General features: G+C 40.0%; 119 protein-coding genes and 1 pseudogene (1 of these 120 running past the window's edge). 59 read left to right on the top strand and 61 right to left on the bottom strand.

Annotated features, from left to right (window positions below; translation table 11 throughout):
* Positions 1-297: transposase (locus FTV41_RS08270; protein ID WP_306670442.1), on the top strand; the 297-nt coding region annotated here is incomplete at its 5' end.
* 114 nt (positions 298-411) lie between these two features.
* On the opposite strand, the gene FTV41_RS08275 is transcribed toward FTV41_RS08270, so the two are convergent.
* Both FTV41_RS08275 and FTV41_RS08280 read right to left on the bottom strand, forming a co-directional pair.
* A complete protein-coding gene (locus FTV41_RS08275; RefSeq protein WP_004973247.1) occupies positions 412-858 on the bottom strand; it encodes a universal stress protein in 447 nt (148 codons plus the stop codon).
* 50 nt (positions 859-908) lie between these two features.
* The gene (locus FTV41_RS08280; RefSeq protein WP_004973248.1) at positions 909-1,358 is read right to left on the bottom strand and encodes a universal stress protein; all 450 of its coding nucleotides are present in this window, start codon (positions 1,356-1,358) and stop codon (positions 909-911) included.
* Between the two features lie 315 nt (positions 1,359-1,673).
* Between FTV41_RS08280 and FTV41_RS08285 the strand changes: the two genes are divergently transcribed.
* On the top strand, positions 1,674-2,645 hold the full coding sequence (locus FTV41_RS08285; protein ID WP_179996419.1) for an alpha/beta hydrolase: 972 nt from the start codon (positions 1,674-1,676) through the stop codon (positions 2,643-2,645).
* Positions 2,646-2,692: 47 nt separating this feature from the next.
* On the opposite strand, the gene FTV41_RS08290 is transcribed toward FTV41_RS08285, so the two are convergent.
* From FTV41_RS08290 to FTV41_RS08305, 4 genes are all read right to left on the bottom strand, one after another.
* Entirely contained in the window at positions 2,693-3,868 is a 1,176-nt protein-coding gene (locus FTV41_RS08290) for a benzoate/H(+) symporter BenE family transporter (protein WP_154320696.1), read from the bottom strand.
* An 83-nt stretch (positions 3,869-3,951) separates the two neighbouring features.
* A complete protein-coding gene (leuE, locus tag FTV41_RS08295; protein WP_004973255.1) occupies positions 3,952-4,614 on the bottom strand; it encodes a leucine efflux protein LeuE in 663 nt (220 codons plus the stop codon).
* A gap of 96 nt (positions 4,615-4,710) precedes the next feature.
* Positions 4,711-5,697 (bottom strand): transaldolase, encoded by a 987-nt coding sequence (gene tal, locus FTV41_RS08300; RefSeq protein ID WP_136144603.1) that lies wholly within the window; start codon positions 5,695-5,697, stop codon positions 4,711-4,713.
* A gap of 89 nt (positions 5,698-5,786) precedes the next feature.
* A complete protein-coding gene (locus FTV41_RS08305; RefSeq protein ID WP_004973259.1) occupies positions 5,787-6,677 on the bottom strand; it encodes a LysR family transcriptional regulator in 891 nt (296 codons plus the stop codon).
* Between the two features lie 107 nt (positions 6,678-6,784).
* Between FTV41_RS08305 and aceI the strand changes: the two genes are divergently transcribed.
* On the top strand, positions 6,785-7,216 hold the full coding sequence (gene aceI, locus FTV41_RS08310; RefSeq protein ID WP_179996420.1) for a chlorhexidine efflux PACE transporter AceI: 432 nt from the start codon (positions 6,785-6,787) through the stop codon (positions 7,214-7,216).
* Positions 7,217-7,325: 109 nt separating this feature from the next.
* Here the strand turns inward: aceI and FTV41_RS08315 are convergent, their stop codons facing one another.
* Entirely contained in the window at positions 7,326-8,837 is a 1,512-nt protein-coding gene (locus tag FTV41_RS08315) for an acetyl-CoA C-acetyltransferase (protein WP_179996401.1), read from the bottom strand.
* Between the two features lie 239 nt (positions 8,838-9,076).
* On the opposite strand from FTV41_RS08315, the gene FTV41_RS08320 reads away from it, so the two are divergent.
* From FTV41_RS08320 to dnaX, 4 genes are all read left to right on the top strand, one after another.
* Positions 9,077-10,468, top strand: coding sequence for a 3-oxoacyl-ACP reductase (locus FTV41_RS08320; RefSeq protein WP_179996402.1), 1,392 nt, complete (start codon positions 9,077-9,079; stop codon positions 10,466-10,468).
* Between the two features lie 141 nt (positions 10,469-10,609).
* Positions 10,610-11,464 carry a MaoC/PaaZ C-terminal domain-containing protein gene (locus tag FTV41_RS08325; RefSeq protein ID WP_131260931.1) on the top strand — a complete coding sequence of 285 codons (855 nt, stop codon included), beginning with the start codon at positions 10,610-10,612 and terminating at the stop codon, positions 11,462-11,464.
* A 170-nt stretch (positions 11,465-11,634) separates the two neighbouring features.
* Positions 11,635-12,840: a serine hydrolase domain-containing protein gene (locus tag FTV41_RS08330; RefSeq protein ID WP_373682954.1), complete on the top strand. Its 1,206-nt coding sequence runs from the start codon at positions 11,635-11,637 to the stop codon at positions 12,838-12,840.
* A 65-nt stretch (positions 12,841-12,905) separates the two neighbouring features.
* Positions 12,906-15,161 (top strand): DNA polymerase III subunit gamma/tau, encoded by a 2,256-nt coding sequence (gene dnaX, locus FTV41_RS08335; RefSeq protein WP_004973273.1) that lies wholly within the window; start codon positions 12,906-12,908, stop codon positions 15,159-15,161.
* Between the two features lie 60 nt (positions 15,162-15,221).
* Here dnaX and FTV41_RS08340 read toward each other — a convergent pair whose 3' ends face one another.
* Positions 15,222-15,671 carry a thioesterase family protein gene (locus FTV41_RS08340; protein WP_004973275.1) on the bottom strand — a complete coding sequence of 150 codons (450 nt, stop codon included), beginning with the start codon at positions 15,669-15,671 and terminating at the stop codon, positions 15,222-15,224.
* 101 nt (positions 15,672-15,772) lie between these two features.
* Positions 15,773-16,933 (bottom strand): iron-containing alcohol dehydrogenase, encoded by a 1,161-nt coding sequence (locus FTV41_RS08345; protein WP_179988631.1) that lies wholly within the window; start codon positions 16,931-16,933, stop codon positions 15,773-15,775.
* Positions 16,934-17,052: 119 nt separating this feature from the next.
* Between FTV41_RS08345 and FTV41_RS08350 the strand changes: the two genes are divergently transcribed.
* The 6 genes from FTV41_RS08350 (at position 17,053) to FTV41_RS08375 (ending at position 23,671) form a co-directional block, all read left to right on the top strand.
* Entirely contained in the window at positions 17,053-17,562 is a 510-nt protein-coding gene (locus tag FTV41_RS08350; protein WP_004973278.1) for a low molecular weight protein-tyrosine-phosphatase, read from the top strand.
* A 3-nt stretch (positions 17,563-17,565) separates the two neighbouring features.
* A complete protein-coding gene (gene murB, locus FTV41_RS08355; protein WP_179996404.1) occupies positions 17,566-18,606 on the top strand; it encodes a UDP-N-acetylmuramate dehydrogenase in 1,041 nt (346 codons plus the stop codon).
* Between the two features lie 6 nt (positions 18,607-18,612).
* Complete coding sequence (locus FTV41_RS08360) at positions 18,613-19,740, top strand: YdcF family protein (protein WP_154320702.1); 1,128 nt, start codon at positions 18,613-18,615, stop codon at positions 19,738-19,740.
* Positions 19,740-20,783, top strand: coding sequence for an alpha/beta hydrolase (locus tag FTV41_RS08365; protein ID WP_096900878.1), 1,044 nt, complete (start codon positions 19,740-19,742; stop codon positions 20,781-20,783). Before FTV41_RS08360 ends, FTV41_RS08365 begins: the two co-directional genes overlap by 1 nt.
* Positions 20,784-21,059: 276 nt before the next feature.
* Positions 21,060-21,764, top strand: coding sequence for a response regulator transcription factor (locus FTV41_RS08370; RefSeq protein WP_004973283.1), 705 nt, complete (start codon positions 21,060-21,062; stop codon positions 21,762-21,764).
* Positions 21,761-23,671, top strand: a complete 1,911-nt coding sequence (locus FTV41_RS08375; protein WP_179996405.1) for an ATP-binding protein — start codon at positions 21,761-21,763, stop codon at positions 23,669-23,671. Before FTV41_RS08370 ends, FTV41_RS08375 begins: the two co-directional genes overlap by 4 nt.
* Positions 23,672-23,704: 33 nt before the next feature.
* On the opposite strand, the gene FTV41_RS08380 is transcribed toward FTV41_RS08375, so the two are convergent.
* From FTV41_RS08380 to FTV41_RS08390, 3 genes are all read right to left on the bottom strand, one after another.
* On the bottom strand, positions 23,705-24,871 hold the full coding sequence (locus tag FTV41_RS08380; protein ID WP_154320704.1) for a cupin domain-containing protein: 1,167 nt from the start codon (positions 24,869-24,871) through the stop codon (positions 23,705-23,707).
* A gap of 120 nt (positions 24,872-24,991) precedes the next feature.
* Positions 24,992-25,585 (bottom strand): nucleoside triphosphate pyrophosphatase, encoded by a 594-nt coding sequence (locus tag FTV41_RS08385; RefSeq protein WP_026438423.1) that lies wholly within the window; start codon positions 25,583-25,585, stop codon positions 24,992-24,994.
* 7 nt (positions 25,586-25,592) lie between these two features.
* Positions 25,593-25,976, bottom strand: a complete 384-nt coding sequence (locus tag FTV41_RS08390) for a DUF2237 family protein (RefSeq protein WP_004973294.1) — start codon at positions 25,974-25,976, stop codon at positions 25,593-25,595.
* Positions 25,977-26,115: 139 nt separating this feature from the next.
* Between FTV41_RS08390 and FTV41_RS08395 the strand changes: the two genes are divergently transcribed.
* The 4 genes from FTV41_RS08395 to FTV41_RS08410 all read left to right on the top strand — a co-directional run bounded on the left by FTV41_RS08395 (position 26,116) and on the right by FTV41_RS08410 (position 29,856).
* Positions 26,116-27,303 carry a phosphoglycerate kinase gene (locus FTV41_RS08395; RefSeq protein ID WP_004973295.1) on the top strand — a complete coding sequence of 396 codons (1,188 nt, stop codon included), beginning with the start codon at positions 26,116-26,118 and terminating at the stop codon, positions 27,301-27,303.
* Between the two features lie 140 nt (positions 27,304-27,443).
* Entirely contained in the window at positions 27,444-27,716 is a 273-nt protein-coding gene (locus FTV41_RS08400; RefSeq protein WP_167846046.1) for a hypothetical protein, read from the top strand.
* A 138-nt stretch (positions 27,717-27,854) separates the two neighbouring features.
* Positions 27,855-28,892: a class II fructose-bisphosphate aldolase gene (gene fba, locus FTV41_RS08405; protein ID WP_179996406.1), complete on the top strand. Its 1,038-nt coding sequence runs from the start codon at positions 27,855-27,857 to the stop codon at positions 28,890-28,892.
* Between the two features lie 103 nt (positions 28,893-28,995).
* Positions 28,996-29,856 (top strand): DMT family transporter, encoded by an 861-nt coding sequence (locus FTV41_RS08410; protein ID WP_154320705.1) that lies wholly within the window; start codon positions 28,996-28,998, stop codon positions 29,854-29,856.
* Here FTV41_RS08410 and FTV41_RS08415 read toward each other — a convergent pair.
* Together FTV41_RS08415 and nfsB are read right to left on the bottom strand one after the other, a co-directional pair.
* Positions 29,819-30,040, bottom strand: a complete 222-nt coding sequence (locus FTV41_RS08415) for a hypothetical protein (RefSeq protein ID WP_081402487.1) — start codon at positions 30,038-30,040, stop codon at positions 29,819-29,821. The genes FTV41_RS08410 and FTV41_RS08415 overlap by 38 nt on opposite strands.
* A 115-nt stretch (positions 30,041-30,155) precedes the next feature.
* Positions 30,156-30,809, bottom strand: coding sequence for an oxygen-insensitive NAD(P)H nitroreductase (nfsB, locus tag FTV41_RS08420; RefSeq protein WP_004973304.1), 654 nt, complete (start codon positions 30,807-30,809; stop codon positions 30,156-30,158).
* Positions 30,810-31,050: 241 nt separating this feature from the next.
* Here nfsB and hpaI point away from each other — a divergent pair, with 241 nt between their 5' ends.
* On the top strand, positions 31,051-31,845 hold the full coding sequence (gene hpaI / locus FTV41_RS08425) for a 4-hydroxy-2-oxoheptanedioate aldolase (RefSeq protein ID WP_004973305.1): 795 nt from the start codon (positions 31,051-31,053) through the stop codon (positions 31,843-31,845).
* Between the two features lie 33 nt (positions 31,846-31,878).
* Here hpaI and FTV41_RS08430 read toward each other — a convergent pair whose 3' ends face one another.
* The 3 genes from FTV41_RS08430 to FTV41_RS08440 form a co-directional block, all read right to left on the bottom strand.
* Positions 31,879-32,340, bottom strand: a complete 462-nt coding sequence (locus tag FTV41_RS08430) for a super-infection exclusion protein B (protein WP_004973307.1) — start codon at positions 32,338-32,340, stop codon at positions 31,879-31,881.
* A 91-nt stretch (positions 32,341-32,431) separates the two neighbouring features.
* Positions 32,432-33,154, bottom strand: coding sequence for a UDP-2,3-diacylglucosamine diphosphatase (locus FTV41_RS08435; RefSeq protein ID WP_179996407.1), 723 nt, complete (start codon positions 33,152-33,154; stop codon positions 32,432-32,434).
* A gap of 117 nt (positions 33,155-33,271) precedes the next feature.
* Complete coding sequence (locus FTV41_RS08440) at positions 33,272-33,781, bottom strand: peptidylprolyl isomerase (protein ID WP_004973310.1); 510 nt, start codon at positions 33,779-33,781, stop codon at positions 33,272-33,274.
* A 206-nt stretch (positions 33,782-33,987) separates the two neighbouring features.
* Here FTV41_RS08440 and FTV41_RS08445 point away from each other — a divergent pair, with 206 nt between their 5' ends.
* Complete coding sequence (locus tag FTV41_RS08445; RefSeq protein ID WP_154320707.1) at positions 33,988-35,712, top strand: glutamine--tRNA ligase/YqeY domain fusion protein; 1,725 nt, start codon at positions 33,988-33,990, stop codon at positions 35,710-35,712.
* Between the two features lie 130 nt (positions 35,713-35,842).
* Here FTV41_RS08445 and FTV41_RS08450 read toward each other — a convergent pair whose 3' ends face one another.
* A complete protein-coding gene (locus FTV41_RS08450; RefSeq protein ID WP_096900868.1) occupies positions 35,843-36,376 on the bottom strand; it encodes a lecithin retinol acyltransferase family protein in 534 nt (177 codons plus the stop codon).
* Positions 36,377-36,511: 135 nt separating this feature from the next.
* Here FTV41_RS08450 and FTV41_RS08455 point away from each other — a divergent pair, with 135 nt between their 5' ends.
* Positions 36,512-37,264 (top strand): phosphodiester glycosidase family protein, encoded by a 753-nt coding sequence (locus FTV41_RS08455; RefSeq protein ID WP_228274531.1) that lies wholly within the window; start codon positions 36,512-36,514, stop codon positions 37,262-37,264.
* 30 nt (positions 37,265-37,294) lie between these two features.
* Here FTV41_RS08455 and FTV41_RS08460 read toward each other — a convergent pair whose 3' ends face one another.
* The 4 genes from FTV41_RS08460 to FTV41_RS08475 all read right to left on the bottom strand — a co-directional run bounded on the left by FTV41_RS08460 (position 37,295) and on the right by FTV41_RS08475 (position 40,187).
* The gene (locus tag FTV41_RS08460; RefSeq protein WP_004973320.1) at positions 37,295-37,543 is read right to left on the bottom strand and encodes a hypothetical protein; all 249 of its coding nucleotides are present in this window, start codon (positions 37,541-37,543) and stop codon (positions 37,295-37,297) included.
* A gap of 231 nt (positions 37,544-37,774) precedes the next feature.
* Positions 37,775-37,999: a hypothetical protein gene (locus tag FTV41_RS08465; protein ID WP_004973321.1), complete on the bottom strand. Its 225-nt coding sequence runs from the start codon at positions 37,997-37,999 to the stop codon at positions 37,775-37,777.
* A 241-nt stretch (positions 38,000-38,240) separates the two neighbouring features.
* Positions 38,241-39,323 carry a tRNA (uridine(54)-C5)-methyltransferase TrmA gene (gene trmA / locus FTV41_RS08470; protein ID WP_179995382.1) on the bottom strand — a complete coding sequence of 361 codons (1,083 nt, stop codon included), beginning with the start codon at positions 39,321-39,323 and terminating at the stop codon, positions 38,241-38,243.
* Positions 39,324-39,485: 162 nt separating this feature from the next.
* On the bottom strand, positions 39,486-40,187 hold the full coding sequence (locus FTV41_RS08475; RefSeq protein WP_004973326.1) for an NAD-dependent deacylase: 702 nt from the start codon (positions 40,185-40,187) through the stop codon (positions 39,486-39,488).
* A gap of 264 nt (positions 40,188-40,451) precedes the next feature.
* Between FTV41_RS08475 and FTV41_RS08480 the strand changes: the two genes are divergently transcribed.
* Positions 40,452-41,693, top strand: coding sequence for an acyl-CoA dehydrogenase (locus FTV41_RS08480; RefSeq protein ID WP_096900865.1), 1,242 nt, complete (start codon positions 40,452-40,454; stop codon positions 41,691-41,693).
* A gap of 78 nt (positions 41,694-41,771) precedes the next feature.
* On the opposite strand, the gene FTV41_RS08485 is transcribed toward FTV41_RS08480, so the two are convergent.
* Together FTV41_RS08485 and FTV41_RS08490 are read right to left on the bottom strand one after the other, a co-directional pair.
* Positions 41,772-42,680 (bottom strand): alpha/beta fold hydrolase, encoded by a 909-nt coding sequence (locus FTV41_RS08485; protein ID WP_096900864.1) that lies wholly within the window; start codon positions 42,678-42,680, stop codon positions 41,772-41,774.
* A 125-nt stretch (positions 42,681-42,805) separates the two neighbouring features.
* The gene (locus FTV41_RS08490) at positions 42,806-43,357 is read right to left on the bottom strand and encodes a PadR family transcriptional regulator (protein WP_004973333.1); all 552 of its coding nucleotides are present in this window, start codon (positions 43,355-43,357) and stop codon (positions 42,806-42,808) included.
* Between the two features lie 134 nt (positions 43,358-43,491).
* Between FTV41_RS08490 and FTV41_RS08495 the strand changes: the two genes are divergently transcribed.
* The 3 genes from FTV41_RS08495 (at position 43,492) to FTV41_RS08505 (ending at position 47,267) form a co-directional block, all read left to right on the top strand.
* A complete protein-coding gene (locus tag FTV41_RS08495; RefSeq protein WP_179989502.1) occupies positions 43,492-45,516 on the top strand; it encodes an NADPH-dependent 2,4-dienoyl-CoA reductase in 2,025 nt (674 codons plus the stop codon).
* Positions 45,517-45,656: 140 nt separating this feature from the next.
* Positions 45,657-46,070, top strand: a complete 414-nt coding sequence (locus FTV41_RS08500; protein WP_004973337.1) for a nuclear transport factor 2 family protein — start codon at positions 45,657-45,659, stop codon at positions 46,068-46,070.
* A 90-nt stretch (positions 46,071-46,160) separates the two neighbouring features.
* Positions 46,161-47,267 carry a YheT family hydrolase gene (locus tag FTV41_RS08505; RefSeq protein WP_026438425.1) on the top strand — a complete coding sequence of 369 codons (1,107 nt, stop codon included), beginning with the start codon at positions 46,161-46,163 and terminating at the stop codon, positions 47,265-47,267.
* Positions 47,268-47,465: 198 nt separating this feature from the next.
* Here the strand turns inward: FTV41_RS08505 and FTV41_RS08510 are convergent, their stop codons facing one another.
* Positions 47,466-47,885, bottom strand: a complete 420-nt coding sequence (locus FTV41_RS08510; protein ID WP_004973341.1) for a hypothetical protein — start codon at positions 47,883-47,885, stop codon at positions 47,466-47,468.
* Between the two features lie 226 nt (positions 47,886-48,111).
* On the opposite strand from FTV41_RS08510, the gene FTV41_RS08515 reads away from it, so the two are divergent.
* From FTV41_RS08515 to FTV41_RS08545, 7 genes are all read left to right on the top strand, one after another.
* Positions 48,112-49,752: a CTP synthase gene (locus FTV41_RS08515; protein ID WP_179996408.1), complete on the top strand. Its 1,641-nt coding sequence runs from the start codon at positions 48,112-48,114 to the stop codon at positions 49,750-49,752.
* Between the two features lie 31 nt (positions 49,753-49,783).
* Entirely contained in the window at positions 49,784-50,641 is an 858-nt protein-coding gene (kdsA, locus tag FTV41_RS08520) for a 3-deoxy-8-phosphooctulonate synthase (protein WP_004973345.1), read from the top strand.
* A 73-nt stretch (positions 50,642-50,714) separates the two neighbouring features.
* Entirely contained in the window at positions 50,715-52,004 is a 1,290-nt protein-coding gene (eno, locus tag FTV41_RS08525) for a phosphopyruvate hydratase (RefSeq protein WP_004973347.1), read from the top strand.
* A 13-nt stretch (positions 52,005-52,017) separates the two neighbouring features.
* Positions 52,018-52,422 carry a septum formation initiator family protein gene (locus FTV41_RS08530; protein ID WP_167846043.1) on the top strand — a complete coding sequence of 135 codons (405 nt, stop codon included), beginning with the start codon at positions 52,018-52,020 and terminating at the stop codon, positions 52,420-52,422.
* A complete protein-coding gene (gene ispD, locus FTV41_RS08535; RefSeq protein WP_179991098.1) occupies positions 52,379-53,110 on the top strand; it encodes a 2-C-methyl-D-erythritol 4-phosphate cytidylyltransferase in 732 nt (243 codons plus the stop codon). The genes FTV41_RS08530 and ispD overlap by 44 nt, the downstream gene beginning before the upstream one ends.
* Positions 53,111-53,237: 127 nt before the next feature.
* Positions 53,238-54,374 carry a rod shape-determining protein RodA gene (rodA, locus tag FTV41_RS08540; RefSeq protein ID WP_154320713.1) on the top strand — a complete coding sequence of 379 codons (1,137 nt, stop codon included), beginning with the start codon at positions 53,238-53,240 and terminating at the stop codon, positions 54,372-54,374.
* Positions 54,375-54,561: 187 nt separating this feature from the next.
* Positions 54,562-55,470 carry an AEC family transporter gene (locus FTV41_RS08545; RefSeq protein WP_154320714.1) on the top strand — a complete coding sequence of 303 codons (909 nt, stop codon included), beginning with the start codon at positions 54,562-54,564 and terminating at the stop codon, positions 55,468-55,470.
* Between the two features lie 28 nt (positions 55,471-55,498).
* On the opposite strand, the gene FTV41_RS08550 is transcribed toward FTV41_RS08545, so the two are convergent.
* A complete protein-coding gene (locus FTV41_RS08550; protein ID WP_004973366.1) occupies positions 55,499-56,149 on the bottom strand; it encodes a hypothetical protein in 651 nt (216 codons plus the stop codon).
* A gap of 98 nt (positions 56,150-56,247) precedes the next feature.
* Here FTV41_RS08550 and ispF point away from each other — a divergent pair, with 98 nt between their 5' ends.
* A complete protein-coding gene (gene ispF, locus FTV41_RS08555) occupies positions 56,248-56,736 on the top strand; it encodes a 2-C-methyl-D-erythritol 2,4-cyclodiphosphate synthase (protein ID WP_004973369.1) in 489 nt (162 codons plus the stop codon).
* Positions 56,737-56,770: 34 nt separating this feature from the next.
* Here ispF and FTV41_RS08560 read toward each other — a convergent pair whose 3' ends face one another.
* The 3 genes from FTV41_RS08560 to FTV41_RS08570 all read right to left on the bottom strand — a co-directional run bounded on the left by FTV41_RS08560 (position 56,771) and on the right by FTV41_RS08570 (position 59,503).
* Positions 56,771-57,292, bottom strand: a complete 522-nt coding sequence (locus tag FTV41_RS08560) for a protein tyrosine phosphatase family protein (protein WP_004973370.1) — start codon at positions 57,290-57,292, stop codon at positions 56,771-56,773.
* A 61-nt stretch (positions 57,293-57,353) separates the two neighbouring features.
* The gene (locus FTV41_RS08565) at positions 57,354-58,445 is read right to left on the bottom strand and encodes a 3-deoxy-7-phosphoheptulonate synthase (RefSeq protein ID WP_042068745.1); all 1,092 of its coding nucleotides are present in this window, start codon (positions 58,443-58,445) and stop codon (positions 57,354-57,356) included.
* Positions 58,446-58,615: 170 nt separating this feature from the next.
* On the bottom strand, positions 58,616-59,503 hold the full coding sequence (locus FTV41_RS08570; protein ID WP_004973373.1) for a sulfite exporter TauE/SafE family protein: 888 nt from the start codon (positions 59,501-59,503) through the stop codon (positions 58,616-58,618).
* A 226-nt stretch (positions 59,504-59,729) separates the two neighbouring features.
* On the opposite strand from FTV41_RS08570, the gene lpxB reads away from it, so the two are divergent.
* The gene (gene lpxB, locus FTV41_RS08575) at positions 59,730-60,905 is read left to right on the top strand and encodes a lipid-A-disaccharide synthase (RefSeq protein WP_004973375.1); all 1,176 of its coding nucleotides are present in this window, start codon (positions 59,730-59,732) and stop codon (positions 60,903-60,905) included.
* Positions 60,906-60,910: 5 nt separating this feature from the next.
* On the opposite strand, the gene FTV41_RS08580 is transcribed toward lpxB, so the two are convergent.
* Positions 60,911-61,864, bottom strand: coding sequence for an AraC family transcriptional regulator (locus FTV41_RS08580; protein WP_179996409.1), 954 nt, complete (start codon positions 61,862-61,864; stop codon positions 60,911-60,913).
* A 166-nt stretch (positions 61,865-62,030) separates the two neighbouring features.
* Here FTV41_RS08580 and FTV41_RS08585 point away from each other — a divergent pair, with 166 nt between their 5' ends.
* From FTV41_RS08585 to FTV41_RS08595, 3 genes are all read left to right on the top strand, one after another.
* Positions 62,031-63,236 carry an alkane 1-monooxygenase gene (locus FTV41_RS08585; protein WP_004973378.1) on the top strand — a complete coding sequence of 402 codons (1,206 nt, stop codon included), beginning with the start codon at positions 62,031-62,033 and terminating at the stop codon, positions 63,234-63,236.
* 176 nt (positions 63,237-63,412) lie between these two features.
* Positions 63,413-63,661 carry an AbrB/MazE/SpoVT family DNA-binding domain-containing protein gene (locus FTV41_RS08590; protein WP_004973383.1) on the top strand — a complete coding sequence of 83 codons (249 nt, stop codon included), beginning with the start codon at positions 63,413-63,415 and terminating at the stop codon, positions 63,659-63,661.
* Complete coding sequence (locus FTV41_RS08595) at positions 63,661-63,996, top strand: type II toxin-antitoxin system PemK/MazF family toxin (protein ID WP_096900853.1); 336 nt, start codon at positions 63,661-63,663, stop codon at positions 63,994-63,996. Before FTV41_RS08590 ends, FTV41_RS08595 begins: the two co-directional genes overlap by 1 nt.
* An 89-nt stretch (positions 63,997-64,085) precedes the next feature.
* Here FTV41_RS08595 and FTV41_RS08600 read toward each other — a convergent pair whose 3' ends face one another.
* The 4 genes from FTV41_RS08600 to FTV41_RS08615 all read right to left on the bottom strand — a co-directional run bounded on the left by FTV41_RS08600 (position 64,086) and on the right by FTV41_RS08615 (position 68,739).
* Positions 64,086-65,285 carry an acyl-CoA dehydrogenase family protein gene (locus tag FTV41_RS08600; RefSeq protein WP_179996410.1) on the bottom strand — a complete coding sequence of 400 codons (1,200 nt, stop codon included), beginning with the start codon at positions 65,283-65,285 and terminating at the stop codon, positions 64,086-64,088.
* Between the two features lie 51 nt (positions 65,286-65,336).
* Entirely contained in the window at positions 65,337-66,647 is a 1,311-nt protein-coding gene (locus FTV41_RS08605) for an acyl-CoA dehydrogenase family protein (protein ID WP_004973388.1), read from the bottom strand.
* A gap of 269 nt (positions 66,648-66,916) precedes the next feature.
* Positions 66,917-68,290 carry an AarF/ABC1/UbiB kinase family protein gene (locus FTV41_RS08610; RefSeq protein WP_004973390.1) on the bottom strand — a complete coding sequence of 458 codons (1,374 nt, stop codon included), beginning with the start codon at positions 68,288-68,290 and terminating at the stop codon, positions 66,917-66,919.
* A gap of 143 nt (positions 68,291-68,433) precedes the next feature.
* Entirely contained in the window at positions 68,434-68,739 is a 306-nt protein-coding gene (locus tag FTV41_RS08615) for a hypothetical protein (RefSeq protein ID WP_154320717.1), read from the bottom strand.
* Positions 68,740-68,969: 230 nt separating this feature from the next.
* Between FTV41_RS08615 and FTV41_RS08620 the strand changes: the two genes are divergently transcribed.
* The 3 genes from FTV41_RS08620 (at position 68,970) to aroC (ending at position 71,575) form a co-directional block, all read left to right on the top strand.
* Entirely contained in the window at positions 68,970-69,350 is a 381-nt protein-coding gene (locus tag FTV41_RS08620; protein ID WP_004973395.1) for a DUF1311 domain-containing protein, read from the top strand.
* A gap of 106 nt (positions 69,351-69,456) precedes the next feature.
* Positions 69,457-70,467, top strand: coding sequence for a 50S ribosomal protein L3 N(5)-glutamine methyltransferase (gene prmB / locus FTV41_RS08625; RefSeq protein ID WP_004973398.1), 1,011 nt, complete (start codon positions 69,457-69,459; stop codon positions 70,465-70,467).
* Between the two features lie 13 nt (positions 70,468-70,480).
* Positions 70,481-71,575: a chorismate synthase gene (gene aroC / locus FTV41_RS08630; RefSeq protein WP_004973401.1), complete on the top strand. Its 1,095-nt coding sequence runs from the start codon at positions 70,481-70,483 to the stop codon at positions 71,573-71,575.
* Between the two features lie 252 nt (positions 71,576-71,827).
* Here the strand turns inward: aroC and FTV41_RS08635 are convergent, their stop codons facing one another.
* The 8 genes from FTV41_RS08635 to FTV41_RS08670 all read right to left on the bottom strand — a co-directional run bounded on the left by FTV41_RS08635 (position 71,828) and on the right by FTV41_RS08670 (position 77,821).
* A complete protein-coding gene (locus FTV41_RS08635) occupies positions 71,828-72,127 on the bottom strand; it encodes a cyd operon YbgE family protein (RefSeq protein WP_004973403.1) in 300 nt (99 codons plus the stop codon).
* 4 nt (positions 72,128-72,131) lie between these two features.
* Complete coding sequence (gene cydX, locus FTV41_RS08640) at positions 72,132-72,233, bottom strand: cytochrome bd-I oxidase subunit CydX (protein ID WP_004860610.1); 102 nt, start codon at positions 72,231-72,233, stop codon at positions 72,132-72,134.
* Positions 72,234-72,257: 24 nt separating this feature from the next.
* Complete coding sequence (gene cydB, locus FTV41_RS08645) at positions 72,258-73,403, bottom strand: cytochrome d ubiquinol oxidase subunit II (RefSeq protein WP_004973405.1); 1,146 nt, start codon at positions 73,401-73,403, stop codon at positions 72,258-72,260.
* Between the two features lie 2 nt (positions 73,404-73,405).
* Entirely contained in the window at positions 73,406-74,986 is a 1,581-nt protein-coding gene (locus FTV41_RS08650; protein ID WP_154320719.1) for a cytochrome ubiquinol oxidase subunit I, read from the bottom strand.
* Entirely contained in the window at positions 74,986-75,177 is a 192-nt protein-coding gene (cydP, locus tag FTV41_RS08655; RefSeq protein WP_070155611.1) for a cytochrome oxidase putative small subunit CydP, read from the bottom strand. Before cydP ends, FTV41_RS08650 begins: the two co-directional genes overlap by 1 nt.
* A gap of 551 nt (positions 75,178-75,728) precedes the next feature.
* The gene (locus FTV41_RS08660) at positions 75,729-76,337 is read right to left on the bottom strand and encodes an OB-fold-containig protein (RefSeq protein WP_096900848.1); all 609 of its coding nucleotides are present in this window, start codon (positions 76,335-76,337) and stop codon (positions 75,729-75,731) included.
* Positions 76,338-76,490: 153 nt separating this feature from the next.
* On the bottom strand, positions 76,491-76,802 hold the full coding sequence (locus FTV41_RS08665) for a Rieske 2Fe-2S domain-containing protein (RefSeq protein WP_179988655.1): 312 nt from the start codon (positions 76,800-76,802) through the stop codon (positions 76,491-76,493).
* Positions 76,803-76,816: 14 nt separating this feature from the next.
* Positions 76,817-77,821 carry an adenosine kinase gene (locus FTV41_RS08670; RefSeq protein WP_004973415.1) on the bottom strand — a complete coding sequence of 335 codons (1,005 nt, stop codon included), beginning with the start codon at positions 77,819-77,821 and terminating at the stop codon, positions 76,817-76,819.
* Between the two features lie 139 nt (positions 77,822-77,960).
* Between FTV41_RS08670 and FTV41_RS08675 the strand changes: the two genes are divergently transcribed.
* From FTV41_RS08675 to FTV41_RS08685, 3 genes are all read left to right on the top strand, one after another.
* Positions 77,961-78,410: a GNAT family N-acetyltransferase gene (locus FTV41_RS08675; protein WP_004973417.1), complete on the top strand. Its 450-nt coding sequence runs from the start codon at positions 77,961-77,963 to the stop codon at positions 78,408-78,410.
* Between the two features lie 149 nt (positions 78,411-78,559).
* Positions 78,560-81,499, top strand: coding sequence for an insulinase family protein (locus tag FTV41_RS08680; RefSeq protein ID WP_167846034.1), 2,940 nt, complete (start codon positions 78,560-78,562; stop codon positions 81,497-81,499).
* A 34-nt stretch (positions 81,500-81,533) separates the two neighbouring features.
* On the top strand, positions 81,534-82,682 hold the full coding sequence (locus FTV41_RS08685; protein ID WP_179996411.1) for a phospholipase A: 1,149 nt from the start codon (positions 81,534-81,536) through the stop codon (positions 82,680-82,682).
* 96 nt (positions 82,683-82,778) lie between these two features.
* Here FTV41_RS08685 and FTV41_RS08690 read toward each other — a convergent pair whose 3' ends face one another.
* The 3 genes from FTV41_RS08690 to ilvA all read right to left on the bottom strand — a co-directional run bounded on the left by FTV41_RS08690 (position 82,779) and on the right by ilvA (position 86,440).
* Positions 82,779-84,119 (bottom strand): TrkH family potassium uptake protein, encoded by a 1,341-nt coding sequence (locus FTV41_RS08690; RefSeq protein ID WP_004973423.1) that lies wholly within the window; start codon positions 84,117-84,119, stop codon positions 82,779-82,781.
* Positions 84,116-84,772, bottom strand: coding sequence for a TrkA family potassium uptake protein (locus FTV41_RS08695; RefSeq protein WP_004973425.1), 657 nt, complete (start codon positions 84,770-84,772; stop codon positions 84,116-84,118). Before FTV41_RS08695 ends, FTV41_RS08690 begins: the two co-directional genes overlap by 4 nt.
* A gap of 129 nt (positions 84,773-84,901) precedes the next feature.
* Positions 84,902-86,440, bottom strand: a complete 1,539-nt coding sequence (ilvA, locus tag FTV41_RS08700; protein ID WP_019837302.1) for a threonine ammonia-lyase, biosynthetic — start codon at positions 86,438-86,440, stop codon at positions 84,902-84,904.
* Between the two features lie 106 nt (positions 86,441-86,546).
* On the opposite strand from ilvA, the gene rpiA reads away from it, so the two are divergent.
* The 7 genes from rpiA (at position 86,547) to FTV41_RS08735 (ending at position 93,277) form a co-directional block, all read left to right on the top strand.
* Entirely contained in the window at positions 86,547-87,218 is a 672-nt protein-coding gene (gene rpiA / locus FTV41_RS08705; RefSeq protein WP_004973429.1) for a ribose-5-phosphate isomerase RpiA, read from the top strand.
* A 91-nt stretch (positions 87,219-87,309) separates the two neighbouring features.
* Positions 87,310-87,990: a M48 family metallopeptidase gene (locus tag FTV41_RS08710; protein WP_004973431.1), complete on the top strand. Its 681-nt coding sequence runs from the start codon at positions 87,310-87,312 to the stop codon at positions 87,988-87,990.
* A 187-nt stretch (positions 87,991-88,177) separates the two neighbouring features.
* Entirely contained in the window at positions 88,178-89,233 is a 1,056-nt protein-coding gene (gene argC, locus FTV41_RS08715; RefSeq protein ID WP_171458206.1) for an N-acetyl-gamma-glutamyl-phosphate reductase, read from the top strand.
* A gap of 79 nt (positions 89,234-89,312) precedes the next feature.
* Positions 89,313-90,086 (top strand): DUF6776 family protein, encoded by a 774-nt coding sequence (locus FTV41_RS08720; protein ID WP_096901621.1) that lies wholly within the window; start codon positions 89,313-89,315, stop codon positions 90,084-90,086.
* 19 nt (positions 90,087-90,105) lie between these two features.
* On the top strand, positions 90,106-90,522 hold the full coding sequence (clpS, locus tag FTV41_RS08725) for an ATP-dependent Clp protease adapter ClpS (RefSeq protein WP_004973438.1): 417 nt from the start codon (positions 90,106-90,108) through the stop codon (positions 90,520-90,522).
* A gap of 9 nt (positions 90,523-90,531) precedes the next feature.
* Positions 90,532-92,808 (top strand): ATP-dependent Clp protease ATP-binding subunit ClpA, encoded by a 2,277-nt coding sequence (clpA, locus tag FTV41_RS08730; RefSeq protein ID WP_004973441.1) that lies wholly within the window; start codon positions 90,532-90,534, stop codon positions 92,806-92,808.
* Between the two features lie 115 nt (positions 92,809-92,923).
* Entirely contained in the window at positions 92,924-93,277 is a 354-nt protein-coding gene (locus FTV41_RS08735) for a YnfA family protein (RefSeq protein WP_004973443.1), read from the top strand.
* A 75-nt stretch (positions 93,278-93,352) separates the two neighbouring features.
* Here FTV41_RS08735 and FTV41_RS08740 read toward each other — a convergent pair whose 3' ends face one another.
* The 3 genes from FTV41_RS08740 to FTV41_RS08750 form a co-directional block, all read right to left on the bottom strand.
* Positions 93,353-93,850, bottom strand: coding sequence for a hypothetical protein (locus FTV41_RS08740; protein WP_257218268.1), 498 nt, complete (start codon positions 93,848-93,850; stop codon positions 93,353-93,355).
* A 139-nt stretch (positions 93,851-93,989) separates the two neighbouring features.
* A complete protein-coding gene (argF, locus tag FTV41_RS08745) occupies positions 93,990-94,910 on the bottom strand; it encodes an ornithine carbamoyltransferase (RefSeq protein ID WP_179989471.1) in 921 nt (306 codons plus the stop codon).
* A 111-nt stretch (positions 94,911-95,021) separates the two neighbouring features.
* Positions 95,022-95,672 carry a TetR/AcrR family transcriptional regulator gene (locus FTV41_RS08750; protein WP_179996412.1) on the bottom strand — a complete coding sequence of 217 codons (651 nt, stop codon included), beginning with the start codon at positions 95,670-95,672 and terminating at the stop codon, positions 95,022-95,024.
* A 336-nt stretch (positions 95,673-96,008) separates the two neighbouring features.
* Here FTV41_RS08750 and prpB point away from each other — a divergent pair, with 336 nt between their 5' ends.
* From prpB to FTV41_RS08770, 4 genes are all read left to right on the top strand, one after another.
* Positions 96,009-96,893, top strand: coding sequence for a methylisocitrate lyase (gene prpB, locus FTV41_RS08755; protein WP_004973459.1), 885 nt, complete (start codon positions 96,009-96,011; stop codon positions 96,891-96,893).
* 4 nt (positions 96,894-96,897) lie between these two features.
* The gene (gene prpC / locus FTV41_RS08760; RefSeq protein WP_004973461.1) at positions 96,898-98,034 is read left to right on the top strand and encodes a 2-methylcitrate synthase; all 1,137 of its coding nucleotides are present in this window, start codon (positions 96,898-96,900) and stop codon (positions 98,032-98,034) included.
* A 298-nt stretch (positions 98,035-98,332) separates the two neighbouring features.
* On the top strand, positions 98,333-98,554 hold the full coding sequence (locus FTV41_RS08765) for a hypothetical protein (RefSeq protein WP_004973462.1): 222 nt from the start codon (positions 98,333-98,335) through the stop codon (positions 98,552-98,554).
* Positions 98,555-98,559: 5 nt separating this feature from the next.
* Positions 98,560-98,835 (top strand): type II toxin-antitoxin system RelE/ParE family toxin, encoded by a 276-nt coding sequence (locus FTV41_RS08770; protein WP_004973465.1) that lies wholly within the window; start codon positions 98,560-98,562, stop codon positions 98,833-98,835.
* Between the two features lie 7 nt (positions 98,836-98,842).
* Here FTV41_RS08770 and FTV41_RS08775 read toward each other — a convergent pair whose 3' ends face one another.
* A complete protein-coding gene (locus FTV41_RS08775; RefSeq protein WP_096901591.1) occupies positions 98,843-99,337 on the bottom strand; it encodes a CinA family protein in 495 nt (164 codons plus the stop codon).
* A 212-nt stretch (positions 99,338-99,549) separates the two neighbouring features.
* On the opposite strand from FTV41_RS08775, the gene FTV41_RS08780 reads away from it, so the two are divergent.
* Both FTV41_RS08780 and FTV41_RS08785 read left to right on the top strand, forming a co-directional pair.
* Positions 99,550-99,780, top strand: coding sequence for a hypothetical protein (locus tag FTV41_RS08780; protein WP_167846030.1), 231 nt, complete (start codon positions 99,550-99,552; stop codon positions 99,778-99,780).
* A gap of 529 nt (positions 99,781-100,309) precedes the next feature.
* Entirely contained in the window at positions 100,310-100,471 is a 162-nt protein-coding gene (locus tag FTV41_RS08785) for a hypothetical protein (protein WP_004973471.1), read from the top strand.
* Positions 100,472-100,525: 54 nt separating this feature from the next.
* On the opposite strand, the gene FTV41_RS08790 is transcribed toward FTV41_RS08785, so the two are convergent.
* From FTV41_RS08790 to FTV41_RS08805, 4 genes are all read right to left on the bottom strand, one after another.
* Positions 100,526-101,092, bottom strand: coding sequence for an IS630 family transposase (locus FTV41_RS08790; RefSeq protein WP_179996422.1), 567 nt, complete (start codon positions 101,090-101,092; stop codon positions 100,526-100,528).
* The gene (locus tag FTV41_RS08795; RefSeq protein ID WP_004973749.1) at positions 101,082-101,537 is read right to left on the bottom strand and encodes a helix-turn-helix domain-containing protein; all 456 of its coding nucleotides are present in this window, start codon (positions 101,535-101,537) and stop codon (positions 101,082-101,084) included. The genes FTV41_RS08790 and FTV41_RS08795 overlap by 11 nt, the downstream gene beginning before the upstream one ends.
* A gap of 236 nt (positions 101,538-101,773) precedes the next feature.
* On the bottom strand, positions 101,774-102,169 hold the full coding sequence (locus FTV41_RS08800) for a hypothetical protein (protein WP_179990588.1): 396 nt from the start codon (positions 102,167-102,169) through the stop codon (positions 101,774-101,776).
* Positions 102,170-102,174: 5 nt separating this feature from the next.
* Entirely contained in the window at positions 102,175-102,528 is a 354-nt protein-coding gene (locus FTV41_RS08805; RefSeq protein WP_004973479.1) for a hypothetical protein, read from the bottom strand.
* Between the two features lie 265 nt (positions 102,529-102,793).
* Here FTV41_RS08805 and FTV41_RS08810 point away from each other — a divergent pair, with 265 nt between their 5' ends.
* The 3 genes and pseudogenes from FTV41_RS08810 (at position 102,794) to FTV41_RS08820 (ending at position 104,907) form a co-directional block, all read left to right on the top strand.
* Positions 102,794-103,099 carry a DUF4298 domain-containing protein gene (locus tag FTV41_RS08810; protein ID WP_154320729.1) on the top strand — a complete coding sequence of 102 codons (306 nt, stop codon included), beginning with the start codon at positions 102,794-102,796 and terminating at the stop codon, positions 103,097-103,099.
* Between the two features lie 237 nt (positions 103,100-103,336).
* Positions 103,337-103,537 (top strand): annotated as a pseudogene (locus FTV41_RS08815) (I78 family peptidase inhibitor); the annotation flags it as partial.
* Positions 103,538-103,725: 188 nt separating this feature from the next.
* The gene (locus FTV41_RS08820) at positions 103,726-104,907 is read left to right on the top strand and encodes an MFS transporter (protein ID WP_096901597.1); all 1,182 of its coding nucleotides are present in this window, start codon (positions 103,726-103,728) and stop codon (positions 104,905-104,907) included.
* Positions 104,908-105,006: 99 nt separating this feature from the next.
* On the opposite strand, the gene FTV41_RS08825 is transcribed toward FTV41_RS08820, so the two are convergent.
* Together FTV41_RS08825 and FTV41_RS08830 are read right to left on the bottom strand one after the other, a co-directional pair.
* Positions 105,007-106,497, bottom strand: coding sequence for an amidase (locus FTV41_RS08825; RefSeq protein WP_131261947.1), 1,491 nt, complete (start codon positions 106,495-106,497; stop codon positions 105,007-105,009).
* 51 nt (positions 106,498-106,548) lie between these two features.
* Positions 106,549-107,826, bottom strand: a complete 1,278-nt coding sequence (locus FTV41_RS08830) for a GGDEF domain-containing protein (RefSeq protein ID WP_242756599.1) — start codon at positions 107,824-107,826, stop codon at positions 106,549-106,551.
* A 386-nt stretch (positions 107,827-108,212) separates the two neighbouring features.
* On the opposite strand from FTV41_RS08830, the gene FTV41_RS08835 reads away from it, so the two are divergent.
* Complete coding sequence (locus tag FTV41_RS08835) at positions 108,213-108,695, top strand: hypothetical protein (protein ID WP_004973490.1); 483 nt, start codon at positions 108,213-108,215, stop codon at positions 108,693-108,695.
* 487 nt (positions 108,696-109,182) lie between these two features.
* Here the strand turns inward: FTV41_RS08835 and FTV41_RS08840 are convergent, their stop codons facing one another.
* The 6 genes from FTV41_RS08840 to FTV41_RS08865 all read right to left on the bottom strand — a co-directional run.
* Positions 109,183-110,469 carry a mechanosensitive ion channel family protein gene (locus FTV41_RS08840; protein WP_179996414.1) on the bottom strand — a complete coding sequence of 429 codons (1,287 nt, stop codon included), beginning with the start codon at positions 110,467-110,469 and terminating at the stop codon, positions 109,183-109,185.
* A gap of 273 nt (positions 110,470-110,742) precedes the next feature.
* On the bottom strand, positions 110,743-111,276 hold the full coding sequence (locus FTV41_RS08845; RefSeq protein ID WP_004973493.1) for a DUF2058 domain-containing protein: 534 nt from the start codon (positions 111,274-111,276) through the stop codon (positions 110,743-110,745).
* A gap of 15 nt (positions 111,277-111,291) precedes the next feature.
* Positions 111,292-111,966, bottom strand: a complete 675-nt coding sequence (locus FTV41_RS08850) for a YoaK family protein (protein ID WP_004973496.1) — start codon at positions 111,964-111,966, stop codon at positions 111,292-111,294.
* Between the two features lie 37 nt (positions 111,967-112,003).
* Positions 112,004-113,200, bottom strand: coding sequence for a serine/threonine transporter SstT (gene sstT, locus FTV41_RS08855; RefSeq protein ID WP_179996415.1), 1,197 nt, complete (start codon positions 113,198-113,200; stop codon positions 112,004-112,006).
* Between the two features lie 212 nt (positions 113,201-113,412).
* The gene (locus FTV41_RS08860) at positions 113,413-115,137 is read right to left on the bottom strand and encodes a SulP family inorganic anion transporter (protein ID WP_004973499.1); all 1,725 of its coding nucleotides are present in this window, start codon (positions 115,135-115,137) and stop codon (positions 113,413-113,415) included.
* Positions 115,138-115,255: 118 nt separating this feature from the next.
* A protein-coding gene (locus FTV41_RS08865) for a metalloregulator ArsR/SmtB family transcription factor (RefSeq protein ID WP_004973501.1) crosses the window boundary here: on the bottom strand, positions 115,256-115,343 show its 3' portion. It continues 224 nt past the right edge of the window; the window shows 88 of its 312 coding nt (coding positions 225-312); the start codon falls outside the window, past its right edge; its stop codon occupies positions 115,256-115,258.

The following is a 115,343-nucleotide window of genomic DNA, read 5'->3' on the forward strand; positions in this document are numbered from 1 at the left end:
TACATTAGCCAACCATTGAAAGAAACACTTAAAGAGCAAGGCATTGATTTAATTACTTATCCAAGAAAAAATATGAGAGTGACCTTATTGCCATTTTCTGATGAATTTCATCTACGACAACGTAAAAAAATTGAAACATTGATAGGATTATTGAAAGAAAAATATCACTTAGTTACGAGTAAACATCGTTCGATTGCTGGTTTTTTAGCAGGCGTATTTTCTTCACTATGTGCGTATCAACTTTGCCAAAAGAATAAGCCTAAAATTCATGTGATTAAATCTTTGGCTTATCCGTAACTGGGGTTAATTTAGAAAAGCTTTTAAAAGTTTTATCCAGAAAAATCCCGTTCATTGGCGAACGGGATTTTTTTATTTTATCTTTTACTGTGGCAGAGCACAGTTGGTAATGAATTAAACCTTAACAATCAAAACAGGAACAGGAGACTGAGTCAGTACGTTTTGGGCAACGCTACCGAGCATCATCTTTTTCACTCCAGTACGGCCATGCGAACCCATAATAATCAGGTCAGCACCAATTTCATTGGCAATTTGTACAATCCCTTCAGAGGCTGCAACACCGCGGATAATTTTGGTATCTACCGAAATACCTTCACGGCTAAAGGATTGCTGAATTTCAGCCAAACGATTTTGTGCATTTTGTTCAGCCTGCATGAAATAATCGGTAATTGCTGGTGCAACTTTGTAGAAGTCCACGCCTACAAAAGGATCAACTGCAATTACACTCATAATAGTAACAGGGCAATTTAGATCTTTTGCCAATGAAAGTGCTTGTTCGGCTGCAGCATAAGACATAGGTGACTCATCTACTGGAACAAGTAAGTGTTTATAAGTGGTCATGGCAAATCCTTATTAAAAATTTATGATGAAAATATGGCTTAAAATAGTGATTAAGCTTTAACTACAAGCACAGGTAATTCTGTATGACGTAATACGTCTGTGGCAAAGCTACCCAATAATAATTTTTGGAAACCTTTACGACCATGTGAACCCATCACAATCACATCGGCATTTAAGTCTTTCGCAGTTTTGATTACACCTTCAGCAGATACCAAACCCTCAACCACGCGAGTTTCTGCATTTACACCCACTGCTTTCGCAATTTCATCTGCTTCTTTTAATGCCTTTTGTGCATTGGCTGTCGCTTGCACAAAGTATTCTTTCATAATGGCAGATGAATAATTATAGTAAAAGTCAGAATCAGTAAATGGGTCTTCCGCAACAAGGCTAATTAAGGTGAGTTTACTGTTAAATACTTTGGCAATTTCAGCTGCATGTTTGACCGCTGAAAAAGAAATTTGTGAACCATCTACAGGGACTAAAATATTTTGGTACGACATGCGGGTAACTCCAGAAATTATGATTATGTGCCTTACACTTTATTGATAGCATATAGTCTATACAGGTTCAATTTAAAATCTGAAAAAAGATTGATAATTCATTTAATTACCCGCCAAATTTGCTGAAAGAAAAGATAAGCTGAAGATGATGAATTTACTCAACTCAACGGCAAGGCTATACGATAAAATAAGCTGCTAAATTTGCAAAAATAAATAGACCTTCATAATTTAATTTTAAATTACTTGGGTTTGAATTGGGCGTATGAATCTTGAGGGAAATGTGGTTTGAAAATAATTTGGATGTTGCTGTGTTTTATGTTGTTAAGTGCTTGTCAAACCACGCAGCAGAACAATCGAATCATTGCTAGTGCATTTAATCTCACCACAGGCTTGCAGCAGAAAATCATGGATCGCTATGCACCCAAAAATATACAAGTGCAACATGATATTGTGTATGCAACGCAGCCTAATTTGAGTTTTGACTTGTATCAAAACAGTCAATTGCAAGATTTAGCCGCACGCCCGACAATTGTCTGGATTCATGGTGGTGGCTGGATTGCGGGCTCAAAAGCACATGCACGTGGCTATTTTAAATTATTAGCCGCGCAGGGCTTTAATGTAATTGCAGTACAATATCAATTCGCCCCGCATGCAACTTATCCTACTCAGTTGCAACAAATTGATCAGGCTTTAAATTACATCACGCAACATGCAGAAAAGTATCAGCTTAATCCACAACAATTATATTTGGCAGGTGATTCTGCAGGGGCGAATTTAGCTAGCCATTATGCCGCATTATTGAGTAATCCTGCATTTGCACAGCAGTCTAATTTACAACCGACTATTCAGCACAAACAACTTAAAGGGCTGATTTTGCACTGCGGGATTTATGATCTAAAAGCGTTTGTTGAAACTGCGCCAGATGAAATGAATATCGTAGAGTGGGGTGTTTATAATTTGGTGCAGGCTTACACGGGAGATCGGAAACAGGACAGTGAATTTCTGAAGAATATTTCGCCTATTCAACATTTAACGGCAAACTATCCTGCGGTATTTATCAGTGGTGGTAACAAAGACTTTTTAACAGAAACTCAATCTATGCCGATGCTGCATGCTTTACAGCAACAGCAGATTCCTGTGACGACAGCATTTTATCCAGATACAAAAGCATGGTTAATTCACGAATATCAATTTTTTATGCACCAAAAAGAAAGCCAGCAAACTTTTGCTAAAACAGTAGAATTTATCCGAAGCACAGCAGACCCTAATGTATCGCGCATACAATAAATCAATACGATGCTTCAGAAAAAGTGTTTTTTAACTGCTTAAGTTATTTAGCTTTTGCTTTGTTTAAACTTTAAAATTGCCAAAACCACACAACCAAAAATCAGTCCCCAAAATGCAGAACCAATACCAAAAAACTGCACCCCAGAAGCACTAAATAAAAAGGTCAATAAAGCGGCTTCACGCTCTGCAACGTGCTGAAAGGCGAGGGCGATGTTGTGTCCAATAGTGCCAAGCAGTGCAATTCCTGCCAAAGCAGTAATAAAAACAGCTGGGAATGACATCAACAAACTGGTGAGCGTTGCAGCAAAGATCCCCATCAAGATATAAAACAAACCGCAGCTAATTCCCGCAATATAGCGCTTACTGGCATCGGGATGCGATTGATCATCTAAGCTAATCGCAGCACTGATGGATGCGATATTGACACTAAAACATCCAAATGGTGCAAAAATAGCTTGTGCTGTGCCTGTCCAACCAATTAAGTGACGTACATTTGGGTTAAAACCATAGCTTTTGATCATGGCAAGACCAGGTAAATATTGCGATGCCATATTAATGACAAACAAAGGCAGGGCTAAACCTAAAATAGCAGACCAACTTAATTCAGGTTGCATCCAAACTGGTTGTGCAATACTCCATTGCACACTCGGCATTTGAAATTGCAAGAAGATTGGGCATAGTGCGACCCCAATCAATACAGTTAAAACAATGCTATAACGCGGGCTAAATCGTTTTGCCAATACATAGGCTGCCAATAAAGACAAAATAAATGCCCATGCTTCTTGCAGACTGGTAAATAGGGCAATCCCAAATTTAAGCAGCACACCTGCCAACATGGCGCTGGTTAAACTCTGTGGAATATAAGTCAGTACCTTTTCAAAAATACCTAAAAAGCCAAGCACTGCTGTGAGTACGCCACAAAATAAAAATGCGCCAATTGCTTCGTGTAAGCTATAACCGCTGCCCGTGGCGATAATCAGTGCCAAGCCTGCGGTAGACCATGAGGTCGCCACAGGATATTTAAATTTCCAAGATAAAATCAGCCCGCTTAGACCAATACCTAAACCCAACGCGCAAAACCAAGAGCTGATTTGCTCAGCACTTGCGCCTAAAATTTGTGCTGCCTGAATGACTAAAACCGCGGAAACACTAATACCGACCAAGAAGGTAATAAAACCTGCAAATACTGCAGGCACAGAGAAGTCATTTAAAAGTTTTTGCATGCTTTCTTAGACATACTTTCTATAATTTATGAACAGATCATACACATTTGAACAAATAGTCAAAAGTGTTTTTTATACTTTTTTTATAGCGTTGAGCTTGCCAGTCTAAAGCCAAAACCGCAGAACAAAATACCAATGCTTGCAACGCAAATGGCTGCAATTTTATAGCGTTGATTGAAATAACTGGCTAATTTGACTCCTGAAAAAATCAAGATAGATAAATAACCCATGCTAATGATTTGTAGGACGATGGCTAAAACAGCAAAGCTCAGCATCGGGTAGGTGTAATCAGGATTGACGAATTGCACAAAAAAAGACAAATAAAACAAAATTGCTTTTGGGTTAATAACGCTAATCATTAAAGCAGTTCGGTAGGGATGAACCCGTTCAGTTGTATTGCTCGTTGCTGTTGTAGAAAGATTGGCGTGCGAAGTTCTGGTTTGTGGAAACCATGTTTTATAGGCTGCAATCAGTAGTTTAATACCTAAATAGCCTAAGTAGAGCGCACCAACTACTTTTAATAAGGTGAATAGCCATGGAAAAGCATGCAATAATGAGGCTGCCCCTAAAATGGTGCACACAATTAAAATCAGATCACCCGTAAATACACCGAAAGCAGCTGCATAGCCTGTGCGTATCCCAAAGCGTGAAGCCACTGACATGACATAGAGTGAGTTTGGGCCAGGCAAGAGCACAATTAAGGTTGTGCCAATTATAAAAGTGCTGAGGTCACTAATACCAAACACGCAAACTCACCTAAATAAAAACCGATGTTGCAGTATAACAACATCGGTTTTGTGGCTTAGTAAAAATTTTGGAATTTTACTGGGATAGGTTAAAGCTTAAGCTTTAATCTCTGCATCTAAGCCGAAAGACTGGCGTAATAGGGTGGCAAGTTGCTCACGCGCTTTAATAAAGCCATCAATGCCGCCTTGTAACAATTGGAACGCCATCAAATCTGCTTCAAGTTGCGCTTTGAATTGTTCCTTTTCAATTGCTGCCAGTGGTTCAGCTTGAACTTGAATGCCATTGGTCGATAACGCTGCAGCGACTTCTCGTTCATCAGCTTCAAGTTCTGCCAATAAATTTGGTGCAACGGTCAATAAATCACAACCAGCTAAAGCCAAAACCTGATCAATACTACGGAAACTCGCGCCCATAATTTCAGTTTGTACTTGATGCTGTTTATAGAATTGATAAATTTTCTTCACCGAAAGTACACCCGGATCTTTTTCAATAGGGTAGTACATGACATTTTCAGCTTTTTTATACCAATCTAAAATACGACCCACAAATGGTGAAATCAACGTCACTTTGGCATCTGCACAAGCATGTGCCTGATGTAAACCAAACAATAAGGTTAAATTGGTGTGAATGCCTTCGGCTTCCAACACTTTCGCCGCTTGAATGCCTTCCCATGTCGATGCAATCTTAATCAAAATGCGGTCTGAATGAACACCATAAGCTTGGTACAGTGCTAAAAGTTCTTTGGCTTTGGCAATGGTTGCATCAGTGTCATAAGACAAAGAAGCATCTACCTCAGTCGAAACACGACCTTCAATCAGCTTTAAAATTTCTACACCAAATTTGACCGTTAAAATATCAATGCTGCGCTCAACCAATAGATCATTTGTATAACCTTCAGCTTTGGCTTGCTCAAATGCAGCTTCAATCAACGCTTTATTTTCAGGTTGATTGGCAGCCGCCGTAATGAGTGATGGGTTGGTGGTCGCATCCAAAGGACGAAACTTTTCAATCGCAGCCAAGTCACTACTATCTGCAACAATGGTGGTTAAGTTTTTTAATTGATTTAAGGCTGTCTGTGTCATTCGAGATCTAGTTCTTAGGTTATTGCTTATACATTCAGTTATATCACAAACAGCTTTTAACCCAAGTACCAAGTAAGAGGGTTTGTGGATTATTTACCAGTTTTTCTCAGATTTCGGACGTGATTAATCAAAAAATGAGCAGCAGCGCCCAATTGATGTTCTCGGCTCCAGACCAAATCGACAAAATATTCAAATTTTGGGGTGAAATCTAGCAGCTGTAAAATTTTTAATTCGTGTTGTAGTTCAGGATGTTCATTCAGCATTTCCAAGGGCAAGACACCCCAGCCTAAACCCTGCTTAATCATACTGCAGGCAGAATGATGATTATCGGTACGCCAATAGTGCTTAGAAAATAACAACTCGGGTTTAATCTGCCGATCACGGCTCGCCACTACAATTTGCCGATTTTGTAAAATCTGTTCAAAACTGACTTGATCAGATTCAGCCAGCGGTGAATGTCGGGCAGCGACAGGCACTAAAATTTCACGTTTTAATTCCACAAATTGTTCACTGCTTTGTAATTGTTCGCGTTCAAACATAAAGGCCAAGTCCGCTGCTTGAGTCATGAGTAAATGCAGTGCATCTTCTTGTGGCGCAGAGAAAATATTGATCTGCAATTCAGGAAATTGCTGTTCTAGTAACACAATATAATCTGTCCAGCGAGTGTGTAGTAATTCAGACACCACCACAATATTTAAGTGTGCTTCCAGCCCAGAACTGAGCGCAAAAGCATGTTGTTTCCATTGCTTCATTTCTATGAGCAGTTGTTTGCTTTTTTCGTAAAGACTCTGCGCTTGTGGGGTAGGCAAAGGTTCACGCCCAATCCGTTCAAACAGTTTTAGGTCTAAATCAATTTCTAAATTAGCAATGGACATACTAATTGCCGAAGGCACCTTGCCCAATTGGCGTGCAGCTGCAGAAAAAGAACCCGTTTCCATGACGGTGATAAAAATAATCAGCTGATCTTGATTGATATTCATGACAGAGGTTGGCTTTTATCTTTCAATATTATTGATGGATTCTAACTCGATTGGTCAATTAAATGAAAATAAAATAAGTGGGGAAGGATAAGTATTTGAGTAAGCAGATGTTGATTTCCAAAAGAAGATGGGTACATGCCCTGAGTTATGAAGTGATTTTATTGGTCATCATTGCTTTGGCATTAAGTTATGTGTTTGAAATGCCAATGCAAGTGACAGGTGGTCTAGGCATTGCGATGGCGGTGACATCGGTGCTGTGGAATATGTTGTTTAATCACTATTTTGAAAAGTTTGAAGCGCAACACCAGCTACACAGAACTTTTAAAATACGCGTTTTACACGCAATTGGTTTTGAAGGTGGCTTAATGCTCGCCACTATTCCCATGGTGGCGTATGCACTAGAAATATCCATGCTGCAGGCAATTTTGATTGATTTATTGATGACGCTCAGTATTTTGCTCTATACCTTTATTTTTCAATATTGTTATGACCATATCGAAGCGAAATTGGGTTATGCTCCGCAACATTCAGTCAGATAAAACGCTAGTGGCTAATTAAAAGTGAGCTGCTATAAATTAAGCGCTATAAAAAAGCCACCTGAGCGAATCAAGTGGCTTTTATTGCTATCTAAATTGGAACTAGGCAGAATTATTTTTCAATAATGGCTGTTACACCTTGACCGCCTGCTGCACAGATTGACACCAATACGCGACCTGAACCTTTTTGATTCAGAAGTTTCGCCGCAGTGGCAATAATACGTCCGCCTGTTGCTGCAAATGGGTGACCTGCTGCCAAAGATGAACCTTTAACGTTTAATTTGCTACGATCAATTGATCCTAAAGGTGCATCTAAACCTAAACGCTCTTTACAGAAGTTTGGATCTTCCCATGCTTTTAAGGTCGACAAGACTTGAGATGCAAACGCTTCGTGAATTTCGTAATAATCGAAGTCTTGTAATGTTAAACCAGCACGTTCAAGCATACGTGGAACAGCGTACGCAGGTGCCATCAACAAACCTTCTTTTTTGCCTACAAAATCAACTGCTGCAGTTTCTTGGAAAGTCAAATATGCCAAGACTTCGTGACCATTGGCTTTTGCCCATTCTTCAGAGGCAAGTAATATGCAAGATGCACCATCGGTTAGTGGAGTCGAGTTACCCGCCGTCATAGTGCGCGCGTCGCCTTTACCAAAAGCAGGTTTTAACTTCGCTAGTTTTTCTACAGTAGAATCTGCACGTAAGTTATTGTCACGTTCTAAACCTAAGAATGGCGTGATGAGATCATCAAAGAAACCTTCGTCATAGGCAGCTGCCATTTTTTGGTGAGATGAAGCTGCTAACTCATCCTGCGCTTCACGAGAGATGCCCCATTCCAACGTAGTAATGGCTTGGTGGTCGCCCATTGATAAACCTGTGCGTGGTTCACCGTTACGTGGCGCATCCATTAAATCTTTAATGTTGATTTTGGTTAATGCTTTTAAGCGGTCTTTACCTGTTTTTGCAATGTTCAATTCAAGCAATGCTTTACGCAAACCATCGCCAAATGCGATTGGCGCGTCAGAAGTCGTATCTACACCGCCTGCAACACCAACCTCGATTTGACCCAGTGCAATTTTATTCGCAACTAAAAAAGCAGCCTGCAAGCCAGTACCACATGCTTGTTGTATATCGTAAGCAGGTGTTTCAGGAGCAAGGGCAGTATTGAGTACGCACTCACGAGTCATGTTAAAGTCACGGCTGTGTTTGAGCACTGCACCTGCAACAACTTCACCCAAACGCTGACCTTGTAAATTGAAGCGTTCAACCAAGCCATTTAATGCTGCTGTAAACATATCTGTATTAGATGCAGTAAAGTAAGCGCCATTAGAACGTGCGAATGGAATACGGTTACCACCGATAATAGCAACGCGGCGAACAGTGTTTTGGCTCATAATTTTATCCTGTTGAACAGAGGTATTGGTATTAGATGGTGCTTTTGTTTGCGTTGAAGCAGTTGTTTTAGCACGGCTAGTCGTGCGGGTACGTGTAGTTTTTGTCGTACTCGTGTTGGAACGGGTTGCAGTGTTGCTACTTTTGCTTGTACGTTTAGCAGTTGATGTATTTGACACAGAATCCGTTGCAGAATTTTCCACTGCTGGATTTTCTTGAGTTGTTTTGCTCATAAGGCTTTTCCAAGCATGTTAAGGGTCTACTTGATGCGTACATTAGCACAATAGTATGACAGCTGAATTGACTACAATGACATTGCAGAATGCATTCAGGTCAAGACATCTGATAATTAACTCAAGTATGATTTAGCACAAACGGGTAACGCTATTGAAATGTGGGCATTTGGCATCATATTGATGTTAAAAGATATCGTGTAATCCATCAAAAAATGAATTTATGAGAGATAATAATCATGACTGATCAATACCAAACATTTGCAAAATCTCCTATTGGTAAATTTGTCATTAAAAATTTGGGTTTACCATCCCCAACTTTTTTAGAGCGTTTCGAGTCTGCAACACCAGTGGTAAAAGGTGCAGTACTTTTAGGTGCAGCCCCTGCAAGTGATTTATCTGCTGAAATTGCACAGGTTTTAGCCAATGTACATGCCAATAGTTATGCAGGCAACAATGCAGAATTGCAACAAGCTGCGGCAAAAGTAGGTTTAAATTTAGGTGCGTTCAATTCGGGCGATAAAGAATCTAAATTTAAAGTGGTGGTGTTTGATGCTTCAGGTATTGAAAACTCAGAACAATTAAAAGCGCTTTATGATTTCTTTAACCCAATCGCACGTCAAATTCAGGCTTCTGGTCGCGTGGTGGTGATTGGTACTACACCAGAAACTGCAGGCAGTGTAAAAAAAGCCATTGCACAACGCGCTTTGGAAGGTTTTGTAAAATCGGTAGGCAAAGAATTTAAAAAAGGCATTGCGGCTAACTTAATTTATGTCGATCAAGGTGCTGCAGCAAACTTAGAATCTACGTTACGTTTTGCCATTTCACCACGTTCAGCTTATGTGTCAGGTCAGGTGATTCGTGTGTCGAGTGCTGCAACTGTAGAGGTAGATTGGGCAAAACCATTGGCAGGTAAAACTGCTGTAGTGACAGGTGCAAGCCGTGGTATTGGTGAAGCGATTGCGCATGTGTTGGCACGTGATGGTGCACACGTTATTTGCCTAGACGTTCCACAACAACAAGCAGATTTAGACCGTGTTGCCGCTGAAATCGGTGGTTCAACACTAGCAATTGACATTACTGCTGCAGATGCAGGCGAGCAAATTAAAACAGCTGCCGCTGCGCAAGGTGGTTTGGATATTATTGTGCATAATGCGGGGATTACCCGTGACAAAACTTTGGCAAATATGAAACCAGAGCTTTGGGATTTAGTCATTAACATCAACTTGTCTGCAATTGAGCGTGTGAACGATTACTTATTGGCAAATGATGGTTTAAATGCCAATGGTCGTATCGTTTGCGTATCTTCAATTTCAGGTATTGCAGGCAACTTGGGTCAAACCAACTATGCAGCATCTAAAGCTGGCGTGATTGGTGTCGTGAAATTTACCGCACCTGTTTTAAACAACGGTATCACCATTAATGCGGTTGCACCGGGCTTTATTGAAACGCAAATGACTGCTGCAATTCCTTTTGCCATTCGTGAAGCAGGTCGTCGTATGAACTCTATGAGTCAGGGTGGTTTACCTGTAGACGTTGCAGAAACCATTGCTTACTTTGCTTCATCGGCATCGACAGGTATTAATGGTAACGTGGTACGTGTTTGTGGTCAAAGCTTGTTAGGGGCTTAACCCATTAAAGTCCTCTCCCTTAGGGAGAGGATTTAGGAGAGGGAGATAAGGGGATAGATTATTAACCCTTCTCTCTAGCTTTCTCCCAGCGGGAGAAAGAACTCCATTAAATAAATTAGAAAAACTTCTCAAAGGTTCAGTATGAATACTCGCCATTTTAGTCAACTTCCAAAACCCTATTTAGCCTATCCAAAAGTGATTCAGGGCTTAATTTTTAAAAAGCCAAAAGGTGAAAAAGTGCTGCCGCAAGTTGAATATGTGGTGGATTCATTCAAGGTCGATCAAAAGCACTTAAAAGCCTATAATGCAGTGACAGGTTTTAAAAATAACGGCTATATTCCTGCAATTTATTTGGCTGTATTGTCACAAAGTCTGCAAATGCACATGATGACCCAAGAAGCATTTCCATTTGCAATTTTGGGCTTGGTGCATATTCGCAACCAAGTCAAACAAAGCCGTAAAGTTGGATTGAATGAACAACTGACCTTGTCGTGTAAATTTGGTGAATTGCAACCACATGATAAAGGCGTACAGTTTGATTTTATTACCACCGTTAAAGTAGGCAATGAGGTGGTGATGGAAGGTTTGACCACGTATTTAGCACGTCAAAAAACCACCACTAAAGCTGCTGCAAAGCCTGCAGAAAGCAAAGCGCTAAACTATGCCGTTCAAGCTGAATGGGATATTTCTGAAAATACAGGTCGCCGTTATGCTTTAACGTCTGGCGATTTTAACTTAATTCATATCCACGCGATTACTGCAAAAGCATTTGGCTTTAAACAAGCGATTGCGCACGGCATGTGGAGCAAAGCCAAAGCCTTATCGAGTTTGACTTTGCCAGATGCTTATGAAGTCGATGTGTGGTTTAAGTTACCTATGTATTTGCCATCTAAAGTTGAGTTTTTAACTGCAACGGACGCTAAAAATACAGATTTTTTAATTCGTAACAGTAAAAACCAAAAACCGCACGTGACAGGTGTTGTCACCGCGCTTTAATTCAGTGATCGAAAGCCTAAATCCTTTGGATTTAGGCTTTTTATTTGCGCTAGCTTTTTATTAATAATAAAAACGAGATAGACAGGACGATGCAACATTTAAAGGATTATATTTTTGCTGAAACTGAAAATTATCGTGGATGGGTTGCGCCTGAATTTCATGATTTAGCGATGCAATTTAGCCGTTTGCAAAATGCACGTAGCCAACAGGGCGGGGCTGCTTTAGCGGTGTACTTTCAAGGTCAGAAAGTCGTCGATATTTACACAGGCAAAAAGTCGCCAGATGAAGACTGGCAAGCCGATACGTTATCGGTATGTTATTCCACAGGCAAAGGTGTATTAGCGACACTGGCACATATTTTGGTCAGTCAAGGACTGGTCGATTACGATACTCCCATTTATATATACTGGCCTGAATTCGCCCAAAATGGCAAAGCATTGATGACCTTAAGGCATGTGCTGAGTCATCAAAGTGGTTTATATGACATCCGTAATATCATTGCCGATGCGACTGAAATGGCAGATTGGTCGCACATGCTGGATGTGTTGGCTCAAGCCAAGCCACGTTTTGATGTAGCAAGTGAGGCAGCGTATCAACCTTTAACTTTTGGCTGGCTGGTCGGTGGGATTTTAGAAAAAGCTACAGGTCAAACATTGGCTGAATTGATGCAGCAATACTTGGTTGAATCTTTGGCTTTGGATGGGGCGTATTTTGGTGTGCCTGCGTCTGAGCTTTCCCGTGTCGCACGACCATTTAAAACTGCTGTGACATCAGCGCAAACAGATGCATCATCTACAAATAAACAGACAGCTAAAGTTAAAAACCAAGCTAAATCGAGCAAACGTCCTGTATCAATATTCGATAAAGTCATTGCATGGAGTGGGCAAAATCCGCAAGACTTTCAGGATGGCATGATTCCCAAAGGCATGAAAAATTTTAGTTTTTTTAGCGATGCAGGTTTACAAGCCGTGATTCCTGCTGCCAATGGTGTATTTACTGCCCAAAGTTTGGCACGTATTTATGCCATGTTGGCGCAGGGTGGATCATGGCAAGGTCAGCAATTGATTCAGCCTGAAGTTTTTCAGCAATTGAGCCAAGTACAATATGTACAGCGTGATCGGGTCATGCCTATCCCGATGCATTGGCGATTAGGCTATCACCGTGTATTAAGTTTGGGTAAGCGCTCTCACGGTTTTGGACACATGGGTTTTAATGGTTCAGGCGCGTGGTGTGATCCTGACCGTCAACTCAGTTTTGCCTATACCCATAATTTTGCTGCAGGTTCTTTAATTGGTGATTATCGACTTTGGGGACTGAGTCAGGAAGCCATTCGCTGTGCAGATCGGCAATTGCAAGGGCGTAAAGGCTGGTTTTAGGCGTGATTGTACGTTCACTCTTTGCCAAAAAAACAGTATGCTTAGACCTGTAAAAAGGAGCATTCATGTATCAGGTACTTGCGCGTAAATATCGTCCTCGTAATTTTAATGAATTGGTGGGACAAAACCATGTATCACGGGCATTGACCAGTGCTTTGGAACGTGGGCGTTTGCACCATGCTTATCTTTTTACGGGAACACGTGGTGTAGGTAAAACTACCATTGCGCGTATTTTGGCCAAATGCCTGAACTGTGAAACAGGCGTGACATCTACCCCATGTGAAGTGTGTCCGACCTGTACTGCGGTCAATGAAGGTCGTTTTATTGATTTAATCGAAATTGATGCGGCGTCACGTACTAAGGTTGAAGACACACGTGAGTTGCTCGATAACGTACCTTATGCACCGACTCAGGGACGTTTTAAGGTTTATCTGATTGACGAAGTGCACATGCTGTCTACGCATTCGTTCAATGCTTTGCTAAAAACTTTGGAAGAACCGCCTGAGCATGTGAAGTTTCTGTTTGCGACCACAGACCCACAAAAACTCCCTATTACTGTGATTTCGCGCTGTTTGCAATTTACTTTGCGTCCATTGCAGGTCGATGAAATTACCAGTCATTTAACGGATATTTTAGCCAAAGAACAGATTGTTGCAGAGCAAGATGCAATTTGGCAGATTGCTGAATCTGCGCAAGGTTCTTTGCGTGATGCGATGTCTTTGACAGACCAAGCCATTGCTTATGGTCAGGGTGAAATTCATCATCAAGATGTCAAAGACATGCTGGGCTTGATTGATCGCACCATTATCTATGATTTGATTTTAGCGATTCATCAAAACCAACAGCAGCGTGTGAGTCAGTTGTTATTACAATTTAGACAGCAAGCTTTAGATGTGTCTTTGGTGTTGGATCAGTTAATTTCGACACTGCATGAATTGGCAATCATGCAATATCTGCCAGATTTAAACCTAAAATACAGTGCTGAAATTAATCAAAAAATTCAGCAGCTTGCGGGTCTGATCTCTGCACAAGATTTACAGTTGTATTATCAAATTGCTTGTAAAGGACGCGCCGATTTACAAATTGCCGTAACCCAAGAACAAGGCTTTGAAATGTGTGTACTGCGTTTACTGGCATTTCGACCTTTGCAAGCCAATGAAGTGTTGGTTGCTGCGCCACAAAATACTGCACAAACAGCGGCTTCCCAGCCAGTTGCTCAAATGGAGCAAACTCCACAAGCTGTGGCAACTCAAAATACAGCACAAGCGGAACAGCATGTAACTGAATTAGATGCGGTTGCAACACCTGATCTTGATGGATTTGACTATGAGGATGACGATTATTCAGATCACACCACGACACAAACCAGTGTTGCAGAACCTTCTTCAGATGATTTTTTAGATGAGGATGAGCCTGAAGCTTTAACACATCAAGATCAACAGTCGATTCAAGCGCAACAACCGACTCCGCAAGCGCTACACTCAACAGCTGCGATTTCACCAGAATCTATGTCAGAACCTGCAGTGAATGAAGAAACTGCAATACAGGCTGAGGATAAGCAATCTGAATCTATCGTGTTTGATCCAAATGCAGATGCACAATTGTTTGGTTTAGATGAAGATGCCTCATCGGTAAGCACTACATCTGATGTGCAAAGTCATGATGATTTTTTACTGGAAAGTTTTGATGCCGTTGCACCGTTAGGTGATCTTGCTGCATCAGCCGAAACATCGCTAGTTTCATCTACACTACAATCGAATAATGCTTCACCGTCAATTACACAAAATGTAAGTAATGCAGAAACCGCTTTATTTGATTTAGCAGCGACTGAAGTCGAACCGAATGTTGCCAGTGCGACAGCACAACCGCAGCAAACCATAGCATCTAATGCCGATGATCAATTAATGCCGCAGGATATTCTGCGTTTACAGCCGCAAGTTTTAGAAGGTGAGTGGACTTTAGACAAGTGGGAATATTGGTTTAGACACAGCGAGTTGTCACCTGCCGTGCAAGAATTGGCGCAGCATGGCGTAATGACGGGGCAGATTAATGCTGAATCGGTTTTTCATATTCCTGAGCAATATCAGCAGTTATTGACTCAACTGCAACATGCTTTAGAAAGTGCTTTAAAAGAACAGTGGAGTAAAACTCTGTTTAAAGTGCAATATGAAAATGTGGATGACACGACACCGTACATTTTGCAGCAACAGCGCAAACAACGCGCTTATCAACGGGCTGAAAATTTATTGCATCAAGAACCGATTGTGAAAGATATTTTGCAAAACTTTGATGGCGAATTACATAACATTCAGTTGAAATAACCTGTTGTTAGCTTTTGTTTGCAGAATTTTAAGGCTGGGTCAAACCAGCCTTATTTTTTGCTAAGCGCAAGCTGAATCTGTGCTTTTATATGGCTGTAATGCTTCGCGGATGGAGTCAGGAATCGGGCAGTTTTGGCGTGTAATTCGATCTACAAATACATGCACCACTTGTCCTTGTGCAGCGGCAAGATTTTGATTGTTTTTAAAAATTGCCAAATCATAAATTAAGGATGAGTTTCCAATTTTTTGAATAGCAACACCTACTTCAATCATTTCAGGATAGGACAATTCCTGCAAAAAATGACAGGTGGAATTGACCACTAAACCAATACAGGGTGATCGTTTGGGTTCAAAGCCTGCTTTTTGCATCAGTAGGGCATTGGCTGCGCTGTCAAAATAGCTGTAATAAGTGACATTATTGACATGTCCATACATATCGTTGTCTGCCCAGCGAGTTTGGATGGGAAAGAAAAAAGCGTATTGCTCACGGGTTTTGGTGTCAGGTTTCACAAGTTTACCTATATTTTTATCAATGTGGTGTCATGCTTTAATGGGTGGAAATCATCCCAAATAAATCTATAAAGTTAAATACAGAACGTTAAGCGTAAATGTTAGGCATAAATGGCTTGGTAAATTTGTAAAGCATCCTGCATTTGCATTGCTCTCGGGTTGTTTTGTAATAAACGACTTTGCTGCATCGCATCTTCTGCCAATTGTGGCAGTATGTTTTCTGCAATGCCTAATGCATTGAGTTTTAACAACAAACCACTTTGATCTAAATGATTTTGTAAATGATCAATAAATAAATCACATAATCCATCTGTGCAGCCTTTGCTACGAGGGTCTAACCAACACATTAGTTCTGCATAGTATTGTTTTGCAGCAGGCGCATTAAACTTTAAAACTTCAGTCAGTACCAATGCATTGCTATGACCATGTGAAATATGGAAATGCCCGCCTAAAGGATAGGCAAGTGCATGCACCGCAGCCACAGGAGCATTGGCAAAGGCTTGTCCTGCCAGCATTGAACCAAACAGCATATTTTGCCGTGCTTGCATATTGCTGCCATCTTCAAGCACTAATTTTAAGTTTTGATCAAGTAAACGCAGCGCATGTTTTGCCAGAAAATCTGAATACGCATTTTTTTTGATTTTAGAAGTATAGGCTTCAATGGCATGTACCATCGCATCTATACCTGTGGCTGCGGTAATCTGTGCAGGTAGATGACGGGTAAAATTGGCATCTAAAATGGCAACATCGGCATATAAAATAGGAGAAACAATGCCTGTTTTACTGGTTGCACCTGTGGTGACAATGGAAATAGGTGTGACTTCTGAACCTGTACCTGCCGTTGTGGGAACTAAAATGAGTGGTAAACGTGGTGCTTTCGCATTGCCAACACCGTACAAGTCCGACAGTTGTTGAGTTTGTTCGGAATGACTCAGCACGGCAATAATTTTGGCGACATCCATCGCACTACCCCCACCAAAACCTAATACAACATCAATATTTTGCTGTTTGGCAAAATCAACTGCTTCTAACACAATCTGTTCTGCGGGGTCGGCTTGCACATTCGAGTAAATGGCATAGTCCAGTTGCAGTTGCTTTAAAATTTCTAAAATAGGTTGATGTAATTGTTGTTGTAAAATGCCAGCATCGGTGACCAATAACAAACGCTTATAATTTTTTTCGGTTAAAACCGTTTTTAGTTCAGAAATTGAACCCAATCCAGAAATAATGTTGCCAACTGTTTGAAATTGAAAATGCTGCATCGTCTTTATTCCTAATTTTTATACTTAATTCAACATTATTGTAGGGTCACGATATAGGATTCATATCATAAATAACTTAACATAAGACTCTTAAAAATAAAGTAGCTTTGAGGTTGTTTATGTCATCCAAAACGCCATATAAGGTGTTATGTGTTTGTTTGGGAAATATTTGCCGCTCTCCAACGGCAGAAATTGTACTTCGACATTTTTGTGATGAACAACAACTCAATGTGTTGGTGGATTCTGCTGGAACCAGTAATTATCATCCAGGCAAAGCCCCAGATTTACGCAGCCAAAAACATGCGTTCAAACGTGGTTATGACTTATCTACATTGCGCGCGCGTCAGTTACGTATACAAGACTTTGTCGAGTTTGATTTGATTTTGGCGATGGATTTTGAAAACTTAAGCAATATTCAATCTTTAATGCGCCGTGCTGAAGCTGAACTGGGCAGTTTGCGCGCTGAAATAGCCTTAATGAGCGAACACGATCCGCATTATACGCAGCAAGAATTACCCGATCCATATTATGGCGAAGCCGATGGTTTTGAGCGGGTGCTCGATCAATGCGAGTCGAGTAGTCGCGCATGGGTGAAAGTTTTACAACAACAATTTGAATTGAAGGTTTAAGTCATGCACATTCACTACAACATGCAACTCAAACCTTTCAATACGCTCAATTTAGATGCAACTGCGTCGCATTATGTCAAAATTGAAAATATTCAAGATGTACAGGATGCTTTGGCATTTGCCCAGAAAGAACAATTAAATGTGCTGATTTTATCGGGTGGTAGCAATATGTTATTGCCTGAACATATTCATGCCTTGGTCATGCACATGGATATTCAGGGCATCGAAAAATGCGCTGAAGATGATGCAAGTTTCACCCTAAAAGTTGGGGCAGGACAAGTCTGGCATGAGTTTGTGTTGTGGAGTACGGAACAAAAGTTATATGGTCTGCAAAATCTGGCTTTAATTCCAGGTTTGGTCGGCGCTTCACCTGTGCAAAATATTGGTGCTTATGGCGTTGAAGTCGGTGAGTTTATTGAATCTGTGCAGGTCTATGATCGTGAATGCCAACAATTCAGCTCAATTGTTGCTGCAGATTGTCAGTTTGCCTATCGACACAGTATTTTTAAAGATCATCCCAACCGTTACATCATTACCCATGTGACTTTTAAACTGTTAAAACAGGCTGCGTTAAAATTAAATTATGGCGACTTAAAAGCTGCTGTAGGCGATGAGCAAACTGCTGAAAATCTGCAGCAACAAGTCATTCAAATTCGCCAAAGTAAGCTGCCTAATCCTGCAGAATATCCAAATGTAGGTAGTTTCTTTAAAAATCCTGTGATTTCGACTCAGCAATTTGACCAAATTGCAGCACAATTTCCAAATTTACCCCATTACCCACAGCCGAATGCGCAAGTTAAAATTGCAGCAGGCTGGTTGATTGATCAAGCTGGCTGGAAGGGAAAACAACTGGGTGTGGTGGGTATGTTTCATAAACAAGCGTTGGTTTTAGTCAATTATGCCGATGCCACTTTGGCAGATGTGCAACACACCTATCGTGCTGTGCAGCAAGATGTTTTGAGTCGTTTTGGTATTTCACTAGAACCTGAACCTGTGTTATTTGATGAAACAGGTTTGATTCGTGCACATCAACCGGTAGGTTAAGTGAAGATGAAACAGAATCATTGGATGCTCAGATTGGTACAAATTGCTGCCGTGCTATTTGTATTGTTTGCAGCGTTCATGATTTTTATCTATTCACCTTTTTATTCTACTTTGGTGGTCAAAACGCTGAACACTTTGGTACCTGTAGAAGTGAATCAAGTGGCAGCAAAAAGTCAGCAAATGGCGGCTTTTAGTGATCAAGACAGCTTGGAACCCGGTTCAGATTTATGGATTGCCCGACAAGCTTATTTGAAGCTGATGGAGCAAGAGATTCAATCTGAAAATTCGAAAAATTTAACTTTAATTCAGGCTCGTTATAAAGCCTTACAAGCGCTTATTTTAGAAGAACAAACGCAAAAAAAATTAGCATCTGAGCAAGAGTTGCCGCAAGTCCCATTGTTGGTGTCTAATGCAGCTTCTGAAGCAGTTGTAGAAGACCCATCCGAAAATGTAAAAGCCTTGCTCAATTTGGATAGTCATGAAAATCAGGTACTCATGGAACAATACTTGGAGTTTTTAAGCACTCATAAAATTGCCGAAACCGAAAGTGAGCCTGTAGATGAAGAAATCTTTAAAGATATTGCTTTAATTCAGCAACAAAATATTCCAAAAATACCTGCAAACTCTAAACCTTATGCGATTGTGGTTTTAGGTGGTGGCTTAACTTTAGATGATAATGGCAAAGATATTGTGGTCAATGACTACACACGTTTACGTTTAGAAACGACCCTAGCGGTGGTAAAACAATATCAATTGCCGATTGTACTGAGTGGTGTAGAAGCACCTTATATGCAGCGTTGGTTAAAAAAATATGATGTCGAAGCAAAATTATTAGAAGATCGCAGCATGAATACTTGTGAAAATTCACGTTTTAGTTCTTTATTATTACAAAAAAAAGGGGGGGCGCCGACAGTGATTTTGATTACAGACCGTTATCACATGCCACGCACCCGCCGTTTATTTGCTTTAAATGGAATTGAAACGATTCCTGTCGAAGCTCCAATGCCGACTCAACTGACCGCATGGCGTCCAAGTGAACAAAACTATGATCACAGCCGCCGTGCCAATTATGAAATGCTTGCCGCCATTCGGGATGTCTTGATTGGTTCTAGCGCATGTCGCGAGGTGCCATAATGCCTGATATTCCATTTTTAAACCCAAGCGTGTTGAAGCAATTAGATTTGCCAGTGCCGAGTAGGGAAACCACACCACAAATTCTACAACCTTTAAATTTGAATCGTGGTTTTGAACCGAGTGTTGAGTTACAAGCCTATCGACAGCTTTATGGTTTTCATTTGTTGGACTGTGAACATTGGCAAGGCTATGTGCAAATGCCGTTGTTTAAATTGCATGTGCAAATTTTTCAACCCGATTTAAGCAAAACCAAATTTGATCAGGTGCAGGGCACGGTATTTCTACTGCATGGCTATTTGGAACATAGCGGGATTTATCAACCTATCGTCAAAGAATTATTAGAGCAGGGCTTTAGTGTTTTGACTTATGATTTGCCCGGACATGGATTGAGTGATGGTTATCCTGCCAACATCAAAAATTTTGATCATTATCAGCAAGTATTACATGCGGTTTATCAATATGTAAAAAATGCCGATCAATTGCCAAAACCGTGGTTGGGCATTGGGCAAAGTACAGGTGGTGCAATTTGGATGCATCACTTGTTGGAATTTGCTCAGCGCCGTGAAAATCCATTTGTAGAGCGTGTGTTGTTGTTATCGCCTTTGATTCGTCCTGCAAAATCGGCATGGTGGCATAACTCTGTTGGTTTGGGCATTATCCGTCGGATTAAGCGTGAAGTGCCGCGACATTTCCGACGCAATAATCATAATCCTGAATTTTTACGCTTTGTGCGTTTAAAAGACCCGCTGCAACCTAGAATGATGGGCATGGATTGGATTTTAGCCATGTCTAAATGGATGTTGGAGATGGAAGAACGTCCAGCTTGCCGTATTCCTGTTTGGTTGGCACAAGGGGCGCAAGATCAAACCGTAGATTGGCGCTACAACATTGAGTTTATTCGGCGTAAATTCCGCCTGCAAACCTTACTCATGTTAGAAGAAGGCTCGCATCAATTAATCAATGAACGTGCGGATATTCGTGCGGCTTTAACAGGGCTGATTCCTGCATTTTTACATGCACATAGCTCTAAGACTTATTATTAATTTATCAACCATCTTTTAAATACGGCTCTACATTTGCTTTGATGCTGTTCTCGGCATCAAAGCATATTTATGCTGCGCTGCTCATTAAAATGTGAAGCGATTTCTAAAATAAAATAGTACTTCACATTTATTTTTTATTTCATGCTCGAGTTTCATGTTTCAGTGCTATGCTCATGTTTATAAAATAAGCTAAATTTGAAAAACTCCTTAATTCTAGGGATAGTGTTTACATCAAAACGATTGATATATTTACAAACATAATCAAGGGGATGAATGATGGCAGAAATGGAAGCGATATTACCCGTACCGGTTTTAATTGTTGAAGATGAGCCTATTATTCAGTCACGTCTTAGAAAAATTTTGCATGATATTGGCTATCAAGATGACATGCTATTTTTCGTGAGTCATCTTAAAGCTGCAATGACGTGTATAGAAGATCATCCGATTGCTTTAGCTTTAGTCGATTTAGGCTTGCCCGATGGCAATGGTAAAGAACTAATCGAACAATTACATTTTAGAGATCCAAGCGCATTAATTTTGGTGATTTCTGCATGGAGCACCCAAGACAGCTTATTTTCTGCAATTCAAGCAGGTGCAACAGGCTATGTGCTTAAAGAACGTGATGATGCTGAAATTATTATCGCAATACGCAGCATTTTAAGAGGTGGTGCACCGATAGACCCATTTATCGCCCGTGAAATTTTATCGCAAATTTCACATCAAAAAGTACCCGTGCTGACCGAAGATTTATCAGATCGCGCCGATGCTCAAGCATTCAACTCACATTATGAACAGCTCACCAATCGTGAATTAGAAATTTTAAATCTGGTGGCGCAGGGCTTAAGTAACCGTGAAATTGCTGAGCAATTATTTGTGTCGCGTTATACCGTTGAAAGTCATATTAAACATATCTATCGGAAGTTGTCGGTCACTAAACGCACTAAGGCTGTCAGTACCGCTAGAACTTTAGGTCTTTTATGATTCAAAGGCTTTGGCAGTGTGGTTTGGGCGTGTTGTTATTGTTCTGTGCGTGGCAAAGCTATGCGCAGCAAGTGGTGTACCCAATTAATCAGTACTGCAATGTGCATGTACTTTCAATCAGCTCTGCCAAAACAGCATCACATAATAAAAAACCTGAAACGGGTTGGGAAAATGTTCAACTGCCCGACGTTTGGGATGATCGCTGGAAAAATTATAATGGTGGGGCGTGGTACAAAATAGAGTGGGAGTGGTTTTGTGAGCGTGATCATCGTTTAAATCAACCCATCGTTTTTGCACTGAATTTTTTAAATAGTGCAGGGGCAGTTTATCTGAATCAAGATTTACTTTGGGCAAGTCAACATTTAGAAGAGCCTTTGTCAAAAAACTGGAATATGCCACGTTACTGGATTTTACCTATTTCAGGCTTAAAACAAGGTAAAAATCAAATATTGGTCTATGTAAATGGATATGCATTTCAAAATGCGGGTATAGGAAAAATAAGTTTTAATAATGTGCATAACAATATTGAACAGCACCAGCAAAGTATATGGAATAAACGTACTTTATTTGAAATTAATGCGATTTTATCTGCCACTTTAGGCATTTTATGTTTGGTTATTTGGCTGTTTTTACGCCGTGATCAGAGTTTTGGTTGGTTCGCGTTGAGTTGCATGTTCTGGTTATTATTTATTTCTCATTTTTTAACCACAGAAACCTTTCCATACCCAAGTGTATTGGTGGCATCTCAAGCCAATTTAAGCTTTTTTATCCTCTATGTTTTAGCTTTTAGTCTGTATTTAATTAGGTTTGTCAATCAACGCTTGCCAATATTGGAAGAAAGTATTTTTATTCTGAGTTTAGCGGTAATCGTTTGTGTGTTTTTAACACCCTTAGATTATGTCAAACTGGTATTTGGGATTGTCTTTTTAAGTTATGCCAGCTTACTAGTCGTGGTTTATTTTTATTTGGCATATTTAGCGTATAAATCCCCAAAAACAGAAGTATATCTGCTGCTATTTTGTTTAACCTTGATTGGCTTTTTTGCGGGTGTAGATGTATTTCGTTTAAGTAATGCGGCAACGGCAAGTTTATATCAGCCATTATCACCGTATACCTCGCCAGTAATTACTTTATTTATTGCGATTATTTTAGGCATGCGCCTAAAAAGAAATATTCAAAAAATTGAGAAATTTAATCAAGATTTAGAGCTTAAAGTTTTTGAAGTCAGTGATGATTTAAAACGCAGTATGTCAGAAAAGCATTATTTAGAATTGGAAAATGTGCGTTTGCAAGAGCGGATTCATCTATCGCATGATTTGCATGATGGTTTGGGTGCATCTTTGGTACGTTCCATGATTATGGTCGACCAAAGCGAACAGAACATGAGTAATCAGCAGTTCTTATCTATGCTGAAATTACTGCGTGATGATTTACGTCAAATTATTGATAGTGGTTCTTCCATTGGTTCTAAAGTGCCTGAAAATCCTAAAATTTGGGTTGTGCCAGTACGTCATCGTTTTAGTCAATTGATGGATGAAATGGATATTCATTCCAAGTGGGATTTTCCAAATGAATGGGTGATTGAGCCGAATTCGTTACAGTGCTTAACTTTGATGCGGGTATTAGAAGAAAGTTTAACCAATGTGATTAAACACAGCCAAGCCAAGCATGTATCCGTCAGTATGCAATTTGTACCGCCTAAGCAATTGGTACTTAAAATTCAGGATGATGGTGTAGGTTTTGAAGCCAATAGCGTGCTTGAACATGGCATGAGTATTGGGATGCGCAGTATGAAAATGCGTTTAGAACGGGTTGGAGGGCAATTAAAATTAAATTCGACACCTGGCTATACGTTAATTCAGGCAGTTTTAACTTTAGATCCCGCTTATCTAAATTCCCCAAGATGAATTGATCATCTTGAGGGGGCTGAAACGAATATTTTAAGCGTCTTCAGCAGGTAACAACATTAAAATGGATTCATTGAGCAGTTGTACCAAATCTTCCAAAATATTTGCGTCGTAAAGGTTTTCATCGAGCAGCACGCGTTCACCATTGGCAATTTTTTGCAGCGTAGGGATAGATGCTTCTGCGACACAAATCGCTTCACCATTCGCCCAAAATAAAACTTCATCTAGCTGATTTGCATAAAGTAGGCGAGAGGCGGGTTCCAACATGATTTGATAACCCTGATCTAGCGCATCTTCTAAATCGCCTACACCTATTTCATCTACTTCAGGAATATTTTCAGGATATTTCGGTTCAGACATTAAGCTTAAAATCGCATCATCCAACACCGATGAGTTTTGTAAACGCGCCCACAATTCTGCTTTCAGATAATCCAATTCTGTCGCAGTCATTTCGCCAATTTGGGTATTTTTTTTACGAACAAGGTCTTGTAGTGGCGTGCGTAACATTTCATCGGCAGAGAATTTATCGCTCACTCGATCCATCATTTCACTAATATTCGGCATGCGGAAACCGAACGAGAACGTCAGACAATCATCTTCCGCCACGCCATAATGTGCCAAACCCGGTGGCACATAGAGTAAATCGCCAGGTGCAAGAACTTCATCAAAATTGACCTGCATTTCAGGCAATAATTTTAACGGTTGTCCTGCGACAAATTCAGTTTCAGCATCGCACATTTGCCCAAGTTGCCAACGACGATGTCCATAGCCTTGTAGCAAAAACACATCGTAGAAATCAAAATGCTGACCTACAGAGCCGCCTTTAGGGGCATAAGACACCATTATGTCATCACGTCGCCATTGCGGAATAAAAGGAAATTTTTTCCAAAGTTCAGCGAGATCAAAAGAGTAATGATCAACGGCTTGTACCAATAGCGTCCACAACTTTGGCATTTTTTGAAAATCAGCCTTAATGAGCGGTGATGATTTCACAGTCCATTGATTTGGATCGCGATCTTTTTGTTTGATTAAACGGGCAGTCACATCTTCTTCAAGTGCCAGTTCCATTACATCACTAGGTTCAAGTAGGTTGGCAATTTCTGGGAGTGCATTGCGTACCAAAAGTGGTTTTTTTTGCCAATATTCACTTAGGAATTGTTCTGCGGTAATTCCGCCCAAAACATCTAAAGGTTGCGACATAAAATAGCCTAAGCAAGTTTTATCAATAATCTCAATATTGTCTGATTTGTCGCTGCAAAGGGCAAGGTGATTTATAGTCTTTATAAATATTCACGGCTGTTAAATTACACAGTTTTAAACTTAAGGAACCTGAATATTCAGCATTCTTAACATGCGGCATAACTGAATCATCGGCAGACCCATCAAGGTAGTTTGGTCATTGCCTTGCATGGCTTCAAACAGACTAATACCTAAACCTTCGCACATAAAACTACCTGCACAGTGTAGCGGTTGTTCCTTTGCAACATATCGTGCAATTTCATTGTCAGTTAAGCTGCGGAATTTAACTGTGTAGTGTTCTACAACCGTTTGTTCAAAGCCTGTAGATTGCTGCTGCACACTCAGCGCAGTGCTGAAATAAACCGTTTGACCTGAATTGGCTTGTAATTGTTGTATAGCTTTTTCTGAAGTGAGCGGTTTACCTATAAAAATATCTGGCTGCTGTTCACGCCATGCCACTTGATCTGAACCAATCACAATTGCATCAGGATATTGCTGCGCAATACAGTGTGCTTTTTCAAAAGCCAAGCGTCGCGCCAAATTATCTGCATGCAATTCACCCTGTGCAGATTCATCAATATCAGGTGAAATTGACTTATACGCCAAATGCAGACGATTCATCAATTGCTGACGAGTTTGACTGCCAGACGCTAAAATAATTTCAGGATGTTGCATCAGATCATCACACCGCATAATCCATCAAAATATCTAAAGGCACATAAGACAATACTGACTGATGACAGGCTTGAATTTTAATTGGTGGTGCTTGACCTGCCTGATAGGCTTCAACCCAACGGGTGACGCAAATACACCAGAAATCACCCGGTTGTAAGCCGTTAAAACCAACTTCTGGTACTGGCGTGATTAAATCATTGCCAATTTTTTGCGAGAAATTTAAAAAATCAGAGGTCATTTGTGCACAAACGGTGTGCTGACCTAAATCGGTTGGGGCGGTATGACAAAAACCGTTACGAAAATATCCAGTAATAGGATCAAAGCAACAACTGGCGAGAGATTCGCCCAAAACATTTAAACGATTGATATTTGGATCAGGATGAATAGACATAAGTGCGAGAAAGATGGTGGCTTTTCTCTATCATAATCAAAACTTTTGCTTTAAACAGCAATTCTACAAAAGTTGCTAACCTTTTTCTGCATAATCATTTAAAATCGTGGCGTTTTGATATCAATAAAGTGAGCTATACATGAACTTTCAGCGTATGACTGACCTCGATTTAGCAGGTAAGCGTGTCCTTATTCGTGAAGATTTAAACGTACCTGTTAAAAATGGTGTGATCACCAGCGATGCACGTTTACGTGCGGCATTGCCAACGATTCAAGCTGCTGTTGCCAAAGGTGCAGCAGTGATGGTGTATTCTCACTTAGGTCGTCCTGTTGAAGGTGAGCCAAAAGCTGAACAATCTTTAGCACCTGTAGCTGCGTATTTAACCCAAGCATTAGGTCAAGATGTTCAACTGATCACTGACTATTTAGATGGTGTAGACGTTGCTCCTGGTCAAGTCGTTTTATTGGAAAACTGCCGTTTTAACCACGGTGAAAAGAAAAACAACCCAGAACTTGCCGCTAAATATGCAGCATTGTGTGATGTATTTGTGATGGATGCATTTGGTACCGCGCACCGTGCAGAAGCCTCTACTGAAGGCGTTGCACGTTTAGCACCAGTGGCAGCAGCAGGCCCATTATTGGCTGCGGAATTAGATGCTTTGGGTCGTGCCTTAAAAACACCTGAAAAACCAATGGTGGCGATTGTTGCAGGTTCTAAAGTATCGACTAAGTTAGATGTATTGACTTCATTGTCTGATATTTGCGATCAATTAATTGTAGGCGGTGGTATTGCCAATACTTTCCTTGCTGCAGCAGGCTATAACGTGGGCAAATCATTATGTGAAAATGATTTGATTGACACTGCCAAAGCAATTGCCGCAAAAGTTTCTGTACCACTGCCAACCGATGTTGTAGTTGCAGATGCCGCTGAAATTAATTTTGAAGATTTCTTGGGTTCATTGGCAGCAGCGAAAGCAACTGTGAAAAAAGTTGAAGATGTTGCAGACAACGATATGATTTTAGACGTAGGCCCAGAAACTGCAAAAGCATTTGCTGAAATTTTAAAAACTTCAAAAACAATTCTTTGGAATGGCCCAGTGGGTGTATTTGAAGTTGATCAATTTGGTGAAGGTACGAAAGCACTTTCATTGGCGATTGCAGAATCTGCAGGTTTCTCTATTGCAGGCGGTGGTGACACTTTAGCTGCAATTGACAAGTATGAAGTTGCAGACAAAATCGGCTATATCTCTACAGGTGGAGGTGCATTCCTTGAATTTGTAGAAGGTAAAACCTTACCTGCAGTTGCGGTATTATTAGAACGCGCTTAAATCTAGAAAATTTATCAATAATTTTTAAAAAGGTTGACTTCGGTCAACTTTTTTATATTTATGTCATGCCGTAGTCATCAAAATGTCATAAATATGCAATAAACTGTAGTAAATGAATGACCTAACTGTAGGAAATGACGATGATTCAAAAACTAACACTTGCTGCTTTAATTGCTGCATCTTTAGCCTTGACTGCTTGTGCAAAAAAAGAAAGCGCACCTGCGACTGAAACTGATGCATCTTCTGCAGTTGTAGATAACGCTCAAGTTACACCAGAACAACAAGCTGCAATCGACGCAATTGACCAACCAATCTTGGATGAAGGCAACACCGATATTTCTGAAGACGTTGCAAATGCACCTGCTGACGTTGCGACTGCAGACACAGAAGTTGCTGCTTCTGAAGCGCAATAAGTGCTGAAAAACGACAAATTGTAGTAATTTGTTTAAAAGTCCCTGCTTTTGCAGGGACTTTTTTTTGAAAAAGGCGATTTGTTGCTGAATTGAAACAAATCACAGGGTAGAATAACCAACATTATTTGGGAGGATATTATGGCTCTTATTTCATTGCGCCAGCTCTTGGATCATGCCGGTGAACATGCTTACGGCGTTCCAGCGTTTAACGTCAACAACTTAGAACAAATGCGCGCAATTATGTTAGCCGCAGATGCAACCAATTCACCTGTAATTGTTCAAGCTTCGGCAGGTGCGCGTAAATATGCAGGTGCGCCATTCTTGCGTCACCTGATTTTGGCTGCAATTGAAGAGTGGCCACATATTCCAGTGGTTATGCACCAAGACCATGGTACAAGCCCTGATGTATGTCAGCGTTCGATCCAACTAGGCTTTTCATCAGTAATGATGGATGGTTCTTTGGGTGAAGATGGTAAAACACCAACGTCGTATGAATACAACGTCGAAGTGACGCGTCGTACTGTGCAAATGGCGCATGCGTGTGGTGTATCGGTTGAAGGTGAGATTGGCTGTTTAGGTAGTCTTGAAACAGGTATGGCAGGTGAAGAAGATGGCGTGGGCGCAGAAGGCGTACTTGACCACTCTCAATTGTTAACATCTGTTGAAGAAGCACGTAGCTTCGTTGCAGATACTAATGTGGATGCTTTAGCGATTGCTGTTGGTACTTCGCACGGTGCATACAAGTTTACTCGTCCACCTACAGGCGATATTCTTGCAATTGACCGTATTAAAGAAATTCATGCTGCGTTGCCAAATACACACCTTGTAATGCACGGCTCTAGCTCTGTACCACAAGAATGGTTGGCGGTGATTAACCAATACGGCGGTGACATCAAAGAAACTTATGGTGTACCTGTTGAGCAATTGGTTGAAGCAATTAAGCATGGTGTGCGTAAAATCAACATCGATACAGATTTACGTTTAGCTTCTACTGGTGCAATGCGCCGTATGATGGCAGAACAACCAAGCGAATTTGACCCACGTAAATTCTTCGCAAAAACTGTAGATGCAATGAAACAAATTTGTATAGACCGTTATGAAGCATTTGGTACTGCAGGTAATGCAGACAAAATTCGCCCAATTTCTTTAGAGAAAATGGTTGAACATTACAAATAATTCTTAATTTAATTAAGAACTCGAAAGCCCACAGTCCTTGTGGGCTTTTTACTGATGAGTCCACAACTTCCAATCAAGAACAAAAACAATCCTCGAGCGTGTCATGGAACTGATTGTAGCCGCAGCCTTTTGTAGTGTACTGGTCTCTATTTTATTAAAAGTCTGCAAAACGCAGGGTTTTAACCCCATGCAGATGATTACATGGAATTATGTCAGTGCCAGTGTGTTGTGTTTTTACTGGTTTAAACCCAACTTGGGCACGATCTCAATCCAACATACGCCGTGGTGGCTCATTATTAGTTTGGGTGTGTTGTTGCCCAGTGTCTTTTTAGCATTAGCAAAATCGTTGGACAGCGCAGGTATTTTAAAAACTGAAATTGCACAGCGTTTGTCAGTGGTTTTGTCTTTAGCAGCCGCTTATTTTATTTTTCAGGAAAATTTTAGCCAACTGAAAATTGTGGGAATCGCGCTTGGGATTATCGCGGTCTTATGCATTTTGTATTCGCATCGTGCTGCAGTGCAGTCTGCTAAAGCGCAACAAGGCATCTTATATTTGAGCTGTGTTTGGTTGGGTTATGCACTGATTGATGTTTTGCTTAAATACACCACAGGTTTAGGACTGCAATTTGCAGTTGCACTGAATTTGATGTTTGTATGTGCTTTTGTTTTGGCGATGGCTTATATCTTAATCCGCGATAAAAGCATGGGCAGTATGCAAAATATCAGTGCAGGTTTAATTTTGGGTGCACTGAATTTTGCCAATATTGCCTTGTATGTCAAAGCTCACATGCTGCTCAAAGACAGCCCTGCAGTGGTATTTGCAGGGATGAATATTTTAGTGGTGCTATTTGGCGTGATCAGTGGTGTATTGTTCTTTAAAGAAAAGCTGAAAAGCACGACCACTATTGGGCTAGGCTTGGCATTGCTTAGTGTGCTTTGCCTCGCTTATGCCATGACGGTTTAAGATAACTCAACATAAAGCGAAAAGGATGTCGCAATAAATCTGCAGTTTCTGCAAGACCATGCAGCATTGTGGTTCTATCGCAGATCGGGCAGCGCAGGGTTGGATAGCTTGGTTTGGCTTGATATAAATACAGTTTTTTACAACGTCGGCATTCTAGTTTTAGCGGCATTAAATTGAGCATCATACACCTCATTTTTATTTTTGATAGAGATTGAGTACAGATTGCAAATATAGATAAAGCAAAATTCAGACCAAAAAATAGGGACAAATTTTGTCCCTAGTGTTATCGCATGTTTGTTTTACAGTTGCGTGAAAATCTCACGTTTATCAAGGCGTGATTTTGGCAGTTTGGCATTAAAATCTTGTTCACTACGATAGCCTAAACACAATAAAACCGAAGGAATCAGTCCTTGCTCAGTTAGTTGCAGTTCTTGAGTTAAAATTGCTTCATCAAAACCACCAATTGGCGTTGCGTCAATTCCTTCAATGCCTGCAGCCAAAAGCATTTGTCCGAGTGCAATAAAGGTTTGATTTTCTGCCCAACGCTGAATATCGCCTTTTTCATTGCGGTAGTAATCGACATAACCTGTGCGGCTGTCTTTCTGACCTTGTTTAGCGGCTTCATCTTTAAAGCGTCCACTAGCAGCATCCTGATTAAGCAGGTTTTCTAAATGTAATTCGCTAATGTCAGCTTTGGTGCAAAATAAAATGGTATGCGAAGCATCTAAAACTTTAGGGGCGTTATAGGCGTACTTTCCAACTAAAGCTTTAGCAATACGTTGTTTGGCTTCAGGGCGATCTGCAATAAAAAAATGCCACGGCTGAATATTAATGGAAGATGGTGCTAAACGCAGAATTTCTAATAAACGCTCAAATTGTTCTGCAGGAATAGTGCGACTCGCATCATAGGCTTTGGTCGTATAACGAGTTTGTGCAACGTTGAGCAAATCCATGAATCATCTCCATTTAAAGACTATATTTGGGGCAGGTGTGCGCCAAAAGCTTAACATGCCTCGCTATGCTAACGGAATGAATCCATGTGCTATTTATGCGGTTAAGATGAGATGAGCACGACATAAACATCTTTAAACTTAGTGTTAAATTCAATCATGCAAGACGTTTTCACTATTGGTTGTTTATAGCAAATAGGCGTTAAATATAAACTTGAGCATGGTGCATCCCAAAGGTGTATGGATGGAATATATCAATTATTTTAAGCGTAAATTAAAAACTCAGCAGCAAATTGGCTTATGGGTAGGTTTAGCAGATGCGTATGGTACTGAAATTGCTGCCAATGCAGGCTATGACTGGCTTTTAATTGATGGGGAACATGCACCGAGTGATTTAAGAACCACTTTGTCACAATTACAAAGTATTGCGGCTTATCCCTCTCAAGCGGTGGTGCGCCCGCCGATTGGCAGTGTGCAACTCATTAAACAACTGTTGGATATTGGCGTACAAACTTTGCTGATTCCTATGGTTGAAAGCGTTGAACACGCTGAGTTGATGGTCAAAGCGGTACGTTATCCACCTGAAGGTATTCGCGGCGTAGGCGCAGCTTTAGCACGTGCAACTCGCTGGAACAGTATTCCAAATTATTACGCGACAGCGCATGAAAATATTTGTTTGCTCATTCAAATTGAATCGGTCACAGGTTTAGAAAATCTGGATGCTATTTTACAAGTCGATGGGATTGATGGGGTGTTTATTGGTGCGGTGGATTTATCTGCCACGATGGGTTATGAAGGCAATCCGAACCATCCAGAAGTACAAGCCGCTGTGGTCGATGCGATTCAACGGATTCGTGCAGCAGGCAAAGCAGCAGGGATTTTATCGACCCAACATGAAGTGACACAAAAGTATTTGGATTTAGGCACAGAATTTGTGGCAGTTGGGGTAGATACCAGTGTGTTGATGACTTCGCTGCGTGAGTTGTTGGCTAAATATAAAGCAGATGCCGAAGTCATTCAGTTTGAAGGCGGGTACTAAAATATAAAAGTCCAATATTTATTGGGTATTTCTTCAATATAAACTATTTGGATTTTGTAGAAGATGTTTTGATAGAGTGGGTTCTATTCTAAAAATTTTTTTATTTCCTTCTGTTTTACCTGTATTAAAAATAAATTTAATTGTTTCTAGCCAAACTACTGCTTGATCATTTGGATTTAATGCTTTTTCTTGAACTTTGTCATTCATAAATAAAGATAAGATGTTTTTCTCTTCATAAGAAAGCTTTGTTAGTTTATTGATTAATTCTTTATTTTTATTTGAAAAAGAAAACTCCTGATCCTTCTTAGCTTTGATCATTGATAATAAATCATATAGCATGAGTGAGATACTAAATAAGAAAATGATCAATAGAAAAGTGAAATTTTTTTGAACAAAAGACGATAAGTGTTCATCTAAATTAATAGCAGCTACAAAAAATATTAATAGCATAAAAATGGAAAATACAGCATTTATTTTTTGAACGTTGAATTTCATATTATAAATTTTTAAAACTAAGTTATTGAAATATTAATATATTAAAAACGGATTTGGCAAGTCTTAGAAGTTAATGTTGTCAACTTTTATCCTAGTAACTCCATTTCTTTAATTTTAATTCCATATTGTTTTGTTGTGGATTAATTTCTAAAATTTGTGCAGCATCTGTGCGCCAATCGCCTAATACAATTCTTGGCTTACCGTGTTCATTGTGAATATTTGGACGATGCGTATGCCCATGAATTAACACATCTGCATGCTGCAAGGCTTGTGCAACTGCATCTGCATTCACGTCCATGACGTCATAACTTTTAACTTGATTGGCTTGTTGGCTTTTTTTTCGGAAACCTTGTGCAAGTTTTTGTCTAAAAGCCAATGGTGTTTTCTTTAAGATGGCTAAAATGATGGGGTTTCGAATGATTTTACGGAATTTCTGATAAGATACATCATCGGTGCACAGGGCATCGCCATGTTCTAAACGTACTCGTTGCGAGCCAATTTGCAGCGTGTACACATCGGGCAGGAGTTGCCCTGAAAACTGATCTAGAAATTTCTGACCTAAAGCAAAATCTCGATTGCCGACAATAAAGTAAATATGATTACCAGCAGCTTGGCTAAACTGCTTTAAATGTGCAACAACTTCATCGAGCCACGCTGCGGTGTAATCATCGCCAATCCATGCATTAAACCAGTCGCCTAAAATATACAGTTGGGTGTTTTTATTTTGATAAGCGTCTAGCAAATCTAAAAACCCCCGAACAAGTCGAGGGTGATTTGGTGACAAGTGTAAATCTGCGATAAACAGATAGGTCACGAATTATTCCTTGGAATCTCCCTCAATCCCTCTTTTAAAAGAGGGATTTCTCCTCCCTAAACGAATTTTAAAGCAGTACTTTAAAATGATGTGCGTAAGCGAGGTCGGGTAAGATTCTTATTCAGCAATGATTTTTGCAGATTCAATCACCACATTTTCTAGTGGAACATCTGCGTGATAACCACGGTTGCCAGTACGCACGCCTTTAATTGCATCTACAACGTCCATACCTTCAACAACTTTACCAAACACGGCATAACCCCAACCTTGTGCAGTTTTGCCTGTGTGGTTTAAGAAAGAGTTATTTTTTACGTTAATGAAGAACTGTGCAGAAGCAGAGTGAGGTGCTTGGGTACGTGCCATTGCAATTGTACCAACATCGTTGCTTAAGCCGTTGTCTGCTTCGTTTTCAATCGCATCACGTGTTGCTTTTTCTTTGAAGTTTTCATCCATGCCACCGCCTTGGATCATGAAACCATCAATAACACGGTGGAAAATTACGCCGTCATAAAAACCATCACGAACGTATTCTAAGAAGTTAGCAACTGTAATTGGTGCTTTTTCAGCGTTCAATTCTAAAACAATACGACCTTTATTGGTGTTTAATTCGACTTGAGGAAAACTCATTGTGTAATCTCCTAAACATGGACACGAATGCCATGGGTTTTTTGGTTGAGAGAAGCATAAGCAAACTGTAAACTACAAGGCAAGTAAAAACGTTATTTTCTTTGTTAAAAACAAGGAAAAGCGTTCTAATGGGTGATGTATGCTTCACTACTGAAGTTTCTGTAACCTAGTTTATCCAATTTTATTTTAGAAGTGATTTTATTGCTATGAAGCCAAATGATGTTGTTGCATCTCTGCCAAACACCCCGACACCAAGTTCAAATGCCTCTGTCGATGCTGTGCAGCAAGAACAACAGCCGGGCTTAGACTTTATACGTCAAGTCATTACCGATGATATTGCGGCGGGTCGCACTCAGCAGGTGGTGACACGTTTTCCACCTGAGCCGAATGGTTATTTGCATATTGGTCACGTGAAAGCAATTTGCTTGAACTTTGGCATCGCACAAGAATATCAAGGGGTGTGTAACTTACGTTTTGATGACACCAACCCAGATGCAGAAGAACAAGAATATGTTGATGGTATTGCCAATGACGTGAAATGGCTGGGTTTTGAGTGGAATGGCGAACCACGCTATGCATCAAGCTATTTCGATCAATTATATACATGGGCAATTCAGCTGATCGAACAAGGCGATGCTTATGTCGATTTGCAAACCCCTGATGAGATTAAGCTCAATCGTGGTTCTTTTGTAGAGCCGGGTAAAAATTCGCCATATCGTGATACGCCAGTAGCAGAAAACTTGGCTTTATTTGAAAAAATGCGCAATGGTGAATTAGGCGAAGGTCAGGCAGTACTCCGTGCCAAAATTGATATGGCTTCACCAAACGTACACATGCGTGATCCGATTTTGTATCGTGTTTTACATTCATCGCATCACCAAACGGGCGATAAATGGAAAATGTACCCAATGTATGATTATGCGCATCCATTATCAGATGCCATTGAAGGCATTACTCATTCACTATGTACTTTAGAATTCCAAGACCATCGTCCATTCTATGATTGGGTGGTGGAAAAGGTGAAATCCGAGGCTGTGCCGCGTCAGTATGAATCTAGCCGTTTGAATATTGATTACACCATCACATCTAAGCGTAAATTGCGTAAATTGGTTGAAGGCGGTTTTGTGAATGGTTGGGATGACCCACGTATGCCAACAGTGGTAGGTATGCGTCGTCGTGGCTTTACACCAGAAGGTTTGCGTGATTTCTGTAAGCGTGTAGGTGTGTCTAAGTCGGATGGTATTGTGGATGTTGCAATGCTTGAATATTGCATCCGTCAGTCATTGGAAAATACTGCAGCACGTGGTATGGCGGTGTTAAATCCACTTAAAGTGACTTTGACTAACTTGCCAGAAGCATTAGATTTGGTCCATGCACGTCATCCAAATGTAGATATGGGCGAGCGTAGTATTCCACTGACTTCTGAAATTTATATTGACCGTAAAGACTTTGAAGAAGTGCCGCCTAAAGGTTTCAAGCGTTTAGTGCCAGAAGGTGAGGTGCGTCTACGCCATGCTTATGTAATCAAGTGTGATGAAGTGATTAAAGATGCCAACGGCGAAGTTATTGAGCTGAAATGTTCAATTGACCCTGAAACTTTGGGCAAAAACCCAGAAGGTCGTAAAGTCAAAGGCGTGATTCACTGGGTATCTGCAAGTAAAGGCGTTGCGGCAGAAGTTCGTTTATATGATCGCTTATTTACTGAGTCTGATCCAGAAGTGGGTGATGATTTCTTGGCGAATTTAAACCCCGAATCGTTGACTGTGGTACAAGCCATTGTTGAACCTGCATTGGCAACAGCACAACCAGAAGATCGTTTCCAATTTGAACGTGAAGGTTATTTTGTTGCAGATCAGTATGATCACAGTGCGGAAAAACCAGTGTTTAACCGCATTTTAGACTTAAAAGACAGCTTCAAACCTGGCAAGTAACACCTTATTTAAGTTTTAGCTTGCAACTTGAAAGCCCAACTTGATCAATTCAGGTTGGGCTTTTGGTTTTATCTATTTGAGGTTTATAGAATATTTTGTGAGATATACAGTGTCGCTAAAATGACTGCGATTAGCGGTTTTTATGCTGTTCCTGCTTCATCAGGATTTGCGGTAACTGCATTTTGGCTTTATCGCGTAGTTTCTTCTTAATATAGAGCACTAAAGCAAAGCAAGTGGTGGTCAGGGTCAGCATCATACTGTTCATATAACTCATCAATGAACTGACATAACCAATGGTGGTTAAACGATCCATCATCTTAAATACTTGCGGGCTGCTTTCCACACCTGTAATTGCCCAAGTGCATAAATGTTCACAGTTATTCATAATCAGATGATAATTGTTTTCATGCATTCTGGAGCGCATACGGCGTACCACTTTGCGGCCTTTATACTTGGGCGCATGATACGACTGCACAATAATATTTTTGCCGTGGCTAAACTTTTCAATACTGGTCATTTCAATCGGGTGTTTTTTAAAAAGATGTGCAAAACCCGAATAGTGAATCACGCGACCACGCCCGGCATAGATACCATGATGGCTATAGCCGAAGTGTTTCACAATTAAATGTGCCCCTAAAGGAAATCGTGTTTTCTGCTTGAGCATCGTACGCTTGACCAATAAAGTAACATGAGTAGAGAAAAGAAATCAGGTTTTATAGTGTACTGCGTCTGAAGCAAATATGCGATAACCCATTCAGTTATATGCACAATTTGTAACATAGCAGGTATGGAGATGATAATGTTTTGTTCTCGGTGGAAGTGCTTATTGCTCTGTTATTTATTCTGCACGCCTACTGCACAAGCGGAAATTCGCGCATGGACGGTTAACAACAGTAAAATCAATGCAGATGTGGTGGAAGTGACACAGTTGTCACAGTTAGGCTTATATCTGAAAGATCGGCAAGGGAAACCATATCTGCAAATTTCACAACTACAAAAAAATCTACAGTCTTGTGAAAACATGCAATTTGCCATGAATGCAGGCATGTTTCATCCAGATTATTCGCCTGTGGGTTTGTATGTGGAACAAGGACGACAACTTAAAAAGCTGAACCGACAGCAACAGGGATGGGGGAATTTTTTAATTCAGCCCAATGGTGTACTGGCGTGGAATCATCAACGGGTGTTTTTAGGAACAACCCAACAATATGCCAATCAAGCGTTCAAAGCGCAGTATGCGACACAGTCTGGCCCAATGTTAGTTATTAATCGCCAGTTAAATTCACGTTTTTTGGCAGACAGTACTTCTTATAAAATTAGAAATGGGGTTGGGTTAAAAGACCAAAGCCTGTACTTTGTGATTAGTAACACGCCTGTGAATTTTCATCAATTTGCCACCTTTTTTAAAGATGAGCTGCAAACGCCAAATGCCTTGTATTTAGATGGTTCGATTTCTACAGCGTATATTCCGCAATTACAACGTCATACTCATCCACATCGCAATTTAGGTCCAATTTTAGCTTATATAGATCATCAAGGCTGTAAACCCTAACATTGGAATTTGGTTTTGGCTTGGCTGAATTTATTGTCCAATAAAACCTAAGGCTGTGCCTTGCATCCTGCAGATTTTGACTGCTTCTTCGCTTTTCATTTGTTTGACTTCATTTTCAAATTGCTTTTTTTGTTGTTTAAGTTGCTCATCTGAAATACCCATGTTTTTAGCAAAACTTTCCATTTTCTCCCAAGTTTCGGCACATTCTTTCGGCATTGGGCTACAGGCTGTTAAACTTAGGCTGAGTAGGGCAAGACAGCTAAGGCTAGTTTTTTTCATTGTCATTTTCTCTGTTTGAATAATTCGAATTTATTGGTGTGATGATTATGTGTAGAAATATTAGCGCATGATTATGAAGATATGATTGACTGCGTTTGAAAAGATTAGCGTTTTTGTGCAAGCTCAAGCACGTATTAAGATTTATAAAATTTATTGTTTTAAGTGCCAATATATTTGAAGCAATTAAAAAAGGCACTTAGTTCAACTAAATGCCTTTTTTATCATATTCCATTACTGGAATGGTAGATGCTGGAGTTCATTTAACTCTTTGCGGCTATAACCTCGCGAAGCGAGAACCTTCTTAATCCCGATAATGACATCTTCATCTGTGGCTTTGGTTAAAGCTTCGAGAAGTTGTTCATTTGTCTTGCAAGAGCAATCATTTTCAACACAAGCAATTTGATTTTTATGCTCGTTTTGCTGTTCTGTAGAGAACAACTTTTGCCAAAAACTCATAGAGCCTTCATTCACAACCTAACATAGATCGAAATATAACCAATATAAAAAATAAATCAAGTCGACCTAAGTGATAAAAGCAGCAATCGAGTTGCAGAATTTTCGATGATATTGCATTTTTTTAACGAAATTATGACAGTTAAAGGGCTTGTAATGCTTTAACTGATTCATTTACATCATAATATTTACAAGTGCTAAAAAGGAGAACTTGTAAATATTGAAGAATAATGCAACAAATTGTTTAAATCTTTTCCAGTAAAACACCCGACTCAACATGATGGGTGTATGGGAATTGATCAAACAGTGCAAATTGCGTCACTTTATGGCTTTGACACAAGGTTTTTAAATTGTCATGCAATGTGTCTGGGTTGCACGAAATATAAATAATACGCTTAAAACGCTGTAGGAGTTTTAAGGTGTCATCGTCAATTCCTGCGCGTGGCGGATCGACAAAGACCGTATCAAAATCATAACTTGCAAGATCAATGTTCGCTTCTTGCAAGCGGCGGAATTCACGCTCACCGTTATAGGCTTGAGTAAACTCTTCAGCCGATAAGCGTGCCACTTGAATATTCTCAATCTGGTTTTGTTCAATATTCCACTGCGCTGCATATACCGAAGATTTAGCCAGTTCTGTGGCAAGTACACGACGGAAACGAGTCGATAGCGGCAGGGTAAAGTTACCATTACCACAATAAAGTTCTAATAAATCTTGCTCAGAATGTTCGGCAACCGTACATGCCCATTCCAGCATTTTTTGGCAAACTTGCGCGTTTGGCTGGGTAAAGCTGCTTTCAATTTGCTTATAGGTATAAGTGCGCTCAAAAACCTGTAATTGTTCAACTACATACTCATCGGATAGCACGAATTTTTGCCCACGGCTGCGTCCAATCAGTTTAATGTTTAATGCTTTGCTCAAAGCTTGGGCTGCAGGCTCCCAATCAGATTCAAGTTTGCGGTGATAAAGCAGTGAAACCAACATTTCGCCACTTAAAGTCGCTAAAAAATGCACTTCAAATAAACGAGCCGATAATACGGGATCGGCTTTCAGGGCGGCTAACAGCTTTGGCATTAATAAGTTAATGCTGCGGTCTGCAATCGGAAACTCATCTACACGAATAACTTTTTTCTGCTTATCTTCACTGCGTTCAAACATGGCATAAAACAGATCATCTTCAATATGCCAAATTCGGAACTCTGCCCGCATACGGTAGTTGTGTTCTGGTGAGGCAAATACTTGCAAGGCAGGCGGGTTATATTCGGCAAATTGGGCAGAAATACGGGCAACTTTTGCATCAAGTTGTTGCTGATAAGATGAGGTCATATGCAGTAAACATCACAAACACAGAGAAAGAGCGATGGTAACAAAGTTTTAAAGAGATACCTAAAACTATTATGAAAATGATGCAATCCTGCAAGATGTCAAAATAGCCTAAGCATGTTGATGACATCTTACAAGTGGAAAAATTTAGATACTGTAATTACTTTAAACTTGATGTAATTGATCGAACAATTGCTGCATGCCCTCAGTGGCAGTTTTGGAAATCCGTTGAAATTGAGCAGGAAGTTGGGCTTGCATGGCTTTTGGGTCAATATAATAAGCCTGACAATTTGCAGGAATTTCGTGTACTAATCCAGCAACAGGGTACACCACCAAACTTGTACCAATCACAATAAAAATATCGGCATCTTGAATCAAATCCAGTGCTTCTTCATAGGCAGGAACTGCTTCGCCAAACCAGACCACATGCGGACGTAAAGGATAGCCTTGTGGGCAAAGATCCTGTTGCAAGTTCAGCGAGTCACCTTCAATTGGAAAAAATTCTGTCGTGTATTGTGCATGAGGCCCTGAGCTTTTGGCTAAACGAATATTGCCGTGTAAATGCAAAACTTCTGAACTGCCTGCACGTTCATGCAAATCATCAATATTTTGGGTGATCACTTGTACATCAAAATCATCTTCAAGTTCAGCAATTAAGCGATGCGCCAAGTTAGGCTGCGCATTAAGAATGTTTTTACGACGTTCATTATAAAAGCGTTGGACTAATTCAGGATTCCTTGCCCATGCTTCAGGACTTGCGACATCCTCCACGCGATGTTTTTCCCATAAGCCATCACCATCTCTAAAGGTGTTGATTCCACTTTCTGCGCTCATACCTGCACCCGAAAAAACTACTAATTTACGCATGTTTTATTCTCTTGATGGATGGTTAGATTTGAGTATAAGTGCCGAAAATAGAAACACAAATCTACAGCTCATTTTTTCAGAATTTTAAGTATCTAAATATGTGAAAGTTTAGTGCTGTCTATAACTTTGCTGAATAATTGAATCAAAGTTCACTTTTTATTGCTTGTTATTTCATTTTAATGATAGAACATAAAGTAAAGTAGTATGACGCTACAAAATCAAATATTGATGAACCAGAACCTATAATAATGTGCAGAGGATGCCATGTCACAACACAATCCATCGCCAAATCACACGCCTGCAACTCACAGTGAAAAAGTGAAATTTGATTGGAAAGATCCTTTTTTGCTTGAACAGCAATTGACTGAAACCGAACGTATGATTCGTGATAGTGCCTATGCTTATTGTCAGGAAAAATTACTGCCGCGGGTACGTGATCAGTTTAGACATGAAACGGTAGATCGCAGCATCTTCCGTGAAATGGGTGAGCTTGGTTTGTTAGGCTCAACCATACCTGAACAATATGGCGGTGCAGGTTTAAATTATGTGAGTTATGGGCTAATTTCACGTGAAATTGAACGGGTCGATTCAGGTTATCGTTCAATGGCAAGTGTGCAAAGTTCATTGGTGATGGTGCCAATTTATGAGTTTGGCAGTGAAGCACAAAAACAAAAATATTTACCCAAACTCGCTTCGGGTGAATGGATCGGATGTTTTGGTCTGACTGAACCTGATTTTGGCTCCGACCCTGGCAGTATGAACAGCAGAGCACATAAAGTTGCAGGCGGTTATCGTTTACACGGTGCGAAAATGTGGATTACCAATAGTCCAATTGCCGATGTATTTGTGGTGTGGGCAAAAGAAGTTTCAGCAGATGGGCAAGTGGGTGATATTCGCGGTTTTATTTTAGAAAAAGGTTGGGATGGACTTTCTGCACCAATCATTCAAGGCAAGGTTGGTTTACGCGCTTCAATCACAGGTGAAATTGTCATGGACAATGTTTTTGTGCCTGAAGAAAATATGTTACCTGAAGTGCGTGGTTTAAAAGGGCCGTTCACTTGTTTAAATAGTGCACGTTATGGCATTGCTTGGGGTGCTATGGGTGCGGCTGAGTTTTGTTGGCATACTGCGCATCAATATACGATGGATCGGATTCAGTTCGGACGTCCTTTGGCGACCAATCAGCTCATTCAAAAGAAACTTGCCGATATGCAAACCGAAATCGCGCTGGGTTTACAAATTGCTTTACGTTTTGGTCGTATGAAAGATGAGGGTATTGCTTCACTCGAAGGTACTTCGCTGATTAAACGCAACAACTGTGGCAAGGCCTTAGAAATTGCTCGTATGGCGCGCGATATGCTTGGTGGGAATGGTATCAGTGATGAATATGGCGTGGCGCGGCATTTGGTCAATTTGGAAGTCGTGAATACCTATGAAGGGACGCACGATGTGCATGCGCTAATTTTAGGTCGTGCGCAAACGGGTATCGCGGCTTTTGCCAATTAAATCTAGATCTAAACTAAATCTAGGTCTAATGATGCTACGGTGGAAAATATTGCAAACCACATTTTCCACCGTTTTACTTTAGCTGTTTAGTTTTAAAAATTGGCTAATTTCCTGATTAAATTTCAACGGTTCGGTCAGTAAAGGGGTATGCCCAGATTGGTGAAATATGACTTGTTTCGCATTCGGCATAGCTTCTACCACTTGACGTTGTCCTTCTGCCGCATACAAGGTCGATTGTGCGCCTGTAAAAAAGACTGTCGGACAACCCAGTTGAGTTAAAGCCTCACGATAATCTTCCTGATGGTGTAAATAATTGTCGATATACCAGCGTAAATAATCTAAACGCTGTGTAGGTAAAATATAGCGTTGTAAAACAGGACGTTTGACGGCCAGTTTAAATAAAAACGGACTGATTTTATTGCTGGCTTGTAATTCTATAAATTCTAGCCAAAGTTCGACTAAGTTTTTACGCTGCAACACATCCATTTGTTGAATATCAGTATATTGCGCGTGATCATGTAAAAACTCGGACAGATGAATCAATAACTGTTTAAATTGTTGATGTTGATTGCCAAATAAGCCATAAGGCCAGTTTTCATCTACCCCAATTTTTGGTGCTTGGTCAATTTGTAAATAACTGCTTAAATGCGCAGCCAATTGTCCATATTGCATGCCATGCATGGCAGTGGTTGCCCCCATGGAATAGCCAATCAGTTTAAATTGTTGCAGGTTCTGTTGTTGAAGCAGACTGTTTAAATCTTGCCAATGGCTCGAAATAGCATCCAGTTCTGGAACGGCACACAGGTTTGAACCCCCAAAACCACGCCAGTCTGGAATAATAAAACGATACTGCTTTTTATGTTGATACAGAAATGGCAACCATTGCCAACTGTGCATGCCTAAACCTGAAAGCACAACCACAGGCTCACCTTGACCAAATTCACGTACAAATAGAGCTTCGCCATCGGGCATGCGGTAAAAAGGCATCAGCATTTCCTTGCATGGTTGTAATTAAAGATGCGTTATTCTTTATAGCATAGCCTGATCATTTCTGTATGGTGAGCAACCCTGATTTCACATTGATGTGGTTGCTATTACTTAAAAATATACTTTTAAGATGAGGCTTCGGCATCAAACTTTTTCAGTTCAGGAATCACATTTTCTAGCCATTCAATCCAGCCAATTTCCTGATCTATCCCTAGCTGCAAAATCATTTTATGAATATACAGGGTACGGTTGTTCGCAGGTGCTTGGCTAAAGTCTTTGGCAAAAATCTGTTGATAGGTGTGCAACTTGGCTTTGTGAAGCAGCAAATGTCGTTCTAGTTCGGGTAAGACGCTGTTGCCGCCAAGTTGGGCTTCGGCACGTAAACGTACCATAAGTTCTTCGCGTAATTGTGCAGGCGGGCTTTGCTCGACCATCCAGTTTGCCAGTTCATGCCGCCCCAAAGCTTCTACCTGATAGGTTTTGCTACGACTGCTAGAATCTTCATCTTCTAAGGTTGAAATCCAACCTTTTTTCAGCATGGTATTTAGTTCGCGATAAATTTGTTGATGGGTCGCATTCCAGAAAAACCCCATAGAGCGGTCAAAACGGCGTGCCAATTCAATACCGTTACTGGGTTTTTCAATTAAACTGGTCAATAAAACGTGAGCGAGCGACATAAACAGAGCAACTTTATTTTTTTCAGCTTTAATTATGCAACATGTTGCATAAAAATTAAATCTAGAATATAAAAGTATGCAACAAGTTGCATTAAGCATAAAACAGCCAGCATTTTTGCCAGCAGGGAGATTCTATGTCTGACTATCCACATTTACTTGCGCCTTTAGATTTAGGCTTTACCACTTTAAAAAATCGGGTCTTAATGGGTTCAATGCACGTTGGACTAGAAGAAGCACCGGGTGGATACGAACGTATGGCGGCTTTTTATGCAGAGCGTGCCAAAGGTGGCGTTGGGCTGATTGTAACAGGTGGTATTTCACCGAATGATGCAGGCTTAACCTTTGCGGGCGGCAATAAACTTGATACTCGTCAAGAAGCAGAAAAACATAAAGTGGTGACTCAGGCTGTGCATGATGCAGGCGGCAGAATTGCTTTACAGATTTTACATACGGGACGTTATTCCTATCAGCCCGATATTGTCGCACCGTCAGCAATTCAGGCACCGATTAACCCAAGTAAACCACATGCACTAACATCGGCAGAAGTACAGCAAACCATTGCCGACTTTGTGAATTGTGCCAAATTGGCACAATACGCAGGCTATGATGGTGTCGAAATCATGGGTTCGGAAGGCTATTTAATTAATGAGTTTATTGTTGCGCGTACCAACCATCGTGATGATGAATGGGGCGGCAGTTATGAAAACCGTATTCGTTTCCCAATTGAAATTGTTAAACGTACCCGTGCAGAAGTGGGTGAAAACTTTATTATTATTTACCGCTTGTCGATGTTGGATTTAGTCGAAGGCGGTTCGAGTTTTGAAGAAGTGGTGCAATTGGCACAAGCGATTGAAAAAGCAGGTGCAACCATTATCAATACAGGGATTGGCTGGCATGAAGCACGTATCCCAACCATTGCTACCAAAGTCCCTCGCGCAGCTTTTACATGGGTGACAGAGAAATTAAAAGGTTTGGTTAAAGTGCCACTGATCACTTCAAACCGTATTAACACCCCTGAAATGGCTGAGCATGTTTTGGCTGCAGGACATGCCGATATGGTATCGATGGCACGTCCAATGTTGGCAGATGCTTTCTTTGTGCAAAAAGCAGAGCAAGGTCGCAGTGATGAAATCAACACATGTATTGGTTGTAACCAAGCTTGTTTAGACCATATTTTCTCAATGAAGATTGCTTCATGTTTGGTCAATCCACGTGCTTGCCATGAAACAGAACTCATTTTTAAAGAAGCAACACAGACTAAAAAAATTGCGGTGATTGGTGCAGGGCCTGCAGGTTTGAGCTTTGCAACCTATGCTGCAGAACGTGGGCATCAGGTGACGATTTTTGAAGCATCGAATCAAATTGGTGGGCAGTTTAATATTGCTAAAACCATTCCTGGTAAAGAAGAGTTTTACGAAACTTTGCGCTATTTCAAACGCCAAATTGAGCTGCAACCGAATATTAAATTGGTATTGAATCATACGGCTAGTTTTGAACAATTGCTCAATGCTGACTTCGATGATGTGGTTGTGGCAACAGGTGTAACCCCGCGTCAATTGGATATCGCAGGTATTAATCACCCTAAAGTGCTGAGCTATATTGAGGTATTAAAAGAGCGTAAGCCTGTAGGTCAACGTGTTGCGATTATTGGCGCTGGTGGTATTGGTTTTGATACTGCAGAATATTTAAGCCATGAAGGTGAAAGTGGTAGTCTAAATCCTGAAAAATTCTACGATGAATGGGGAATTGATACCAATTATGCGCATGTCGGTGGTTTAAAAGCAGCAAAAGTTGAAGAATCGCCACGTGAAATTTATTTATTGCAACGTAAAGCATCATCCGTGGGTGCTGGCTTGGGTAAAACAACAGGCTGGATTCATCGTACAGGTTTAAAAAACCGTGACGTTAAAATGATTGCAGGGGCAAGTTATGACCTGATTGATGATCAAGGCTTGCACATCACCGTCAATGGTCAAAGTACAGTGCTCGAAGTTGATCATGTGGTGATTTGTGCAGGGCAAGAGTCTTACACCGCCATGTATGAGCAATTACAGGCAGCAGGCAAAAATGTGCATTTAATTGGTGGGGCGAAAGAAGCAGGCGAGTTAGATGCCAAACGTGCAATTCGTCAGGGTGCTGAATTGGCAGCGAAAATTTAATGTAATTCCTTCTCCCTCTCCTTTGGGAGGGGGCTGGGGAGAGAGTTAATAATCGCTTCTGCCCAGTGCAGCAGTGCTTCAGTCTCACTCAGGGACTCTGCATAGAAATGAAATATCAAAACAAAAAAAAGGAACTTAACATGACTTTGGAAACAACAAAATTAGCGGTACAGCGTTGGCATACAATGCTGCAAAACCATGATATGTCTATTTTGAGTGAATTGCTGGCAGATGATGTGGTGTTTCGTTCACCTGTAGCGTACCAACCTTATGCGGGTAAACAAGTGGTATTTTTTATTTTGACCAATGTAATTCAGGTCTTTGAAAACTTTACTTATCACCGTGAGTTTTATACTGAAGATGGTTGCAATGTTGTACTTGAATTTTCCGCCAATGTGGGAGATAAAAAACTTAAAGGAATTGATATGATTCAATTCAATACACAAGGACAAATTGTGGACTTTGAAGTGATGATTCGCCCGAAAAGTGGTTTAGAGGCATTGGCTGTGCAAATGGGACAACGTATGGCTGCCTTTATGCCAACCGAAAAATAAAATACCGCGTGTGTATGGCAATGAAGTTGTTTTATAGAAATCGGTTTCGGGTTGGCATGCTTGAAAGTGCATGTATTGCTTGGGAGTAAAATGATGTCTACATTACAAAAAATAGCGAAAATTACACAAGCGGTTTTAGATCAGGTCACAGGCGCAGATTTACCGACGTTGTATTATCATCCACATGGAGAAATCCGTCGGGTATTGGATTATTTACCACAGCTCAAAGAAAAATACCGTCCAACACCGTGGCTGTCCAATACACATGCGCATCTTTTATATTTTGATTTAATTAAAAAGAAAACCATTCGTCAGCAGTATGATCGGGTTGATCAACTCACTATGCAAGATGGCGGTATCACCGCAGTTGCTTGGGTGGGTTATGACTTACCTGCAGATACTCCCACAATTGTTTTAATGCATACCATTACAGGTTCTTTGGAAAGTATGCGTGAGTTGGTGCGCGATTTACATCAACAGACACAGTGGCGTATTGCCTTATGTTTACGTCGTGGGCATGGCAATTTACCTATGCCTGTACCACAAATGAATCTGTTTGGTTCGACGCATGATTTGCGTGAACAAATAGTGTTTATTCAGCAACAATTTCCACAATCTGAATTATATGCTGTTGGTTCTTCCGCAGGGACAGGATTATTGGTGCGCTATTTGGGCGAAGAAGGCGAGCAAACCCCAATTAAAGCCGCGTTTGCACTGTGCCCAGGATATAACACTGAACTAGGCTTTCAGCATGTGCATCCTTTTTACAGTAAAGTGATGACCAAAAAATTATTCCAGTTTTTTATTCAGCCCCATCAGGACATTTGGCAAAACGTAAAATCTTTATCGCAAGTGTTAAGTGCGACTACATTGGCAGAGTTTGAAAAGGCGTATTTTGAATTGGCGGGTTTTGAAGATTATGACAGCTACACACAAGCCATTAACCCAATTTATGTGTTTGAGAATGTCAAAATTCCGCTTATGGTTTTAAATGCAGAAGATGACCCAGTGTGCCACATCAAAAACTTTGATCCTTATAAAGAAACCATACGGAAAATGCCAAATATTATGGTAGTGACGACCCGTAAAGGCAGTCATTGTGGTTTTTATGAAGGTGTCGGTTTTACTAAATCTTGGGCATCGCGTTTAATTTCTAATTATTTTAAAGTGCAATCGCAGTTGCTGCAGGCAAGTTAAAGTGAAGCGCACAAACCTATATAGAAATAGGTAGCTGTATTGCAAATGTATTCACGAGTTATCTCAGCGAAGACTCATCCAAATGAATAAAAAACCCAGTACACAATGACTGGGTTTTTTTAACGTCAATTCAAATCTAAGATAAGAACTTACACCTTAAAACTGACTTTAACTTAAAGCTTAGTTTTAAGTGAGCACTTAGTTCTCAAGTGCTGGGGTTGCAGCAGCAATCGCAGCGGCAACAGCATCATCTTCAGATTGAGCACCTGTGTTATTGCTTGGACGTGCTTGAGTTGGTTTATCTTCTGCTACAGGAGCTGCCGCTTTCGGCGCAGGCGCAGGTGCAGCAGCAGGTTGTGCAGGTGTTTCACGACGGATTTCAGTTGTGGTGTTCGCTGTTTCAGTGCGCTCCACTTCTACCTGTGCAGGCGCTTCTGGTTCAGCATCTTGAATGTTTTCAACAGGTTCTAGTGGTTCAAATTGAGCAGTTTCAGTAGTTTGTTCAGTTTGAACCTCTACTTGTTCTTGCTCATCTTGCTTTGGCTGTTCTTTTTTTACACATGCAGTTAATAACAACGCCGTTGCAATTGCACCACAAATTAAAAGTTTCTTATTCATAATTGCACAAAATAAAAGATCGGATAGACGGACGTATTATAGCAATAAAATGACAGATGAAAATCCTCTCAAGAAGTTCTAATTTTTTATAGGAAATGCTGATAGAATAACCAATTGTTTATTGTTCTATGAATTGATGCGGAATGACTTTGCTTTATTGGTGCAGAGTAAAGTAAAATTGCGCAACATTGCAGGCCGATTTAGGCTCGATTGTACGAGAAACCCAATGACCCATTTTATTTTCGTGACTGGTGGTGTAGTTTCATCACTAGGTAAAGGTATTTCAGCTGCTTCAGTTGCTGCACTTTTAGAAGCCCGTGGTTTAAAAGTAACCATGGTCAAAATGGATCCATACATTAATGTCGATCCAGGGACAATGAGTCCTTTCCAACATGGTGAAGTTTTTGTCACAGAGGATGGTGCCGAAACTGACTTAGATTTGGGTTATTACGAACGTTTCTTGCGTCGTGCGAAAATGACCAAGTTAAATAACTTTACATCTGGTCGCGTGTATCAAGACGTTCTAAACAAAGAGCGCCGTGGTGATTACTTGGGCGGTACTGTTCAGGTGATTCCACACATTACCGATAATATTAAAGAACGTGTACTTCGCGCTGGCGAAGGCTACGATGTCGCAATCGTAGAAATTGGCGGTACAGTAGGCGACATTGAATCTCTCCCATTCATGGAATCTGTACGTCAATTGATGGTGGAATTAGGGCATAAGCGTACTATGCTCATGCACTTAACTTTATTGCCATATATCAAATCTGCGGCAGAGTTAAAAACCAAGCCAACTCAACACTCAGTTAAAGAATTGTTATCTATCGGTATTCAGCCAGATATTCTCATCTGCCGTACTGAACATGATGTTGATGCTGACACTACCCGTAAAATTGCGTTATTTACCAACGTAGAAGCACGTGCGGTTGTGGTATGTAAAGATGCCAAAACCATCTACCAAATTCCGCGTACATTCTATGAACAAGACGTTGATGATTTAATTTGTGAGCGTTTTGGCTTCAATGATCTTCCAGAAGCAGATTTATCTGATTGGGATAACGTAGTTGATGCATTATTGAACCCTGAATACAGCGTTCGTGTGGCGATGGTGGGTAAATATGTTGAACTGCCAGATGCCTATAAATCTGTAAACGAAGCATTATTGCATGCGGGTATTCAAAACCGCGTCAAAGTTGAAATTGACTATGTCAATGCAGAAGACCTTGAAAGCCAAGACGTTAATACTGTACTTAAAGATGCCGATGCAATTTTAGTTCCGGGCGGCTTTGGTGAGCGCGGTACCGAAGGTAAAATGCAAGCCATCAAATATGCACGTGAAAACGGTGTCCCATTCTTGGGAATCTGTTTGGGTATGCAATTGGCTGTGATTGAATATGCACGTAATGTGGCAGGTATTGCCGATGCAAGTTCAACAGAGTTTAACCGTTCGACTATGTCGCCACTTATTGGTTTGATTACTGAATGGTTAGATGAGCGCGGCGAAGTTCAACAGCGTTCTGTCGATTCTGACTTGGGCGGCACTATGCGTTTAGGTGCACAAAAATCTGAATTGGTTGAAGGTACCAAAACTCGTGAAGTGTATGGTTCTGCAGAAATTGTAGAGCGCCATCGCCATCGCTATGAAATGAATAACCGTTATATTCCTGTGCTTGAAGAAGCAGGTCTTAAAATTTCGGGTTATTCACCAATTCAGCACTTGGTTGAAACTGTTGAAATTCCGCAACATCCTTGGTTTATTGCGGTACAATTCCACCCAGAATTTACCAGCTCGCCACGTGATGGACATCCATTGTTTGCTGGCTTTATCGGTGCGGCAAAACAACAGCATCAAAAAACCAAATAAGATGGCTTTAGGGATAAACTAGGAAGTTGAAATGTCACAATTAAAACCACAAGAAATTGTACGTTTGGGTGATATACAAATGGCGAATCATTTGCCATTTGTATTGTTTGGCGGCATGAATGTACTTGAGTCTAAAGACCTTGCATTTGAAATTGCTGAAACTTATGTGGATATTTGCACACGCTTAAATATCCCGTATGTATTCAAAGCCAGTTTTGACAAAGCCAACCGTTCTAGCCTGAACTCATTTCGTGGTCCCGGTTTAGAAAAAGGCATTGAATGGCTGGCTGACATTAAAAAGCATTTTAATGTGCCAATTATTACCGATGTGCATGAGCCGTATCAGGCTGCGCCTGTGGCAGAAGTGGCAGATATTATTCAGCTTCCTGCGTTTTTAAGTCGCCAAACCGATTTGGTTGAAGCGATGGCAAAAACTCAAGCCATTATCAACATCAAAAAAGCACAATTCCTTGCGCCGCACGAAATGCGTCATATTTTGCATAAGTGTTTAGAAGCAGGGAATGACAAATTGATTCTTTGTGAGCGTGGTTCAGCATTTGGTTACAACAACTTGGTTGTCGATATGCTGGGCTTTGACATCATGAAAGAAATGAATGTACCTGTGTTCTTTGATGTAACCCATGCTTTGCAAACTCCGGGTGGTCGTGCAGATTCGGCAGGTGGTCGTCGTGCACAAATTACCACCTTGGCACGTGCAGGTATGGCAACTGGCTTGGCAGGTTTATTCCTAGAAGCACATCCTGAACCAGAGCAGGCAAAGTGTGATGGCCCATGTGCATTGCGTCTATCACAACTTGAGCCGTTCTTGGCACAGCTTAAAGAATTGGATACCTTGGTAAAAGGTTTCCAAAAGCTAGATACACACTAAATTAGATCCATATTAAATTATAGACTCATTGATGCCTAAAGCATCACGTTATTAATCAACTGAGGAATTGTTCATGAGCCAAATCGTTGACATTCGTGCACGTGAAATTTTGGACTCTCGTGGTAACCCAACCATCGAAGCAGACGTAATCTTAGCATCTGGCGTAGTTGGCCGTGCATGTGCACCATCAGGTGCTTCAACTGGTTCTCGTGAAGCTCTAGAACTTCGTGATGGCGATAAAGCACGTTACTTGGGTAAAGGCGTTAAAACTGCGGTAAATAACGTCAATACTTTAATTCGTGATGCTTTACTTGGTAAGTCTGTGTTTGAACAAAAAGACATCGACAACACCATGATTGCGCTTGATGGTACTGAAAACAAAGAAAAATTAGGTGCTAACGCAACTTTAGCCGTGTCTTTGGCTGCTGCGCGCGCTGCTGCTGATGAAAAGAAAATTCCTCTTTTCCAATACATCGCAGACCTTCGTAACAACAGCATTTTAACCATGCCTGTACCAATGATGAACATCTTAAATGGTGGTTCACACGCAGACAACAACGTTGATATTCAAGAGTTCATGATTGAGCCAGTGGGCTTTACTTCATTCTCTGAAGCATTACGTGCTGGTGCAGAAATTTTCCACTCATTAAAATCTGTATTGAATCAAAAAGGTTTAAACACAGCAGTGGGTGATGAAGGTGGTTTTGCGCCAAACTTACGTTCTAACGAAGAAGCAATCACAGTTATTCTTGAAGCTATTGAGAAGACTGGCTACAAAGCGGGTTCTGACATCATGTTGGCGCTTGACTGTGCATCTTCAGAATTCTACAAAAATGGTCAGTACATTCTTGCAGGTGAAGGCAACAAAGCATTCACAAGCAACCAATTCTCTGACTATTTAGCTGGTCTTGTAAATCAATATCCAATTATCTCAATTGAAGATGGTTTAGATGAGTCTGATTGGGAAGGTTGGTCTTACCTCACTTCGATCTTAGGTGACAAGATTCAATTGGTCGGTGATGACTTGTTCGTTACTAACCCGAAAATCTTACAACGCGGTATCGATGAAAAAGTAGGTAACTCAATCCTGATCAAGTACAACCAAATTGGTACTTTGACTGAAACGCTTGATGCAATTTACCTTGCGAAAGCCAATGGTTACACAACTGTTATTTCACACCGTTCAGGTGAAACTGAAGATTCTACAATTGCGGATCTTGCAGTAGGTACAGCAGCAGGTCAAATCAAGACTGGTTCACTGTGCCGTTCTGACCGTGTAGCAAAATATAACCAATTACTTCGTATTGAAGAATTGACGAATGCTGCATATCGCGGTAAAGCTGAGTTCAAAGGTTTGAACTAAGCGAAATCAGTAGATGTCATTATTAAATGTATTTGACTCCAAAGCGAGTAAAGCATTGTTGGGCCTTGCGATCTTTTTGATCGCAGGGTTTCAATATTTACACTGGTTTGGTGAAGGTGGTTATCGTGACCATGCTGCACTGACAGAAAAAATCCAACAACAAATAGAATTAAATACAGAGCTGAAGGAGCGCAATCGTGTACTTGCAGCAGAAGTTTATGATTTAAAAAATGGGGTAGAAGCCATTGAAGAGCATGCCCGTTTAGATTTAGGCTTAATTAAGCCACATGAAACCTTTGTGCAAATGAGCACCATCAGCACACAATATAAACCAATTTATATTCAACCAAATTCCACAGTAGATTTACGCACCAATGAATCACAACAACCTGCAGCAGCAACCGCCCCGACACCCTAAACTTTGGGCGGTTATTCCCGCAGCGGGTTCTGGTAGTCGTTTTTCTAGAACTGAACTTAAACAATATCAGTATATTCAAGATCAAACAGTCTTAGCGCACAGCATCGCACGTTTAAATCACTTGCCTTTAGCGGGTTATGTTTTGGCGATTGGTCAAGCAGATGATGTGGCGCAAAACCTAAACTTGGCAGAAAAAGAAAAAGCACATTTTTGCGTAGGTGGTGCAGAGCGAGTGAATTCAGTCTTGAATGCACTGCATTATTTATCTGAAATCGCCCATGTAGATGACTGGGTTTTGGTGCATGATGCAGCGCGTCCTTGTGTGACAGCTGCTTGCCTTGAACAGTTGTATCAGACTGCACTGGCAACAGATCAAAGTGCAATTTTGGCTATTCCAGTGCGTGATACTTTAAAAAAGGTAAGCCAAGGCACAAAAATTGAAACCACGGTAAGCCGTGACCAACTTTGGCAAGCGCAAACTCCGCAAATTGCTAAACTTGATGTGCTTAAAACAGCCATTGAATCTGCATTAAAACAGCAATTGACGATTACCGATGAGGCCAGTGCTTTAGAAGCAGCAGGGCAAATTGTAAATGTTGTGCACGGTCGTTCGGATAATATTAAAATCACCTATCCCGATGATTTAGAGCTGGCACGTTTAATTTTAGCCTCACAACAACATGGATGATAAAAATCTAGTGTAATTAACACCGCGTTAAACTTGAATCTTCAACGATTAAGCTTTAATGATTCACTCTGTGCCGCTTTGCTTCTATAATTGTCCATCCTGTCTATTTTAAATACCTTTGAGTCGCATGAATCCATCGCAGCAGTATCGTTTTTTACGTCACTCATTACGTGATGGTAGAAGCATTAAAAATGATTCCTCACGCTGGACTAAATTACATTTAGATCCATGGTTGCTGTGTTTTCTGATTTTAAATGCGATTCTGGGTTTAATGGTGGTATATAGTGCCACCGCGCAAGATATGGGGATGGTGCTGCGTCAAGCAACCAGTTTTGGCATTGGTTTTATCGCCATGATTATTTTGGCGCAAATTCCGCCTAAGGTATATCAAGCTGCCAGTCCATATTTTTATATCTTTGCAGTCATCATGCTGGCTTTGGTTTTGGTCATTGGTGAAACCCGTATGGGGGCAAAACGCTGGATCAGCTTGCCGGGTATTGGCAGTATGCAACCCAGTGAATTTATGAAATTTGCCATGCCATTGATGATGGCGTGGTATTTTTCGCGTCGTGCTTTCCCGCCTAAATTGATCCATATCATTGTCGCTTTAGTGATTATGATGATTCCTTTTGTCTTGGTGGCATTGCAACCCGATTTAAACATTGGTTTGATTATTCCTGGTGTCTTTGCGCTATTTTTAAGTGGCATGTCATGGCGATTAATCTTAGGAGCAATCACTGCATTGGCGCTCGCAGCACCATTGCTTTGGATGTTCTTTTTGCAGGAGTACCAAAAGAAAAGGGTACTAACCTTATTTGACCCAGAGTCGGATGCCTTGGGGGCAGGCTGGAATATTATTCAATCTAAAATTGCCATTGGTTCAGGCGGCTTTACAGGTAAAGGTTATTTAGAAGGAACGCAATCACATTTGGGTTATCTGCCTGAACATCATACTGACTTTATTATGTCGACCTATGCCGAAGAATTTGGTTTTATTGGCGTATTTTTACTGTTCAGTTTGTTTGCTGCCATTATTTTACGTTGTTTGATGATTGGGATGAATTGTTTCCATAATTTTGGACGTTTGTATGCAGGCACGGTTGGTCTGACTTTCTTTTTCTTTGTATTTCTAAACTCAGGGATGGTGAGTGGTATTTTACCTGTAACGGGTGACCCATTGCCGCTGATGAGTTATGGTGGAACGGCTGTTATTTCCATGTTGGCGAGTATGGGGATTGTGATGTCTATCCATACTCATCGTTAATACAGAATCCATCTGAAAGATGATGTAGGTGAGTTTTGCTATTATCATCTTTTTCTCTTTTTGTGGTTTTAAAAAGCCTAAGCAATTAGGATAAACACAAAACAATCCTTATAATATCCAGTAAATTTACTTTATTTATTAAGCAATAATTTAAAAAGAACAGCATAACAGTAACACAGAGCACCCCATGACCCATTTAATTTTTATTGCACTTTTCCCTTTGATTGCCTTAATTGCAATGGGTTATCTGCTTAAGCAATCACGTATGTTGGATGAGCCATTTTGGAAGGGTGCAGAAAAGTTAAATTACTATATTTTGTTTCCTAGCATGTTGTTTTTAAACCTCGCTACAGCAAACATTGAAGCGAAATCAATCGCACAGATTTTGTCGGTCGTAGGGATTATTGTGGCTTTAGTAAGTTGTCTGTTATATGCCTTGCGCGGCTATTTCAAAACACCCGCAGTCCGTTTTGGGGTGTATATGCAAAGCATGGTACGTTTCAATACGTATATCGGTTTGGCTTTGGTCGCAGCATTGTTTCAGGTGCAGGGCATGGCGCTGTTTGCGATTATTTTGGTGTTCTGCATTCCATTGGTGAATGTTTTATCTGTGCTGGCTTTAAGCGATACTAAGACTTTACAGGCAAAGCAAATCTTATGGTCATTAATGAAAAATCCATTAATTTTAGGGTGTATTGTTGGCGGTCTATTTAATTTATCAGGTTTGAGCTTGTGGGAAGGTGCAGCGCATTTTATTCGTCAAATAGCGTTATGCAGTTTGCCTTTGGGATTAATGTGTGTGGGCGCAGCATTACAATTTAATGGCTTGCAACGAGATGTATTCGCATTGGCATTGAATGTGTTCGGGCGTTTGTTATTTATGCCTGCTTTGGCTTGGCTAATTTGTCAGAGCTTAAATGTTCCAGTGTTGGAGTCGCAAATTTTAGTCTTGTTTTTTGCTTTACCTACTGCATCGGCAGCTTATGTACTTACACAAGTTTTAGGGGGAGATAGTCGTTTAATGGCTTCAATTATTAGCTTGCAAACCGTATTCGCCGCATTAACTTTGCCAATTGTGTTGTGGTTGCTCATTTAATCTGTCTAATACAATCTATTGTTCAGCATTAATCGTATAAACGATAGATGCCCGCAAAGCGTTCACAACCTTTTTGTTTGGTTTGAATTTTTAAGATTGCTTTAGAATAATTAAACTCATAACTGCAATCGTGCTCATTGTCGATGATTTTGTTTTTTTGATCAGGTGTTGTATAAGCTAAAAAGGCAATACTTTGGCTTTCAAGGCGGTTATTTGGATTGCGATAAGCAATACCTTCAATTTTAATGCTGTTTTTATTGAGTTGATGAATTTGTAAATGTACGGGTTGTGCAGCAAATTGACCATTTTCATATTTTAAATAATGTTGAGTCATGCTTTGATTCATTGAAGTGAAAAAATTCAGTTGATCAATTCTAAAATCAAATTGCTGAGTATAACAATTTAAGCTTTTGCATTGCTGTAAGCGTTGGATCCACAATTGCTGAGTATCTTCTAACAAGCGAATAGGCGCATCACTCATCAAATAAGCTGTTAAATGTTGATCACTTAATTTTTCACGCAATTCTGAGAAATTTTCTGTGCACACCTGCGCCAACTTTTTATTGGGTGTAGATCTACAATCAATCCCTTGTGCATAAGAGAAAGATGAATATAAACAGCCAAATAACAGCAGTGTACTTAAGTTTTTGATAAGATGAATCTCAGATTTCAACAGCATGATCGCTTATACTTTCACTATGTTGCGCTAGGTCTAATATAGCGAAATCGAAAGTATGAATACAAGATTTCAATGATTTATTTCTACAGGAGTTGAACATGGTTGCACAGATTCGTATTGGACAAGGATTAGATGTTCATGCCTTTGAAGCGGGAGATTTTGTGACGCTTGCAGGTGTTCAAATTCCTCATACACAAGGTTTAAAAGCACACTCAGATGGTGATGTAGTGCTGCATGCACTATGCGATGCATTATTAGGTGCTTTGGCGCTGGGGGATATTGGGCAGCATTTTCCAGATACCGATCCAAATTATAAAGGTGCAGATAGTCGGGTATTGCTTAAACAGGTTTATCAACTCATTTTAGACCGTGGCTATAAACTGAATAACGCCGATATTACTGTGGCGTGCGAACGTCCTAAACTTGCACCGCATACGCTAGAAATGCGCCAAAGTGTCGCTGATGTATTGGATGTAGAGGTCACACAAATCAGTATCAAAGCGACAACCACTGAAAAATTAGGTTTTACTGGGCGTCAGGAAGGTATTTTAGCAACAGCGATTGTATTGATTTCTCATACAAAATAATCGCGTTAGAATTTTATCTATACAATCTGCTGAATTAAGAAAGTTCAGCAGATTCTAAAGCTTGTTGTAAATCTTGCGTGGCTTTACGACCTTGTAATTGCAAAGAAACGGCGTGAATTAAGCCTGTCCAAGTTTCATTGGGTTTCCAGATATCATGTAAAAAGTCTTGAGCCGTTGCAATATCCACATCCATAAAATATTGACGATACAAATACATTAAACTACTGACGTGGTTGTTATTGCTGCAATGTACCCACACCATTTGGCTTTCTAATAAATGATTGACCAAATCGAGCAATAATAAACATTGATCAGAGGATGGTGTTTCCCATGAAATTGGCAGTTGAATATAGTTTAGTCCAACATCCAGACAAATTTTGTCTTCATGGGGAAGGGCGTGTTCCGCATCACTTTCAGCCAAATTAATGACAGTGCCAATACCATATTCTTTAATTTGTTTTAATTCTTCAGCCGTAGGCTGACCTGAAGAAAACAAACGCTCATGAATGAACTGGAAATTTTTAATTTGGCTAAGTTGGGTTTCAATGTCATTCATGCGCGCAGAATTTCCTATGCTACAAATAGAAACGCCATCATGAAGATGGCGTTTTTAAATCTTAACGATTCACTAAAACGTCTTTTAATGCTTCATGCATTTCAAGCAATGCTTTTTCAGTGGTATCCCAGTCGATACAACCGTCAGTCACAGACTTACCATACTCTAAATCGCATAAGTTTTCAGGAATATCTTGACGACCACCTTTCAGGTGACTTTCGACCATAATCCCAACAATAGACTTATTGCCATCTAAAATTTGCTCAGTGATATTTTTTAATACCAATGGCTGTAAGAATGGGTCTTTGTTTGAGTTAGCATGGCTGGTGTCAATCATGATTTTGGTGCTGACTTTGGCTTTGTTTAATGCATTTTCAGCATCTGCAACAGAGCCTGCATCGTAGTTAGGCTTGCCATTACCACCACGTAAAACCACGTGTGCATACGGGTTGCCGCTAGTACGAATTACTGAAACCTGACCTTGATCATTAAGACCCAAGAAGCTGTGACCGTGTTTTACCGACTGCATGGCATTGGTAGCAACTGTTAAGCCGCCATCTGTACCATTTTTAAAGCCGACTGGAGAAGAAAGACCAGATGACATTTCACGGTGCGTTTGGCTTTCTGTAGTGCGTGCACCAATTGCAGACCAAGAAATTAAATCTTGATAATACTGCGGAGAGTTTGGATCAAGTGCTTCAGTCGCACATGGCAAACCTTTTTCATTTAACTCAAGTAAAAGTTTACGACCAAGACGCAAGCCTTTTTCAATGTTAAAAGAGTCATTCATGTCTGGATCGTTAATTAAGCCTTTCCAGCCCACTGTAGTACGTGGTTTTTCAAAATAAACACGCATCACAATATAAAGAGAATCTTTTACTTTTTCGCTTAATACTTTTAAACGATCTGCATATTCATGTGCAGCAGCAGGGTCATGAATAGAACATGGACCAATCACCACAAATAGACGCTTGTCTTTACCATCTAAAATATTGCGGATTGTTTCACGACCACGAAGAACGGTTTGATAAGCATTTTCAGTCAAAGGTAACTCAGTTTTTAATTCTGCAGGAGTCACGAGTGGCTGAATACTTTCAATATTCACGTCATCGATGTCTGATTGTGTAAGAGGATTAGACTGTAAAGTATTCATTGCCGTCACTGGTTTGATCATACAAAAGATTGTTTAATAGTCTGAATATAACATGAATTTCACTGTATTTTGTTATAAAAAGATGAATACTTCTTTAAAAAATAAGTGATGAATCGGGTAGATAAATTAAACGGTCTGTTTTAGCAAAATCCTGTCAGATAAAGCATTCATTATTGGCTGGCTTGTGCCTCAGAAACTGCTGTTGCAGTTTCTGGTGTGCTGATAGGTTTTGATTTCACAGGATTGACCATAAAGTTAATCCCGATAATAAATAAGGTAATACCTAAAACTTTACGAATCACTTTTTCAGGTAAACGTGAACTGACTAAAGTTCCCACCACAATTGCAGGAATCGAGCCAACCAACAACCAAACCAATAGGTGAAAGTCGACATTGCCTGAACTCATGTGACCTAAGCCTGCAACTAGGGTAAGTAAGACGGCATGCACGACATCTGAACCGATAATACGAATCATCGGTAGATTCGGGAACATCAGCACCAATGCCATGATGCCAAAAGCACCTGCACCCACTGAAGAAAGTGTGACAAATACACCCAGTACAACTCCCATAATTACAATGAGGGCACGCTTATCTGCAGCCTGTAGTTTGACCTTTTCAAGGTCTTGGGTCATATCGGGCAATTCTTGTTTATGGTATTTATTAAAAAACGTTTCAATTTGACTGCGAAACACAATTGAGATGCCAGTTAAGGTCAACATAAAGCCCAGTACCACGGTCAGTACCATTTTGTAATGGGTAGATTGGCTTAAATAATTCTCTAAAACCCAGTGGGTCGCAAATGAAGCAGGGATACTGCCCACCGCAAGCCAAATGACAATGGGCCATACAATATTCATTTTTTTGGCATGAACCAATGAGCCGCAGAATTTTGAAATGGCGGCATAAAGTAGGTCTGTTCCAATTGCGATATGCGGTTCAATTTTAAACAAGCTGATCAGAATGGGAGTCATCAGTGAACCGCCACCTACGCCAGTCACACCCACGCAGAAGCCGACCAATACACCTGCCAAAATAAACTCTAAAGGACCAACCATGAAGATATGCCGAAGTCAAAAATCGTGAATATATTATGACTTTTGGCAATAAGCTGTTGTCTTGATTAATGATTTACTTATTCTTAAAACAGATATAGTCAATGTGGAAAATCAGTGCAAAAGATCGCAGATTCAAGCCACGGCTTACTTTCTGTTTCTTACAAAATACAGTGGCTATGCTAAAATGCGAAAATTCATATCCATTAAAATTTAGAGGACAAAACGCTTGCAAAATCGGAAACTTAAAATAGGTATCGTTGTGGGAGAAGTATCGGGTGATACTTTAGGGGCACAACTCATGCGACGTTTTCGTGAGCAAGGCATTGATGCAGAGTTTGAAGGCATTGGTGGCCCACAAATGATTGCGGAAGGTTTTAAAAGTTATTATCCGATGGATATTTTATCGGTAATGGGCATTGTTGAAGTGCTGAAAGATTTGAAAAAACTCTTTGCAGTACGGGATGGTTTGGTCGAAAAGTGGACTCAACATCCCGTCGATGTCTTTGTCGGAGTTGATGCGCCTGATTTTAATTTACGTCTTGCCAAAAGTTTAAAACAGAAAAACTTGCCGATTAAAACCGTGCAATATGTCAGTCCTTCGGTATGGGCATGGCGACAAGGTCGGGTACATGGCATTAAAGCCAGTATAGATTTGGTACTGTGTTTATTTCCGTTTGAAAAAGCCTTTTTTAAAAAATGGGATGTGCCTGCAGCCTTTGTCGGACATCCTTTGGCGAGTCAGTTGCCGTTGGAAAATCCAATTGCTGCAGCAAAACAAGAATTGGGTTTAGACCAACAGCAACAACATATTGCGTTATTGCCTGGTAGCCGACGTGGTGAAATTGAGCGTTTAGGGCCGTTAGTTTTAGATGCGGCTTATATTTTGACGCAAAAATATCCGCAGTTTAAGTTTTTAATTCCTGCAATTAATGATGCACGTAAACAACAAATTGAAGCGTTACTGCAGTCTTATCCGAGTGCATTACAAGACAAAGTGCAATTGATGGAAAATCGTGGCACAGAATCCAAAATTGGTCGTCAGGTAATGAATGCGTCCGATATGATTGCACTGGCTTCAGGCACGGCGACTTTAGAAGCGATGCTATTACATCGTCCAATGGTTACGTTTTATAAGCTCAATCGCATTACGTACTGGATTGCGAAACTGTTGGTGAAAATTCCTTATTATTCATTGCCAAATATTATTGCAGGTAAAAAGGTGATTCAGGAATTAATTCAGGATGATGCAACACCAGAGCGTTTGGCAGCAGAAATTGAAAAGTTAATTTATATCGAAACTGCACAAATTCAAGTGATGCAACATATCACTATGCATAAGCAATTATTGTCCGATAACAGCGAAGACCCTGCACAAGCAATTTTGGCGATTTTAGATCGTTAAACTGTTCATTTCGTGATTGCATTGTTGTTTTGAAACTGCTGCCGATACTGGCTAGGTGTTAGCTCGAATTGCTTTTTAAAAGTTTGGCTAAAGGCGGTTTCGGAAGAATAACCGACACGATGGGCAATTTGTTGAATCGACAATTGTCCTTGCTGTAAATAATGCGATGCCAAGCGTAGCCGATGTTGTTGTAAGTATGCCAAAGGCGGCTCACCAATCACCTGATTAAACAAATTGGCAAATTTAGAACGTGACATGCAACATTGTTCTGCCAAACTTTCTACCGTCCATGCTTTTTCGGGTTGACCATGAATAGCTGCGAGCGCATTGGAAAGTTCAGGATGTGCCAAAGCGCCGAGCCAGTTATTTGAGTCATCAAGCTGAAAAATAAAATCACGCACACATTCAATCAGTAAAATACTGACCAAGTGATCTAATATTTTATCCCGTCCCGGTCGGATTTGATGACTTTCCACCGCTAAAAATTGCAAGCCAATTTGTAACCACTCGGGCGCTGTGCTGCACATGATATGCGGAATATGCAGATATTCGGGTAGGGCACTTAAAAGCGGTTTTGCCATGGTGGTGTCCATGTGGCATTGAATCACCAAAATAAATGCGTCTTCAGCTTGTGTGTGATTTATCGTGCCAAAATTTATTGACTGCTGTGACTGAATTTGAAATAAATCCGAAATATCAAAGTGTTCTGTCCAGTGAGTGTCTGCAGTTGCACTTGCGTAATGACTGCAACCCGATGGAATCAGGACAATATCACCTGCATCAATGTGAAGGTGTGTCTGTGCAGATAAATGGATATGCAGCGAGCCTTGTAGTACTACATAAGCCAGCATTGCCCCTTGGTCACGATATTGAAATGACCAATCTCCTTGAGGATTTAAATAGATATATTCTGATTGGTGCAGATGTATATCATCAAAAATTTTACTTAAAGCATCCATATTTTAAGCATAAATCATTATAAAAAATAAACCTGTGATTTCAGGACAATATAGCGCATTTTTGCGCCAAAGACTTTTGCATAGCTTTTTTGGACGTCTGCAACTGTTCATTCTCGTGTCTTTCCTCAAATATATAGGTAGAACAGCGTAGAAGGAAGAAAATAAGATGAACGCACCACTTCATTTGCTTAAAGAGATGGAACAGGATGTTCCTTATAAAAGCGCGGCTCAACTCGATAAAAAGCGTTATTTATGGTTGATCAGCCCATTTTTACCTGTATTGGGGATGGGGATTTTGGCGGGTTATCAATTCGCTCCGAAGCCTGCGAAAAAAGTTTTTGCTCTAGGTGGCCCTTTATTATTGCATGTGATTATTCCAACAATTGATACTTTAATTGGTCAAGATGCCAATAACCCAAGCAATGAAGATGTGAAACGACTTGAGGAAGATCGGTATTATTCGCGTTTGGTGAAAAGTTTTATTCCTTTGCAATATGCCGCCAATATTTATGCAGCTTATTTGGTTGGACGGCCACAAACCTCGTTAGTCGATAAAATTTTTCTGGGTATTTCCATGGGGATGGTGAATGGTATTGCTGTCAATACTGCGCATGAACTCAGCCATAAATCTTCAAAAATAGATCACTTACTGTCACATTTGGCTTTAGCACCAACAGGATATAACCATTTTCGGGTTGAGCATCCGTATGGGCATCATAAACGTGCTGCGACACCTGAAGACCCTGCATCTTCACGTATGGGAGAAACATTTTATGAGTTTTGGCCCCGCACGGTAAAAGGTTCGTTTAAGTCTGCACTGCAAATTGAAACTCAGCGTTTAAAACGTAAAGGCAAAAGTTTTTGGTCGAAAGACAATGAATTATTACAAGGCTGGGGCATGAGTGCGGCATTTCATGCTGCATTGTTGGCGCGTTTTGGTACTGGGATCATTCCGTATTTGGCGACACAGGCTTTTTATGGCATTAGCCTGTTTGAAATAATTAATTATATAGAACATTATGGCTTGCTTAGACAAAAAGATGCGCATGGCAAATATGAGCGCACTATGCCTGAACACAGCTGGAATAATAACAATATTGTGACCAATTTGTTTTTGTATCAATTACAACGTCATTCCGATCATCATGCTTATCCAACCCGACCATTTCAGGCTTTGCGACATTTTGATGAAGCGCCTGAATTACCAAGCGGTTATGCCAGCATGTTGCTGCCTGCCATGATTCCACCTTTGTGGTTTAAAATTATGGATAAACGTGTATTTGAACATTATCAAGGCAATTTAAACAAAGCCAATATTCAGCCTAAACGCCGTGCACGAATTTTTAAGAAATTTGGTGTGGTGGATAATTGATTGAATTATTAAGATTATTTTTTAATATTCATTTTGATATTTCTTTTGTATATATCTTTCAAAGGAAAGATTGAGATGTATACCAGATGTCTATTTTCACTCATCTTACTATGAATTGACTTCATCTCATTTTGGCGCATAATAAAGTTATATATTTATATAATATTGAGGTGGGTATGATTCATACAAACTTGAGAAAAGTAGGTGGTTCGGTCATGCTTGCCGTACCGCCTACATTATTAAAAAGTTTAGGTTTAGATGCGGGAAAGGAAGTTTCTCTGAGCATTGTGAATGGTAAGTTAGTGGTCGAACCTAAAGCGAAGCCATCTTATAAATTGGCTGACTTGCTGCAAGAGCATCAAGCTTTAGCATTAGAGCAAGATGCGTGGCATGATGTAAAAGCAGTTGGGCGAGAAGAAATCTAATGAATCAAGGCGATATTTATTTGATTTCATTAGATCCAACACTTGGACATGAACAACAAGGTAAGCGACCTGTATTTGTTATTTCACCTAAGTCATTTAATCTTATTACTAAAATGCCGATTGTTTTGCCTATTACTTCTGGTGGAAACTTTGCACGAAATATGGGTTTCGCTGTAGAGCTTATTGGTGGGAAAACTACAGGTATTGTGCGTTGTGATCAATCTAGAGCTTTAGATTTTGAAGCTAGACACGCGCGGTTTTTAGAATCCTCGCACGCAGATGTTTTGGATGAGGTTTTAGCAAGATATATCGCAATTTTTTCACCTGAAGATTAATTTATATAGAAAAAGACAGAAATTTATAGCAATATTTCTATGAAAATCTGTCTTTTATCTTACTTTACTATATGCCTTAAATCATAAAATCACTTGAGCTCACTCGAACTTTTACCTAATTCACGACGGGCAATAATCAATAGCTGAATCTGTTGCGTACCTTCAAAAATATCTAAAATTTTCGAATCACGTGCCCATTTTTCCAATAACTCATCTTCGTTATAACCCACCGATGCAGCTAACTCGACACACCTGAGCGTGATTTCATTACACACGCGACCAGCTTTGGCTTTGGAAATAGAAGCTTCGCGTGAGTTAGGCTGTTTATTGTCTGCCATCCATGCTGCTTTGAGCATCAATAAACGTGCGGCTTCCCATTCTGCTTCCATCCGATAAGTCTGTGCTGCGATATGTGAACACTGTAAATAGGGCGTGGCATAATTTGCATCTAATTGGTCTTTAAAAATTTCCTTAATCCGCTCTAAAGCGGCTTTGGCACAACCAACGGCCATAGCTGCCACCAAAGGGCGAGTGTTATCAAAGGTTTCCATCACACCTGCAAACCCTTTGGCAACATCAATTTCTGTATTGCCTAAAAGGTTGCTCGCAGGAACACGGCAATTTTCAAATCGAATTGTTGCTGTGTCCGAGGCTTTAATCCCTAATTTATATTCTAAGCGTTCCACGGTCATGCCAGGTGTGCCCTTAGTCACAACAAAGGATTTGATCGCAGCACGTCCCAGTTTTTTGTCTAAGGTTGCCCACACAACAACGGCATCGGCGCGGTCACCAGAGGTCACAAAAATCTTTTCACCATTTAAAATATATTCATTGTCTACTTTGGTGGCAGTGGTACGAATAGCCGCAGAGTCAGAACCACAGTTGGGTTCGGTAATTGCCATGGGTGCCCAAACACCATTAAAGCGTTGTAATTGTTCTTCATTGGCCACCGCAGCAATCGCAGAATTACCTAAACCTTGGCGTGGCATACTGAGTAATAAACCTGTATCGCCATAACACATTTCGACAATACTCAGTGCGGTAGACATATTTACGCCATTTTTGTTACCTGTAGATGTGTCACCACGTTTGTTGACTGCTGCACCTGCATTCATGCCATCGCCTGCTTGGTTCATGCCATCAACCAAGGCTGCAAGCATGTCTAATTCTTTCGGGTAGGCGTGTTCGGCTTTATCATATTTCCTTGAAATGGGACGTAATACATTTAAAGCAACTTCATGTGCCTGATCGACCAACATTTTGAATTTTTTTGGATTTTGTAAATTCATGGATGTATTCCTTATTTTTCTAGCTGGCTATCGTTTATTGATGGTGTGAGATTAAGCATGCAAGCCTGAATGCATAATTGCAGTCGCACGTAAATCACGATACCAACGCTCTACAGGATGTTCTTTGGTAAAGCCATGACCACCTAAAATTTGCACGCCATTGGTGGCAATTTGCATAGATTTTTCTGCACAGAGCAGACGTGCTAAATATGCTTCTCGATGAAAGTTTTTACCCGATTCGGCAAGACTCGCTGCATTCAGCAACAGCATGCGCATGGCTTCAATTTCAATGGCCATATCTGCAATCATAAAAGCCACACTTTGACGATGTGAAATTGGTTCGCCAAATGCAGTGCGCTCATTGGCATAGCGAATACAATAACTTTTCACTGCTTCACAGCAACCAACTGCCATGGCGCACCACATGAGATTGCCTAAATCTAAAAATGCGCTGTAATCGAAATCATCTGTGCCTAAACGCTCCGCAGGGGTTTGATTAAACTTTAAAGTCGCCGTTTCGCAGGCTTTTAAGCCCATTGCAGGCGCTGCTTTAAATTGAATAGAAGCATCACGTTGCACAATGAACACATCGGCTTGACCATTTAGCTCTGCACTAACCAAAAATAAATCTGCTGTTTCGGCCAAAATCACCAGCGTTTTTTCACCTGTAATTAGGTACTGTCCATTTTGCAAAGTCGCTTTGGTTTTTAGCTGATACGGATTAAACGCAGCAGTATTTTCCTGAATCGCAAAAGTGGCTTGAAGTGGCGTTGGATGGTTCGCGTCTGTTTCGGAAAACGCAGATAAATACTGATTTTGAACCTGTTCTGAACCCCAGCGAGTTATGGCATTCATTACGCCAAATGTGGAAAGTAATCCTGCGGTTAAGCCAAAGTCGCCACGTGCCAATTGTTCGGCAATTAAAATATGGCTGACAATATTTTGTTCAGTGGCAACACCGCCTAAAGCTTCGGGCAGAGCATAGGTGTTCAAACCTAAATCTGTGCTGTATTGCCATAATACTTGTGGGAATTTCGCATCATGATCTGCCTGATGTGCCAATGGATAGATCACTTCTGTAGCAAATTGCTGCATGGCATCGACCAGCATTTGCTGTTCTTCACTCAATGACAAATCAAATAAATCTTTGGATTGACGTGTCAGTCGTTGTTGCGGTAATTTTTGTGTGCTTTTAAAATTTTTTTGAGTGGTTTCAAAGGTTTTAAAACCTGCTTTGGCTGAGTGATATAGAGATTGTTCAACCCATTTGCGTAATTTGAATTGATCGAGCAGATCACTCGATGCCATTTTAGTGAGTAGCGCTAAGCCGAATCCTTGGGCTTTGTTTATCATTTGACTCATGATTGTGTTGTCCTACACAGAGAATGCTTGTTTTTTATGCTGACATGCAGACTATAAAAAAACTATGTCATTGCTGACATGCAGAATTGTCAAAGATAAACGGTAAAAATTTTCTTATAACTGGACTAATATGTGGATTTTTATAGATTATTAATTTTATAGAAATCTACGCTTTTAAAATAAATTGACCTAAATGACAATTGCATCGAGTGGGCAACAATCATTTAGGTCTATATAACAGCTTTGATCAAAGAAATAAAAGTTGGGACTTAAATAAACTTTTGAATCATTTTGCGGACATTGGTTTTCGCATCAATCACGGTCATAAAGGTGTAGGCACCAATAAATTTACGGCTAATAAACATAAATTCTTTAGGCGGCACACTAAAGTAACGCGAAGCCATCGATTTAGATGCTTGTTGCATGACACGGCTATGCAGCTGACTTTTTTTCCAGTCATAGCGCGATTGTTCATCCATCACGCCTGCAGGTAAATCGCGGTTATTATCTAAGTGACTAAAGGCTTCGGTTGCCAATAGAAACACTTTTGCCATGTCAGGTTTAATGCTTTCAGGGATGCTGTCAAAAAACTCATAACCCGTCATGGCATTCACCATCATTTGTGGGTCGTGGTAATAACCCGCCTTGATCAAATTACGCGCCACAGTCAGCAAGTGTTGATCAAATTGACGAATAGCACCAAAGTCGAGCAGTACAATTTTATCGTGAATATCTTCACCATTACCTAAGCGAACTAAGTAGTTGCCAAAGTTCGGGTCAGTCTGCATTTCGCCCCATTCAAATACTTCACGCACAGCAATTTCTAAAGAGGCTTCGCCTAATTGGTTACGGCGTTCTTGAGGTAATGAGAGCATGACAGGGCTGTTAATCGGTACGCCACGTTCAAAGGTCATACACAGCACTTGGTCGCTACAGTATTCATCCACAATTTGCGGCACAATGTAGCGCGGATCATCTTTTAAACGGGCAGCAAAACGACGTGTCGTTTCCGCTTCAATTTGATAGTTGACTTCACGATGCATCATTTCACGCACTTCATCAAACCACTGATCAAATTCACGGGTTTGCGGCACCATGCGTGTCAATTTGAGCATATTTCTAAATAGGCTCATGTCTGAGTCAATCGCATCTGCTACGCCTGGATATTGGATTTTTAATACCAACTCCAAACCATCCGACTTGCGGGTCGCGCGGTGAACTTGAGCCAAAGAGGCTGTACCTAATGGCTCATGATCAATGGTGAGATCATCAAGTTTGGCACCTAACTGTGCCTGTAATTGCTGTTTAATTGCAGGCCATGCCAATGCGACAGTCTGGTTATTCAGCGTGTTGAGTGCTTGCGTAATTTCTTCAGGTAAAAAATGTTCGCCGTACAGCGCCATCATTTGCCCAATCTTCACGATAGAGCCTTTGAGTTTGCCAATTTCAGCCACCAAGTAATCGGCTTGTTCTTTCATGGCTTTTTTTCGTTTACGTTCTTTTTCTTCTTCGCTTGAAAACATAGAGGTGGCATTCGAGGCTGCCCATCGTGTTCCTGCAAGTAAAGATGCCTTTGCGATGGATAAGCGTCGATCCATAGAGGAAGTCTTGAGTTGTTTAAGCTTATCGTTCTGATCTGACATTAAAATCAATCCTTAAATCAGCAATACGCAGGAAAATTAGATTGTAACGGATATTAGCGCGTCTTAACGTATTAAAAAAGTTCAACTTGCTGAACGACGAGTTTCCTCGTGAAAAAAGTATGAAAAACGGCTTAAAAGTACTTTTACATCCGATATTGCACTTTGGTTTCGGCTTTTTTCATCAATTGCGCTTTGTTGTCTTGGATAAATTTGAGAATCATCAATTTTACAGAATCGTGTAAAAAACCATGCGCATATCCCTTAACAATAATCACGCTGGGCAAACTAAAAAATAGATATTTGGCATCATCTAATGACGAATTTTCAAAAATGCCGTTTTCAATCAAAATTTGCTGAAAAAATTGTTTTTCAATCAAGACTGCTTCGGAGTGGTTGTCGTTCCAATAGCTTTGGCGCATGGCCATCAAATTATTGTGTTTGTAGCTCATAAGGCTGAAAGTTTCATCTATAAAATGAGTAATTCAATTATTGGGATATTGTCACATTTTTCAATGATTGTTGTGCATTTATCATAGACTGAATCATAAAAAGCAGGGGATTGACTATATGCTTTTTAACCTGAATCTTGTAGCATCAATGCAGCAATTTGGGTTTTGTAAAATTATAAAATATTGAAAATTTACCGCGCTTTAAAAACAGACTGTGCTCAGGGGAAAATATGAAAGTTTGGATATTTACACTATTGGGGATGCTGACTTTGGGTACAGCTCAAGTTTGGGCGAATGGCGTTTCACAAGGCTATACGCAATGTATGAACAATAGTTATGGCAAAATTTCCCAATCGCAAAAATGTATTAAAACTGAGCAAAAAGCACAAACCAAACGACTCAAAAAACACTATAAAGCCTATGTAAAACGCAGCGCAGGCAATGCCAGTAATATTCAACAACAGCATCAACTTTGGGAAAACCGTGTAAAACAACGCTGTTATTTATCGACTCAAAGCGATTTTGCCGCATTACAACGTGCACAATGTGTTTTGCTGCAAACAGCAGAGCGCGCTGATTATTATCAAGGTCAGTTTGTGGGAATCAAATAAGTAAAACCATAGTAAATAAATTACTTGGAAACTGCTTAAACATTATAAAACCGAGCAAAACAAGGTATCATAAGGCGTTTTAAAATTTGACCTTGGAGCGCCTTAAGTGGATCGACCGACAATTAGCCCTGAACATTTGCAGGAAGCTGCTGAAAACCTATCAACCATTCGTGATTTTATTCGCTTTGGGGTTACAGCACTACGTCAATACGATGCACATTTAGGTCAAGGTACAGAAGATTATTTTGCAGAAAGTTCTGCATTGGTGTTACAAACTTTGTCTTTAGACTGGAATGCAGACGCTGAAATTTTAGATGCAAAATTATTGCCGAGCGAAGCAGCTGAATTTTTAAGCTTGCTCGAACGTCGTATCAATGAAAAAGTACCAACTTCTTACTTATTAAACTTGGCGTATTTCTTCGGAAAACCATTTTATGTCGATGAGCGTGTTCTAATTCCACGTTCACCTATTGCCGAGCTAATTGAAAATCGTTTTGCGCCATATTGCCTAGATGAAGAAGGTCAAATGCGCGAAGCAGATAACAATTTACCAGCCAATGCTGCGCCTAAAACCCCACAACGTATTTTGGATATGTGCACGGGTTCAGGTTGTATTGCGATTGCTTTGGCTTATGCTTTTCCAGATGCTGAAGTCGATGCAACTGACATTTCAAAAGATGCTTTGGAAGTCGCACAAATTAACTGTGAACATCACAACAAACAATACCAAGTGGCGTTGCTTGAGTCTGATTTATTCGCCAAAATCCCAGCCGAAAATCAGTATGATTTAATCGTATCTAACCCGCCGTATGTTGATGCGGAAGATATGGCAGATTTACCTGAAGAATTCCATCATGAGCCAGAATTGGCATTGGCAGCAGGGCAAGACGGCTTAGATTTAGTCCGTAAAATGTTGGCGCAGGCGGCAGATTACTTAACTGAAGATGGTCTGATTGTGATTGAAGTAGGTAATTCTGAATGGGCGATGAAACAGAATTTCAACACGGTTGATTTGCACTGGTTAAAATTCCAAAAAGGTGGTTCAGGTATTTTTGCATTGACTGCAGCACAATGCCGTCAATATCGCGATTTATTTATTCAATCTGTTCAAGCATAAGGAGTCGTTGGACGTGGCAGGTAATAGTATAGGGCAACTTTTCCGTGTAACGACTTGTGGTGAATCTCATGGCGTAGGTCTGATGGCGATTGTCGATGGCGTGCCACCGGGGATTGAACTGTCTGCAGAAGATTTACAAAAAGATTTGGATCGCCGTAAACCGGGTACGTCTAAGTTTGCGACACAGCGTAAAGAACCCGATGAAGTTGAAATTATTTCAGGTGTCTTTGAAGGTAAAACCACTGGAACTTCAATTGGTTTACTGATTCGTAATACTGACCAAAAATCGAAAGACTACGGTAATATTGCACAGACTTTCCGCCCTGGGCATGCAGATTATACCTATACGCAAAAGTATGGTTTCCGCGATTATCGCGGTGGTGGACGTTCAAGCGCACGTGAAACAGCAATGCGCGTTGCAGCAGGTGCAATTGCAAAAAAATACCTGTTCGAAAAATTTGGAATTGTGATTCGTGGTCACGTCACTCAAATTGGTACAGAAAAAGCTGAAAAGCTAGATTGGAACGAAGTACCAAACAATCCATTTTTCTGTGGCGATGCCGATGCTGTACCACGTTTTGAAGCTTTGGTAACGTCTTTGCGTGAACAGGGTACAAGCTGTGGTGCAAAACTGGAAATTGTGGCTGAAAAAGTTCCTGTGGGTTGGGGGGAACCTGTTTTTGATCGTTTAGATGCCGATATTGCCCATGCCATGATGTCTATCAATGCTGTGAAAGGCGTTGAAATTGGAGATGGTTTTGCAGTGGCAGCGCAGTTTGGGCATGAAACCCGTGATGAACTGACCACTGACGGCTTTTTGGCGAACCATGCAGGCGGTATTTTAGGCGGTATTTCTAGTGGTCAAGATATTCGTGTTGCGATTGCTTTAAAACCAACAGCCAGTATTACTACACCTGGTAAAACCATTAATTTAAACCGTGAAGATACGGATGTACTGACCAAAGGACGCCATGATCCTTGCGTAGGTGTGCGTGCAACGCCAATTGCAGAAGCTATGCTTGCGATTGTGTTGATGGATCATTTCATGCGTCATCGTGCGCAAAATGCCGATGTGGTTGCACCGTTTGCACCCATTGAGCCAAAATAACAATATGCTTTAAGCAAGACGTATTGTCATCGATAGTTATAAAAATATTGTTGAGAAAGAAGCCAAACCACAGCGTTTGGCTTTTTAATACCTGAATTTTGAGATTAGTTCATCTTTTAGATTGTGCGTTTTAAAATTTTGTACGCTGTTTTTTATAATGAAGATGCAAGGAATGATCTGCGGCTCCTAAATATTAAGCCAATAAAAAAGAGCGCATATTGCGCTCTTTTCAAGGAATTTATTTACACCTCATTAAAGAAACCAAGTGTAATAACCCCAAATCATCAATGGCCAAGCCACAAATGGGCTAAATAACCATTTCCAAAACCAAAAGCGTGGAATAAAACCAACACCGTGTACAAAGCCACCTGAAATACCAATCATAATAAACATCATGGCACGGTGGCTATATTCACCGTTGGCATCCAGCATTGCTGCTGGATGAAGAAGCAGTACAGCTGCGAGTGGGAATGCCAATAAACATGAAATAACCATCGCAATCTTGTTCGGTTTTTGAACTGTTGTTTCAGCGTTCACTGCAGTGTCTGTCATCTAATTATTCCTCGTCAAGGTCTTGATGAGATTCAATATACAGGGCACTCAAGACACCTGCAAAGCATGCCATCAGAATACCGAGAATCCATGCAAAGTACCACATAATTTATTCTCCTTAGACACAGCCTTAGTAAAGGCTGTGTGAATTCTCTTTAATGTGCTTGTTGGTGATAACGCCCCACATTTTGTAGTAACACCAAGTGGTGTATAGCAAAATAATTGGTACGAAGATACATGCTGCAACAGTCATTACAGTTAATGTGTTTTTACTTGATACCGCATCCCACATGGTCAAGCTTGCAACTGGGTTGAGGCTTGATGGCATTAAGAATGGGAACAATGCAAAACCTGCAGTTAAAATCGCACCGATCACCGCTAAAGATGAACCTGTGAAACTTAAACCAGCTTTGTTTTTACCTGCTGCAAGAATAATCAAAATACCGCCCAAGATGCCCATAATTGGTGCAATCATGGTAATAGGGTACGCTGAGTAGTTGTTCATCCAACCTGGGTTTGCATTGGTTAAAACTTCTTTAGCCAATGGGTTTGCTACGCCGTTCGTGTCGTATGGAGTGACTAGGGTATAACCTTCGATACCACCGAAGTATAGCCATGCGCCTGCACCCAAGAAACACACAAGGAACACAATGCCCATGATTTGCGTTGCTTTTGCAGAGCGTGCACGTAAGTCACCATCGGTACGCAGCATTAACCATGCACCACCATGCGCGCAAAGCATAGACAAGCTGACTAAACCACACACTAAAGCGAATGGGTTTAATAATGCAAAGAAGCTGCCTGTATATGTTGAACGTACAGTTTCGTCTAGGGTAAATGGTACGCCAAGGAACATATTACCAAACGCAACACCGAACACTAATGCAGGAACTGCACCACCTACAGCCAAACCCCAGTCCCAAGATGTACGCCATTTGGTGTTTTCAAGTTTTGAGCGGTAGTCAAAACCAACTGGGCGCAGGAATAGGGCAAACAGAACTAAGAGTAGTGCCCAATACATGCCTGAGAATGCTGTTGCATATACCATTGGCCAAGCAGCAAATAACGCGCCACCCGCTGTAATGAACCAAACCTGGTTACCATCCCAGTGCGGTGCAATCGTGTTGATTGCAGCACGGCGTTCTTCGTCATTTTTACCTACAAATGGCATGATCGCCATTGAGCCCATGTCGAAGCCATCGGTGAGGGCAAAGCCAATGAGTAATACACCCACTAACACCCACCAAATGATTTTGAGTAATTCATATTCGATCATGCTTAAGCCTCCTCATTGGCTTTTTTCGCAGCTTCAATTTTCTCGAAGTGGTATTTACCAGTATGAAGCGAGCTTGGGCCTAGACGTGAGAATTTGATCATCAAGTACATTTCAATAATCAGCAAAACGGTATAGAACGCTGCCAATGCAATGATTGAGCCCCATACGTCGCCAGTGCTGAGTGAAGATGCAGACAAGTGTGTTGGAAGTACTTCACCAATTGTCCATGGTTGACGACCAACTTCTGCTACATACCAACCTGTTTGCGCTGCAATCCAAGGTAATGGTAATGAGAATAACGCAAATTTTAATAACCAAGGTTTGCTTTCTGCGTTGCGTTTAGCCACTGCAAAAGTTGCAAGTGCGAATAACAACAGCATTAAGAAACCAGAAGCTACCATGGCACGGAATGCCCAGAACAAACTTGGTACGTGTGGAATAGTATCCGCAGCAGCCATTTTAATTTGTTCGTCAGTCGCATCTACTACGTTTGGCGTGTATTTTTTCAACAATAAACCATAACCCAAATCGGTTTGAGTTTGCTCAAATGCAGCTTTAAGTTCAGGAGATTGGTCGCCCGCACGTAATTGCTCAAGTTGTTGATAAGCAACCATACCGTTTCGAATACGAACTTCGTGGTTTGCGATCAGGTCTTTAATACCAGACACTTCTTCGGTGATAGATCGGGTTGCAATAATCCCCATGACATAAGGAATTTTAACTGCGTAATCTGTTGTTTGCGTTTCTTCGTTTGGAATACCAAATAAAGTGAACGCTGCAGGAGCAGGGTGAGTATCCCATTCTGCTTCAATTGCTGCGAGTTTGGTTTTTTGAACATCACCTAATTCATAACCTGATTCATCACCAAGTAGAATTACAGATAAAGTAGAAGCTAAACCGAAAATTGCTGCAATAGCGAATGAACGACGCGCAAATGGCAAGTCTTGCTTTTTCAATAAGTAATAACTTGAAATCGCTAAAACGAAAATAGCACCCGTTACATAACCTGCAGAAACAGTGTGTACGAATTTAACTTGCGCAACAGGGTTAAAAATTAACGCCCCGAAGTCAACCAATTCCATACGCATGGTTTCGTAGTTAAAGGTAGAACCCACTGGGTTCTGCATCCAGCCGTTGGCAACTAAAATCCAGAGAGCGGACATATTAGAACCAAGCGCAACCAGCCACGTTACACATAAGTGCTGCACTTTGGAGAGGCGATCCCATCCAAAGAAGAATAAACCAATGAAGGTCGATTCTAAGAAGAAGGCCATTAAACCTTCAATTGCGAGTGGTGCACCAAAGATATCACCCACGTAGTGTGAGTAATACGCCCAGTTTGTACCAAACTGGAACTCCATGGTTAAACCAGTGGTTACCCCTAAGGCAAAGTTAATACCGAAGAGTTTTCCCCAGAATTTGGTCATGTCTTTATAAATTTCTTTACCAGAAATCACATACGTGGTTTCCATAATGGCAAGAATAAAAGCCAGACCTAAAGTCAGTGGAACAAAAATAAAGTGATACATCGCGGTCATTGCGAATTGGAACCGCGAGAGATCGACCACGCTTTCAGAAATCATCAACGTGTCTCCTTGATTGAGGAAGGACTGCCAGCAATACGCTCAGCAACTTGTGAATCAAAATTTTGAGGAATAGTTGGGGCATCAAACCAAATATTTTTGATGACCATTAACAGCACGACCTTAATTATTAAAATGATCGTGAGTTCACGAACTACTTTTCTATTTAAATCTTTAGGAACTAAGCTCACTTTTATAAGCCTATTTTTTAAACTGTGTTTTATATTATTAAACAAAAACATACAAAAAAAAATAGCTGGCACAGTTAAAATGCAAATATATTGTTAACTTATTATAAATCAATAGTTTGTTTTTGGGTGTTGCAGAGTAAATGGAGGAAAGTAATATTTTTTAAACTTGACAGAAACACTTGTAATTAATAATTCCAAATCTGACTAAAATACTTATATTTTAAAAAAGCAAATCAGACTAAATTGCTATGAATAAAAATCAATCTAAAAATAGCAATAAATTAGAGATATTATCAGCTAATAATTATTCTCATTCTTTTGTTAAAGTTTAATGACGATTCCGCATATTTTTTTATTTCCCTACAATGTAGTGGTGCTTTGTCTTTGGCTTAGTCTAGGGTAAACAGCATTTTTTCATAATGATTTTGTGTAAATATTGTTCAGATCACATGAAATGTATCGTTTATAAACAAACAGATTGTGTTGAGTTTGAGTGAAAAATTTTAACTTTCTTAGGTCAGCAAGATTGGTTTTAAATCTTAAAAAATAACTTATTGATTGCTAAATAGGTTATTTGATGCCGAAATTTTTTTGGCAAGATAGTGAGATCTTTTTTTGCGCACAATAATAATTTGAGCTTGAAATTCAAGCTCACCAAATTCAGGTTCAACCTGCACATAATGCAGTTGCCCAAACTCATCACGTACACGTGCTTGTGCAGAAAAACCAGGACGGGCATTACCACTGGAAATTGTGGCTAAACGTCCGAGTAAATCGACTTGGCGCACGCTATATTTGGGCTTAATCACTTGGTCTAAACAGTGAATCATGAAGACTGTAAAAAAGATGGCAATAATAAACGCTGGAATAATAATGTAATAAGCAGGAACGAAATGTTGTTGTTGTGAGTAAATCAAAAACTGTAAAAAATATCCTGCAACACTGAAATTCATCAGTAAAAAAACAAAAATCAGTACTTTAGAAAATTTAACATCTAAAAGTGGCGATTCTGTAATTCGTTGTGAAAATGCACGTTTGAGCAACTGACTTGGACGAAAATTAAAGTAATAACCAATCGTTTCGACAGTGCTGAGTAGCAATAAAACAACTAGGCTGAGGTGAAAGGGCATTAAGTTCAAATCAGATAAAAACTCATGCATGCGCTAAACTCACGTGTTGAAATATTTATAGGTGATGCTATTTAGACACAGATCATTGATCTAGCTCTGCTTAGAGAGCATAGATAAATGATCTAGTTTTGTATAGAGCTAAGATTTGGAACTTTTCGCTTCTTTCTGAAAGTTGCAAAAAAGTTAGTCGTTGATCAAGTAAATCCCACCATCTGAATGAACGCTGATCTCGACTTTTTCAAGTGATTGACCTAAACAAGGGCCAGAAATACATTCACCTGTTTCAACCATAAACAATGCACCATGCGTTGAGCATTCGATATATTCTTGGTCGCGGTCTAAGAACTGGTTTTCTAAAAATTCTAATTCCACTTGTAGGTGTGGGCAGACGTTTTGGTAAGCGTAATACATGCCATCACGTTGGGTGATAAAAATTGTGTCACCATTTGGCGTTTCGTAGGCACGTGCTTCACGCTCAGGAATGTCTTCCATCATACAAATTTTATTCATTATGCAGATTCCTTTTGAATGCTATGCAAAAGTTTAGCGTAATCTTCTACCGCAAGACGAGGGCCGAATTGAGAAACCACTTCACTTGAAATCAGAATGGCAAGTTGAGCTGCAGTTTGGAAACCTAAGCCTGCATTGAGTGCATACAGGAATGAACCTGCAAAGGCATCACCCGCACCGTTGGCATCAACAGCAGTGACTTGACGACCTGGTACAGAAAAAGCGTTGTTGCCATCATAAATTAGGGCACCTTGTGCGCTCAATGTAATGACAATGTATTTGCTTTTTTGTTTTAGTTGTTCTAATGCCGCTTCAGCCGTTTCCGTTCCTGTGTACATCATGGCTTCTTGCTGGTTACAGAAGATCAAATCCACACCATCATCTAGTAACTCATCCAAACCTTCACGCGCATATTGCACCATGGCAGGATCAGATAAAGTCAGTGCAATTTTAACCTGATTGGCTTTGGCAATTTCACGCGCTTGTTTTACCGCAGCACGTGCAGTATCACTAGTAGATAAATAACCTTCGATATAAAGCCATTTTGCTGTTTTAAGTGGCTCAAAATCAATTTGTGTAGCAGAAAGTTCTGCGGTAATGCCCAAGTAAGTGTGCATGGTACGTTCAGAGTCATCACTCACAAGTACCATACAAGTCCCTGTAACGCCTTCACTGACCGATTTGGTTGTGGTGTGAATACCTGCTTCATTTAAGCCTTTGAGGTAAATATCACCCAATTCATCGTTACCAACACGGCAGGCATAGAAGGCTTGACCACCTAAAGCACTAAATGCAACGGTGGTATTTGCGGCAGAACCACCCGAAGCTTGGCCTTTATGTCTTTGTGTTTTAATTAAGTTGTTGTATAAATTTGCTTGTGTTTCACCATCGGTTAATTGCATAGTACCTTTTTGCAAGCTATGTTGAATGAGAAAGTCATCCGAGACTTGAAATTCTTGGTCAATTAATGCATTACCAATTGCAAAAAGGTCAACAGTTGCCATGTCTTTAAATCACAGTCAAAATTAAAAACGCTAAGTTTACACCAATGCTCAGGATTGCTGTAGTTTCATGAATAAAATTCAGCTGAATGAATGTTATTGATGAAAAATAGGGGTTTAGCAGAGTTATCAGGAAGGTTAGATGAACATCGAAATTAAAGAAGCACAAGAGTTACCAACGCAAATTCAGACTTTGGCCAAACATGCTGCTCAAGAAGGCTTTGATTTTGTCCATCGTTTAATTGAAGAATGGGAAAGTGGTAAAAACCGCTTTAATCAGCCTGGTGAGTTTTTATTGTTTGTTTACGATGGTGATCAATTGGTTGCATGTGGTGGCTTAAACCAGCAATGGAATGAGCAAGATATTGAAAGTCGTATTGGACGTGTACGTCGTTTTTATGTTTTGCCAAATTATCGTAAACATGGCGTAGGTAAACAGCTCTTGCAACATTTAGAGAAAAAAGCACGTGCTAATTTTTCGGCGTTGTGTTTAAACACTGATACCAAATCGGCAGCGCATTTTTATCAAAAACAGAATTATGTGTATGTCGAAAATCATCCAAACTATAGTTATTTTAAATACCTGATCTAGTTTTGCTCATGCTACAGCCAGTGCAGCGCAGCATTTTGTTGATACTTTGCAAATTTCAATCAATTTAGTCGGGTTTTCAACGTGAATTATCTAAAGAACTAAAGCTATAATGGCTTTAGTTTTTTATTTGCTTATTTTTAGGAGATCACATGACTGTAGATGTCACTGAAACCATTTCCCAGACTGTACATCCTGCGTTTCAGTTGGTACGTCAACACCATGTTGAAGCCTTAGACATTTTAGTGTCTGAATATAAACATAAAGTTACAGGTGCGGTGCATTATCACTTAGCGACAGAACATGATGAAAATGTATTTTTAGTCGCATTTCGCACTCAGCCGATGGACTCCAAAGGTGAGGCACATATTTTAGAACATACTGCGTTGTGTGGTTCTGAAAAATTCCCTGTCCGTGACCCGTTCTTTTTAATGATTCGTCGTTCATTGAATACTTTTATGAACGCATTTACCGCGGCAGATTGGACAGCTTATCCATTTGCAACACAAAACAAAAAAGATTTCCAAAACCTGCTTGCGGTGTATATGGATGCGGCTTTTGCAGCCAATTTAAATCCTCTCGATTTTGCTCAGGAAGGTATTCGTATTGAGCTGGAAAATGGCGAGCCTGTTTATAAAGGCGTGGTATTTAATGAAATGAAAGGTGCGATGAGTTCGCCATCCGATCAGCTTTATCACCAATTGGCTTATCATTTATTCCCTGAAACAACTTACCACTACAATTCAGGTGGCGACCCGAAAGATATTCCAGATTTAACCTATCAAGAATTGGTAGATTTTTATAAGTCACATTATCACCCAAGTAATGCGGTATTTATGACTTTTGGCAATACGCCTGCATACGATTTACAAGAACAGTTTGAACAGTTGGCTTTGGCGAAATTTGAACAGGGCGAAACGTTGTATTCGAAGCCTGAGCGTCGTTTAGCTGCGCCAGTGGCAGTGACTGAAAGTTATGCAGTCGATGCAGAAGAACTGAAAGATAAAACTTATCATGTTTTGGCGTGGTTATTGCCTGAAGCAAGCGATATTAAATTACGCTTAGGTATGCGTTTGGTTGAAGGTGTTTTACTTGAAAATTCTGCATCACCACTGCGTCATTATTTGGAAACTTGGGCGCATGCACAATCTACAGGGCCATTGACGGGCGTGGATGATTCCAACTTTGAAATGACCTTCTTCTGTGGTGTGCAAGGTTCTAACCCTGAACATGCAGCAGAATTTCAGGCGGGCGTTTTAAAAGTTTTACAAGACGTGGCTGCACAGCCTGTGGATACGGCATTGGTCGATGCAATTTTGCATCAAATTGAATTGCATCAGCGTGAAATTAATGGCGATGGTATGCCATACGGATTGAGCTTGATTTTAAATGGTTTAAGCAGTGCAATTCACCACAATGACCCAATTCAGGTGTGGGATGTAGATACTGCGATTGAGCAAGTCAAAGAAGAACTTAAAGATCCAATGTGGTTATCACGGCTAATTCAGACGCATTTAATTGATAACCCGCACCGTGTTCAAATGACTTTGGTTCCAGATGCAGAAAAATCGGCCAAAGATGCTGCACTTGAAAAAGCACGTCTGGCTGAGATAGGCGCACAACTCACAGATGAGCAAAAAGCAGAAATCGTCGCGCAAACGGAAGCTTTAAAAGTCCGTCAAGATACGCCAGATGATTTGAATTTATTGCCAAAAGTTGGTTTGGAAGATGTGCCTGCAGCTTTGCATATTGTGCAGGGTGAGTTGCGTGAAATTATCAGTAACCGCATTGATTATCCTTTAAATTTATATCATGCAGGAACCAATGGAATTTACTATCAGCAAGTATTGATTCAAATTCCTGATGAAATTGTTCAATCGCCATATTTTAATTTGCTGTCTATTTTGATGGGCGAAGTGGGTGCAGGTGAATACGACTATTTAGAATTACAACAGCTACAAACCGCAGTCAGCGGTGGTTTGGGCATGGGCGCATCTTTACGCTCTAAAGTCGATGACAAAAATCAGATCAGTGCATGGCTCACTTTAACCACTAAGTCTTTGGTGAATAATCTTGAAGCCATCCGCTTGCTGAAACTGGCATTTGAGCAATTACGTTTTGATGAAAAAGACCGTATTATCGAGCTATTACAACAACGTAAAACCCGTTGGCAGTCGCGTTTGTCGGGTTCGGGGCATAGTTATGCCATGCAAATTGCAGGACGTCATCACAGTGCTTTGGCGCAGCGTGATTACAACAACACAGGTTTGGGCGCATTAAATTGGTTGGCTGACTTGGTTGCTAAAATTGAAAAAGATACAGCGGAGTACGAGAAACTGATTGCTGAATTGCAATTGATTCACCATAAATTACTGCAAGCACCTAAACAATTTTTGTTGGTATGTGAAGAACATCAATCTGACCGTTTGGTCGAAGAAGTTCAAGAAGTTTGGGATAAACTTACTGTTGCAGAAAATCCTGCTGCTTTAACTCAAGTTCCTGTAGATGATTCAGCGCAAGATCAAGCATGGTTGATTCAAGCCAATGTGCAATTCTGTGCAGCAGCGTATCCTGCGGTGGAAGTGTCGCATCCTGATGCTGCACCTTTGATGGTATTGGCTGCATATTTGCGCAATGGTTTCTTACACAGCGCAATCCGTGAAAAAGGCGGTGCTTACGGTGGCGGTGCAAGCTACGATGGCAATGCATGTTCATTCCGTTTTTACAGTTATCGTGATCCACGCTTGGCAGAAACTTTCGCAGACTTTGAAGCGAGTATTGATTGGTTATTTAATGCAGAGCAATTGCCGCATCAACTAGAAGAAGCGATTTTAGGTTTAATTGCTAGTATGGATAAACCAGGTTCGCCTGCAGGTGAAGCGATTACTGCATGTTATGCATTATTGCACGCGCGTACACCCTCATTCCGCACAGTATTACGTGAGCGTTTATTGGCGGTGACTTTAGACGATTTAAAACGTGTTGCGGAGCAATATTTGCGTCAGCAGCAAGCATCTAAAGCCGTAGTCGCACCTGTGTCAAAACGTGAAGCATTGCTCGAACTTGGTTTTGAAATTAAACAAGTGAACTGATACGTGAAATAACAACGAAAACTTAGGGGGATTTATGAGCGCGTTCAAACTGTTTGAACGCACAGGACTGTCGCTGAGTGTTGCCGCACTCAGCACTGTGTTTGTGGCGAAAACCTATGCACAAGACCCAGCTAGCTTAGTTGCACCTGCAACACCTGAAGCCTGTGTGGCTTTAGAGTCAAATGCTGATCGTTTGGTGTGTTACGATGCTCTGTTTAAAATTCCTGAAGCAGAAAAAACAGCGCTGATTAGCGAACGTCAAGCTGCTCAGGCACTAGCGCCTGAACCCGAAACGGTGACAGAAAAAATTGCAGTAAGCGTAAGCAATTTATTTTCTTTTGATGTACCAAAGCTTGATCCGAATGTATCTTTACTGGATAAGCGTTGGGAACTTTCGGCAGACAGTAAGTTGGGTACATGGAATTTACGTGCTTATCAGCCTGTGTATTTAATGCCCGGCTTTTGGACCAGTGATAAAAACGAACGTCCTCAAAGTTTAAATAAGCAAAACACAGTTCAATTGGGTGAGGAGCAGAATCTTACTTCAATGGAAAGTAAATTTCAGCTTTCTTTAAAAACCAAAGCGGTTGAGAACTTGCTAGGGAATAATGGTGATGTCTGGTTAGGATATACCCAGTCTTCTCGCTGGCAAGTTTACAATGGTGATGAGTCACGCCCATTTCGTGAAACCAATTATGAGCCTGAAGCCAGTTTGATGTTCCGCACCAACTATACACTTATGGGGCTGCATGGTCGTTTATTGGGTGTGACGTTGAACCATCAATCCAATGGTCGTTCTGATCCATTATCACGCAGTTGGAATCGGGTGATTTTTAATTTAGGTTTTGAAAAAGACAATTTTGCCTTGATGTTACGTCCGTGGTATCGCATTGAAGAAGACCGCGCTGATGACAACAACCCAGATATTAAAAATTATATCGGGCGTGGCGATATGTTGGCATTTTATCGCTGGAAAGAGCATGACTTTTCTTTGATGCTTCGTCATAGCTTAAAAGGCGGTGATGACGCGCACGGTGCAGCACAGTTTGACTGGGTTTTCCCAATCAGTGGAAAATTACGCGGTCATTTCCAATTGTTTGATGGTTATGGTGAAAGCCTGATTGATTATAACCACCGCGCCACCTATGTTGGTTTGGGTGTGTCTTTAATGAATTGGTTTTAAGTAGATTAAGATTGATTTCTCATTATTGCTCGCTGAATATAAAACGCCAATCTTGAAGATTGGCGTTTGTTTTTGAAGTCGGATCGTATCCAGCTTTTATCCAACTTGAATATCTGCGGTTGGATGTTTAAGTCGGCTTTTTTGTGGTGTGGCGATTAAATAAGCCAAAGTCAGCGGCCCTAAACGACCTGCAAACATCAACAACATTAAAATAATTAAGCTGGCAGGTTGTAATTCACCTGTAACACCACGGGATAAACCCACCGTGCACGCTGCAGATACAGCCTCAAACAACAGGTCTAAAAAATTCAGTTTCGGTTCAAGGGCAAGTAAGCTAAACAAACCGAGGCAAATTAACATACCTGTGATGCTGATCACCGCCAAAGCTTTAAAGGTGGTACGTTCAGGTACAGCATGATTAAACACACGCACCTCATCTGAACGTCTTAAAAAACTGATCACACTTAAAATGACAATAATAAATGTGCCAACTTTAATACCGCCTGCGGTACTGAGCGAACCACCACCAATAAACATCAGAAGCATGGTGAGCAAGGTCGAGCTATTTTGCATACTTGCGACATCTAGACTATTAAAGCCTGATGAGCGAGGAACGGTAGCGTGAAACCATGCATTGAGGGCTTGATCGCCAATACTCATGGCTGCAAGGGTATGTGGATTATTGGCTTCAATCGCCCAAATCAGCAGAAAGGCCACAAAGTTTAAACCAGCAATGGTCGATAAAATCAGCTTGCTATTGGGTGAGAGTTTTTTCCAGCGTTTGGCACGTTTAATATCCATGAGTACCACAAAACCAATACCGCCAATGATATACAGCATACTAATAGTTAAGGTAATCAGGTATTGATCTGCAAAACTCATTAAGCTATTGGGAAATAATGAAAATCCACCATTGTTAAAGGCTGAAACACTATAGAAAGCCGCATAGAAAAATGCATCGCTAAATGGATAATCCTGCATCCATGCCAAGGTTAAAATAACCGTGCCAATCCCTTCAAAAAACAATGAGTAGAGCAACACGCTTTTAATGGTCATCGACACTTTAGACAGGTTGGTTTGCCCAATGGTGTCTTGCGCCATGATTTGTTGTTTTAAACCAATTTTGGATGACAAACTTAAAACCGCTAAAATCGCAAAAGTCATAAAACCTAAGCCACCACATTGTAACAACAACATAATGACCATTTGCCCAAATACGGTATAAGCATCGCCAATATTCACTACAGACAATCCAGTGATCGTCACTGCAGATGTAGCAGTAAATAAGGCATTAATCCAACTCATCTCGCCATGATGGGAAATGGGCAGTTTCAGCAAGATTGTGCCAATGCTAATAAAGCTTAAAAAGCCCAGTGCCAAAAGACTGGGTGGGCTTAAATTGACAGTTTTGATTGGTTGTTTCGCTGTTTTTTTCATTCTGACTTAAATTGTTTAGATAAGCGTTTTAATGGTTCAAGTTGTCCTTCAACCACCAAAATATCATCTGTTTGTAGCATTAAATTGGATTCAAGCGTATAGAAAATCGTTTCGGCACGTTTAAACAGTAAAAGTTTAACTTCGGGTGCATGTGACATCAGACTATGAATGCGCGTGCCATGCAAGTTGTCTTTAATTTTTACTTTTACAATATAGTGGTTGTCGTTTAGGCTCATATAACGACTCACCATCGGATAACTCAGCGATTGCGCGATGCGAACGCCCATATCTTCTTCAGGGTGAATAATTTTACTTACGCCCAAGTGGGTCAAAATCATGGTGTGCGCTTTACTTTTGGCTTTAACGTAAATTTTAGAAATACCCAAATTCTTTAAATTTAAGACACACAAAATACTGGCTTCAATATCTTCACCAATGGCGACCACCACTGCATCACAATTTTGAATATTCAGTTCTTCCAAAACGTGTTCATCGGTTGCATCGGCAATCACCGCATGGGTAATTTGATCGGCAATGTTTTCTACAAACTTTTTATTGCTATCAATCCCAATGACATCATGGTTGAGTTTGACCAATTGTGTCGCCACAGTTGCACCAAAGCTACCTAAACCAATGACAGCAAATTGTGCCATAGCATCATCCTGAAAAATTATATTATTCTTCCAATATTCTAAAATATTTTAGGGCTCTATACTGTAGCAATATGACTAAAAAACCGCTGAAATCAGCGGTTTTTTGCACTTATTGAGATGTGTGATCGGTTATTTTAAGAAACGCTGATAACCCAAGTTATTAGTAATCTCTTGGTATGGATAAGTGATCTTTTCCAAAGTTTCAATTAAACCATCTGGGTTCTGTTTGGCATCCGAAGCTTCTAAACCGACCAATACACGACCTTCCGCTGCACCGTGGTTACGGTAATGGAACAGGGTGATGTTATGGGTTGGGCCTAAGCGCTCCAAGAAAGTCAGTAATGCACCCGGACGCTCTGGAAATTCCACACGGAATAGACGTTCATTTTCAATATCGGCATGACCACCGACCAAATAACGAATGTGTAGTTTTGCTACTTCATCATCCGACAAATCATCAACATCGTACTGGGTTTTGAGTAACTCATAAATATCGTGGCGTTCTTTTTCACCAGATTTTAAGCTGATGCCGACAAAGACTTGTGCAGCAGTAGCATCGCTGGCGCGGTAGTTAAACTCGGTGATATTACGACCTTGCAGCGCACGGCAGAAGTTAAGGAACGCACCTTTTTCTTCTGGAATGGTCACGGCAAAAATTGCTTCTTTATGTTCACCGAGTTCAGTACGTTCCGCAATATAGCGTAAACGGTCAAAGTTCATGTTTGCGCCACAGACAATTGACACAATATTTTTATTTTGCAATTGGTGTTGCTCGACATATTTTTTGATGCCTGCCAAAGCCATTGCACCTGAAGGTTCTACAATGCTGCGGTTTTCATCAAAGGTGTCTTTAATTGCCGCACAGATTTCATCGGTATTCACCAAAACTACATCGCGCTCAACAATTGGGCCTGATTGATCTGATTTTTGTAGTTGTAAAACTTCAAACGGTTTCTCACCAATTTGTGCGACAGCAGTACCATCGGCAAATAAACCCACTTGCGGCAAAATAACCCGTTCATTGGCTTCAAAAGCCGCTTTTAAGCAAGCCGATTCATCATATTCTACAGGAATGACTTTGACATGCGGTGCGACATCGCCCAAGTAGGCTGCAACACCTGCAATTAAACCGCCACCACCAACAGCAACGAAAACATATTCGACATCGCGCCATTGACGCAAAATTTCGTTGGCAATCGTACCTTGACCTGCCATGACCAATTCATCGTCATACGGTGGAATAAAAGTCATGCCTTCATCTTGGGCACGTTGAATTGCATATTTGTTGGCAACATCAAATGAGTCACCATGTAATACCACTTCGCCACCCAAGCGTTTTACCGCTTGTACTTTAATATCTGGCGTGGTTTTAGGCATAACGATAATGGCGCGAATGCCCAGTTTTTGCCCAGACAATGCTACACCTTGCGCATGGTTGCCTGCAGAGGCAGTAATTACACCACGTTCAAGTTGGTCTTTGGGTAATTGGCTAATACGGTTATACGCACCACGCAATTTAAAAGAGAATACAGGTTGTAAGTCTTCACGTTTAAAGCGAATGTTATTGTTCAGTTTTTCACTAATTCGTGGCGCTGCGTCGAGTGGGGTTTCGATTGCAACATCGTAGACCGTTGCTTGTAAAATTTGTCGAACCAAACGAGACAGCATGTTAATCTTCCATCTAACAGTTTAAAATAGGGGGTTATTGTAACAAACCCCTGCACATTTGCGCTGTAAAATCGGCAACAAATGTCAAAAATAGTTGAGTGAAGTCATGAGTCTGTATGCTACCCAAGATGAAAAGAAGCAAGCGGCTGCCAAAGCAGCATTAAAACATTTGCCTAAAGGCGGGATTTTGGGGGTAGGTACAGGCAGTACAGTGAATTTCCTGATTGATTTATTGCCTGAATTACAATTAGAAGCAGCTGTGGCAAGTTCTGAAGCGACTGCGGAGCGCTTAAAGAAACTTGGTATTGAAGTGGTCGATATGAACTCTGTGGGCAGTTTAGATGCTTATGTTGATGGTGCAGATGAAATTGACCGTCACATGCACATGATTAAAGGCGGCGGCGCAGCGTTGACCCGTGAAAAAATTGTGGCTTCTATTGCACGTAAGTTTATCTGTATTGTCGATGATTCAAAATGGGTAGAGCAATTAGGACGTGAGTTTCCATTGCCAATTGAGGTGATTCCAATGGCTCGTTCTGCGGTAGCACGTAAAATTGTGGCTTTAGGTGGCGATCCTGCTTACCGTGAAGGTGTGGTAACTGATAACGGTAACGTGATTTTAGATATTTATAATTTAAATATTTTAAATGCGTTGGAATTAGAAAAAACCTTGAATGATATTCCGGGTGTTGTGACCAATGGTATTTTTGCCATCAATAAAGCAGATATTGCAATTGTAGCGACCAATAACGGCATTGAAGAACGTACTGCGGTTTAATTCGTCTCCCAAGTCCCTTGTTTTTAATGGGGGGCTTTTCTTCCTCCTTTATTAAAGGAGAGGTCGGGGAGGATTTAATAAAAGAACAACAATGACATTATCCGACTTACCTGAAATTCAAATCACACCACATGCAAAAGCAACACGTTTACGTTTGCGTGTCGAGCCGCATCAAATTCGCTTAACTGTACCGAAATATTGTACTCAGCGACAAATTCAGGATTTTTTGCAGCAATCTGAACAGTGGATGATTGAAACTTGGCATAAACAGCAGGCGCAGCAAGGACTTGTTCGGCGTGAATTGCCAAATCAGTTATCACTTTTTAATTTGGCTAAGCCTTTAAATATTCATTATCAAACACAAAAACACAGTTTTATTTTAGATTTAAAACAGCATTGCCTATGGGTTAGTGACCGCCAACCTGCGGCATATTTAAAAGCCTTTGTTATTGCTTATGCCAAACAAATGTTGCCGATATATTTGCAAACAGTCAGTCATGAAATTGCTTTGCCATTTAAACAGTGCGCAATTCGTCAACCGAAAACCCGTTGGGGCAGTTGCAGTACGCAACAGCATATTATGCTCAATAGCGCCTTGGTGTTGTTTCCTGAACAAATTGTGCGATATGTTGCTGTGCATGAGTTGGCGCATACACGACATTTTGATCATAGTCCTGCATTTTGGGTTGAAGTACAACGGCATGATGCGCACTATTTGCAGCATCGCAAGCAGTTAAAAACAACGTCTTTGCCTTGGTGGTGGTATCAATAAAAAAGCCAACACCCACATGATAAGACTACAATGCAAAGGTGTTGCACGTATTGACTACAATCCAAATCATCTTTTATAAAATCAACAGAATAAAGAAAAGCCCCAAAACCCTAGTAAAACAGTTTAGAAAACCAAAACTTCCTGTCATACTATAGCGTTAGCTTAAACATGCTTTTGAATTGAGGTAATGCACGTGATTTCAGTTGGTATTGTCGGTGGTACAGGTTATACAGGCGTTGAATTATTGCGTCTTTTGCTACGACACCCAAATGTAAAAGTAAATGTACTGACTTCACGTACAGAAGCGGGTCGCCGTGTAGATGATATGTTCCCAAGCCTGCGTGGGCACACAAACCTATGCTACTCAGATTTAAACATCGAAGAATTAAAACAGTGTGATGTGGTGTTCTTTGCTACACCGCATGGCGTTGCCATGCAACATGCTGCGGAACTTGTTGCAGCCAATACCAAAGTAGTCGATTTAGCAGCAGACTTCCGTTTGCAAGATTTAGCACAGTTTGAAAAATGGTATGGCATGCAACATGCTTGCCCAGACATTTTAAAAGATTCAGTTTATGGCTTGTCTGAACTCAACCGTGAGCAAATTAAACACGCACAGGTGATTGGTAACCCAGGTTGTTATCCAACCACAGTGCAACTTGGTTTAGCACCATTATTTAAACAAGCTGAAGCTTTAGTGAAACCTGAAAGCATTATTATTGACGCAAAATCAGGTGTGTCTGGTGCAGGCCGTAAAGCCAGTTTGGGCATGATTTATTCTGAAAATGCAGACAACTTTAAGGCTTATGGCGTTGCGGGGCATCGTCATCATCCAGAAATTGTAGAAGCATTGGAAAATATTTCGGGTCAAAAAGATGTGTTTAATCACATTGTGTTTGTACCGCATTTAGTACCTATGATTCGCGGTATGCTCAGCACCATTTATGTAGATTTAACTGATGCAGGTGATGCAGCAGATTTACAAAGCCTGTATGAGCAGTTTTATGCCAATGAACAGTTTGTAGATGTCATGCCAGCCAACAGTTCACCAGAAACACGCTCAGTACGTGGCGCTAACCAGTTGCGTATCGCATTGTATAAGCCACAACCGAAAAAATTAGTACTTTTGGTGGCACAAGATAACTTGGTGAAAGGTGCAGCAGGGCAAGCAGTACAAAATATGAACCTCATGTTTGGTTTTGCAGAACATGCAGGACTTGAGGTGATTGGTTTATTACCATAAGAACACGTTTTTCAACTTCACACACATTTAGATTTCGATTTAAATGTGTGTTTTGAATGAATCAAAACAAGAGATGACGATGCATAACACCGATACAGAAACCACGTCACAGTCGAATTCAAGCATGACACCCTCATCTACACCGCCAGAAAAAAAGCCATTTCTTGAAAGCAATGCGCCTTTGGCAATTGGTGCTGCCATTTTAATTTTAGGTAGTGGCTTTTTGGGCTATTCAGTCGGGCATCGTCAGGGCTTAACTGTGGTTGGTTACGATGCCGATGCAGAACAACTGGTTGAAGTGGTGCAAGAACAAAAAACGCGTTTGGAAAGTCTGAATAAAAGCTTAAATGCTGCGGTTCAAGAACGCGATGTTGCGGTCAGTAACTCCAATGATTTGTATCAAGCTTTCACTCAAGCAACTGAAGATAAGCAACGTACTGAAGGCATGAGTGCGATTTATCGTGAAGTTTTGCGTCAACGTGGTGGTTTAAGCCTGACCGTGCAAAATCTTGGGGTGAAACCATTACCAGACAATGCTTATGAATATCAGGTCGATTTGGTACAAGTGAGTCCAAACAAGCGACGTGCAAGTGGTACGGTAGAACTGCGTTTAATTCAAGGCACAGAAGTGCTGGTTGTTCCGATGGAAGACAGCAATTTTAATTTTGATAATTATGAGCGTTTAACAGGGCGCTGGAGCATGCCTAAAGGCTTTAATCCAGACTTTATTGAAGTCCGTTTAAATGGCGCAACTCCTGTGATTAAACGCTTCAGTTGGAGCAAAGGCAAAGCCGTGGAGGCAGATTCTGCCTTTATTTCTGAAATTCCACAAGCAGAAGCTAGCGCTCAATAATGTGTGATATGTAAAACTTATGCGAACCCAAAAAAGATCCATCTGTTTAAATGAAATTAAAACCACTTTTCATCAATCTGGCTATGTCGATTGGCATTTAACCCCGCGTTTAAGTGTGGATGATGCAGGACATGAAGATGATGGTGATATTGCGGTACAAACTGCGCCGCCACAATTAAAACGCCCACCTTTATATGTTGTCGTTTTAATGAACGATGATTACACCCCAATGGACTTTGTAATTGAAATTTTACAACAATACTTTGCAATGAATCTTGACCAAGCGACTCAAGTAATGCTAACTGTACACTATGAAGGAAAAGGTGTCGCAGGGGTCTATCCGCGGGATATTGCGGAAACGAAAGCGAACCAAGTCAATAATTACGCTCGATCACAAGGTCATCCATTACTTTGTCAGATTGAGCCTAAAGATTAAGGGGGTTACATGCTCAGTCGTCAATTAGAAGTATCACTACGTTTGGCTGTTAGCATGGCTCGTCAAAAGAGACACGAGTTTCTAACGGTTGAACATTTATTATTGGCTTTATTAGACAATGATTCGGCAGTCAATGCACTCAAGGCGTGTGGTGCAGATGTTATTGTGCTGCGTAAAGAACTCGAAGAATATGTAGAACAACATACCCCTAAACTTGCTGAAAATAACGATCAGGCACCGCACCCGACCGAAAGTTTTGACCGCATTTTGCAGCGTGGTATTTTCCATGTGCAATCTAGCGGTGGTGACCGTACGGTTGAAGGCGCAGATATTTTAGTGGCAATGTACTCTGAACGTGATTCATTTGCCGTGTATCTACTCAAGCGTCATCAAATTAACCGTTTGACCTTAACGCAATACTTATCGCACGGTACACGTAAAGACGAAACGCAAGCGGAAGAAGAGGTTGAAGAATTAGATAGCGAAAGTTCAAGCTCTGCCAATGCTGGCCCGTTAGAGCTTTACACGCTAAATTTGAATACTGAAGCGCAAAAGGGTAAAACCGATCCGTTAATTGGGCGTGAAAAAGAAATTGAGCGTGCTGCACAAATTCTATGCCGTCGTCGTAAGAACAACCCATTGTTGGTGGGTGATCCAGGCGTGGGTAAAACCTCTATTGCCGAAGGTCTGGCGTGGCTGATTGTGAATGGTAAAGCGCCAAAACCACTCGAAAATGCCGAAGTATATAGTTTGGATATCGGTGCGTTGGTAGCGGGTACAAAATACCGTGGTGACTTTGAAAAGCGTTTAAAACAACTGTTAAATGCCTTGAAAAAGAAACCTGATGCCATTTTATTTATTGACGAAATCCACATGATTATTGGTGCAGGCTCAAGCATGGGTAGCACGATGGATGCATCAAATTTAATTAAACCTGCGTTGGCAAATGGTACTTTGCGTTGCATTGGCTCGACGACATTCCAAGAATATCGTCAGGTATTTGAAAAAGACCATGCACTTTCACGCCGTTTCCAAAAAATTGATGTGAATGAGCCTTCAATTTCAGAAACGATTGATATTTTACGTGGTTTAAAATCGAAATTTGAAGAATTTCACCATGTTAAATATGATGATAAAGCATTGGTGTCTGCGGTAGAGTTATCGGCCAAATTTATCAATGATCGTTTCTTGCCAGACAAAGCCATTGATGTGATTGATGAAGCAGGTGCGCAGCGCCGTTTAAGAGCTGAGCAAGATGATACTTTAATCACAGTAGAAAACATTGAAGATATCGTCTCTAAAATTGCACGTATTCCACCTAAAACCGTATCGAAAGATGACAAGACTGTACTTGAACATCTTGAGCGTGATTTAAAACGTGTGGTCTTTGGTCAAGATGAAGCTATTGAAGCGTTAGCATCAGCAATTAAACTGTCACGTGCTGGTTTAAAAACACCAGACAAACCAGTGGGTAGTTTTGTATTTGCTGGCCCGACAGGCGTTGGTAAAACCGAAGTTACCAAGCAGTTGGCAAAACTGTTGGGTGTGGAATTGGTTCGCTTTGATATGTCTGAGTACATGGAGCGCCATGCCGTTTCACGTTTAATTGGTGCACCTCCAGGCTATGTCGGTTTTGATCAGGGTGGCTTACTCACCGATGCGATTCATAAAAATCCGCATTGTGTGTTGTTGTTGGATGAAATTGAAAAAGCGCATCCTGATGTATTTAACCTATTGCTGCAAATTATGGATCATGGTTCATTGACCGATAATAATGGTCGTAAATCAGACTTCCGTAATGTGATTTTGGTTCTGACCACTAATATTGGTGCGGAAAGTATTTCCCGCGTGAGCATTGGTTTCATGGATCAAGACAACAGTAATGACAACCAAGAAGCGATGAAAAAAGCCTTCTCACCTGAGTTCCGTAACCGTTTGGATGGGGTCATTCAATTTAAAGCTTTACCTACTACAGTAATTGAAAATGTAGTGGATAAATTCTTGACTGAATTACAAGCGCAGTTGGATGATAAAAAAGTCATTCTTGAGGTTGATCAAGATGCGCGTGAATGGATGGCTGAGCATGGATATGATCGCTTAATGGGCGCACGTCCAATGCAACGTCTGATTCAGGAACACTTGAAAAAGCCATTGGCAGAAATGATTCTGTTTGGTGAACTTGCAGAACAGGGCGGTAATGTGGCTGTTTCTGTGAAGAAAGAGAACGGTAAGGCAGTCGGTTTGAAACTTGAAGTCTTTGAAGATCAAACGGCTGAACCAGCCTAATCAATCCTTATTTGAATTTTGAAAATAACCCATGTTGAACATGGGTTATTTTTTATGAATTCGCAGATGCGTGAACTTGAATCGTTACTGCTAAAAGAGAGACCACACAGGATTTATGGATTTTCAGATCACTAAAATTGCCAGCACAACGTTCTTGTTTTTTGTTACGGCAGTTATGGAAATATTAGGCTGTTATTTTCCTTATTTGATTTTAAATCAGGGGAAATCACAGTGGTTATGGCTGCCAACAATTTTAGCCTTAGCGGCTTTTGTGTGGTTATTGACTCTACATCCTGCGGCATCGGGGCGAATTTATGCGGCTTATGGTGGTATTTATATTTGTACAGCCTTGATTTGGTTAAAGTATGTAGATCAAGTCAATTTAACACGTTGGGATATGTTCGGTGGAATGATAGTAGTTTTAGGCGCATTGATCATTATTTTACAACCGCAAGGTTTAATACGTTAGGTTATATTTGGGTTTACGCATTAAACCTTAGGCATTAAATCTTAAAGCTGAGGTTGTTTTAGTTTTAAATACAGTTCAGTCTGCTTTAAATTGGCACTCGCTATTTGCCAATTGCACATTAAACTGGGTTTTTTCTGCACTGAGTTTTAAGTTCAATACATAGGGATTTACCCGTTGGAACTGATGCTCAAAAATAGATTCACAATTATGAATTAAGTTTTGTTTAATCATATTTTTGACATTGTTATAACCCGTACTTTCTACAAACTGTTTGAAGTCGGGTGAAATAATCATGCCATGAATATTGATTTTTTTGTCTGTCGCCGTACTTTGTTCAATCACTGTATTTTGATCGACCTGATAAGGCATAGTACGAGAATCTTCATCACTAATGACATCTAAAATTTCATTTAATGCAGCAACATTTTGAATTTTATAATCTGCACTTAAAATCTTTTGTTGGACTAAATATTGATCTAATTCACTGGCTTTGGCATAGAGTGAAGCACTCGCGATCAGTGTAGTGGTGCACAGCGTAATTGTAGCAAGTGTTTTATAAATCATATTGTTCATCTAGGCTCTTTTAGAAATTTTAGAAAAATAGACCATAACTCAAGATTATAGCGAGCCAAATAAAAAAACAGCACCTTTTGGTGCTGTTTGTAACAAAACTCATCAAAGTTTTGCGAATATTTAAGACGGGTTTTAAAGCTTAGTCTTTTTTAAGATTTTCATTCAATAAAAACTCAACCAATGCTTTTTGAGCATGTAAGCGATTTTCTGCTTCATCCCACACTACAGCATTTTTGTGATCGAGCATATTTTCAGAAATTTCTTCACCACGGTGCGCAGGTAAGCAGTGCATAAATAAACAATCAGGATGTGCTAAATCCATCAGGCGTTCATTCACTTGATAGTCTGCAAACGCTTTTTCACGAATTTTTTGTTCTTCTTCCTGTCCCATGCTTGCCCAAACATCGGTCACAATCAGATCAGCATTCACTGCTGCATCCTCAGCAGAATCGACCAATTCTACGCAGTGTGCAAATTCAGACAGGAAGCGCTGTTCTGGCTCATAACCTTTCGGTGTCGCAATTTTTAAATTAAAGCCCCACATGTGTGCTGCTTCAATATATGAGTTACACATATTGTTGCCATCACCAATCCACGCCACAGTTTTACCTTCAATTGAACCACGGTGTTCAACATAGGTTTGCATGTCTGCAAGGAGTTGGCATGGGTGATGATCGTCAGTTAAGGCATTGATCACAGGAACTTTAGAATAAGAAGCAAAGCGTTCTACAATGTCGTGACCAAAGGTACGAATCATCACTATATCAAGCATGCTTGAAATGACACGTGCAGAATCTTCAATCGGTTCACCACGACCTAACTGTGTGTCACGTGATGATAGGAAAATTGCGCTGCCACCAAACTGACTCATACCTGCTTCAAACGATACACGAGTTCGGGTACTAGATTTTTCAAAAATCATTCCCAAGACTTTGCCCACAAAGGGTTGGAAAACTTCATTGTTATGCTGTTTACGCTTAAGCTCAATGGCGCGTTGCAAAATTTGATTCAGTTCTAAAGTCGATAAATCGCGTAATGTTAGAAAGTGACGTAGAGCCATTCGTTACTCCACAATAATTGCTGAATGAGAAAAACAACAATTAGTTGTTGGTTGGTTAAGTGAAAAAGGGAATCGGCTAATATACTATAGGATGAAGAAATTGCAAAAAAACTAGACTTTTTGATGGGCGTCTAGAAAGCGATCTACACAATAACTTACATAATTGATTGTTTCTTGTTCAGTTTCTTGTTTTGGAATGCCCATAATAATGCGCCATTCTAAATTTCTTAAAATTCCAAAATACAATTGTGCCGAATAAACAGGGTGTTCGCAGTGAATGAGTCCTTGTTGGCTGGCATGCTCTAGCACTTTGGCAATGCACAATTGCACGTGTAGAGGGCCACGTTCATGGATATGTAAAGCAATGTCGGGGTTGCGCTGACTTTGCTCTAAAACTAAACGCATAAAAGCTGCATTTTCAGGCGCTAGTATATGATGATAAAAATTCAGCAAGGTCTGAATTAAATAACCACGTAAATTGGAATCTATTTGTTCAAAAGGGATGTGAATATCCTGAAAAAACTTGTCACGGCGATAATCACAAATCGCTTTAAACAAGCCTTCTTTATTGCCAAAGTATTTATAAATAGAAGCTTTAGAACCGCCAGCATGTTGCACAATATCATCTAAAGATACGGCATCGTAGCCACGTTCTAAAAACAGATCAGTTGCACTGACGAGCAGCGCCACACATCGCTCATGTCCACGCTTTGTAGGAGGGACATCTTTACCGAAAGGGGTTAAATGAGCGATATCTTGCATATTGGATAATATTTCAGCAAATGATCAAAGGGAGAGATTGTTATTATAGCAAATTTATGCACAGCGTGCTGTGTTGAAGTGTACGGGCAGCGTGCTTGAATTCAGAAAAAATAGAAATACACTCAAAATAAGCAAAATTTTGCTTATTTAGTATGCAAAAAAGCTATGTTTATTAAATTTAAATAATAAGCAATATCACGAAAATTTATTGTGCAATAAAATTTCGAATTATTTGACTAAAGTTTTAGAGCATAGATTCTAAAAAGTCATGGCGCAGCTTTGCATTCCCGATATACTCAAACCTCGAAAAATATAGTAAGAAAAGCGGAAAGGAAGATGACAGAACAAACATCTGCGGGCTTAAGATTCAGACAAGCTTTAGAAGTGGAAAAGCCATTACAAATTATCGGCACGGTAAATGCTTATGCTGCAATGATGGCAAAGCAGGTTGGCTATAAAGCCATTTATTTATCTGGCGCAGGTGTCGCCAATTACTCTTACGGTTTACCTGACTTGGGCATGACCAGTTTAGACAACGTCTTGGAAGATGTGCGTCGTATTACTGAGCGTGTAGATACTCCATTATTGGTGGATATTGATACTGGTTGGGGTGGTGCATTTAATATTGCCCGCAGTATTAAACAAATGATTGCTGCAGGTGCTGCTGCAGTACACATTGAAGATCAGGTTGCACAAAAGCGTTGCGGACATCGTCCAAACAAAGAAATTGTAACCCAACAAGAAATGGTCGATCGAATTAAAGCTGCAGTTGATGCAAAAACTGATTCAAACTTTGTAGTCATGGCACGTACAGATGCCTTGCAAAAAGAAGGTTTGCAGGCGGTGATTGACCGTGCTTGTGCATGTGTGGAAGCAGGTGCAGATGCAATTTTTGCTGAAGCGATGACAGACATTACCATGTATAAAACAGTATGTGATGCAGTTGGTGTACCAGTACTTGCAAACATTACTGAATTTGGTGATACCCCATACTACACCACAGAAGAATTGGCAGAGCAGGGTATTCGTATGGTGTTGTATCCACTTTCACCAACACGTGCCATGCAAAAAGCTGCCTTAGAAGTAATGCAATCTATTCGTAAAGATGGCACCCAAGTCAATGTCTTAGACAAAATGCAGCAACGCAAAGAATTATACGAATTCCTTGATTATCACACTTTTGAAAACACATTAGACAAGCTGTTCAAACAGGAGAATTAAAAAAATGGCTGAAGGAAAAGTACTCACAGGCGCAGGATTGCGCGGACAAGTGGCGGGTAAAACTTCACTCTCAACTGTAGGTAAAAGTGGCGCAGGCTTAACTTACCGTGGTTATGATGTACAAGACTTGGCAGAAAACTGCCAGTTTGAAGAAGTTGCTTACCTGATTTTCTTTGGTGAATTGCCTACTTCAGAGCAATTGGCTGCCTATAAAGCAAAATTGAAATCTTTACGTGCATTGCCTCAAGCACTCAAAGAAGTGCTTGAGCGTATTCCTGCAGATTCACACCCAATGGATGTGATGCGTACAGGTGTTTCAATGCTAGGTAACTTAGAAACCGAACAGTCATTTGAACAGCAACAAGATGTAGCAGACCGCATCTTGGCGACTTTGCCAGCTATTATTTGCTACTGGTATCGTTATAGCCACGATGGCGTGCGTATTGAAGAAAATACGGATGATGATTCAATTGGCGCACAATTCCTGCATTTATTACGTGGTGAAAAACCAAATGAATTGCATGAACAAGTCATGAATGTGTCATTAATTTTGTATGCAGAGCATGAGTTCAACGCATCAACATTTACAGCACGTGTTTGCGCATCAACTTTGTCTGACATGCATTCATGTATTACAGGCGCGATTGGTTCATTACGTGGCCCATTACACGGTGGCGCGAATGAAGCAGCGATGGAAATGATTGAAAATTGGACATCGCCAGAAGAAGCTGAACGTGAAATGCTAGGCAAGTTGGAACGTAAAGAAAAGATCATGGGCTTTGGTCATGCGATTTATAAAGACAATGATCCACGTAACGGCATCATCAAAATCTGGTCTGAGCGTTTAGCGCAAGATGTAGGTGATACAGTACTTTATCCTGTATCGGTGCGTTGTGAAGAAGTGATGTGGCGTGAGAAGAAATTATTCTGTAATGCTGACTTCTTCCATGCGTCTGCGTATCACTTTATGGGTATTGCGACCAAACTATTTACACCAATCTTTGTGATGAGCCGTGTAACAGGTTGGGCAGCACACGTGATGGAACAGCGTGCAGATAACCGTATTATCCGCCCAAGTGCAGATTATACAGGCCCAGAATTGCGTAAAGTTGTACCAATTGCAGAGCGTTCGGCTGCTTAATTGGTTGTCTAAAAAGCTGTACCGTGCATGAACATCATGCGATGCAGCAGTTTAGGCTGAAGATAAGGTTTCATTGTTAAGCAATGGAACCTTATTTTTTTTGAGGTTTGGATGAGGGTAGTCAAAAATACAATGAGTAATTATTGAAGCGTTAGAGAATTAAAAAAGATCGGGCGTACGATAGCGCATTTTTAAATATTTGATCATAAAAGAAGGTTGTTGTATTTTGTTTCTTAAGGTTGTAAATGGTTGCATGATTGGCTAAAATTTATTCCATAATTAATATGAGGAAAAAGCAATGTCACATGTAGCAGTTAAAATCGACAGCGATATTGTTGAATCAGCAAAGATTTACGGGATGGCTGAAAGTAGAAGTGCAACTAAACAAATTGAGTACTGGGCTAAAATTGGAAAAATCGCACAAGACAATCCCGATTTAACTTTTCAAGATATAGCAGATTTGTTGCTTAGTATGGCGCATGTCAAAGCAGGGAATACAACACCATATAGCTTTGGTTGAGTTCAATGAATATACAACAAACTCCCTTATTTGAACGGACAGTGAAAAAACTAACCAAGCAGCAGAAAAAAGATGTTGATAATGCCGTAATAACCGTTTGGAATAATCCTGATATCGGAGAAGCTAAAGTGGGGGATTTAGCAGGAGTATTTGTTTATAAATTTAAAATGGACAAACAGCTTGTGCTACTGGCTTACTCTGTGAGTGATGACGAAATCATGACACTCTATCTTTTAAAATTGGGCAGTCATGAGAATTTTTATAGAGACTTAAAAAGATAGGTTTACTTCAGGGTGCAGTACAAGTGTTTGTATCTTGCATTAGATCAATCAGGTCTTGAGCGACTAACAGAGTGAGCTGTTCTAGTCGTTGTAATGGATTGCCATCTAAAAAATATTTGTACTGAAAAGTTTGCTGCTGATAATGAATGGCGATAAAAAATGTCCCTACAGGTTTTTCTGGTGTGGCACTGCCGCCTGGTTTCAGTAACCCTGTGCATGCCACAATAAAATCAGCATGTTGAAATAGTTTTTTGCCTTGAACTGCCATGGCTTGTGTGACTTCTGCGGATTCAGCGGTATAGGTGGCAATTAAGTCACTATTCACATGCAAAATCTCACGTTTAATGCTTGGGTCGTAACTGACTAATCCACCAAGTAAAATATTGGCACCGCTATTTTTATAAATAGAAAACTGACTACATAAGTAACCTGAGCTGGCACTTTCAATAAAAGCCACAGTCTGTTGGCGTTGTTCAAGTATGGCACAGCATTGTTTGAGCATGATAAATCTGCAAGTGAATAGAATAAGTTGCTCAAGTGTACTGAATTTTGTCGACTTGTGCGAAAAAACATCAAAAAGTGAAATGCTAAAATAAGAATGTTCACGATTTAACTGCCTATAAATACAGCAAAATTTACAATTATAGGTTTAATCGTGGCATGAACGGTGATACAAATAAAAGTAAAGCAAAAAGTAATAAAAAGGATGCTGTGATGAAAACAACGGTGAAATATATCGTTTTAAAAAGTTTGGACTATCAACTTGGTACATCATTATTTGAGGATGAAATTGATGCTGATGCACAATATTTTGACCAAATTCCAAGCATTATTGAATATCAAAACTTGCACTTTAAAGTCGTGAGTAAAGAACAAAAGCGTTTACAACTGATTGAGGAAAATGAGGAGCATCAAACCATCATTGTCAGAGTTCTGGTGATTTAAAGTCATTTCAATCTAAATTAAACAGAGCTTCCATATAATAGCAGACTGGTTGAGCATCAGTGGAGCGTATCGAAGTTGGTGCTTTTTGACCGCTAGATGAAAAAAATTGTACTTCACATCACAAGAAAAATTGAAGAATTGATTAAAAATGCCAACTATGTCACATATTTGTGTTGGTGTTTTTATCGATTAGCATTTTTCAAACAGGCTTGTAATGGCTTAAATAAGTTTATGTTTTTTAGGTTAATTTTTTATTTTAACTGACTTCTAAATGGGATAGAGAAAATTAATTAAAAACATCTTAAAAATATAATCAGGACAGATAGAAAAAATATAATTGAATTTTAACGTATTTTTTGAATATGTCTTACATTTTATTTTTTATTATATTGTTAAATAATAAAGTGTTTTTCTTAGATAAAATTAAAAAAACAGTGTATTTTCTTTATTAGAATTGAGCATTTTTGTTATTGCTGTGTATAGTCCTTGCATCTCACAATAGTGAGGAAGTTTAAAGGGGCTAAATATAATGAATCATAATGCAATTATCATGATGACGCTGATCATTTTAGCTGTGGGATTTTCTCTAGGCATTTATGTGTATTTTGAACAAAAGAGAAAGCAAAATGAAGAAATTCAGCTGATCATTACAGAAGCAAGACAGGGTCTAGTAGAGTTAGATCGGAAATAATAATCTAGGTGTAAATCGTATACTTCGATGCGGATCCAATGGGATAAGCTGTCATTAAAAAGTAAACATGTATTCTTTTCCGAATTGGTTTGATACTCTCTCCACCCATTGCTCTATTTTATCAGCTGTCATGACTTGAAAATCTCGCCAATAATATTTGATCTGCTTCCATACCATCTCGATTCGATTTAACTCAGGGCTATAAGCTGGAATAAAATACAAATTCGTCGAAAAGTTACTTTTAAGTAGCTCTCTGTAATCAGCCATCTTTTTACTTCTATGAATCGAGGCATTATCAACAATAAGAACCAATGGAAGGTTATAAGTCTGTTTTACTTGTTGAGCTATTCCAGTTAAATAGGCATAAAACCAAGTGCTTGTAACTGACTCTTGTAAACAACTTGTCACCAGTTTCCCCGTTGAAAGCAAACATCCCATGACATTAACTCGTTTTAATCTTATTGCATCAACCGCATGAACATCACCTATCTTTGTCCACGCATAGCGGTTATCAGGTGTAGATGAAAACCCTGTTTCATCAACATAACCTAATATAATTTCACCACGTGCCGCTTGCTCTCGTAATTTTTCAATCTGCTGTGTTGCTTGTTCAAATGCAATCGGATCTCTTTTTTTTCAAGCTATGACGGGTACGCTTGAAGACCATACCTGAATCACGTAAAAACTTACGAATGGTTTCAACAGACACGGACACTTCGTATTCTTCATGTAGTTTGACTCGGATTTGTTCTGCATTGAGTGGACTTGTATTGACCCAATCTAGGATTTTCGCCTGATAGTCTGAGATCAATGTATTGGGCCGACCTGAGCGATGACCTTCTTTAATCGATTCAAACTCATACAATTCCCAACGTCGGCGTTGTAGCCTTATGGTTTCTGGGATACGTTCTTGTAGAGTGGCAACTTCCGCAACACTTTTACCTTCAGAAAGCCAGAGAATAGTTTGGGCACGTTGTCTTTCACGCCAATGTTTTGCATGCTTGGCCAGAAAAATGAGTCGTTCTCGCTGTTCTAAACTAAGTGGTACAGAAACAATTCGAGGCATGTGTGAACATCTGTTAACTAAAAAAACTTTTTCGCATGATTAGTTATTTTTGTCAACTTAAGTTTTTTAGTGAATTTATAAAGCTAGTCACATAAGTAGGAGAGTCTAAAGTTCCTAGATACTCCCCCTCAATACATAAACGCAATGGGATGAAATTACTATTCTGATAATTTCCATCAAACTCTATAAAAACTTGATCGTTTCCAATTCTATTCATTTGCTATCTACCATTTTTATCAAGTCAGAAGGGACATCAGAAATCTTGATATTTCGTTCCTTTCCTGAAGACGTAATACCTTTTGTCGAACCATTCCAATGGAAATTGCCATTACCATCATCTTGAAACCTATGATAAATGACCTTCCCATCTTTATTTTCAATTGCCCATCTATTTTTGGATCACTATCAATTTTTACACTGTTTTCCCATAATTTTACATGATTGTCAGGAATTATTGCTTTAGTAGAGTTATAAGGCATATTTCCATCTTTCAAGTCATGATGTCCTGGATTTTCATAATATTGTGTTTCAACATTAATAACTTTATCTTTAGTTGATGGCTTGGTGCCTTCGACTATGTAATTACCAATAGTATTATTACTTTCGTCCTTATGTATGCCTAAAATCAGCAAAAAATCTATTTTTTAAATTCAGTAATATTAATAGGCTGATCTTTGACTAACTCAAGTACTCCTTCACCACCTTTAAAGTGAATAGATACACCATCATCATTGCTCAGTAAAATACCGCTACCAGATACAGCACGTTTTAAATGATAAACTGTGTCTGAATTATCTACCATTTCTGCAGTTTCAAAATTATCTGAAGATTTTAATTCAATGGTTAAATCTTGTGGGCCATTAAAATAAATAACTTGTGTTTCTGCAGGTGCATTACTTTGTACTTTTTCTTGGCTCACTTCATTATTTAAATTTGAGTTACATCCCATTAAACCGAATGCAAGTAATGTTGCCCCTAAAATATATTTCATTTTTGTACCTTTTCTAAAAAATTGAAGCAAACTTATACTAATGACTTTAACTTTTGATAAAAAGATGGAATTACACTTTTATACTAAATTTTACTGAAAGTAATGAAGCTAAAGTTGACTAAATAAATCAGGAATTGTCTTCTTTAAAAATTAATGCAAAAAAATATAGCAATATATGTTTCTTTAAATAAAACCTACATACACTCACATTCCTTGATCTTGAATTATTGTACGCTCATGTCATCTTAATTTTTGAATTTCAGCTATGAGTAAAAATAAAATGTACGATGCTCAGGTTTTACAGCAACAATATGAGCAATGGCATGATTTACATCGACAGATGCGAGAAGCGCAGCAAAAATGGCAAGCTGCAGAAAAGCTCTGGCAAGAATTACAGGCCTATTATCAAAGTGAACAATGGCTTGAGGACTATGAAAATGCGCCTGAACTTAGCTGCCGCGAAGGGGAATATTCTATATTATCGCAAGATACGCTATGGAATGCTTTAGAAGAGCGTCGCCAACATGCAATTGATTGGATGAAACTGAGTTTAAGTGTGATTGAGAATTAAACTTAATCCAAACTTACATCTAATTTATTTTGATCAATAAAACTATCATCACAGTTTTATTCAGTAAATTTACTGCATATTTAATCAGTTATGTTATTTTGAGTTGGTTTGAAGAAATTAAAAACGAGTATCAACATGAAAAAGTTATATAGTGTTTTGGCTGTTTTAAGTGTGGCAACTTTAGCTGCGTGTAGTAATCAGCCTATCAATGAACAAACTCAGGTGCCACAGACCATGCAAAATTGTGTCCCAGAATCTGCTGCGCAGTTAGTTGGTAAAACAGGTTTGACTGAAACACAAATTAAAGCGCTTACCCGAGCTGAAATTGTGAGAATGGTTACACCAGGTCAGCCTGTAACAATGGATTATCGTATGAATCGCGTCACTGTGGTGGTCGATCCGAAAACTAAAATTATTCTACAAGCTTCTTGCGGCTAAACAATTTTAAGAAATTTTCTCAATATTACCCTGAAAATTTGATCTGATTTTCAGGGTTTTTCGTTTTAATCAGCCAATCACTCAAAATTAAAGTACTACAGTGTTAATATATCGGTTGTCTTAAAATTTTAGATCAGGTTAGAAATGCACTTATTTATGTGTTTGAAAAATCAAGGAAATATACATTGATGCAAGCCTTGAATATATCGACACGTTTAGGTGGATTCTACTTTTTCTACTATGCAATTGTTGGGACGTTTTTGCCTTTTTGGAGCCTGTACTTAGAAGATCAAGGCTTTAATTATCAGGAAATTGGTGTTTTATCTTCCATTGCCATTTTAACGCGCTTTTTCGCGCCTTTTATTTGGGGATGGATTGCCGATAAATCAGGCAAACGGATGCTTTTGGTACGCATCGCAACTTGGATGGAAGCCAGCATTTGGTTGCTGATTTTTATTGTTCCAAATAGCTTTCAGTCTGTTGCATTACTCATGCTGATTTTTAGCTTTTTCCAAAATGCAATTTTGGCACAATTTGAAGGCGTGACTTTGTTTTGGTTGGGCGAGAAACGTGCAGAACTCTATGGCAAAGTGCGAAAATGGGGTTCTATAGGCTTTATTGTCGGGGTTTTTGGCATAGGTGCTATTTTAGAAATTATACCAATCTCCATGTTACCGATGTTGCTACTCAGTATTTCTTTACTGGCATTTCTATGGTCGTTCAGTATTCAAGAACCAAGCACCGCACCCATTGCACAAAAACAACTTGAACCCTTATTGCCCATTTTAAAGCGCCCAGTGGTCTATTCATTTTTTATTATTGAATTGATTTTGCTGTTTTCGCATGCACCATTTTATAGTTTTTATAGTAATTTTTTAAGTCAGGCAGGATTTAGCACAAGTCAGATCGGTTTATTGTGGTCTGTCGGGGTGGTTGCTGAAATCATTATGTTTGCCTATGCGAGTTTGTTTTTAAAGCGTTGGTCTTGGCGTTCACTGGTTGCCGTATGTTTAATTTTAACAGGCTTACGTTGGGTGATAGTTGGTTTATTTCCATCCATATTTTTTGCACATTTTTTTGCACAAAGCATCCATGCCTTTAGTTTTGGATTATTTCATATCATTGCCATGCGGGTGATTTTTCAAAACTTTTCTGCAGGGCAACAAGGTCGTGGGCAAGCACTTTACAGTACCATGTGGGGTTTAGGTGTTGCACTGGGGAGTATTTTGGCAGGGCATTATTGGGATATTGTTTCAGGCGAATGGATTTTTATTTTTGCAGGATTATCTACACTCGTTGGTCTGTGTTTTATTTGGGGATTGCCAAAGCAATTAGAATCGCAGTCAATGTCGAGTGATACCAAAGCCTAGATTGGTGATTTTGCAGTGACACCGTTCTTTTATCAAAAATAGAAGCAAGCAAAGTTGGATGGGTATAGTTTGCTTGCTTCTTACTAATTGATTGCTACATTAAATACGGATTTTAGCGTATTGATGCCACCACGGTTGAGCCGTTTCAAGTTGTGCAGCCAGTTGTAAAAGCACATCTTCACGTGCAAAAGGCGCAATAAACTGCGAACCCAATGGTAAGTTATCTTTATTCCAATACAATGGCACAGACATTGCAGGCAGCCCAGTAATATTGGCAAGTTGAGTAAATGGCACCCATTTTAGGTTTTCTTTGACAATGCGATCGACCAATTTACCTTGCGCTAACCAATGTGCTTTACCTGCATGTAATAGTGTTTTTAAAATTGGTTTTTGCCATGCAGGAGTTTTAACTTCGCCATTTTTTGGTGCAACTGAGGCAGTTGCAGGGATGAGGTATAAATCATAACGCTCAAAGAATTGATTCATTTGCGCGACATATACCCCCCAATTATTCAAATTACGAATGTAATCTACTGACGTGGTTTTTGCGCCAAAGGCAGCCAAAGCCAAAGAGTCGAGCTCAAAATTATCGGAATGATTTGGCAGGCGAGTTTGAATTTCAGCAATTAAATAAGCAAATTGGCTAAACCATGTGGTAATAAAATCTTTGGCCAATTGCATACCATCAATAGCCGGACGGTCTTCAACAACTTCATGCCCTAAAGATTCTAAAAGCTGTACGGTTTTTTGAATGGCATTGATCGCATCTTGTGAAACAGCTGTACCAATCGGAGATTGGGTCGAATATGCGATTCTTAATTTTTTTGGCGCTTGCTGAATTGCATCTAAATAACTGCGTTCAGGAGCTTCAATTTTGAAAAGTGAATGACCATCTGCGCCATGCGTTGCATCGAGCATTGCCGCACTGTCACGTACACTTTTACTTAAAATATGTTGCATCGCTGCACCATGCATGGCTTCACTGAGTTGTGGCCCCCACGGGGTGCGTCCACGACTTGGTTTTAAACCAAACAAACCACAGTAAGACGCAGGAATACGAATTGAACCACCGCCATCACTTGCCCCTGCAATCGGCACAATACCTGCCGCAACTGCAGACGCAGAACCACCAGAAGAACCACCACTATTGTGTTTCAAATTCCATGGATTTTTACATGCACCCCAAGCATCTGGCTCGGTTATCCCTTTAATCCCAAATTCAGGCGTGTTGGTACGTCCAAAGGTAACGATTCCGCTATTTTCCCAACGATTTACAATTTCTGCATTTTGTTCTGCAAGATGATGCGCACGTTTTAAACCCTGACAACCAAATGAAGTCGGATAGCCTGCATATTGTTGAAATAAGTCTTTGACTAAAAAGGGCACACCTGCAAATGGGCCTGTTAATTTTGTTTGTGTGCGCTGCCGTGCATGTTCATGCATAGGAATAATAATGGCATTTAATTGTGGATTGGTTTGTTCAGCACGTTGTAACGCAATATCTAATAATTCTGAGGCCTGAACATCCTTTTTGGCAACCAGCTCTGCCAAGCCTAAAGCATCATATTGGAGGTATTCTGCAAGTTTCATTTCAATCCTGAAAATCTGTATTGTCAAATTCATGTTGTATGCTATTTTTGTTTAAGAAGCAAGAATGACCCGATTACGACCTTGCATTTTTGCCTGATATAGCGCCTGATCTGCCTGAATAATTAAATCTTGTAAAGGGAGATTGGTGGGTAAGTGTGTATGTGACACGCCCATGCTTACTGTAAAATGAATGGGTTCAAGGTTTTCTAAATTTAACGCTTGATGTTCAATACACATACGAATACGTTCTGCAATGCGTTGAGTTTTATTTAAGTTATTATTGTTCAGCAAAATAATGAACTCTTCACCACCAATGCGACAAAATAAATCGTGATCACGTAAATTGCTTTTAACGATGTTAGAGAGATGTTGCAAAGCACGGTCACCGACATAATGCCCATATTGATCATTCATTTTTTTAAAATCGTCGATATCTAACATAATTAAAGACAATGAATGATTGTTTTTATGCTTTAAAGCTTTTTCACTTAACTGAGTAAAACTACGGCGGTTCAGTGTTTCGGTTAAACTGTCATGATTTGCCAAATACAATACTTCTCTATACAACTGATTTCGGTTTTGGCTAATCACACATAAAATTAACGTGGCAAGACCTAAAATAATTAAACCCACACGAATAGAAATAATGGTGGTTAAATAACTCGAATTCACTTGATCTATAAACAAGCCTGTGACGCTGTGATACAGAGTTAAACAGACCAAGCTATTAATCAGTGCCAAATTAAAAAGTTGATAGCTGGCAGCTGCCCAAATTAATGCAGCCAATGGATACAACAATGCACCTGGTCCATAAAAAATATGGGTGCAGGCGATAGAGATCAGTAATGCAAAAAAGGGCAAGATATCCTGAATTTGAGTTTCTTTAGCATATTGATTATTTATAAGTTTTTTGAATTTAGACCAGCCTGGGGCAGCCAAAATTAAAGGTAAGACAATTACCGCATTTAAAATTTCACCAGACCACCAAGTAAAAAAATCAATCCAACGATTTTCTTTTAACATAAAGGTGTGCGGCAAATTTGGCAGCAGAAGAATGGCAAATAAAGCCCCAAAGAAACAGCCTAAAGTTACAGCAATAATATGTGGATATAGCTCTGACACATTATTATTGCTCGCTGGAAGTTTAGCGCGGGCAAAATTAAAGAAAAACAACCCACTAAAAACAGCTACAAAGTTGGAAAGCGTTAAACCTAGCGTCATCAGGAAAGTATTGTCTGTGACCAAATCGGCGCCCATATAGCCAAAAAAAGCACCCAAAATTCCACCAAAACTGTTTAAAGATGGAAAGCGAATGAGTAGCCCCAACAAGAGGGCGTTGCTTGGCCAAAAAAAAGAAAAGTAGCTAAGTGGGCGAGTAAAAATACCCAATAAACAAGAAAAAAATACCACAACGGCTAGCAGTCCAAAGGCAAATATTTGCTTTTGAGTCGAAGATATAGTTTGCGGTATGCTAAAGTTTTGCAAGTACTAAACTCACTTTTGCAATGGGTTGATAATTAAGAAAAAAACTTGAATGAGTGTGACGTTCACAACAGAAAGGCGATCATATCAAATAACCATTACCTACAAAGTCGATTAAATGTAAACTAAGTCACATTTTCGTTAAATAAAATTGTTGTGTTATGTTTATGCTTGCAGATTTGGATTAAAAATATGCTAAGTTGTCTAAACGGTTTATATCTTTAAATAAATGTATGAAAAAAATATATCTAACCACAGTTTTAAGCTTATGTTCTGTCTGCGCGATTGCGAATGAAAATACAACAATAGATTCAGCCAAGTTAACGCCAGTAGCAGCAGAAACGACCAATAAATTTCGTGTGGTGACCCGTCCAGAAATTGTGGGGCTGTGGGGCATGCAAATCCCAAATAATCGTAAATGTATTGAATATTACAACTTTAAAAGTAATAGCGATGTGGTGATTAAAAGCGGTCAAGAATGGTCTGCAGGTGTATATGATTATCAACCTTCACAAGACCCTGCAAATTCGTTACCGGCTTTAATTTTGCAAGTTAAATATGACAATAATGAAGTGGATTGTTCTGGTTATCAGGAAGACCAAACAGGCGATATTTCACAATATTTTGTAAAATGGAAAAATGCGCACACCATTAATTTCTGTAGTAATGAAAAAGCAGAACAATGTTTTGCGACGTTGTACCGCGTCCTGCCTTAAACTTTTCATTATTTGGTCTATTAGAGATCTTTTATAAACTCGTACCCCTCATCCTGTAGCGCGTGTATTGATCATCTAGAGCGCTAAAGCACAAAAGTAGTGAATTTCAATCTTTCATTAGACGAATTATTGATGATCATTTTTCGAATCCAGAATCAATTAACAAGAGCGACACATTTTAGTGAGTTGAAAAGTTAGGTGAATTCTTAGAATCATTAGACTTTTTCAACCGGCAATGACCTTATTACATAAATTTGGAGCAAGCTGTGATTTAAAGGTTTGAGGAAATTTAAATATAATTAAAACATAGTGTTAGATATTTGTTTCAACAAAGCTCTTACAAATAAGACTTTATTTTCTCTTATTCATATACGAGTGTACGAGTGCATTTTAATTTAATGAAAATTTTATCGTCTTGCTGAAAATAAAAACGGCTACTGAGCCATGCAAGCATTTTGCGACACATGGCTCAGCAATAAATCCATAATTATGCCTCGTCAATTTCTAAAGGATTTAGACTTTGGACAGAATTTGCTTTAAATGGTGCAGCAATTTGCTTTAAATCTGAACCCGATGGGGCTTGATACACTTTTAAGCCAAACTCCGGAATAATTGCCAGCAAATGATCAAAAATATCGGATTGAATACTTTCATATTCTTTCCATGCAGTGGTTTTGGTAAAGGCATAAATTTCTAGTGGTAAACCTTCACTGCTTGGCTGTAGTTGACGAATAATCAATGACTGAGATTGATTAATACCTGGATGTTGTTTCAGATAAAACTCAACATAGGCGCGGAAAGTCCCTAAATTGGTTAAACGGCGTTGGTTGTATTGTGATTGATTTGCTAACTGCTGATTAAACTGCTCAATTTCTTCATTTTTGCTATGTAAATATTGATCCAATAACAAAAACTCTTTAAGTTTGCTTTGTTCATGTTCAGTCATAAAGTGCACAGAACTTTGATCAATTAAAATGGCACGTTTAATACGTCGGGCACCAGCTTCCTGCATGCCACGCCAGTTTTTAAAGGTATCGGTAATGAGTTTATTGGTTGGAATAGTGGTCAGGGTTTTATCCCAGTTTTGCACGGTGACTGTATGTAATGACATATCAATGACATCACCATCGGCATTTAAAGAAGGCATTTCAATCCAGTCACCAATCCGTACCATATCGTAGGAAGAAATTTGTACCGAAGCCACTAGAGATAAAATGGTATTTTGGAAAACCAACATCAAAACAGCAGCCATCGCACCAAAACCTGCGAGTAAGGTAAACACATCTTTTTTCAGGAAAGTGCCTAAAATCATGAGGGCACAGACCACATAAATAATGAGTTTAACTAACTGCAAATAGCCCTTAATTGGCTTGTTGCGTGACTTAGGGTTGCGTTGATAGAACAGGTTAAAAATATTTAAAAATTCAGAAATTGCCAATGCAATGGTCAGGAATATAAAGGCTTGCGCACCCATTTGCACAAAGCTTTCTACTTTATCTGACAAATGCGGTACGGTGGTGATGCCGTTCATAATCACGACAGCTGGGACAATGTTGGCAATACGTCGGATGACACTATGCTGTGAAATAATTTCACTATTGGCAAAGGTCATTTTAGAAATCAGTTTGCGAATCCCGCGCACTACAATTTGCTTGGCAATAAAGTTGGCTAAAATTGCCAGTAGAATCACAATACTGAGTGAGGTCAGCATTTCTAACCAAGGGTATTGGTTATACCATTCCTGAATATTTTGAATAAAATTAAATTCTTGCAAAAGGTCCTCGCTTTAAGGTTGCTGATTTTCGTCTGCACGGCACTTAGAATTTTGGCCTGCAATTCACCTTAATTCTTCATTGATGTATGAAATTGTTAGATAGTGTATCGACTAAAGTTTAAATTTGAAGTCTGAGTAACTTTTTGCTACATTTCAATTATTTGTTTTTACTGAAAGTTTTCAATCAAGTTGCAGTCATAATAAAAAAGCCAGTACAGATACTGGCTTTGAATAGATACCTAGCATAAATATTTGCATAAATACTTGCGTGATCTACCACATTAAATCATCTGGAATCACATAGGCTGCGTATGGATCTTCTTCATCTGTCGTGGCTTCATTTTTCTCGGCATTATTGACAATAATAAAGCCTTCCATTTTGCTATTAATACGTTCAGCTAAAGCTTTAGGCAGGAACGCATAACTGTCATTTTCTTTGGCAATCACCAAACTACCTGCCACGAGTGCATTGTAAATTTGTTGATTGATATACACTTTTTTAATCTTGCCATCTAAAAACTGATAAGCCACTTCACCATCGGTATCACGAATTTTATGCTGCTGAATCATTTGCATAATTGCTGCTTTCAGTTCTTTTTCCTGTAAAGCGGCTTTCTTTTCTTGCTCAATAGCTTGGTCTTTGGCGAGTTTTTCTTGCTGTGCCTGTGCAATTTTGGCTTTCACTTCAGCATCTTTACTTTCACCTGTGCGCTGTTCGTGTAAGGTTTGTTTAGACAGTTTTTTTGCCTTTTTATTATCGACTAAACCCGCTTTGAGCAATTGTGCCTGTAGTGCATTTTTAACCATGATAATTTCCGAAACTTAATGTTGAAGATGTCGATAGCGAAAATAAATAATCCAATACACCAAACTCAAACTTAGGCTGAGTCCTGCAGGTACCAGAAAAGAATTCAGTTTAAATGTAGGATAAATGGCTGCAGCGAGTAATCCACCCACAAAGAAACCAATTAAAATCAGTAGGTGTAAAACAATACGTCTTTTTTCAACTTGTAAGCCCCGCACTCGATAACCGAGGGCTAAGCCTAAATCGGTCAATACCCCAGATAAATGTGTGGTGCGGATGATGGTGCCTTTATAGTAGCTGATCATGGCATTTTGTATGCCCATGGCAACTGACGCCCAAAGCAGGGCATAACGTGGGAAATAAGGCAATAATACCCAGCAGATTAAAATAAAAAAAGCCACCAAACTCATGGGAAAACCATAGCGACGCCCTAAGCGAAAATTGCTATTTCCTAAAATGACGCCGCTATAAAATGAGCCAATCACATAGCACAAAATCACCAGAAACAAGAAAATCATGGCTTCTGGTTTCCAGTCGATTAGCGCCATCGCTAAGATACTGACGTTACCAGTCATGTGCGAAACGGACTGGTGCAATACGGTCACCAATCCGAGTACGTTAATAATTCCAGCATTGACAGCTAGAAAAAAAGCACCAAATTGCACCCAAAGGGGTAAAGTTTGAAAAGGCATAATGGATGATTGCGTAAGTTTCCTAACGCATTGTATCTTAACTCAAACCACGGTCAACCGCAGTAGTAAATAGCACATCGGTAGATGAGTTAAGTGCAGTTTCAGTAGAATCTTGCAATACGCTAATGACCATACCAATTGCAACAACTTGCATGGCAATATCTGAAGAAATACCAAATAAGCCACACGCTACAGGAATCAGTAGTAACGAGCCGCCAGCAACGCCTGAAGCACCACATGCAGACACCGCTGCAACCACAGATAAAATCAGCATGGTGCTAAAATCGACAGAAATTCCTAAGGTATTTACTGCAGCTAAGGTTAAAACGGTAATGGTGACCGATGCACCTGCCATGTTAATTGCTGCACCTAACGGAATTGCAACACTCGCGGTTGATTCCTGTACGCCTAAACGCTTGGCTAAGTCTAAATTGACAGGGATATTGGCTGCAGAACTACGGGTAAAGAAAGCAGTAATGCCACTTTCGCGTAAGCATTGAAAAACTAAAGGATAAGGATTGCTGCGGGTCACAAATGCCACCATGATTGGGTTGATGACCAACGCGACAAAGAACATCGTACCTAACAAGACTGCCAATAATTGAGCATAACTGGCTAAGGTGCTCAAGCCTGCATCGGCAAATGTCACGGCAACCAAGCCAAAAATACCGAAAGGCGCAAAGTTAATCACCAAGCGAATAACGCGATTGACTGCATTGGCTGCATCATTCAACAATGCTTTGGTGGACTCTGTAGCATGGCGGAAGGCAATCCCTAAAGCCACAGCCCAAGCCAAAATACCAATAAAGTTGGCTTCGGCAATGGCAACTACAGGGTTAGCAACAAAACTAAGTAAAAGATTTTTCAAAATTTCAGCAAGACTGCCCGGCGGGGTTAATTCTGACTGTGTTGCAACATCTAAAAATAATGTACTTGGGAAAAGCGTACTTGCAATAACTGCACTGAGCGCAGCCAAGAACATACCAATCGCATACATCAGCATAATCGGTTTGATATAGGCATTGCTGCTTCCAATTTTAAAATTGGCAATCGATGCCATGACCAAAATAAAGACTAAAATTGGCGCAACAGACTTCAGGGCTTTAATAAATATATCACCCAAAAGGCTTAAATAGGGCGCAGATTCTGGAAATAAAATTGCAACAGCCACACCGAGTACAATTGCAATCATAATTCGGGAGACTAAACTCAAACGCAAAAAAGCTGAAAACATACGAAAACAAGGTTAAAGAAAAGCGGCTATTTTATACTGAAATATCCATGTGCTTAAAAATAATTTTTATATAAAAATTAAGTCTATATTTTTAAAAGTGATATTTATTAAACTACTTAAATTTCAGCAAGATAAACGTACTCTTTGATCAAAAAGCATGTGTGTTGAGCATCCAGTTTTAAAGATAAAATTAAAGATCAATTTCTTGATCTTTAAGTCAGTTCAGGCGCAAGCTCTTGCATGGCTAAATAATGTGAAAAAAAAACTTTTCCATTTAAATGCTGCAAAAGTTTTGAGTGTTGTAATTTGTCCATTACCGGGCCTTTAATTTCAGAAAAATGCAGACAAATATTCAATTTTTTTAGTTCAAGATTTAAATCTTCCAGCATTTCGAGTGCGCTTAAATCAATACTGCTAATACTCGAACAATTCACCACAACATGCTTTAACTGAGGGTTTTGACTGACTTGATTAATAAAAAAGCCTTTTAAAGTATTGGCATTTAAAAAGGTTAGATTTTCGTCAATTCGCATGGAAAGTACGTGTGGCGCGGTACGCACTTGATGCCGCTGAATATTACGAAAATGTTGTGTGCCTTCAAGTAAACCAATTACCGCAATATGTGGTCGGCTAATACGCCACAACATTAGAATAAAGGTAGATACAATTCCAATAATTAAACCTGTCGAAATATCAATCAATATGACGCCAAAGAACGTCACCCACATGGCTAGACCATCGGCTTTGGAATAACGCCAAGTTTCTTTAAAAGACTGAAACTCGACTAGTTTCCAAATTGAAACAATAATGGTTGCAGCCAAAACAGCCAGAGGTAAATCTTGGAAAAATCCCGTGAAGTATAAACTGACAATAACAATCATGATGGAGGTAAATACTCCTGCCATTGGTGTTTTTGCACCTGCATCGGCATTGACCACGGTACGCGACAAACTGCCTGTGACGGGAAAAGAGGAGCTAACACCTGCGCCAAAATTGGCTAAACCGAGTGCAATCAGTTCCTGATTGCTATTTAAGTGACTACGTTGTTGTAAGGCGGTGGCTTGCGCAATAGACAGAGATTCCACAAAACTGATCATGGCAATCATGGCTGCGCCAGGAAGGAGTTGTAGAACAAGTTGTGCATTCCATTCAGGGAATTGAATAGGCGGAAATCCTGAAGGAATTTCTCCGACTGTTTTAATGCCGATTTGTTGCAAATGCAATGAATAAACCAAAGCAATTGAAACGATCACCAATACCAATGGCAAGGCTTTTAAGATAAAGCCGCTACCTCGAACACGCTCACGAATGGCATTACTGTTGATGATTTTAGGGGCATAAATTAGAAATAAAATGGCAGCAACACCCAAGAGCACGCTATAAAAATGGGTTTGTCCCATATATTTCCAAAAGCTGTATAAGAACTCAGGTAAGTTATTGGCTTTAAGGGGGATGTCTAACACAAATTTAAGCTGTCCAATCGCAATCATTAATGCAGAGGCAATAATGAAGCTTTTAATAACAGGATGGCTAATGAGTTGAATTAAAAAACCGAAGCGAAAAATCCCTAAAAGTAGCGAAATAATGCCGACCATCACAGCAAGTAAACAGGCTGCTTGAATATAAGCTGCCGAGCCGACTTCAAATAAAGGATTGAGCGTCGCAAAGGTCATCATAGAAATAATGGCGACTGGGCCAATGGACAAGGTTGGGCTGCCACCAACCAAGGCGTACATGATCATGGGGATCACGCTCGCGTATAAACCCATGACAGGAGGCAAACCTGCAAGCATGGCATAGGCCATTCCTTGAGGTACCAACATGGCAATGACAATAAACGCAGACAGCAGATCAGATTTCAATGTTTCTGCATTGTATTTTCGCAGCCATTGCCAAGCAGGTAGTACACGAGCCAAACGTGAATTGAAATCTGACATACTGAAATCTAAATCATAAATTTAGATATATTATGAACAAAAAATGCTAAGAAGTCTTTGAAATAGCAGGAGAGTATTCAAGTTTTATGGTGATGCCTGATAATACAGGCATTATCATTTAGACCTGCGGGCAATAAAGTGCATAGAGGGTATTAAGTACCTGCACCATTTTTTCATCTTTAATTGAATAAAAAATTTGCTTGCCA

Origin of the sequence: Acinetobacter sp. YH16051, assembly GCF_013417135.1 — a bacterium.
GTDB lineage: Bacteria > Pseudomonadota > Gammaproteobacteria > Pseudomonadales > Moraxellaceae > Acinetobacter > Acinetobacter towneri.

Coding starts and splice junctions, on each gene's coding strand:
- rodA (WP_154320713.1), top strand. CDS start 53,238: ATGAATCCATCGCAGCAGTATCGTTTTTTACGTCACTCATTACGTGAT.
- FTV41_RS08460 (WP_004973320.1), bottom strand. CDS start 37,543: ATGAAAAAAACTAGCCTTAGCTGTCTTGCCCTACTCAGCCTAAGTTTA.
- FTV41_RS08275 (WP_004973247.1), bottom strand. CDS start 858: ATGACCACTTATAAACACTTACTTGTTCCAGTAGATGAGTCACCTATG.
- FTV41_RS08685 (WP_179996411.1), top strand. CDS start 81,534: ATGAGCGCGTTCAAACTGTTTGAACGCACAGGACTGTCGCTGAGTGTT.
- FTV41_RS08650 (WP_154320719.1), bottom strand. CDS start 74,986: ATGATTTCTGAAAGCGTGGTCGATCTCTCGCGGTTCCAATTCGCAATG.
- FTV41_RS08370 (WP_004973283.1), top strand. CDS start 21,060: ATGGCAGAAATGGAAGCGATATTACCCGTACCGGTTTTAATTGTTGAA.
- hpaI (WP_004973305.1), top strand. CDS start 31,051: ATGGAATATATCAATTATTTTAAGCGTAAATTAAAAACTCAGCAGCAA.
- FTV41_RS08735 (WP_004973443.1), top strand. CDS start 92,924: ATGGATTTTCAGATCACTAAAATTGCCAGCACAACGTTCTTGTTTTTT.
- FTV41_RS08825 (WP_131261947.1), bottom strand. CDS start 106,497: ATGAAACTTGCAGAATACCTCCAATATGATGCTTTAGGCTTGGCAGAG.
- FTV41_RS08495 (WP_179989502.1), top strand. CDS start 43,492: ATGTCTGACTATCCACATTTACTTGCGCCTTTAGATTTAGGCTTTACC.
- FTV41_RS08565 (WP_042068745.1), bottom strand. CDS start 58,445: ATGAATACTTTACAGTCTAATCCTCTTACACAATCAGACATCGATGAC.
- FTV41_RS08465 (WP_004973321.1), bottom strand. CDS start 37,999: ATGAGTTTTTGGCAAAAGTTGTTCTCTACAGAACAGCAAAACGAGCAT.
- FTV41_RS08395 (WP_004973295.1), top strand. CDS start 26,116: ATGAACTTTCAGCGTATGACTGACCTCGATTTAGCAGGTAAGCGTGTC.
- FTV41_RS08445 (WP_154320707.1), top strand. CDS start 33,988: ATGAAGCCAAATGATGTTGTTGCATCTCTGCCAAACACCCCGACACCA.
- FTV41_RS08490 (WP_004973333.1), bottom strand. CDS start 43,357: ATGTCGCTCGCTCACGTTTTATTGACCAGTTTAATTGAAAAACCCAGT.
- FTV41_RS08860 (WP_004973499.1), bottom strand. CDS start 115,137: ATGTCAGATTTCAATTCACGTTTGGCTCGTGTACTACCTGCTTGGCAA.
- FTV41_RS08280 (WP_004973248.1), bottom strand. CDS start 1,358: ATGTCGTACCAAAATATTTTAGTCCCTGTAGATGGTTCACAAATTTCT.
- FTV41_RS08455 (WP_228274531.1), top strand. CDS start 36,512: ATGTTTTGTTCTCGGTGGAAGTGCTTATTGCTCTGTTATTTATTCTGC.
- fba (WP_179996406.1), top strand. CDS start 27,855: ATGGCTCTTATTTCATTGCGCCAGCTCTTGGATCATGCCGGTGAACAT.
- FTV41_RS08820 (WP_096901597.1), top strand. CDS start 103,726: ATGCAAGCCTTGAATATATCGACACGTTTAGGTGGATTCTACTTTTTC.
- FTV41_RS08385 (WP_026438423.1), bottom strand. CDS start 25,585: ATGCAACATCCTGAAATTATTTTAGCGTCTGGCAGTCAAACTCGTCAG.
- FTV41_RS08285 (WP_179996419.1), top strand. CDS start 1,674: ATGTTGTTAAGTGCTTGTCAAACCACGCAGCAGAACAATCGAATCATT.
- FTV41_RS08380 (WP_154320704.1), bottom strand. CDS start 24,871: ATGTCGCAACCTTTAGATGTTTTGGGCGGAATTACCGCAGAACAATTC.
- FTV41_RS08765 (WP_004973462.1), top strand. CDS start 98,333: ATGTCACATGTAGCAGTTAAAATCGACAGCGATATTGTTGAATCAGCA.
- FTV41_RS08805 (WP_004973479.1), bottom strand. CDS start 102,528: ATGAAATATATTTTAGGGGCAACATTACTTGCATTCGGTTTAATGGGA.
- cydB (WP_004973405.1), bottom strand. CDS start 73,403: ATGATCGAATATGAATTACTCAAAATCATTTGGTGGGTGTTAGTGGGT.
- FTV41_RS08450 (WP_096900868.1), bottom strand. CDS start 36,376: ATGCTCAAGCAGAAAACACGATTTCCTTTAGGGGCACATTTAATTGTG.
- FTV41_RS08550 (WP_004973366.1), bottom strand. CDS start 56,149: ATGCTGTTGAAATCTGAGATTCATCTTATCAAAAACTTAAGTACACTG.
- FTV41_RS08795 (WP_004973749.1), bottom strand. CDS start 101,537: ATGCCTCGAATTGTTTCTGTACCACTTAGTTTAGAACAGCGAGAACGA.
- argF (WP_179989471.1), bottom strand. CDS start 94,910: ATGGCTCTACGTCACTTTCTAACATTACGCGATTTATCGACTTTAGAA.
- FTV41_RS08680 (WP_167846034.1), top strand. CDS start 78,560: ATGACTGTAGATGTCACTGAAACCATTTCCCAGACTGTACATCCTGCG.
- FTV41_RS08530 (WP_167846043.1), top strand. CDS start 52,018: ATGTCATTATTAAATGTATTTGACTCCAAAGCGAGTAAAGCATTGTTG.
- FTV41_RS08440 (WP_004973310.1), bottom strand. CDS start 33,781: ATGAGTTTTCCTCAAGTCGAATTAAACACCAATAAAGGTCGTATTGTT.
- ispF (WP_004973369.1), top strand. CDS start 56,248: ATGGTTGCACAGATTCGTATTGGACAAGGATTAGATGTTCATGCCTTT.
- FTV41_RS08360 (WP_154320702.1), top strand. CDS start 18,613: ATGAAACAGAATCATTGGATGCTCAGATTGGTACAAATTGCTGCCGTG.
- sstT (WP_179996415.1), bottom strand. CDS start 113,200: ATGTTTTCAGCTTTTTTGCGTTTGAGTTTAGTCTCCCGAATTATGATT.
- FTV41_RS08775 (WP_096901591.1), bottom strand. CDS start 99,337: ATGCTCAAACAATGCTGTGCCATACTTGAACAACGCCAACAGACTGTG.
- eno (WP_004973347.1), top strand. CDS start 50,715: ATGAGCCAAATCGTTGACATTCGTGCACGTGAAATTTTGGACTCTCGT.
- FTV41_RS08810 (WP_154320729.1), top strand. CDS start 102,794: ATGAGTAAAAATAAAATGTACGATGCTCAGGTTTTACAGCAACAATAT.
- FTV41_RS08510 (WP_004973341.1), bottom strand. CDS start 47,885: ATGAATAAGAAACTTTTAATTTGTGGTGCAATTGCAACGGCGTTGTTA.
- FTV41_RS08500 (WP_004973337.1), top strand. CDS start 45,657: ATGACTTTGGAAACAACAAAATTAGCGGTACAGCGTTGGCATACAATG.
- FTV41_RS08695 (WP_004973425.1), bottom strand. CDS start 84,772: ATGGCACAATTTGCTGTCATTGGTTTAGGTAGCTTTGGTGCAACTGTG.
- FTV41_RS08590 (WP_004973383.1), top strand. CDS start 63,413: ATGATTCATACAAACTTGAGAAAAGTAGGTGGTTCGGTCATGCTTGCC.
- nfsB (WP_004973304.1), bottom strand. CDS start 30,809: ATGGATTTGCTCAACGTTGCACAAACTCGTTATACGACCAAAGCCTAT.
- trmA (WP_179995382.1), bottom strand. CDS start 39,323: ATGACCTCATCTTATCAGCAACAACTTGATGCAAAAGTTGCCCGTATT.
- murB (WP_179996404.1), top strand. CDS start 17,566: ATGCACATTCACTACAACATGCAACTCAAACCTTTCAATACGCTCAAT.
- FTV41_RS08835 (WP_004973490.1), top strand. CDS start 108,213: ATGAAAAAAATATATCTAACCACAGTTTTAAGCTTATGTTCTGTCTGC.
- FTV41_RS08290 (WP_154320696.1), bottom strand. CDS start 3,868: ATGCAAAAACTTTTAAATGACTTCTCTGTGCCTGCAGTATTTGCAGGT.
- FTV41_RS08600 (WP_179996410.1), bottom strand. CDS start 65,285: ATGAATTTACAAAATCCAAAAAAATTCAAAATGTTGGTCGATCAGGCA.
- FTV41_RS08690 (WP_004973423.1), bottom strand. CDS start 84,119: ATGAAAAAAACAGCGAAACAACCAATCAAAACTGTCAATTTAAGCCCA.
- FTV41_RS08660 (WP_096900848.1), bottom strand. CDS start 76,337: ATGCATGAGTTTTTATCTGATTTGAACTTAATGCCCTTTCACCTCAGC.
- FTV41_RS08850 (WP_004973496.1), bottom strand. CDS start 111,966: ATGCCTTTTCAAACTTTACCCCTTTGGGTGCAATTTGGTGCTTTTTTT.
- FTV41_RS08595 (WP_096900853.1), top strand. CDS start 63,661: ATGAATCAAGGCGATATTTATTTGATTTCATTAGATCCAACACTTGGA.
- FTV41_RS08485 (WP_096900864.1), bottom strand. CDS start 42,680: ATGCCTTTTTACCGCATGCCCGATGGCGAAGCTCTATTTGTACGTGAA.
- FTV41_RS08315 (WP_179996401.1), bottom strand. CDS start 8,837: ATGAGCAAAACAACTCAAGAAAATCCAGCAGTGGAAAATTCTGCAACG.
- cydX (WP_004860610.1), bottom strand. CDS start 72,233: ATGTGGTACTTTGCATGGATTCTCGGTATTCTGATGGCATGCTTTGCA.
- FTV41_RS08365 (WP_096900878.1), top strand. CDS start 19,740: ATGCCTGATATTCCATTTTTAAACCCAAGCGTGTTGAAGCAATTAGAT.
- FTV41_RS08515 (WP_179996408.1), top strand. CDS start 48,112: ATGACCCATTTTATTTTCGTGACTGGTGGTGTAGTTTCATCACTAGGT.
- FTV41_RS08665 (WP_179988655.1), bottom strand. CDS start 76,802: ATGATGGAAGACATTCCTGAGCGTGAAGCACGTGCCTACGAAACGCCA.
- FTV41_RS08415 (WP_081402487.1), bottom strand. CDS start 30,040: ATGATGCTCAATTTAATGCCGCTAAAACTAGAATGCCGACGTTGTAAA.
- FTV41_RS08610 (WP_004973390.1), bottom strand. CDS start 68,290: ATGTCAGATCAGAACGATAAGCTTAAACAACTCAAGACTTCCTCTATG.
- FTV41_RS08740 (WP_257218268.1), bottom strand. CDS start 93,850: ATGAACAATATGATTTATAAAACACTTGCTACAATTACGCTGTGCACC.
- FTV41_RS08635 (WP_004973403.1), bottom strand. CDS start 72,127: ATGACAGACACTGCAGTGAACGCTGAAACAACAGTTCAAAAACCGAAC.
- FTV41_RS08720 (WP_096901621.1), top strand. CDS start 89,313: ATGCATAACACCGATACAGAAACCACGTCACAGTCGAATTCAAGCATG.
- FTV41_RS08345 (WP_179988631.1), bottom strand. CDS start 16,933: ATGCAGCATTTTCAATTTCAAACAGTTGGCAACATTATTTCTGGATTG.
- FTV41_RS08410 (WP_154320705.1), top strand. CDS start 28,996: ATGGAACTGATTGTAGCCGCAGCCTTTTGTAGTGTACTGGTCTCTATT.
- clpS (WP_004973438.1), top strand. CDS start 90,106: ATGCGAACCCAAAAAAGATCCATCTGTTTAAATGAAATTAAAACCACT.
- FTV41_RS08390 (WP_004973294.1), bottom strand. CDS start 25,976: ATGTCTATTCATCCTGATCCAAATATCAATCGTTTAAATGTTTTGGGC.
- tal (WP_136144603.1), bottom strand. CDS start 5,697: ATGACACAGACAGCCTTAAATCAATTAAAAAACTTAACCACCATTGTT.
- FTV41_RS08710 (WP_004973431.1), top strand. CDS start 87,310: ATGACATTATCCGACTTACCTGAAATTCAAATCACACCACATGCAAAA.
- ispD (WP_179991098.1), top strand. CDS start 52,379: ATGAATCACAACAACCTGCAGCAGCAACCGCCCCGACACCCTAAACTT.
- FTV41_RS08400 (WP_167846046.1), top strand. CDS start 27,444: ATGATTCAAAAACTAACACTTGCTGCTTTAATTGCTGCATCTTTAGCC.
- FTV41_RS08475 (WP_004973326.1), bottom strand. CDS start 40,187: ATGCGTAAATTAGTAGTTTTTTCGGGTGCAGGTATGAGCGCAGAAAGT.
- kdsA (WP_004973345.1), top strand. CDS start 49,784: ATGTCACAATTAAAACCACAAGAAATTGTACGTTTGGGTGATATACAA.
- FTV41_RS08560 (WP_004973370.1), bottom strand. CDS start 57,292: ATGAATGACATTGAAACCCAACTTAGCCAAATTAAAAATTTCCAGTTC.
- FTV41_RS08750 (WP_179996412.1), bottom strand. CDS start 95,672: ATGCAAGATATCGCTCATTTAACCCCTTTCGGTAAAGATGTCCCTCCT.
- FTV41_RS08325 (WP_131260931.1), top strand. CDS start 10,610: ATGAATACTCGCCATTTTAGTCAACTTCCAAAACCCTATTTAGCCTAT.
- clpA (WP_004973441.1), top strand. CDS start 90,532: ATGCTCAGTCGTCAATTAGAAGTATCACTACGTTTGGCTGTTAGCATG.
- rpiA (WP_004973429.1), top strand. CDS start 86,547: ATGAGTCTGTATGCTACCCAAGATGAAAAGAAGCAAGCGGCTGCCAAA.
- FTV41_RS08780 (WP_167846030.1), top strand. CDS start 99,550: ATGAAAACAACGGTGAAATATATCGTTTTAAAAAGTTTGGACTATCAA.
- aceI (WP_179996420.1), top strand. CDS start 6,785: ATGTTGATTTCCAAAAGAAGATGGGTACATGCCCTGAGTTATGAAGTG.
- FTV41_RS08350 (WP_004973278.1), top strand. CDS start 17,053: ATGTCATCCAAAACGCCATATAAGGTGTTATGTGTTTGTTTGGGAAAT.
- prpC (WP_004973461.1), top strand. CDS start 96,898: ATGGCTGAAGGAAAAGTACTCACAGGCGCAGGATTGCGCGGACAAGTG.
- FTV41_RS08480 (WP_096900865.1), top strand. CDS start 40,452: ATGTCACAACACAATCCATCGCCAAATCACACGCCTGCAACTCACAGT.
- dnaX (WP_004973273.1), top strand. CDS start 12,906: ATGTATCAGGTACTTGCGCGTAAATATCGTCCTCGTAATTTTAATGAA.
- FTV41_RS08430 (WP_004973307.1), bottom strand. CDS start 32,340: ATGAAATTCAACGTTCAAAAAATAAATGCTGTATTTTCCATTTTTATG.
- FTV41_RS08330 (WP_373682954.1), top strand. CDS start 11,635: ATGCAATTTAGCCGTTTGCAAAATGCACGTAGCCAACAGGGCGGGGCT.
- FTV41_RS08615 (WP_154320717.1), bottom strand. CDS start 68,739: ATGAGCTACAAACACAATAATTTGATGGCCATGCGCCAAAGCTATTGG.
- FTV41_RS08785 (WP_004973471.1), top strand. CDS start 100,310: ATGAATCATAATGCAATTATCATGATGACGCTGATCATTTTAGCTGTG.
- argC (WP_171458206.1), top strand. CDS start 88,178: ATGCACGTGATTTCAGTTGGTATTGTCGGTGGTACAGGTTATACAGGC.
- FTV41_RS08545 (WP_154320714.1), top strand. CDS start 54,562: ATGACCCATTTAATTTTTATTGCACTTTTCCCTTTGATTGCCTTAATT.
- FTV41_RS08570 (WP_004973373.1), bottom strand. CDS start 59,503: ATGGTTGGTCCTTTAGAGTTTATTTTGGCAGGTGTATTGGTCGGCTTC.
- FTV41_RS08770 (WP_004973465.1), top strand. CDS start 98,560: ATGAATATACAACAAACTCCCTTATTTGAACGGACAGTGAAAAAACTA.
- FTV41_RS08585 (WP_004973378.1), top strand. CDS start 62,031: ATGAACGCACCACTTCATTTGCTTAAAGAGATGGAACAGGATGTTCCT.
- FTV41_RS08505 (WP_026438425.1), top strand. CDS start 46,161: ATGATGTCTACATTACAAAAAATAGCGAAAATTACACAAGCGGTTTTA.
- FTV41_RS08620 (WP_004973395.1), top strand. CDS start 68,970: ATGAAAGTTTGGATATTTACACTATTGGGGATGCTGACTTTGGGTACA.
- FTV41_RS08845 (WP_004973493.1), bottom strand. CDS start 111,276: ATGGTTAAAAATGCACTACAGGCACAATTGCTCAAAGCGGGTTTAGTC.
- FTV41_RS08670 (WP_004973415.1), bottom strand. CDS start 77,821: ATGGCAACTGTTGACCTTTTTGCAATTGGTAATGCATTAATTGACCAA.
- ilvA (WP_019837302.1), bottom strand. CDS start 86,440: ATGCTGTCTCGTTTGGTTCGACAAATTTTACAAGCAACGGTCTACGAT.
- FTV41_RS08320 (WP_179996402.1), top strand. CDS start 9,077: ATGACTGATCAATACCAAACATTTGCAAAATCTCCTATTGGTAAATTT.
- FTV41_RS08605 (WP_004973388.1), bottom strand. CDS start 66,647: ATGAGTCAAATGATAAACAAAGCCCAAGGATTCGGCTTAGCGCTACTC.
- prpB (WP_004973459.1), top strand. CDS start 96,009: ATGACAGAACAAACATCTGCGGGCTTAAGATTCAGACAAGCTTTAGAA.
- FTV41_RS08305 (WP_004973259.1), bottom strand. CDS start 6,677: ATGAATATCAATCAAGATCAGCTGATTATTTTTATCACCGTCATGGAA.
- FTV41_RS08375 (WP_179996405.1), top strand. CDS start 21,761: ATGATTCAAAGGCTTTGGCAGTGTGGTTTGGGCGTGTTGTTATTGTTC.
- FTV41_RS08675 (WP_004973417.1), top strand. CDS start 77,961: ATGAACATCGAAATTAAAGAAGCACAAGAGTTACCAACGCAAATTCAG.
- FTV41_RS08580 (WP_179996409.1), bottom strand. CDS start 61,864: ATGGATGCTTTAAGTAAAATTTTTGATGATATACATCTGCACCAATCA.